Annotated in this window: 99 protein-coding genes and 1 tRNA gene (1 of these 100 cut by a window edge); 55 read left to right on the top strand and 45 right to left on the bottom strand. The window is 70.5% G+C overall.

All coding sequences use genetic code 11. The features are described from left to right. Positions 1-2397: the 5' portion of an ATP-binding protein gene (locus tag Pph01_RS22225; RefSeq protein WP_204075052.1), read on the bottom strand. 81 nt of this gene lie to the left of the window's left edge; 2397 of the gene's 2478 nt are visible here — the first part of the coding sequence; it begins with the start codon at positions 2395-2397; its stop codon lies beyond the left edge, outside the window. A 685-nt stretch (positions 2398-3082) separates the two neighbouring features. Beyond that, the gene (locus tag Pph01_RS22220; protein ID WP_204075051.1) at positions 3083-3652 is read right to left on the bottom strand and encodes a maltokinase N-terminal cap-like domain-containing protein; all 570 of its coding nucleotides are present in this window, start codon (positions 3650-3652) and stop codon (positions 3083-3085) included. Between the two features lie 112 nt (positions 3653-3764). Between Pph01_RS22220 and Pph01_RS22215 the strand changes: the two genes are divergently transcribed. Continuing rightward, positions 3765-4181 carry a DUF4190 domain-containing protein gene (locus tag Pph01_RS22215; RefSeq protein ID WP_204075050.1) on the top strand — a complete coding sequence of 139 codons (417 nt, stop codon included), beginning with the start codon at positions 3765-3767 and terminating at the stop codon, positions 4179-4181. Positions 4182-4338: 157 nt separating this feature from the next. On the opposite strand, the gene Pph01_RS22210 is transcribed toward Pph01_RS22215, so the two are convergent. Further along, complete coding sequence (locus tag Pph01_RS22210; protein ID WP_204075049.1) at positions 4339-5076, bottom strand: SDR family NAD(P)-dependent oxidoreductase; 738 nt, start codon at positions 5074-5076, stop codon at positions 4339-4341. A 105-nt stretch (positions 5077-5181) separates the two neighbouring features. Here Pph01_RS22210 and Pph01_RS22205 point away from each other — a divergent pair, with 105 nt between their 5' ends. Further along, positions 5182-5787, top strand: coding sequence for a TetR/AcrR family transcriptional regulator (locus Pph01_RS22205; protein WP_204075048.1), 606 nt, complete (start codon positions 5182-5184; stop codon positions 5785-5787). Positions 5788-6018: 231 nt separating this feature from the next. On the opposite strand, the gene Pph01_RS22200 is transcribed toward Pph01_RS22205, so the two are convergent. Then, on the bottom strand, positions 6019-6846 hold the full coding sequence (locus Pph01_RS22200; RefSeq protein WP_204075047.1) for a phosphotransferase enzyme family protein: 828 nt from the start codon (positions 6844-6846) through the stop codon (positions 6019-6021). Between the two features lie 171 nt (positions 6847-7017). After that, on the bottom strand, positions 7018-8277 hold the full coding sequence (locus Pph01_RS22195; RefSeq protein WP_204075046.1) for an MFS transporter: 1260 nt from the start codon (positions 8275-8277) through the stop codon (positions 7018-7020). 252 nt (positions 8278-8529) lie between these two features. Between Pph01_RS22195 and rsfS the strand changes: the two genes are divergently transcribed. The 4 genes from rsfS to Pph01_RS22175 all read left to right on the top strand — a co-directional run bounded on the left by rsfS (position 8530) and on the right by Pph01_RS22175 (position 11490). Then, positions 8530-8934, top strand: a complete 405-nt coding sequence (gene rsfS / locus Pph01_RS22190) for a ribosome silencing factor (protein WP_204075045.1) — start codon at positions 8530-8532, stop codon at positions 8932-8934. A gap of 52 nt (positions 8935-8986) precedes the next feature. Continuing rightward, positions 8987-9622 (top strand): histidine phosphatase family protein, encoded by a 636-nt coding sequence (locus Pph01_RS22185; RefSeq protein ID WP_204075044.1) that lies wholly within the window; start codon positions 8987-8989, stop codon positions 9620-9622. Between the two features lie 105 nt (positions 9623-9727). Further along, entirely contained in the window at positions 9728-10729 is a 1002-nt protein-coding gene (locus Pph01_RS22180) for an ATP-binding cassette domain-containing protein (protein WP_204075043.1), read from the top strand. After that, positions 10726-11490 carry an ABC transporter permease gene (locus tag Pph01_RS22175; protein WP_204075042.1) on the top strand — a complete coding sequence of 255 codons (765 nt, stop codon included), beginning with the start codon at positions 10726-10728 and terminating at the stop codon, positions 11488-11490. Before Pph01_RS22180 ends, Pph01_RS22175 begins: the two co-directional genes overlap by 4 nt. Here the strand turns inward: Pph01_RS22175 and Pph01_RS22170 are convergent. Both Pph01_RS22170 and Pph01_RS22165 read right to left on the bottom strand, forming a co-directional pair. Next, positions 11472-14915, bottom strand: coding sequence for an AfsR/SARP family transcriptional regulator (locus Pph01_RS22170; RefSeq protein ID WP_204075041.1), 3444 nt, complete (start codon positions 14913-14915; stop codon positions 11472-11474). The two genes, Pph01_RS22175 and Pph01_RS22170, sit on opposite strands and share 19 nt — an antisense overlap. A gap of 41 nt (positions 14916-14956) precedes the next feature. Beyond that, complete coding sequence (locus Pph01_RS22165; RefSeq protein ID WP_204075040.1) at positions 14957-17959, bottom strand: glycosyl hydrolase 2 galactose-binding domain-containing protein; 3003 nt, start codon at positions 17957-17959, stop codon at positions 14957-14959. A 111-nt stretch (positions 17960-18070) separates the two neighbouring features. Here Pph01_RS22165 and Pph01_RS22160 point away from each other — a divergent pair, with 111 nt between their 5' ends. From Pph01_RS22160 to yjfF, 13 genes are all read left to right on the top strand, one after another. Continuing rightward, the gene (locus Pph01_RS22160) at positions 18071-19165 is read left to right on the top strand and encodes a carboxylate-amine ligase (protein WP_239116917.1); all 1095 of its coding nucleotides are present in this window, start codon (positions 18071-18073) and stop codon (positions 19163-19165) included. Positions 19166-19262: 97 nt separating this feature from the next. After that, complete coding sequence (locus Pph01_RS22155) at positions 19263-19616, top strand: hypothetical protein (protein WP_204075039.1); 354 nt, start codon at positions 19263-19265, stop codon at positions 19614-19616. Further along, positions 19613-20008, top strand: a complete 396-nt coding sequence (locus Pph01_RS22150) for a hypothetical protein (protein ID WP_204075038.1) — start codon at positions 19613-19615, stop codon at positions 20006-20008. The genes Pph01_RS22155 and Pph01_RS22150 overlap by 4 nt, the downstream gene beginning before the upstream one ends. Positions 20009-20146: 138 nt before the next feature. Next, entirely contained in the window at positions 20147-21511 is a 1365-nt protein-coding gene (locus Pph01_RS22145; RefSeq protein ID WP_204075037.1) for a CynX/NimT family MFS transporter, read from the top strand. Between the two features lie 481 nt (positions 21512-21992). After that, positions 21993-24425 carry a glycoside hydrolase family 127 protein gene (locus tag Pph01_RS22140; RefSeq protein WP_204075036.1) on the top strand — a complete coding sequence of 811 codons (2433 nt, stop codon included), beginning with the start codon at positions 21993-21995 and terminating at the stop codon, positions 24423-24425. Continuing rightward, a complete protein-coding gene (locus Pph01_RS22135) occupies positions 24425-25840 on the top strand; it encodes a glycoside hydrolase family 43 protein (RefSeq protein WP_204075035.1) in 1416 nt (471 codons plus the stop codon). Before Pph01_RS22140 ends, Pph01_RS22135 begins: the two co-directional genes overlap by 1 nt. Before the next feature lie 176 nt (positions 25841-26016). Then, a complete protein-coding gene (locus Pph01_RS22130; protein WP_239116916.1) occupies positions 26017-26766 on the top strand; it encodes a dienelactone hydrolase family protein in 750 nt (249 codons plus the stop codon). Between the two features lie 258 nt (positions 26767-27024). Further along, complete coding sequence (locus Pph01_RS22125; RefSeq protein ID WP_204075034.1) at positions 27025-27906, top strand: DMT family transporter; 882 nt, start codon at positions 27025-27027, stop codon at positions 27904-27906. A 340-nt stretch (positions 27907-28246) separates the two neighbouring features. Then, positions 28247-29233, top strand: a complete 987-nt coding sequence (locus tag Pph01_RS22120) for a LacI family DNA-binding transcriptional regulator (RefSeq protein ID WP_239116915.1) — start codon at positions 28247-28249, stop codon at positions 29231-29233. Between the two features lie 167 nt (positions 29234-29400). Then, the gene (locus Pph01_RS22115; RefSeq protein ID WP_204075032.1) at positions 29401-30381 is read left to right on the top strand and encodes an ABC transporter substrate-binding protein; all 981 of its coding nucleotides are present in this window, start codon (positions 29401-29403) and stop codon (positions 30379-30381) included. 86 nt (positions 30382-30467) lie between these two features. After that, a complete protein-coding gene (locus tag Pph01_RS22110; protein ID WP_239116914.1) occupies positions 30468-31979 on the top strand; it encodes a sugar ABC transporter ATP-binding protein in 1512 nt (503 codons plus the stop codon). Continuing rightward, positions 31976-33028 (top strand): ABC transporter permease, encoded by a 1053-nt coding sequence (locus tag Pph01_RS22105; RefSeq protein WP_204075031.1) that lies wholly within the window; start codon positions 31976-31978, stop codon positions 33026-33028. Before Pph01_RS22110 ends, Pph01_RS22105 begins: the two co-directional genes overlap by 4 nt. Next, positions 33025-34014, top strand: coding sequence for a galactofuranose ABC transporter, permease protein YjfF (gene yjfF / locus Pph01_RS22100; protein WP_204075030.1), 990 nt, complete (start codon positions 33025-33027; stop codon positions 34012-34014). Before Pph01_RS22105 ends, yjfF begins: the two co-directional genes overlap by 4 nt. Before the next feature lie 65 nt (positions 34015-34079). Here the strand turns inward: yjfF and Pph01_RS22095 are convergent, their stop codons facing one another. Then, complete coding sequence (locus Pph01_RS22095) at positions 34080-34994, bottom strand: RNA polymerase sigma-70 factor (RefSeq protein ID WP_204075029.1); 915 nt, start codon at positions 34992-34994, stop codon at positions 34080-34082. A gap of 105 nt (positions 34995-35099) precedes the next feature. Between Pph01_RS22095 and Pph01_RS22090 the strand changes: the two genes are divergently transcribed. Continuing rightward, positions 35100-35172: transfer RNA gene (locus tag Pph01_RS22090), tRNA-Ala, on the top strand. Positions 35173-35483: 311 nt separating this feature from the next. Continuing rightward, positions 35484-36269, top strand: a complete 786-nt coding sequence (locus Pph01_RS22085; protein ID WP_239116913.1) for a GntR family transcriptional regulator — start codon at positions 35484-35486, stop codon at positions 36267-36269. A 7-nt stretch (positions 36270-36276) separates the two neighbouring features. Here the strand turns inward: Pph01_RS22085 and tmpA are convergent, their stop codons facing one another. The 3 genes from tmpA to Pph01_RS22070 all read right to left on the bottom strand — a co-directional run bounded on the left by tmpA (position 36277) and on the right by Pph01_RS22070 (position 40404). Further along, positions 36277-37926 carry a 2-trimethylaminoethylphosphonate dioxygenase gene (tmpA, locus tag Pph01_RS22080; RefSeq protein WP_204075028.1) on the bottom strand — a complete coding sequence of 550 codons (1650 nt, stop codon included), beginning with the start codon at positions 37924-37926 and terminating at the stop codon, positions 36277-36279. 111 nt (positions 37927-38037) lie between these two features. Continuing rightward, a complete protein-coding gene (locus Pph01_RS22075) occupies positions 38038-38580 on the bottom strand; it encodes a DUF308 domain-containing protein (RefSeq protein WP_204075027.1) in 543 nt (180 codons plus the stop codon). A 216-nt stretch (positions 38581-38796) separates the two neighbouring features. Further along, on the bottom strand, positions 38797-40404 hold the full coding sequence (locus tag Pph01_RS22070) for a tannase/feruloyl esterase family alpha/beta hydrolase (RefSeq protein ID WP_204075026.1): 1608 nt from the start codon (positions 40402-40404) through the stop codon (positions 38797-38799). A 125-nt stretch (positions 40405-40529) separates the two neighbouring features. Between Pph01_RS22070 and Pph01_RS22065 the strand changes: the two genes are divergently transcribed. Both Pph01_RS22065 and Pph01_RS22060 read left to right on the top strand, forming a co-directional pair. Beyond that, entirely contained in the window at positions 40530-43253 is a 2724-nt protein-coding gene (locus tag Pph01_RS22065) for a helix-turn-helix transcriptional regulator (RefSeq protein ID WP_239116912.1), read from the top strand. 129 nt (positions 43254-43382) lie between these two features. After that, positions 43383-43829 (top strand): VOC family protein, encoded by a 447-nt coding sequence (locus Pph01_RS22060; RefSeq protein ID WP_204075025.1) that lies wholly within the window; start codon positions 43383-43385, stop codon positions 43827-43829. A 61-nt stretch (positions 43830-43890) separates the two neighbouring features. Here Pph01_RS22060 and Pph01_RS22055 read toward each other — a convergent pair whose 3' ends face one another. Beyond that, a complete protein-coding gene (locus tag Pph01_RS22055) occupies positions 43891-44826 on the bottom strand; it encodes an AraC family transcriptional regulator (protein ID WP_204075024.1) in 936 nt (311 codons plus the stop codon). 81 nt (positions 44827-44907) lie between these two features. Between Pph01_RS22055 and Pph01_RS22050 the strand changes: the two genes are divergently transcribed. Next, positions 44908-45744, top strand: coding sequence for an NAD(P)H-binding protein (locus tag Pph01_RS22050; RefSeq protein ID WP_204075023.1), 837 nt, complete (start codon positions 44908-44910; stop codon positions 45742-45744). Further along, positions 45741-46217 carry an anthrone oxygenase family protein gene (locus Pph01_RS22045; RefSeq protein WP_204075022.1) on the top strand — a complete coding sequence of 159 codons (477 nt, stop codon included), beginning with the start codon at positions 45741-45743 and terminating at the stop codon, positions 46215-46217. The genes Pph01_RS22050 and Pph01_RS22045 overlap by 4 nt, the downstream gene beginning before the upstream one ends. Positions 46218-46273: 56 nt before the next feature. Here the strand turns inward: Pph01_RS22045 and Pph01_RS42885 are convergent, their stop codons facing one another. Both Pph01_RS42885 and Pph01_RS22035 read right to left on the bottom strand, forming a co-directional pair. After that, positions 46274-47353, bottom strand: a complete 1080-nt coding sequence (locus Pph01_RS42885; RefSeq protein ID WP_239116911.1) for a glycoside hydrolase family 75 protein — start codon at positions 47351-47353, stop codon at positions 46274-46276. A gap of 110 nt (positions 47354-47463) precedes the next feature. Further along, complete coding sequence (locus Pph01_RS22035) at positions 47464-48624, bottom strand: low temperature requirement protein A (RefSeq protein ID WP_204075021.1); 1161 nt, start codon at positions 48622-48624, stop codon at positions 47464-47466. 235 nt (positions 48625-48859) lie between these two features. Between Pph01_RS22035 and Pph01_RS22030 the strand changes: the two genes are divergently transcribed. The 3 genes from Pph01_RS22030 to Pph01_RS22020 are packed head-to-tail and all read left to right on the top strand — an operon-like array spanning position 48860 to position 51872. Continuing rightward, complete coding sequence (locus Pph01_RS22030; RefSeq protein ID WP_204075020.1) at positions 48860-49525, top strand: class I SAM-dependent methyltransferase; 666 nt, start codon at positions 48860-48862, stop codon at positions 49523-49525. A 51-nt stretch (positions 49526-49576) separates the two neighbouring features. Continuing rightward, positions 49577-51019 (top strand): ATP-binding SpoIIE family protein phosphatase, encoded by a 1443-nt coding sequence (locus tag Pph01_RS22025; RefSeq protein ID WP_204075019.1) that lies wholly within the window; start codon positions 49577-49579, stop codon positions 51017-51019. A gap of 58 nt (positions 51020-51077) precedes the next feature. After that, a complete protein-coding gene (locus Pph01_RS22020) occupies positions 51078-51872 on the top strand; it encodes an SDR family oxidoreductase (RefSeq protein WP_204075018.1) in 795 nt (264 codons plus the stop codon). Here Pph01_RS22020 and Pph01_RS22015 read toward each other — a convergent pair. Continuing rightward, complete coding sequence (locus Pph01_RS22015; RefSeq protein WP_239116910.1) at positions 51843-52865, bottom strand: helix-turn-helix domain-containing protein; 1023 nt, start codon at positions 52863-52865, stop codon at positions 51843-51845. The genes Pph01_RS22020 and Pph01_RS22015 overlap by 30 nt on opposite strands. 102 nt (positions 52866-52967) lie before the next feature. Between Pph01_RS22015 and Pph01_RS22010 the strand changes: the two genes are divergently transcribed. After that, on the top strand, positions 52968-53426 hold the full coding sequence (locus Pph01_RS22010; protein WP_204075017.1) for a rhodanese-like domain-containing protein: 459 nt from the start codon (positions 52968-52970) through the stop codon (positions 53424-53426). A 37-nt stretch (positions 53427-53463) separates the two neighbouring features. After that, a complete protein-coding gene (locus Pph01_RS22005; protein ID WP_204075016.1) occupies positions 53464-53679 on the top strand; it encodes a DUF6203 family protein in 216 nt (71 codons plus the stop codon). 98 nt (positions 53680-53777) lie between these two features. Here the strand turns inward: Pph01_RS22005 and Pph01_RS22000 are convergent, their stop codons facing one another. After that, the gene (locus Pph01_RS22000; protein ID WP_204075015.1) at positions 53778-54827 is read right to left on the bottom strand and encodes a GlxA family transcriptional regulator; all 1050 of its coding nucleotides are present in this window, start codon (positions 54825-54827) and stop codon (positions 53778-53780) included. 72 nt (positions 54828-54899) lie between these two features. On the opposite strand from Pph01_RS22000, the gene Pph01_RS21995 reads away from it, so the two are divergent. From Pph01_RS21995 to Pph01_RS43400, 3 genes are read left to right on the top strand one after another with little or no spacing between them, the layout of a single operon-like run. Further along, positions 54900-56159 (top strand): MFS transporter, encoded by a 1260-nt coding sequence (locus tag Pph01_RS21995; protein WP_204075014.1) that lies wholly within the window; start codon positions 54900-54902, stop codon positions 56157-56159. Then, positions 56156-56818 (top strand): peptidyl-tRNA hydrolase, encoded by a 663-nt coding sequence (locus Pph01_RS21990; protein WP_204075013.1) that lies wholly within the window; start codon positions 56156-56158, stop codon positions 56816-56818. Before Pph01_RS21995 ends, Pph01_RS21990 begins: the two co-directional genes overlap by 4 nt. Before the next feature lie 46 nt (positions 56819-56864). Then, positions 56865-57767, top strand: coding sequence for a hypothetical protein (locus Pph01_RS43400; RefSeq protein WP_275412857.1), 903 nt, complete (start codon positions 56865-56867; stop codon positions 57765-57767). Between the two features lie 119 nt (positions 57768-57886). Here the strand turns inward: Pph01_RS43400 and Pph01_RS21980 are convergent, their stop codons facing one another. Beyond that, complete coding sequence (locus Pph01_RS21980) at positions 57887-59752, bottom strand: CASTOR/POLLUX-related putative ion channel (protein WP_204075012.1); 1866 nt, start codon at positions 59750-59752, stop codon at positions 57887-57889. A gap of 68 nt (positions 59753-59820) precedes the next feature. On the opposite strand from Pph01_RS21980, the gene Pph01_RS21975 reads away from it, so the two are divergent. Both Pph01_RS21975 and Pph01_RS21970 read left to right on the top strand, forming a co-directional pair. Continuing rightward, entirely contained in the window at positions 59821-60408 is a 588-nt protein-coding gene (locus tag Pph01_RS21975; protein ID WP_204075011.1) for a Maf family protein, read from the top strand. 10 nt (positions 60409-60418) lie between these two features. Further along, positions 60419-61174, top strand: coding sequence for an EI24 domain-containing protein (locus Pph01_RS21970; RefSeq protein ID WP_204075010.1), 756 nt, complete (start codon positions 60419-60421; stop codon positions 61172-61174). Between the two features lie 138 nt (positions 61175-61312). Here Pph01_RS21970 and Pph01_RS21965 read toward each other — a convergent pair whose 3' ends face one another. Continuing rightward, positions 61313-62110, bottom strand: coding sequence for an SDR family oxidoreductase (locus tag Pph01_RS21965; RefSeq protein WP_204075009.1), 798 nt, complete (start codon positions 62108-62110; stop codon positions 61313-61315). 163 nt (positions 62111-62273) lie between these two features. Here Pph01_RS21965 and Pph01_RS21960 point away from each other — a divergent pair, with 163 nt between their 5' ends. Then, positions 62274-63338 carry a DUF4192 domain-containing protein gene (locus Pph01_RS21960; protein WP_239116909.1) on the top strand — a complete coding sequence of 355 codons (1065 nt, stop codon included), beginning with the start codon at positions 62274-62276 and terminating at the stop codon, positions 63336-63338. A gap of 48 nt (positions 63339-63386) precedes the next feature. Here Pph01_RS21960 and Pph01_RS21955 read toward each other — a convergent pair whose 3' ends face one another. After that, positions 63387-63737 carry a hypothetical protein gene (locus Pph01_RS21955; RefSeq protein WP_204075007.1) on the bottom strand — a complete coding sequence of 117 codons (351 nt, stop codon included), beginning with the start codon at positions 63735-63737 and terminating at the stop codon, positions 63387-63389. 224 nt (positions 63738-63961) lie between these two features. Here Pph01_RS21955 and Pph01_RS21950 point away from each other — a divergent pair, with 224 nt between their 5' ends. Then, a complete protein-coding gene (locus Pph01_RS21950) occupies positions 63962-64483 on the top strand; it encodes a DUF1707 and DUF4870 domain-containing protein (protein WP_239116908.1) in 522 nt (173 codons plus the stop codon). 13 nt (positions 64484-64496) lie between these two features. Here the strand turns inward: Pph01_RS21950 and Pph01_RS21945 are convergent, their stop codons facing one another. The 5 genes from Pph01_RS21945 to Pph01_RS21925 form a co-directional block, all read right to left on the bottom strand. Continuing rightward, positions 64497-66023 carry an ATP-dependent DNA ligase gene (locus Pph01_RS21945; RefSeq protein ID WP_204075005.1) on the bottom strand — a complete coding sequence of 509 codons (1527 nt, stop codon included), beginning with the start codon at positions 66021-66023 and terminating at the stop codon, positions 64497-64499. 45 nt (positions 66024-66068) lie between these two features. Beyond that, positions 66069-67541: a glycosyltransferase family 39 protein gene (locus Pph01_RS21940; RefSeq protein WP_204075004.1), complete on the bottom strand. Its 1473-nt coding sequence runs from the start codon at positions 67539-67541 to the stop codon at positions 66069-66071. Between the two features lie 90 nt (positions 67542-67631). Continuing rightward, positions 67632-68006: an FKBP-type peptidyl-prolyl cis-trans isomerase gene (locus tag Pph01_RS21935; protein ID WP_204075003.1), complete on the bottom strand. Its 375-nt coding sequence runs from the start codon at positions 68004-68006 to the stop codon at positions 67632-67634. Positions 68007-68182: 176 nt separating this feature from the next. Then, positions 68183-68899, bottom strand: coding sequence for a YflT domain-containing protein (locus Pph01_RS21930; RefSeq protein ID WP_204075002.1), 717 nt, complete (start codon positions 68897-68899; stop codon positions 68183-68185). A gap of 70 nt (positions 68900-68969) precedes the next feature. Beyond that, the gene (locus Pph01_RS21925) at positions 68970-70409 is read right to left on the bottom strand and encodes a GuaB1 family IMP dehydrogenase-related protein (protein WP_204075001.1); all 1440 of its coding nucleotides are present in this window, start codon (positions 70407-70409) and stop codon (positions 68970-68972) included. 106 nt (positions 70410-70515) lie between these two features. Here Pph01_RS21925 and Pph01_RS21920 point away from each other — a divergent pair, with 106 nt between their 5' ends. Further along, on the top strand, positions 70516-71019 hold the full coding sequence (locus Pph01_RS21920; RefSeq protein ID WP_204075000.1) for a GyrI-like domain-containing protein: 504 nt from the start codon (positions 70516-70518) through the stop codon (positions 71017-71019). A 106-nt stretch (positions 71020-71125) separates the two neighbouring features. Here Pph01_RS21920 and Pph01_RS21915 read toward each other — a convergent pair whose 3' ends face one another. Both Pph01_RS21915 and Pph01_RS21910 read right to left on the bottom strand, forming a co-directional pair. After that, complete coding sequence (locus Pph01_RS21915) at positions 71126-71794, bottom strand: nitroreductase family protein (RefSeq protein WP_204074999.1); 669 nt, start codon at positions 71792-71794, stop codon at positions 71126-71128. Between the two features lie 70 nt (positions 71795-71864). Further along, positions 71865-72986 (bottom strand): CaiB/BaiF CoA transferase family protein, encoded by a 1122-nt coding sequence (locus Pph01_RS21910; protein ID WP_204074998.1) that lies wholly within the window; start codon positions 72984-72986, stop codon positions 71865-71867. Positions 72987-73060: 74 nt separating this feature from the next. Here Pph01_RS21910 and Pph01_RS21905 point away from each other — a divergent pair, with 74 nt between their 5' ends. Then, positions 73061-74038 (top strand): 2-hydroxyacid dehydrogenase, encoded by a 978-nt coding sequence (locus tag Pph01_RS21905; RefSeq protein ID WP_204074997.1) that lies wholly within the window; start codon positions 73061-73063, stop codon positions 74036-74038. Between the two features lie 4 nt (positions 74039-74042). Here Pph01_RS21905 and Pph01_RS21900 read toward each other — a convergent pair whose 3' ends face one another. Next, positions 74043-74777, bottom strand: coding sequence for an N-acetyltransferase (locus Pph01_RS21900; RefSeq protein ID WP_204074996.1), 735 nt, complete (start codon positions 74775-74777; stop codon positions 74043-74045). A 224-nt stretch (positions 74778-75001) separates the two neighbouring features. Between Pph01_RS21900 and Pph01_RS21895 the strand changes: the two genes are divergently transcribed. From Pph01_RS21895 to Pph01_RS21880, 4 genes are all read left to right on the top strand, one after another. After that, positions 75002-76375 carry an FAD-binding oxidoreductase gene (locus tag Pph01_RS21895; RefSeq protein ID WP_239116907.1) on the top strand — a complete coding sequence of 458 codons (1374 nt, stop codon included), beginning with the start codon at positions 75002-75004 and terminating at the stop codon, positions 76373-76375. Between the two features lie 54 nt (positions 76376-76429). Then, positions 76430-77689 (top strand): class I SAM-dependent methyltransferase, encoded by a 1260-nt coding sequence (locus tag Pph01_RS21890; RefSeq protein WP_204074995.1) that lies wholly within the window; start codon positions 76430-76432, stop codon positions 77687-77689. A gap of 138 nt (positions 77690-77827) precedes the next feature. Beyond that, positions 77828-79102 (top strand): cytochrome P450, encoded by a 1275-nt coding sequence (locus Pph01_RS21885; RefSeq protein WP_204074994.1) that lies wholly within the window; start codon positions 77828-77830, stop codon positions 79100-79102. Positions 79103-79300: 198 nt separating this feature from the next. Further along, entirely contained in the window at positions 79301-80542 is a 1242-nt protein-coding gene (locus tag Pph01_RS21880) for a cytochrome P450 (protein WP_204075087.1), read from the top strand. A 24-nt stretch (positions 80543-80566) separates the two neighbouring features. Here Pph01_RS21880 and Pph01_RS43395 read toward each other — a convergent pair whose 3' ends face one another. Continuing rightward, positions 80567-82213 carry a hypothetical protein gene (locus tag Pph01_RS43395; protein ID WP_204074993.1) on the bottom strand — a complete coding sequence of 549 codons (1647 nt, stop codon included), beginning with the start codon at positions 82211-82213 and terminating at the stop codon, positions 80567-80569. A 672-nt stretch (positions 82214-82885) separates the two neighbouring features. On the opposite strand from Pph01_RS43395, the gene leuS reads away from it, so the two are divergent. After that, positions 82886-85348: a leucine--tRNA ligase gene (gene leuS, locus Pph01_RS21870; RefSeq protein ID WP_204074992.1), complete on the top strand. Its 2463-nt coding sequence runs from the start codon at positions 82886-82888 to the stop codon at positions 85346-85348. Between the two features lie 106 nt (positions 85349-85454). On the opposite strand, the gene Pph01_RS21865 is transcribed toward leuS, so the two are convergent. Both Pph01_RS21865 and lexA read right to left on the bottom strand, forming a co-directional pair. Next, positions 85455-86555 (bottom strand): MalY/PatB family protein, encoded by a 1101-nt coding sequence (locus Pph01_RS21865; protein WP_239116906.1) that lies wholly within the window; start codon positions 86553-86555, stop codon positions 85455-85457. Positions 86556-86646: 91 nt separating this feature from the next. After that, positions 86647-87357 (bottom strand): transcriptional repressor LexA, encoded by a 711-nt coding sequence (lexA, locus tag Pph01_RS21860; RefSeq protein WP_204074991.1) that lies wholly within the window; start codon positions 87355-87357, stop codon positions 86647-86649. Between the two features lie 664 nt (positions 87358-88021). Here lexA and Pph01_RS21855 point away from each other — a divergent pair. The 3 genes from Pph01_RS21855 (at position 88022) to Pph01_RS21845 (ending at position 91969) form a co-directional block, all read left to right on the top strand. After that, entirely contained in the window at positions 88022-88363 is a 342-nt protein-coding gene (locus tag Pph01_RS21855) for a LysM peptidoglycan-binding domain-containing protein (protein WP_204074990.1), read from the top strand. A 176-nt stretch (positions 88364-88539) separates the two neighbouring features. Continuing rightward, positions 88540-89001, top strand: coding sequence for a transcriptional regulator NrdR (nrdR, locus tag Pph01_RS21850; RefSeq protein WP_204074989.1), 462 nt, complete (start codon positions 88540-88542; stop codon positions 88999-89001). 100 nt (positions 89002-89101) lie between these two features. Next, on the top strand, positions 89102-91969 hold the full coding sequence (locus tag Pph01_RS21845; RefSeq protein ID WP_204074988.1) for a vitamin B12-dependent ribonucleotide reductase: 2868 nt from the start codon (positions 89102-89104) through the stop codon (positions 91967-91969). A 62-nt stretch (positions 91970-92031) separates the two neighbouring features. Here Pph01_RS21845 and Pph01_RS21840 read toward each other — a convergent pair whose 3' ends face one another. From Pph01_RS21840 to Pph01_RS21830, 3 genes are read right to left on the bottom strand one after another with little or no spacing between them, the layout of a single operon-like run. Then, a complete protein-coding gene (locus Pph01_RS21840; RefSeq protein WP_204074987.1) occupies positions 92032-92664 on the bottom strand; it encodes a 3'-5' exonuclease in 633 nt (210 codons plus the stop codon). 59 nt (positions 92665-92723) lie between these two features. Then, entirely contained in the window at positions 92724-93239 is a 516-nt protein-coding gene (locus Pph01_RS21835; protein ID WP_204074986.1) for a methylated-DNA--[protein]-cysteine S-methyltransferase, read from the bottom strand. Further along, positions 93239-94732, bottom strand: coding sequence for a DNA-3-methyladenine glycosylase 2 family protein (locus Pph01_RS21830; RefSeq protein ID WP_204074985.1), 1494 nt, complete (start codon positions 94730-94732; stop codon positions 93239-93241). The genes Pph01_RS21835 and Pph01_RS21830 overlap by 1 nt, the downstream gene beginning before the upstream one ends. Before the next feature lie 132 nt (positions 94733-94864). On the opposite strand from Pph01_RS21830, the gene Pph01_RS21825 reads away from it, so the two are divergent. Then, on the top strand, positions 94865-95719 hold the full coding sequence (locus tag Pph01_RS21825; protein WP_204074984.1) for an isocitrate lyase/PEP mutase family protein: 855 nt from the start codon (positions 94865-94867) through the stop codon (positions 95717-95719). Here Pph01_RS21825 and Pph01_RS21820 read toward each other — a convergent pair whose 3' ends face one another. Next, positions 95720-96664, bottom strand: coding sequence for a helix-turn-helix transcriptional regulator (locus tag Pph01_RS21820; RefSeq protein ID WP_204074983.1), 945 nt, complete (start codon positions 96662-96664; stop codon positions 95720-95722). A 62-nt stretch (positions 96665-96726) separates the two neighbouring features. Here Pph01_RS21820 and Pph01_RS21815 point away from each other — a divergent pair, with 62 nt between their 5' ends. Next, positions 96727-97914: an epoxide hydrolase family protein gene (locus tag Pph01_RS21815; protein ID WP_204074982.1), complete on the top strand. Its 1188-nt coding sequence runs from the start codon at positions 96727-96729 to the stop codon at positions 97912-97914. Positions 97915-97953: 39 nt separating this feature from the next. Beyond that, a complete protein-coding gene (locus Pph01_RS21810; protein ID WP_204074981.1) occupies positions 97954-98580 on the top strand; it encodes an NADPH-dependent F420 reductase in 627 nt (208 codons plus the stop codon). Positions 98581-98619: 39 nt separating this feature from the next. Here Pph01_RS21810 and Pph01_RS21805 read toward each other — a convergent pair whose 3' ends face one another. Then, positions 98620-99054 (bottom strand): YbjN domain-containing protein, encoded by a 435-nt coding sequence (locus Pph01_RS21805; RefSeq protein WP_204074980.1) that lies wholly within the window; start codon positions 99052-99054, stop codon positions 98620-98622. 146 nt (positions 99055-99200) lie between these two features. On the opposite strand from Pph01_RS21805, the gene Pph01_RS21800 reads away from it, so the two are divergent. Then, entirely contained in the window at positions 99201-99815 is a 615-nt protein-coding gene (locus tag Pph01_RS21800; RefSeq protein ID WP_204074979.1) for a GNAT family N-acetyltransferase, read from the top strand. Here Pph01_RS21800 and Pph01_RS21795 read toward each other — a convergent pair. Further along, complete coding sequence (locus Pph01_RS21795) at positions 99755-100336, bottom strand: TetR/AcrR family transcriptional regulator (RefSeq protein WP_204074978.1); 582 nt, start codon at positions 100334-100336, stop codon at positions 99755-99757. The two genes, Pph01_RS21800 and Pph01_RS21795, sit on opposite strands and share 61 nt — an antisense overlap. A 76-nt stretch (positions 100337-100412) precedes the next feature. Here Pph01_RS21795 and Pph01_RS21790 point away from each other — a divergent pair, with 76 nt between their 5' ends. After that, positions 100413-101216 (top strand): SDR family NAD(P)-dependent oxidoreductase, encoded by an 804-nt coding sequence (locus tag Pph01_RS21790; RefSeq protein ID WP_204074977.1) that lies wholly within the window; start codon positions 100413-100415, stop codon positions 101214-101216. Here Pph01_RS21790 and Pph01_RS21785 read toward each other — a convergent pair. From Pph01_RS21785 to Pph01_RS21755, 7 genes are all read right to left on the bottom strand, one after another. Beyond that, positions 101204-101845 carry a pyridoxamine 5'-phosphate oxidase family protein gene (locus Pph01_RS21785; RefSeq protein ID WP_204074976.1) on the bottom strand — a complete coding sequence of 214 codons (642 nt, stop codon included), beginning with the start codon at positions 101843-101845 and terminating at the stop codon, positions 101204-101206. The two genes, Pph01_RS21790 and Pph01_RS21785, sit on opposite strands and share 13 nt — an antisense overlap. Positions 101846-101908: 63 nt before the next feature. After that, complete coding sequence (locus Pph01_RS21780) at positions 101909-102070, bottom strand: hypothetical protein (RefSeq protein ID WP_204074975.1); 162 nt, start codon at positions 102068-102070, stop codon at positions 101909-101911. A gap of 315 nt (positions 102071-102385) precedes the next feature. Beyond that, positions 102386-102574 carry a hypothetical protein gene (locus Pph01_RS42875; protein WP_239116905.1) on the bottom strand — a complete coding sequence of 63 codons (189 nt, stop codon included), beginning with the start codon at positions 102572-102574 and terminating at the stop codon, positions 102386-102388. Between the two features lie 333 nt (positions 102575-102907). Next, positions 102908-103909, bottom strand: coding sequence for a LacI family DNA-binding transcriptional regulator (locus Pph01_RS21770; RefSeq protein WP_204074974.1), 1002 nt, complete (start codon positions 103907-103909; stop codon positions 102908-102910). 14 nt (positions 103910-103923) lie between these two features. Then, a complete protein-coding gene (locus Pph01_RS21765; RefSeq protein ID WP_204074973.1) occupies positions 103924-104805 on the bottom strand; it encodes a carbohydrate ABC transporter permease in 882 nt (293 codons plus the stop codon). Beyond that, positions 104805-105710 (bottom strand): carbohydrate ABC transporter permease, encoded by a 906-nt coding sequence (locus tag Pph01_RS21760; RefSeq protein ID WP_204074972.1) that lies wholly within the window; start codon positions 105708-105710, stop codon positions 104805-104807. Before Pph01_RS21760 ends, Pph01_RS21765 begins: the two co-directional genes overlap by 1 nt. Then, a complete protein-coding gene (locus Pph01_RS21755) occupies positions 105707-107020 on the bottom strand; it encodes an ABC transporter substrate-binding protein (protein ID WP_204074971.1) in 1314 nt (437 codons plus the stop codon). The genes Pph01_RS21760 and Pph01_RS21755 overlap by 4 nt, the downstream gene beginning before the upstream one ends. Positions 107021-107213: 193 nt before the next feature. On the opposite strand from Pph01_RS21755, the gene Pph01_RS21750 reads away from it, so the two are divergent. Beyond that, positions 107214-109226, top strand: coding sequence for a beta-galactosidase (locus Pph01_RS21750; RefSeq protein ID WP_239116904.1), 2013 nt, complete (start codon positions 107214-107216; stop codon positions 109224-109226). A gap of 99 nt (positions 109227-109325) precedes the next feature. Continuing rightward, on the top strand, positions 109326-110855 hold the full coding sequence (locus Pph01_RS21745; RefSeq protein WP_239116903.1) for a glycosyl hydrolase 53 family protein: 1530 nt from the start codon (positions 109326-109328) through the stop codon (positions 110853-110855). Positions 110856-111006: 151 nt separating this feature from the next. On the opposite strand, the gene Pph01_RS21740 is transcribed toward Pph01_RS21745, so the two are convergent. Both Pph01_RS21740 and Pph01_RS21735 read right to left on the bottom strand, forming a co-directional pair. Continuing rightward, the gene (locus Pph01_RS21740) at positions 111007-111867 is read right to left on the bottom strand and encodes a TIGR03620 family F420-dependent LLM class oxidoreductase (protein WP_204074970.1); all 861 of its coding nucleotides are present in this window, start codon (positions 111865-111867) and stop codon (positions 111007-111009) included. 67 nt (positions 111868-111934) lie between these two features. Next, positions 111935-112684, bottom strand: a complete 750-nt coding sequence (locus Pph01_RS21735) for an SDR family NAD(P)-dependent oxidoreductase (RefSeq protein ID WP_204074969.1) — start codon at positions 112682-112684, stop codon at positions 111935-111937. 111 nt (positions 112685-112795) lie between these two features. Between Pph01_RS21735 and Pph01_RS21730 the strand changes: the two genes are divergently transcribed. Beyond that, the gene (locus tag Pph01_RS21730) at positions 112796-113398 is read left to right on the top strand and encodes a TetR/AcrR family transcriptional regulator (protein WP_204074968.1); all 603 of its coding nucleotides are present in this window, start codon (positions 112796-112798) and stop codon (positions 113396-113398) included. Positions 113399-113613: the final 215 nt, after the last annotated feature.

Below are 113613 nucleotides of genomic sequence, written 5' to 3'. Positions count from 1 at the left end.
CTCGGCCGCCGGTGGCTCGGCGAGCGGGAGGCGGAAGATGAAATGGGCTCCGTGCGGGCGCGCCTCCTCGACGTGCAGGGTGCCCTGGTGGACGTGGGCGATGTCGCGGGCGATGGCCAGCCCGAGACCCGTGCCGCCGTGGCCCCGACCGCGCGCGGTGTCCAGCCGGGCGAAGCGCTGGAAGATGTCCTCGCGCTGGGCCTCGGGGACCCCCGGCCCGTCGTCGATGACGCTCAGCTCGGCCTGGTCGCCGGCACGGCTCACCCGTACCACGACGCTGTGGGCGGCGTGCCGGCGCGCGTTGTCGAGCAGGTTGCCCAGCACCCGGCGGATCTGCGTAGGGACGGCGTCGACGACCACGCCGGGTTCGAGATCGAGCCGTGCCGGGCAGCGGTCGCCGAACTGGCGGGAGACCTCGGCCTCGACGACCTCGGCCAGATCGACGCGCTCGAAGGCGGTGGCCGGGACGGCTTCGAGCTGGGCCAGCAGCAGGAGGTCGGTGATGATGGCCTGGAGCCGGTCCACGTCGCCCAGCGTGTGGCCGAGCAGCTCGGTGAGATCGGTTTCGCCGGGATGCAGTTGCGCCTCCTCCAGTTGGGCCCGCAGCCCGGCCAGTGGGGTACGCAGCTCGTGCGAGGCGTCGGTGGTGAAGCGCCGCTGGCGTTCGAGCGATTGTTTCAGCGATTCGGCGGCACGTTCGAGCTCTGCCGACATCGTGTGCTCGTGGGTGTAGCGGCGCGCGTTGTCCACGCACACCGCCGCGCGGCCCACCAACTCCTCGGCCAGGGTCAGGTCGTCCTCCTCGAACGCGCTCATGCGCCGGGAGCGGTAGAAGCTCACCACCCCGAGCGTGACGTCCCGGGCCCGCATCGGCACCACGATGAGCGAGTGGATGCCCTGCTCGTGCACCTTCCGGCTGTGTTCCGGATCCTGTGCCATCCACCAGAGCGTGACGTCCAGCTCGGGTTCGAGCACTGACTGCCCGTCGGCCAGGCAACGGCCCTGCGGCGTGGCCGGATGCGGGTGGATGGGCGCGCCGACCCCGGGCAGGTCGGCGTCCCGAAGGGTGGTGGTGAGGGCGATCCGGCGCAGCCCGGCATCGAGCACGCCCGGCTCGTCGCCGCGCAGCACGGGGTCGGGCAGGTCGACGGCGACGAAGTCGGCGAAGCGGGGGACGGCGACCTCGGTCAGTTCCTGAGCGGTCCGGGTGACCTCCAGACTGGTGCCGACGCGGGCGCATGCCTCCCAGATGAGACTGAGCCGTTCGCGTGCCTGCACGGCGAGCCGCCCGACACCGGGCTCGCCCACGGCGAGCAACCACCGCTCGGTCGCGGTGACAGGCTCGAGGGCGCGCGGAAGAGGAACCTCCGGCAGCAGGGAGGCCGGAACAGCGTGTGCCGGCCCAGCGGCGGTGGGCTTGGCGGGGGCTGTGGGTTCAGCGGTGGTGAGTTCGGTGACCGTAGGTTCACGCGAGCCGGAGGCCACGTGCCAGAACGAACCGTCGGTCAGGATGGCCTCCACGGCGATTCCGTGCGTCCCGGCGGGATTCTCGATCGGGCGGCTGATCAGCGTGGCGGCGCGGCCCCCCGACAGCAGCACCACCGCCATGCCCGCGTGGCTGGCGGAGATCAGCTCTGTGGCCTTCTCCAGCAGGCTGAGCCGGTCGTGCGAGGCGATCGGGCCGGCCTCGTCGAGCGGCCGGAGGGTGACGGCGCCGGCCCCGCCGGCCCGGCGCCGGGCCGCGAGGAACGCGCCCAGCAACACCTGCTCCCGCTGCGAGATCTGTTCGAGCAGGCGTTCCTCGATGCGGTCGGTCGCGTCCACGGCGACGCCGAGCATCGCCGGGTCGGCGAACCGCTCCAGGCACGCCAGGTTCAGCACGCCCTCGACGCGGCCGCTGATCGGATCGCGAATGGGCGAGGCCGCGCACACCAGCCCGCCCATGGCCTCCGCGTAGTGTTCCCGCCCCCAGACGAGTACGGGCCGCCGCTCGGCCAGCGCGGTGCCGATGCCGTTCGTGCCGACGGCCTGCTCAGGGAACCCGAAGCCGGGCAGTATCTGGCTGTCGGTGAGCCACCGGTTGAGCGCCGGCTCGCCGACCCGGCGCTGCAGCACCCGGGCGTGCGCGTCCCCGAGGACCGCGGCCACCTTGATGCCGGAGAGCCTGGATTCGAGCTGGTCGAGCACGGGTGTGGCCGCCTCAACGAGCCTGCCGTGCAGGTCGACGTCCGGGTCGTACACGGTGGGCATTTGGTAAGGCACGACCCCCATGTGCCGGCTGCGCTCCCAGGAGGTCAGCACCCACGGCCGTACGCCGCTCTCGACGGGTTCGCCGGCGTGGAAACGTTCACGGGCCCGCTCGAGAGCGGTGAGGGCTTCGCGCTCGATGACGTCCATTTGGCCTCTTTTCCCTCCCAACTCTGCTCGACCCGGATAATCCTTTCGTTGGTATTTATCTAATTTTATGCGGGTTTATAGGTAAGTTTGACTAGAATCGGGGAAACAGCATGCAAACGCTGAAGACCCGGGCTTTCGGTTGCCGAATTCAAGGTCAGGGCCTGGGTGAAGTCGGCGACGGCCTCCTCGTGGTGATCCAGCTCCTGCTGGATTTCCCCGCGTACGCGATATATGCGGCGAATCCTCCATTAGCCGGAAGGTTGTTGAAATCGCGCGGCGTCTCCTTCGCGAGAGGAGACGCCGCTCGACCTTTTGAACGCCCGTTTCAGTCAGCGACCGCTTCGACTCACCACTCGCCGTCGTGGTGCCGGAGCAACAGCTCCAACTGGGTCCCCCGGCCGTCGCCAGGACGTGCCCCCACCAGACGTGCTCATCGTCAGGTTCGACCTCACGCGCCATCTCCGCCGGCGTCCACCACTCGTGGGCCCGGCACCATGGGTCCCCGTCAACGCCCGGAGGAGGGTCATGTTGTGCTCGCGGACCCCGAGGGCAACGAGTTCTGCGTCATCGAGCCGGGCGACAAGTTCCTCGCAGAATGCGGATTCATCGGAGCGCTCGCGTGCGACGGTTCGCAGGAGGTCGGGTACTTCTGGAGCGAAGCGCTGGGCTGGCCGTTGGTCTGGGATCAGGACCACGCGAATACGCCCCGTGCCACCGTTCCGTTCGGCCAGGTCCAGCCGGCGACGACGCGTCCTGATGACCCCTCCGCGGCCTCGGTCGACCCCAGGACGCGGTTGATCTGCACGCCGAGCCCGTCGTCAGGGCCAGTCGCATGCACGGTGACGGTCGCATCTGTTGTGTCGCTCTTGCTCTGGTGCTGGGGCACCGCCTCGCCGCGCAGGAGCGCGCGCAACTGCGCCATCACCACTGGGTCGTGGGCACCGTCGTAGATCCACCGGGTGCCGAGCACCCCATGCTCAGAGGTGCCGATCAGTGCCTCACCGGGCACGCCCTCCAGCGCCGCGCCGCGGTAGCTCATCGGCACCAGGTACGCCACCGGCTCCTGCACGGTGGTGTCCACCACGACCATGAACTCGATCCCGACCTCGCCCTCCGGATCGTCCAGCCGGAACCCACCGGCCTTGGCCAGTTCGGGTGTCCCCATGTCGCCCACGTACCAGCTCTGCTTCGGCAGCCACTCGGCGAGCAGTTCCAGTTTGGTTGGCGCCATGGTGGTGTGGTGGATGTAGGCCATCCGACCTCCCTCATGAGTGGATCAGGCCTGGCTTCGAACGGGATCGAACCTATAGGCCACGGCGGTGCATCCTGAACGGCGATGGTGACGGGCACGGCAGTGAGCGACACAGATGTTCAGCGTCACACTGGCCGAACTGTGGCCCATCGGGTGCCGCATCGCGCAGTATGAGATCATTTCACTCGGTCAGCGCAGCCGGAGGCGGGCAACTCAAGTGACGGACATATCCCATTGGGTGCCCCCTCATGAGCCGCAGCATCCACTGATTCCCGTACGCCGTTACCCTCAGGACGGCGTCAATTCCGCGGCCCTGGCGTCGCTTATCTTGGCGCTGTCCGGGATCTTTCCCACAATGGGGTTGACCAGTCTCCCGGCAATTGTCTGTGGACATATTGCCCGCCGCAAGATTAGGGCAACGGGTGAGCGTGGCACCGAACTGGCGGTGACGGGCCTGATTCTCGGATACCTCGGACTCATTGGGTGGGTGGTGTTCTTTGGGCTGTTCTGCCTGCTCATGTACAACATGTAAGGGACTGGCCATTGAGGCATGACGAGCCGGGAGATCGCCAACCGTCCGCCTGAGGGCTTGAACGATCCTGGTGGCGGTGCACGTACTCATCGATGCCGTGTGGGCCGTGGGGTGTCCTTGCGGAGGCTTATGCCTGCACAGGGCCTGTGCCGCCCGTCTACCGGGTCTGGTCGGTCGGGCGGATGAGGATCTCGTTGACCGCGACGTGCTCCGGCTGAGTGACCGCGTACAGGACGGCATCGGCGATGTCCTCCGGCTGCAGGGTGCGCATGGAGGCGGCCATCTTCTGCGCGGCGGCCTGGATCGTGGGATCCGTGATGTGACTGGCCAGCTCGGTGGCGACGAAGCCGGGCTCGATGACCACGACGCGCACGCCCCGGGCGGTCACCTCCTGGCGCAGCGACTCGGAGAAGGCGGTGACGCCGAACTTCGTCGCGGCGTAGACACCGCTGTTGGCGGACGCGGTCCGGCCTGAGGTCGAGGAGACCTGCAGGACGGTGCCCTTGCGCTCCAGCAGGTACGGCAGCGCCGCGTGGACCATGTACATCGACCCGAGCAGGTTGGTCTCGACCATGCGCGTCCATTCCGTGGTGTCCGCGCCCACGATCGGGCCGCTGAGCATCACCCCGGCGTTGTTCACCAGGATGTCCAGGCCGCCGAAGCGCTCGACGGTCTCCGCGACCGCGGCCCGCACCGACTCCTGGTCGGTCACGTCCAGTTCGAGGGCCAGCACCTCGCCTGCGGCCTTGCGCGACAGAGACTCCAACCGATCGGCGCGCCGGGCCCCGACCGCGACACGGGCCCCTTTCGCTGAGAGGGCCAGCGCGGTGGCCTCGCCGATGCCCGAAGACGCTCCGGTGACGAGGACGACCTTTCCATCCAACGTGGTGCTCATGTGCTTCCTTTCCGCAGGGCTCACAGGGCGGCTCACAGGGTTCACAGCCCGCTTGACCATGGAGAACGTTCTAGGACGCCCGCCGTCCCGTCGCGCAGTGACGCGGTGCGCAACCGCCGACTGCTGCTGGACGCCGCGGCCAAGACGTTCGCCGAGCGCGGAGTCGAGGTGTCGATCGGTGAGATCGCCCAACGCGCCGGGGTGGGGAAGGGCACGGTCTTCCGCCACTTCTCCTCCAAGGAGGAACTGCTGGCGGCGATCATGCTCGGCATGCTCGACGAGCTCGTGGACACCGGAACCGCGCTGCTCGCGGCCGAGGATCCCGGCCTGGCGCTGCGCGAGTTCATGGCCGCCGGCGTGCAGAGTCTCGTCACGGATCGGGCGTTCTGTGAGGTAATCGGACGCCCGTCCCTGCAGCACCGGGAGGTGCGTGACGCGATCGACCGCCTCTGCGATGTCGCGGAAGCGCTCACCGACCGTGCCCGCCGGCAGAACATCGTCCGGCCGGATCTCACCGGCACCGATGTCGTCCTGCTGCTGGGCGGCATCCATCACATGGCGGCACCGCTGTTGATCGCCGAGCCGCAGGCGTGGCACCGGTACCTCGAGCTGGCCTTCGACGGCATCACCACCCACACGGAGCGCAGCCTTCCGCACCCGCCGCCGCGCCACCTGCCCCTGACCACCCCTGACCCCGATCACGGGCGCTGATCCGGGAGCGCAGGTACGGCCCCGGACGACCTGTTGTCGTTAGTCGAAGACCTCGTGGGTCTCGCACGCCGAGCCAAGGACGAAGATCAGATGCTCTACTGCTGGATGGGGGGATGGTAGGAGGCGGCTTTCGGTTCTCATGGAAGTCGCTCACGATTCCGTGAGAATCGGAATCAGGCCGTCTTCTCCACCGGGCGTCGCGACGCGAATGCCGTCGGACATGCCCGGGATCTAGAGTCCGGCGGCGATGGCGGGGCCATGGTCACGGAGCCAGGCCTCAGCGCGAGGCAGGCGGTCCTTCACGCCCTCGTCCCACATCCGCTTGAAGATCGGATCGATCGCGGCGGCCGCGCTCATGTTGACATGAAAGCGGTGGATCATGGCGGCTGCCGCGGGGACCAAGGCCCGGCGCTGCGACGAGGTCATGCCGTACGCGTCGGCGAACAGGGCGACGCGATGAGGGATGTCCAGGCCGACGAATGAGGGCGCCCTGTCCTTGGGATGCAGCAGCGGCCCCCAGTAGTAGAGCGCGTTGGCCAGGTCGTCGATCCGCGTGGTCGGTTTGGCGAGGTCGAAGTCGATGAGCGCCGCGGGCAGGCCGTCACGGAAGACGACGTTGCCGGGGCAGTAGTCGCGATGACCAACCAGCAGGGGCTCGCCGTCGGGGGTCGAGTCCCTGTTCAGCGCCCCAGGAGTTCCTCCCCACTGCGCGTCTGCGGGCGGCACCCAGCCGTCCGCGGCGTCATGAAGCCGGCGGACGAGCCGTGCGAGTGCGATCAGCACCTCCTCGCCTGAGGTGTGAGGCGGAAGAGGTTCGCGCGGGACGTCGCCGGGAACGAACGTGAGCACCTCTCGCCCCTGATCGTCGAAGCCCAGGGGAATCGGAGCGTCGGAGAAACCCGCGGTGTGCAGATGCGCCAGATAGGCGTGGACCGTCGTGGTGAAGGGCCGGGCCGGACGGCGGACCGTGTCGCCGACCCGAACGATCGCCTGAGTGACGCCGTCGCCGATCAGCGGCTGCTCGTCGTGCCGGCCGACGTCGTGGTTCTGGTCTGTCATGGCCTCACCTGATCACATAGGTGTCCTCCGCCGTTGACGGCGTCACGAGCGCCACGGGCCCAGAATTCGGGCGTTGCGCGCACCCGCCCCGCCTCCACCCGCGTGACGCCCGTGACGCCGGTGACCTGCTTGACGCCGTGGCGTGCGTGATCTCCGTGACGCCCGGCGGTCTCACTGCTCCTTGAGGCGGTCGGCCACGGAGTCGTACCGCCGGAAGGCGCTGACCGAGAAGCCCGCGATCAGGACGAGAACGGCGCAGACCACGCCGCCGCCCGCCCACGCGGGGACGAGCCCGAACGCGCTCGCCGTCGCGCCCGCCCGCAGGTCCCCGAGCCGGGGGCCGCCCGCGACCACGACCATGAACACTCCCTGCATGCGCCCGCGCATCTCGTCGGGTGCGTAGGTCTGCAGGATCGTCTGCCGCCACACGGCGGAGACCAGGTCGGCCGCGCCCCCCATGGCCAGCAGGATCACGACCAGCCACAACTGCTGCGCGAACGCCGCGGCGGCCACGGTGAGACCCCACACCGCGATCACGAAGGTGAGAGCCACTCCCTGGCGGCGCACGCGGCCGATCCATCCCGAGAACAGGCCGGCCGTGACCGATCCGATCGCGATGCTCGCCGACAGCCACCCGAAGGCGACCGTGGATCCGTCGAACCGTTCGGCCGCCATCTGCGGGAACAGGGCCCGCGGCATCGCGAACGCCATGGCGATGATGTCCACGGCGAAGGACATCATCACGATGGGCTTGCTCACGATGTAGCTCAGCCCGTCGACCACCGACCGAAGGCCCGGCCGGGAGATCTCGCCGAGGGGCTCGAGGCGCGGCAGCCGAACGGCCGCGTAGAAGCCCGCGCCGAACAGGATGCCGTCGACCAGGTACGCCGTGCTGTAGCCGCCCTGCACGAGCACCACGCCGGCCAGCAGCGGGCCGAGCACCGAGCCGATGCTGCTCACCAGGAAGTTGAGCGTGTTGGCCGCGGCCACACGCTCTCTCGGGAGCAGTCTCGGGATGATCGCGCCGCGTGTCGGCGAGGTGATCGAGAACCCGATCGACTGCAGGACGACCGCGACCAGGATGAGGTAGACGTTCTTCATCCCGGCCCAGGTCTGGATGAGCAGGGCCAGGGTGGCCAGCCAGGCCACGACCGATCCGGCGAGCAGGAGCTTGCGGCGGTCGACCGCGTCGGCGATGGCGCCGCCCCAGAGCCCGAAGATCACCAGGGGGATGAGGTTCGCGGGCCCGAGCAGGCCGACCCACAACGAGGATTTCGTGATGTCGTAGATCTCGGCGCTGACGGCCACGGAGGTGAGCTGGAAGCCGATGAACGACACTCCCTGGCCCACGAGAAGCCGGCGGTAGGCGGGAACGCTGAGGGGGCGGACATCGAGCGCGACACGTCTCAGGCCTGACTCGACCTCCGTCATTCCCCAACTCCGTCAATCTTGGACATATGTAATATCCGGGCACTTTACCTATATGACCTGGGCCACCACGCACCGGGAGGGGATCTCCGGACCGGAATCGAGGGTCACCGGAACGCGTTGAAATGTCTATGCCTGGGGATAACTCGGGGTTGTCGGCGTGTCCCGATAGGGTCACTCCGGGAAACCAGGTTGTGGGTGCCGCCGAGGAGCGGGCACCCTTGAGATGCCGTCAAAGGAGGACAGAGCCGCATCGTGACCGCATCTGAGAGATCAATACAGCTGGTGAAGGTCGCCGCCGAGGCCGCCGCTGAGAAGCTGGCCGACGACATCATCGCCTACGACGTGAGCGAACAACTCGTCATCACCGACGCGTTCGTGCTCTGCTCCGCGTCCAACGACCGCCAGGTCCGCGCCGTGGTCGACGAGATCGAGGACCGCCTGCGCATCGAGGCCGACGCGAAGCCGGTACGCCGGGAGGGCGAGCGAGAGGGGCGCTGGGTGCTCCTCGACTACCTCGACATCGTGGTCCACGTCCAGCACGAGGAGGACCGCACCTTCTACGCCCTGGAGCGGCTGTGGAAGGACTGCCCCTCGATCCCGCTTCCGGACAGCGTCACCCAGGTGGCCGCCCAGCGGGCCCGCGGGGCTGGTCAGTGACGCAGCGGCAGCCCATGAGGCGTTCGGTGACGCGGCGGCGCGAGGGGGCGGAGTGAGCCGACGGATCGTCTGCCTCCGCCATGGCCAGACCGTGTGGAACGTCGAACGGCGTTTCCAGGGACACACCGACATCGGCCTCGACGACACCGGTGTCGCGCAGGCCGCTCGGGCGGCATCCCTGCTCGCGGCCCTGCAACCCACGATGATCGTCTCGTCCGACCTGCGGCGGGCGTACGACACCGCGTCCGCCCTCGGGCGCGTCAGCGGTCTTGACGTCATGGTCGACAAGGACCTGCGGGAACGCGGCGGCGGCGAGTGGGAGGGCCTCACCCGCGAGGAGATCAAGGCGGGGTGGCCCGCCGAGTTCGAGGCGTGGGAGGCGCCCGGCGGCGAGCTCGTGACCGATGTGGCCGAGCGCGTCGCGGAGGCGATGCTCCGCTGGTCGGCGAAGATCGCCGAGGACGGCCTGCTGGTCGTCGCCTCGCACGGCGCCGCCCTCCGGCTCGGCATCGTCCGTCTCATGGGCCTGCCGCAGGAGTTGTGGCCGGCGCTCGGGGGCCTCGGCAACTGCGCGTGGTCCGTCCTGGAACAGGGACGGAGGGGCTGGCGTCTCCTCGAGCACAACGCGGGCACCCTGCCCGAACCCGTGATCAGCGACGACAGCCCGGCCGCCACCGCCGACGCCTGATCGCGCCACGCCGTCGCGGACCACACCGTTCCTTGAGGGGACGGTGTGTGGGCCGTGTCAGCGCCGTGTGCGGGCCGTGCCAGCGGGCGCCCCGATCGTGGGCGCATGACTTCCTCACCGAAATCCTCACCGGCGTCCGCGCCGTCGGGCCCGATCGAGGCCGAGGGCCTGGTCAAGCGCTACGGCGACACGACCGCACTGGCCGGCCTCGATCTGATCGTCCCCCCGGGGAGCATATGGGGCCTGCTGGGGCCCAACGGCGCGGGCAAGACCACGGTGGTCCGCATCCTGTCGACCCTGCTGCGCCCCGACGCCGGTCGCGCGTCGATCTGCGGCGCCGACGTCCAACGCCAGCCGGAACGGGTACGCGAGCTGATCGGGCTGACCGGTCAGTTCGCGGCCGTCGACGAGGCGCTGACCGGGTTCGAGAACCTCCTGCTCGTCGCCCGGCTTCTGGAACTCCCCGACCGGCGGGCGCGGGAGCGGGCAGGCGAGTTGCTGGAGCGCTTCGGCCTGGCGGATGCGGGCAGCCGGCTCGTCAGGACGTATTCGGGCGGCATGCGCCGCCGGCTGGACGTGGCCGCGAGCCTCGTCGGCACCCCGTCAGTGCTCTTCCTCGACGAGCCGACGACCGGTCTGGACCCCCGCTCGCGCGGTGACGTGTGGGATCTCTTGCGGGGCCTCGCGGCGGGCGGCACGACGGTGCTTCTGACCACGCAGTACCTGGAGGAGGCCGACCAACTCTCGCACGGGATCTCGGTGATCGACCATGGCCGCGTCGTGGAGACCGGCACGCCGGCGCAGCTCAAGGCGAGGCTGGGGCGCCAGACGATCGAGCTGAGGCCGGTGGACCGCGGCCGGGCGGACGACGTCGAGGAGATCCTGGCCGGCGTCACCGGGGCGACGGCCGCACGGGACCGGGAGGGAGGGCTGGTCTCGGCGGCGCTGCCCGCCGGCGGCCGAGCCGGCGCGGTGCTGGCCGCGGTGGCCGCCCGGCTGGAGACGGCGGGGATCGAGGTGGCCGAGATCGGCGTGCGGCTGGCCACCCTGGACGAGGTCTTCCTCGCCCTGACCGGGCACGACGCACCGGTGGAGGCGGGACGATGAACGCGACGCGTGCGGCCCGCCACGGCATCACACTGGGGTGGCGGAACGTCGTGAAGTTCCGGCACACCCCGGATCAGCTGCTGGACATCCTGCTGATGCCGATCACGTTCATCGTGATGTTCGTCTTCCTGTTCGGCAACGCGGTCTCGGGCGACTGGCACGCCTACCTGCGGTTCGTGATCCCGGGCATCGCGGTTCAGGCGCTGATGTTCGCCATGCTGGGCGGAGCGCTCGCGCTCAACGCCGACCTGCGCGAAGGGGTCCACGACCGGTTCCGCAGCCTGCCCATCGCCCGGTCGGCGCCGTTGGTCGGGCACATCCTCGGCGACTCGATCAAATACGTGCTGTCCGTCGTGCTGGTGTTCGCGTTCGGGGCGGCGCTGGGCTTCCGGTTCGAGGGCGGCGTGCTCGCGGTGGCCGGCGCGGCCGGGCTGCTGATGGCGTTCGCGCTCGCCACCTGCTGGATCGGCGCCCTGATCGGCGTGGTGGCCAGGACCGCGGAGACCGTGCAGGCGCTCAGCCTCGTCCTGATCTTCCCGCTCACCTTCGGGAGCAACGTCTTCGTCCCGACCGCGAAGCTGCCCGGCTGGCTGCAGGCATGGGTGCGGATCAACCCGGTCACCCAGGTGTCGGACGCGGTGCGGGAACTGACTCTCGACCTGCCCGCGGGCGGATCGGTACCGGCGTCGTTGCTCTGGTCGGCGGCCATCGCGGCGGTCTTCGCCCCGGCGGCCGTCCTCCTCTACCGCCGCCGGGGCTGATCGCCGGGCTGGGAGGCCGGTGCGGCCAGGTCGGCAGGGAGCGGGTCGAGGGCGGAGCCGGCGTCGAGTGAGGCCGGTTCGGCCAGGTCGGCAACGGCGTCGAGTGAGGCCGGTGCGGCCAGGTCGGCACTGAGCCGGTCGAGGGCGGAGCCCGCGTCGAGCGAGGCCGCGGCCGCGTACTCCGCGTCGAAGGTCTCGTCGAGGTGAGCGCGGGCGCGCCGCTCGCTGTCCAGGACGTCGGGGTTGCCGCGGTCCGGAGTGCCGCGCAGAGCCGAGGCGAGCCCGAGCGCCGTGGCCGCGGCGCCGGGGCGGTGTTCGGCCAGCGCCACGTCGGCCAGCGCCTCGGCCACTCCCGGCGCCGCCGCCCGCGCCGCTCCGCCAGCGCCGCTCGCGCCGAGGCGGCCGAGGGCGTCACGCAGGTGGGCCCGGGCCTCCGCGAGGTCTCCTGACAGGGTCGCGACCCGGCTCAGCTCGATCAAGGCGAGGACATGCATCCGGGCCTCGATGAACCCTCCTCCGCGCAGGTCCGCGAGCACCTGGACGAGCGACGCCCGGGCACGGGTGAGATCTCCGGCGGCGCGGGCGGCGGTGGCCATCCCGATCCGCGCCGCGGCGACCACGGAGACGAACCGGCCGGCCTCGGCGGCGCGTTCGGCGTTCGTCAGGTCGTCGAGCGCGCCCGCCGTCCCCCCAGCTCGCAGCCGGTGGATGCCGCGCTGCGCCTCCATCCACGCCGCGTCGGTCAGCGCGCCCACCTCCCGTGCCATGCGCAGGGCCTCGCCGGAGGCCTCGACGGCCGCGGTGTGCCTGCCGGACACGCCGTGGAAATCGGCCAGGATGCTCGCGGCGGCGGCCATTCCCCATCTGTCGCCGATCGCGGTGAACCGTGCGTGCGCGGTCGCGTAGTGCGCGCCGGCGGCGTCGAGACGGCCGTCGTTCTGGGCGGCGTATCCGGACGTCAGCTCGGCCTGGGCCGATACCCAGCCGTCCGGATGCGCCGACAGCCGTCCGCCGAGGCCGGATCCCCCGTCGAAGCCGCCCAGGAGCGTGGCCATGAAGGCGACGGCGGGAGGCCACTGATGTTCGTCGTCACCGGCGAGCGCGCGCGCCGAGGCGGCCGACGAGGCGCTCCGGGCGGGATCGCCACTGGACTGGTACAGGGCGTCGTACGCGTACACGGTGGCCAGGGGCCGGCCGGGTACGGTGTTGCGCACGTGCGGCATGTCCAGTACCTGGCGCAGCCATCCGGCCGCGTCGTCGCGGACGTCGCGCAGCACCCAGTACCACCCGAGCGCGGCGGCCAGCCGGACCGCGGTCTGCTCCTCGCCGCCGTCCACCGCCCAGCGAAGGGCGGCGGTCAGGTTGCCGTACTCCTGGTCGAACCAGGCCAGCCGCTCCAACTGCGCTCCGGCGCGCAGGCCGGGCTCGGCCTCCTCGGCCCGCGCGAGGAAGAACGCGGCGTGCGCCCGGCGTGACCGATCCGCCTCGCCGGACTCGGCGAGCCGCGCGGCCGCGAAGGCGGCGACGGTGCCGAGCATCCGATACCGCGACGGCCGGCCGGGGGTCTCGACCATCTCCACGAGCGACTTGTCGACCAGCGCCGCGACCACCTCGACGATCTCGTGCTCGATCTCGTCCTCCAGGCCGCCCGCCGCGCACACGGCCTGGGCCGCGTCGAGCGTGGCGCCCCCGGTGAAGACCGCCAGCCCGCACGCCGCCGTGCGCTCCGCCTCGGTCAGCAGCCGCCAGCTCCACTCGACCACGGCCAGCAGGGTCTGATGGCGCGGCAGCGCCGTCCTGCTGCCTCCGGTGAGCAGCCGGAACCGGTCGGAGAGCCGGGCGGCGATCTCCGGGGGGCTCAGCGACCGCAGGCGGGTGCAGGCGAGCTCGATGGCCAGCGGGAGCCCGTCGAGGCGCCGGCAGATCTCCAGCACGCCGGGCAGATCGCCCGGAGTGAGGGTGAACCCCGGGCGTACGGCGGCCGCGCGGTCGAGGAACAGGCGCACCGCCGGATAACCGTCGGCATCTGCGAACTCCACGTCCACGGGCGGGAGCCCGAGCGGCTCCACCGGATGGAGGAACTCGCCGGAGATGCCCAGCGGCTCGCGGCTCGTCGCGATGATCCGCACGCCCGGGCAGTCGGCGAGGACGCGGCCGGCGAGACGGGCGCACGCCTCGATGAGGTGCTCGCAGTTGTCCAGAACCAGGAGCGCCTGCCTGTCGCCGATGCGCGCGGCGAGCCGAGCCGCCGCGCCGCCCGTGCCTTCGCCGGGTCCGGCGTCGGTCCCGCCGCGCAGGCCCCCCTCGCGCAGCCCGAGCGCCCGGGAGACCGCGGCGGGCAGCCATTCCGGGTCGTGGACCTCGGCGAGTTCGATCGACCAGACCCCGTCGGCGTACTCGTCGGCCAGCGTCGCGGCGACCTCCTCGGCGAGCCTGGTCTTGCCCGCGCCGCCGGGCCCGACCAGCGTGAGCAGCCTGGCCGCGCCGAGGACGTCGCGGACCCGGGCCACGTCCTCGTCGCGCCCCACGAAACTCGTCACCGGTGCACGGAGATTGCCACGCCGCGCACCGTGCCTTCCACCGGGCCTCAAGTCGCGTCGCCCATCCTGTGGCCCGTCCCGCCGTACGGCACGGCCCCGCCGGTCCTCCGGTGCTTCGACGGACTGTCGGGGGGCCTGGCCTGGAGGCGTCGCGGGGCCGCCCCGCAGGATCGAGGTGTGCAGCTCGCGGAGCCGCGGAGAGGGATCGGCGCCCAGTTCGTCGGCTAGGACCTTGCGCAGCTCCTCGAACACCACGAGCGCTTCGGAGGACCGGCCCGCGGCCGCGAGCGCCCGCATGCGCATCTCGCCCAGGCGTTCCCGCAGTGGGTGCGCCGCCGCCAGATGGGCGAGCTCGGTCACCAGGTCCGCCGGGTCCCCGCCGATCGCCAGCTCTACCTCGGCGCGGTCCTCGACGGTTCGCAGGCGCAGTTCGCCGAGGCGGGCGGCGGCCGCGCCGCAGCCGGTCGAGGCCAGATCGGTGAGCGGTTCGCCGCGCCAGAGCCGTAATGCCTGGTCGAAAAGGTCGCAGGCGGCGGTCAGGTCACCGGCGTCGCGGCACGCCCGGCCCTCGCCCGCGAGGCGTTCGAAGAGCCGGGCGTCGACGTCCGCGGCGGGCACGGCCAGGCGGTAACCCGTGGGCAGCAGCTCCAGGTGAGCCTCGGGAAGGGCGCGCCGCAGTCGTGAGACCAGTGTCTGCAGGGCGTTCGCCCCGCTCGCGGGAGGCCGTCCGTCCCAGACGGCCTCGACGAGCTCCGCGGCGGAGACCGTACGGCCCGAGTCCAGTGCGAGTCGGGCGAGCAGGGCGCGCAGACGTGTTCCCGGGATGTCGACGGTCCGGCCGGTGTCGTCGAGGACCTCCAGAGGTCCCAGCAGCCTGATCCGCACGGGTCCAGCGTCTCACGCGCGCCCTGCCGGACGCCCGTCCTTCAGTTGACGGTGATCTTGTCGACGTTCGGGCCGCCGCGGCCTGACGTCGCGGTGGCCCTCACCGTGTTCGTCCCGGCCCTGAGATTCGCCGTGACCGCCCGGTCTGCCCAGGTGTCCCAGCCGCCGGTGCCGTTGAAGGCGACCTTCGAGGCCACCACTTCGCCGTTGACGGAGATGTCCATCGGGCGGTTCGCCGTGGTCCCGTTGGCGTACCGGATGGTGAGCGGCGTGGATCCCGCCGCGGCGGCGTCGACGGTCCACTCCACGTAGCCCTTGGCCCTGTTGTCGTAGTCGACGAAGCCGGAGCCGGTGTACCCGGTGTGGTCGGTGAAGACGCCCGCCTTCGACAACCGCGCGTCCTCCGCCTGGTAGACCTTCGACGGGGACGGGCCCGTCCCGCCGAACGTCACCGTCTGTGTCGGGGTGTTCCACCCGCTGACGCGGACGCCCGCGGCGGAGCCCCGGTAGGTGACGGTGAGCGTCTTCGACTCACCCGGCCAGAGGCTGATCGCGTTGTCCGACCACTGGGCGGGCAGGACCGGGGTCCCGGACGCGTCGACCACGTGGGCGTCGAGGTAGAACGCGGGGACCTTCCCCGTGCCTGTGTTCTTCACCGTGACCGTCGCGGTGCCCGCCGAGGCGGACGCGGCGGTCACCGAGATCGGCGCCTGGGGCATGCTCGTTAGGCCCTTGAGGTTCGCGTACGACGTGGTCGGCGTGTAGTACCAGTCGCTGTCGTCGTAGTCGAGCGTGTCGTTCGCGGTCGACAACCAGTAGACGTTCCGGTCGATCTCGCCCGAGCCGTCGCTGAGCGTCAGGCGCAGCAGGTACGTCGACGGGAGGCCGCTGATCGCGGGGACGGTGACAGCGGTGACCCTGCCGCCGTCGGCGGGCGCGGTGACGGTCGCCGTGTTGCTGTACTCACTCGTGCCGTCGAGCGCGAAGACGTCGGTCTTCACGGTCAGCCCCGCGGCGGGCGTGTGGGTCGAGTTGACGACGACCACGGACTTGTCGTCGTAGGAGTACTGCACGTGGAGCGGCGCCGTGGCCTTCTTGGTGCCCCAGTAGGCCCCGCCCTGGTCGAGGTAGGTGTCGAACAACTGCCAGTGCAACGAGCTCCAGCCGCTGTTGAGCATCCAGTAGATGACCCCCGTCGAGGGGTCGGCCGCGTCGGTGAAGTTGCGCCCGAACGCCTCGAACTGGGCGCGCACGTTCTCGTACTGGGCGAGCTGGGCCTTGCGCACGTAGTCGTCGAGGCTCGACGGCGCGCCGTACCGGCCGACGAGGGCGTTGTTGAACAGGGTGAGGTCGTCGAAGGTCCTCGACGGCGACCGGTGGTACTGGGCGGCGGTCAGGTTCTGCCAGAGCGTGTTCTGCTCGGCGGGGGAGAGCATCCGCTTCAGCGAGTCGACCGTGGGGATGTCGGGCCCCGCGCTGACCTCGGACGCGAAGCCCGAGGCTCCGCCGAGCCGCTTGTCGTACCAGTAGTTGGGCGGGATCCAGTCGTAGGGCCCCTCCATCTTCATGCCGGAGTCGCCCAGCTGGGGTGAGGAGTTGTCCGAGGCCGCCGCGACGACGGGGGTCCTCCAGTCGGCCGCGTTCAGCGCGCTGAGGTAGTCGGCCTCCTGCGTGGCGTTCGGCGCGAAGTCGCTGCCGATGAGGAAGGTGAACACGCTCGGGTGGTCGCGCAGCCGGGCCGCCTCCGCGGCCATGGAGGCCTTGGCGACCGGATAGTCGGCCGCGGTCCACGGGTCGCCCGACTCGCCGCCGTTGGTCTGGCCCTCCCATTTGTCGCAGCACTCCCAGCCGGCCATGACGAGGATGCCCATCCGGTCGGCCATGTCGAACAGCTCGTCCGACTCGAGGTGGCCCTCCAGCCGGATCGTGTTCAGGCCCATGTCGCGGACGTACTTCAGCTTGTCCTGGACGTACGTCGTGTCCCAGCGCAGGAAGATGTCCGAGGACCAGCCGCCGCCGCGGATCAGGATCGGGCGGCCGTTGATCTTGTAGAGGCGGTGGCCGCTCGCGTCGAGCGACGAGGTGACCGAGCGGATGCCGTACGTCGACGAGGAGGAGTCCGTCACGGCGCCTTTCACCGTGGAGGTCACGTCGAGGTCGTAGAGCGGCTGACCGCCCATGCCGTACGGCCACCAGATCCGCGGGTGCGTCACGGTGAGCGGGAAGGACACCGTCTTCGTCTCGTGGGCGGCGAGCCGCACGGTCTGGCTGAAGCGCTGCGAGCCCGCCGTGCCGGCGATCTTCGCGGTGACCGGGGACGCGGAGTCGTTGCGCGCGTCGACCTTGACCGTCAGGTCGGCCCGGTTCAGCGCGCTGTTGAGCGAGGTCACGACGTGGGCGTCGCGCAGGGCGACCGAGCCGCTGCGCCGGACGAGGACGTCGCGGAAGATGCCCATGTTCCGGTCGGGCGGGTTCTGAACCCAGTCGATCCAGCCGATCGTCAGCTGCTTGTTCGGGTCGTTGGGGTTGACCTTGAAGGCGACCGAGTTGGTGCCGGGGTGCACCAGCGAGGTCACGTCGATCTCGTGGCGCGTGTACGCCCCGGCGAGCCCGGCGGCCACCTGCGTCCCGTTCACCCAGACGTCGCCGCCCGAGATCAGCCCGGTGAAGTCCAGGAACGTGCTCAGGCCGGTCTCGGGTCCGAGCGTGAAGTCCGAGCGGTACCACCAGGGCACGGTGAAGTCTGACGCCGGCACGTTCTTCATGTTCGTCGAGTAGAACGGGTCGGGGTAGACGCCGTCGGCGACCAGGGCGGCGAAGACGGTCGAGCGGGGTCCGGCCGCATACCAGCCCGGGGCGGCGTAGCCCGGCGAGGAGATCGCCGCGCCGGAGTCCGGGGTCACGGACGACGACTGGATCTTGTAGCCGGGGAGGGCGATCGGCTGGGTCGCCGCCTGTGAGGAGGCGGCGGCGGGCAGCGCCGTGAGGCCGGCGAATGTCAGGGCGAGCGCGGCTAGTGATCGGAGCAGGGTCCGGGGACGCACAAATCCTCCTGAGCATTTGTTAATAAGGGTTATTAACAAAATCGCCCAGATCGTAGGACGCGCTCATGATCGCGTCAAGGGTAATCCGTGTGACCTGGGTAGGGACCTCGCATGACGCTGAGAAGACCGGTGGGTGTGGAGGAGGAGTTCCTCGTCGTCGACCTCGAGTCCCGGCGGCTGGCCCCGCTGGCGCAGGCGATGCTCGACCGGCTGCCGAAGGAGGGCTTCGCCGCCGAACTGCAGCGCGCGGTCGTGGAGACCAACAGCACACCGTGCGGGGACCTGATGGACGTGCGGGCCGAGCTCGTACGGCTCCGCGGCGCCCTCACCGCGGCCGCCGAGCCGCTGGGGGCCGGCGTGATCGCGTCGGGGACGACCCCGCTGGCCGGGGTGGACGGGCTCACCATCACACCAGGCGAGCGGTACCGCTACCTGTCCGACTCCTACCGGTTCCTCGCCCAGGAACAGCTGATCTGCGGCGCCCAGGTGCACGTGGAGATCGGCGACCGGGATGTGGCCGTGCTCGCCGTCCAGCGGGTGGAGCCGTGGCTGCCCGCGCTGCTGGCGTTGAGTGCGAGCTCGCCGTACTGGCAGGACGCCGACAGCGGATATGCCAGCAGCCGGGCGCTGGCCTGGCAGCGGTGGCCGACGGCCGGGCCCGTCGGGCCCTTCCGCAGCGCCGCCGAGTACGACCAGGCCGCGGAGGACCTGGTCGCCTCCGGCGTCATCGAGGACGTCGGCATGGTCTACTTCGACGTCCGGCTCAGCGCCCACGTGCCGACGGTCGAGTTGCGCGTCTGCGACTCGTGCCCCCTGGTGGACGACGTGGTGCTGCTCGCGGGCCTGTTCCGGGCGCTGGTCGTCAGGGAGAGCGAGGCCGTGGAGAAGGGCGAGCCCCCGACGGGCGAGGGCCGCGTCGCGCTCCTGCGGGCGGCGAACTGGCGGGCGGCGCGCTCTGGTCTCGAGGGCGACCTGCTGTCGCCGGTGAACAGCCGGCCCACGAGCGCCCCGAAGCTGATCACCTGGCTGCTCGACGATCTTCGGCCGACGCTGGAGGAACTGGGGGACTGGGAGGTCGTCTCCGAACTCGCCGACGCCGCGCTGCGCCGCGGCAGCTCGGCCTCGCGCCAGCGCGGCGCCCACGCCCGAGACGGCCGCCCGGAGGCCGCCGTCGACCTCCTGCTCCAGGAGACGTGCAGGTCATAGCGGTGGTCCGGCGGTCACTCGCCCTGTGTCACGGACGGCGGAGCCGGGCCGATAGCCTACTGGCCATGTCCCCGACGTTCCCGGCCTTCGGCCCGCGATGACCGCCGCCTACTCGGGCTGGATCATCGCCGCCGCACTGCTCCTCGCCCTGGCGGGAATCGTCACCGCCGTACGTGACAAGTCCATGGGCGTGGTCCTGCTGGCGGGCCTCGCGCTGCTCGAAGTGGCGCTGCTGGTCCAGGCGGGCATCGCGCTGGCCGGGCTCGACCATGTGCGGAACAAGGCCACCTTCATCGGCTATCTGGCCGGGACGCTCGTCATCCCGCCCGCCGCCGTGTGGTGGGGGATGGCCGAGCGTACGCGCTGGGGGCCCGGCGTCATCGCGGTGGCCGGTTTCACCGTCGCCGTCATGACCGGCAGGCTGATGCAGATCTGGAACGGGGCCGCATGACCCAGGGTGACCGGCAGGTCAGATCGGGGCCGGGACGCCTGCTCGTGGCGGTCTACGGGGTGTTCGCCCTCGCGGCGACCTCGCGCGCCGGCGTGCAGATCGCCACCAAGTTCGCCGAGGCGCCGCTCGCCTACCTGCTGTCGGCCTTCGCCGGGATCGTCTACATCGTGCTGACGGTGGCGCTCGCCAGGAACAACCGGCGCCTGGCGCTGGTCGCGTGCGCGATCGAGCTGGCCGGAGTCCTCATCGTCGGAACGCTGAGCCTCGTGGACTCCCAGGCGTTCCCCGACGCGACCGTGTGGTCCGGCTTCGGCAGCGGCTACGGATTCGTTCCCCTCGTGTTGCCGGTTTTCGGCCTGATCTGGCTGCTGCGCCGCCGTCCCGCTTCCTAGAGTCGCCCCACTTCCCAGGGTTCGTGCTTCCCAGGGTTCGTGGCCCCACCCCGCCCATGGTGAGGAATAAAGCCGCTGATACGGTTGTCGAAACGTGGGATGACTGGACGATCGTTTCGAACAGGAGTGGACACCGGCATGAGTGCCGTCGCCGCACACAGACAAGGCAACAGGTCGATGGCCTGGCTGATCGCAGCGGGGATCGCCCTGGCGGCGCTCAACCTGCGGACCGCCGTGACCAGCGTGGGACCGGTCCTCGACCAGGTCAGCACGAGCCTCGGCATGTCGGGCGTGGCGACCGGCCTGCTGACCACGCTGCCGGTGCTCTCCTTCGCCGTCTTCGGAGCCTTGACGCCCGCGCTGTCGCGCGTCCTGAGCGAGCGCCGGCTGCTCCTGGTCGCGCTCGCCCTGCTCGGCGTGGGCCTCGTCGTCCGCGCCGTGGTGGGGAACACACCGGTGTTCCTGGTCGCGAGCGTGGTCGCGCTCTCCGGCGGCGCCATCGGCAACGTAGTGATCCCGACCCTCATCAAGCAACATTTCCCCCGCCGTGCGGGTGCCATGACGACCGTCTACTCGACGGCTCTCGCAGTCGGAACGATGGTCGCCGCAGCGGCGACCGTGCCCATCCAACGGGCGGCCGACGGCAACTGGCACATCGCGCTGGGAGTGTGGGCGGCCTTGGCCGCTGTCGCCGCCATTCCGTGGCTTGCGCTGTCGCGCAATGAGCCGGAGCGGTCCCGCACCCTCGCGCGCACGGGATCCGGCGAACTCGTCCGGACCAGGCTGGCCTGGGCCGTCGCCGGCTACTTCGGGTCCCAGTCGCTCATCGCGTACGTGATGTTCGGCTGGCTGCCCGAGATCCTGCGGGACAACGGCTACACCTCGGGCCAGGCGGGAACCGTTCTGGCCGTCTTCACCGGTCTCGGCATTCCGATCTCCCTACTCGTGCCCTCGCTGGCGACGCGCCTGCGGAACCAGCGCCCGCTGGTCGTCGGCTTCGCCGTCCTCTACGCGGTGGGGTTCGCCGGCCTCATGACGGGCCACGCGCTCTGGGTCTGGTCGCTCGTCGTAGCCGTCGCGATGGGCACGTTCCCGATGGCGCTGTCGATGCTCGCCCTGCGCACGCGGACGCCTGAGGCCACCAGCGCGCTGTCCGCGTTCGGGCAGAGCACCGGCTATCTCATCGCGGGGGCCGGGCCGCTGGCCTTCGGCGTTCTGCACCAGGTGAGCGGCGGGTGGACGGTGCCGTTCGCGCTGCTGTTCGCGGTTGTGGCCGGCCAGGTCGTCACCGGCTGGTACGCGGGCGCCGACCGGACCGTCGAGGACGAGTACCATCAGTCGCGCCGTGGCAGGCACGCCGCCCACCGGGCCGTTTCGGGAGCCACTCCGCCCGGCGACGACGAGGCCGCTCCGGGGAGCTCCCCGTCCCGCGAGGACGAGGCCGCTCCGGGGGGCTCGCCGTCCGGCGACGACGAGGACGCGTCCCTTCCCCTCTCCGCCTGACGCGGAGAGTCAGCCATCGTGTGATCCCTTCACCGAGGCGTGCGCCACCGCGGGGGCGGCGCAAGCCTCACGGGACCACCGTCCGGGGCGAGGGCCGGCGATCACGGCCTTGCCCGCCCAGACGCGCCTGACAGGGCCGCGGTGAATCCGCGCCCGGGGCCGCGTCGATTCCCTTCGGTACGGCCCGCACCGCTACAGCGGAGTGCGGGCCGTACCGAAGGCATGTTAAATCGTGTTATCGCAAACACGGCGACAATCACCACTCCGCCTCTCTTTCCGGGCGACATATTCGCTGGTAGGCGGCCTTGTCCGGGGCGCCGGAAAAGTGGGTCTTGACGAGGTTGCTGTTACCGCAAACACTCGGGGAAACCTCACTGAAACACGCTTCGTGACGTGCCGCGAAGGAATCGCCAAGGAGTGCGCAGGCCTGGATTTGTTAACGCTAACGCAAGCAAGCGTTAGGTTGATTGAGAGGTGACCCATGACCTTCGACCGTCGTGACTTCATCAAGGTGGCGGGAGGGGCGGTGGCCGGCCTGGCCGTCGCCGGAATGATGCCGACCGCCGCGAGCGCAGCCGCGAGAACCGACTTCGGGGTGTCGGTGTTCCCGTTCCCGCTGTCCCAGGTCACCCTGCTCGACGGCCCGTTCAGAAGCAACATGACCCGGACCGCCAGTTATCTGTCCTTCGTCGACGCCGACCGGCTGCTGCACACCTTCCGGCTCAACGCCGGCCTCGCCTCCTCCGCCACGCCCTGCGGCGGATGGGAGTCGCCGACGACCGAGTTGCGCGGGCACAGCACCGGGCACCTGCTGACGGCCCTCGCCCAGTCCTACGCCAACACCGGCACCGCCGCGCACAAGACCAAGGGCGACTATCTCGTCGCCGAGCTCGCCAAATGCCAGAGGTCCAACGGCTACCTGTCGGCCTTCCCGGAGAGCTTCTTCGACCGCCTGGAGAGTGGCCAGTCCGTGTGGGCGCCCTACTACACGATCCACAAGATCATGGCGGGGCTGCTCGACCAGTACCTCCTGGCCGGCAACGCCCAGGCGCTCACCGTCCTGCAGCGGATGACGGCCTGGGTGAACACCCGGACCGCCCGGCTCACGACCACGCAGATGCAGGCCAGCCTGCAGACCGAGTTCGGCGGGATGCCGGAGGTGCTGGCCAACCTCTACCAGGCGACGGGGGACGCCGCCGCCCTGACCACTGCCCAGCGGTTCGACCACGCCGTGATCCTCAATCCGCTCGCGAACCGGCAGGACCAGCTGGCGGGAAAGCACGCCAACACACAGATCCCGAAGATCATTGGGGCCATCCGCGAGTACCACGCCACCGGGACCCAGCGTTACCGCGACATCGCGTCCTACTTCTGGGACGTCGTCCTCGCCCACCACAGCTACGTCATCGGAGGCAACAGCAACGGCGAGTACTTCCAGCAGCCCGACGCCATCGCCTCGCAGCTCAGCGACACGACCTGTGAGGTCTGCAACACCTACAACATGCTGAAGCTGGGCCGCCAGCTCTTCTTCACCGACCCCACCCGGGCCGACTACCTCGACTACTACGAGAAGGCCCTGTTCAACCAGGTGCTCGGCCAGCAGGACCCGCAGTCGGCGCACGGCTTCGTCACCTACTACACGCCCCTGCGGGCAGGAGGGCAGAAGACTTACAGCAACGACTACAACAGCTTCACCTGCGACCACGGCACGGGGATGGAGAGCAACACCAAGTACGCCGACACGATCTACTTCTTCTCCGGCGAGACCCTGTACGTCAACCTCTTCATCGCCTCGCAGCTCAACTGGGCCGCCCGCGGGATCTCCGTACGGCAGGACACCACCTTCCCCGAGCAGGCCACCACCCGCCTGACCATCACCGCCGGCGGCGGCCACATCGCCCTGAAGATCCGGATCCCCTCCTGGGCCACCGGAGCGCAGGTGCGGGTCAACGGCGCGGTCCAGTCGGGGGTCACGCCCGGCTCCTACCTCACCGTCGACCGCACGTGGGCGACCGGCGACGTCGTCGACGTCAGCCTGCCCATGGCGATCACGCTGGAGCGCACCCCCGACAACGCGACGGTCCAGGCCGTGAAGTACGGCGGGATCGTGCTGGCCGGGCAGTACGGCTCGGCCACGCTGAGCACGCTGCCCTCCCTGGACCCGGCCACGATCACGCCGACCTCGACCCCGCTGCAGTTCACCGCCCGCGCGAACGGCGCCAACGTCACGCTCGCGCCCTTCTACAAGACCCACCACCAGAACTACACCGTCTACTGGTCGGTGACCGCCGCCCGGCCACCGCTCCTGGCGTGGTACCGCTTCGACGAGACCAGCGGAACCACGGCGGCCGACGCGTCCGGGAGCGGCAACCCGGGCACGTTGTCCGGCGGCACCTCGTGGGTGGCCGGCCGTACGGGCAACGCGGTCAACCTCGCCGGCTCCAACGGCCATGTCCGGCTGCCGAACGGCGTGCTCTCCGGTGTTGGCGACTTCACGGTGGCGTGCTGGGTGCGGCTCACCTCGCTCGCGAACTGGTCGAGGATCTTCGACTTCGGCACCGGGACGACGGCCAACATGTTCCTGACCCCGAGCAGCGGGTCGGGCACCGCCCGGTTCGCCATCACCACCGGAGGCTCGGGCGGCGAGCAGCGGGTCGACGCGCCCTCGGCCCTGCCCACGGGCGCATGGACGCACGTCGCGGTCACCCTCTCGGGCAACCTCTGCATCCTCTACGTCAACCGCGCCGAGGTGGCGCGCAACTCCGCCGTCACGCTGCGCCCCAGCGGGCTCGGCGCGACCACCGCCAACTACCTCGGTCGGTCGCAGTACGCCGACCCGTACCTGAACGGTCAACTCGACGACTTCCGCCTCTACAGCCGCGCTCTTTCCGCCGCAGAAATCGGAGCACTGTGATGAGACGCCTGTGGGCCGCCGTAGTCACGCTCGGCCTGGTCCTGTTCGCCGCGGGCCCCGCGTTCGGGGCCGCCCCGATCACCACGTCGATCTACACCGCCGACCCCGCCGCCCTGGTGGTCGGGAACACCCTCTACCTGTACACCGGTCACGACGAGGCGGCCACCGGCGGCACCAACTTCGTCATGCGCGACTGGCACGTCTTCACCTCGACCGACGCGACCACCTTCACCGACCAGGGGGTCAAGCTGTCCCTCGCGGACTTCCCCTGGGCCGGCGGCGACGCCTGGGCGGGCGAGGTCGAGCCGCACGGCGGCAAGTACTACTGGTACGTCCCGGTCAACGGCAGGGGCGCCGGCTGGATGGACATCGGCGTCGCCGTCGGCGACACCCCGCTCGGCCCGTTCCACGACGCCAAGGGCGGACCGCTGATCAGCGACAGCACGCCGAACTCCTCGCCGCTCAACATCGACCCGACCGTCTTCACCGACGACGACGGCCAGGTCTACATGTACTGGGGCTCCTACAACGGGGTGAGGGCGGCCAAGCTCAACTCCGACATGATCTCGCTGAACGGGCCGGTCATCACCCCGCAGGGCGTCAGCAACTTCTGGGAGGCGCCCTGGATGTTCAAGCGCAACGGCGTCTACTACCTGGCGTACGCGGCCAACGACTCGGGCTGCTCCGCCCCCGGGTACGCCTGCATCCGGTACGCCACCGCGAGCAACCCGCTCGGACCGTGGACCCAGCGAGGCGTGGTGCTCGACCAGGTCACCTCGACCACCAACCACCCGGCGATCATCGAGTTCAACGGGCAGTGGTACATGGTCTACCACAACGCGAACGCCCCGGGCGGGGGCAACTTCCGCAGGTCGGTCACACTCGACAAGCTGTACTGGAACGCCGACGGCACCATGCAGAAGGTCGTCCAGACGACCACCGGGGGAGGCGGCGGCGGAGGAGGCGGGCAGCCCTCCGGCGCCAACCTCGCGACGAGCGCCACGGCCTCCACGTCGTTCGTCTCGTCCTGGGAGACGCTGAACGCCATCAAGGACGGCTTCGTCCCCACGAGTTCGGCCGACCACTCCCACGGGGCGTACGGGAACTGGAACCACCAGGGCACCGAATGGCTCGAGTACCGGTGGACGACCGCCCAGAACGTCAACCGGGTGGCGACCTACTGGTTCGACGACAACCAGGGCATCGACCTGCCCGCCTCGTGCCAGGTTCAGTACTGGAACGGCAGCGCCTACGTGGCGGTGCCCGGTCAGTCGGCGTGCGGGGTCGCGGGCAACACCTACAACGTCACGACGTTCTCCTCGGTGAACACCACGCGGCTGCGGTTGAGCATCACCTCCAGAACCGGCTACTCGACCGGCGTACTCGAATGGATGGCGCTGAGGACGGGGTCGTGAGCTAGACGGCGGTCCGGTTTCGGCGTGCGCTCGTGGTGGGCGCACGCCGTACCGGTGTTTTTCGATATATATCCACAAGTGGCCGGAAATTTATTTTCCAATGTTATGCTAGGAAAATAATCTTTTTGTCATGAGTAGCATCACCGGCGTATCTCCCAGAGAAAGGGAATTCGCCCGTGTGTTACGAAGCAGACGCCGTGCCGCCTGTGCCCGCGTCGCCGGCCGCCGTCACCGCCTCGGGGCGGGTCACGCTGCCCTCGGCCGACGGAACCGAGATCGCCGCCTTCCAGGCCGTGCCCGGCGCCTCGTCCGGGGTGGGGGTCCTGGTCCTTCCCGACAACCGCGGCCTTTCCGGCTTCTACGAACAACTTTCCGTACGACTCGCCGAGCACGGTCATCCGGCCGTCGCGATCGACTACTTCTCCCGGACGTCCCGGCTGGAGGAGCGGGAGCCCGATTTCCCGTTCATGGACCATCTCGGCAAGCTCACCAGGGACGGGCTCTACGACGACTTCGCGGCGGGCGCTGACCGGCTGCGCGCGCACGGGTGCACGGCCGTCGTCTCCCTGGGCTTCTGCCTGGGCGGACGGTTCGCGTTCATGACCGCACTCGGGCGGTTCGGCCTGGCCGGCGTCATAGGGCTGTACGGCTATCCCGACGAGTTGTTCGGGGCTGCGGGCCCGACCCAGCTCGCCTCCGGTTTCACCGCGCCGGTCCTCGGCATGTTCGGCGGCGACGACGAGGGCATCCCTCCGGCGGTCGTGGGCGCCTTCGGCCACGCGCTCGAGTCCGCCGGCGTGTCCCATGAGTTCGTCACCTACCCCGGGGCGCCGCACGGGTTCTTCGAGTTGGGGAACGAGGAGTTCGCCGACGCCTCGGCCGACGCCTGGCGGCGGATCCTCGCGTTCCTGGACGAGCTGTCCTGACGCCCGCGGGTGGCCGCCCGAGGCGACCTGACCTCGCCTCGGGCGACCACCCTGCAAGGGTAGGCGCCGTCCGCCGATATCGGAATCTCCCCGGACCGCACGGGCTGTTAGAGTCCCGGCATGCGATTGATCGTCTCTCCGCCGCCCGCCTCCTAGCGGGCGGACTCCCTCTCACGAGCCGGGCCGGAAACGGCCGGGCCGGTGGTCTCTGCCCGCTTCCGGGCCCTGATCGACCACTCATCCGAGAGAGACGTCACGATGACGCGCGTTCACACCCTGTCCGTACGGCAGGGCTTCAGTTATGTCCTCGTCGCCGCGATCGCCTGGGGAACAGGCGGCGCCGCGGGGGCGCTCCTCACCCGCACCGGCGACCTCGGCCCGGCGGCCGTGTCCTTCTGGCGGTTCACGATCGGCGCCGCGCTGCTCGTCGTCGTCGGGCTGCTGGGCCGCTTCCGGCCCCGGGCGGGCCGTATCGGCTGGCGGGACGCCGCCGTCGCCGGCCCGCTCATGGCGGTGTGCCAGGTGGCGTACTTCGCCTCGATCGCCGAGACCGGCGTCGCGCTCGCCACGATGATCACCATGGGCGCCACGCCCGTGCTGGTCGCGCTCGGCGGCCGCGTGTTCCTGCGGGAGCCGCTGGGCCGGGCCGAAGCCATCGCCATCGCCTTGTCGGTGGCGGGACTGCTCCTGATGACAGGCGGCGACGGGACCTTCTCCCTGTGGGGGGTCGCCTGGGCGCTGCTGTCGGCCGTGTCCTACGCCGCGACGACGCTGCTCGCCAGGGCGTCGTCGGGCGACCCGTACGGCCGGGCGGTGGGCGGCTTCTCCGTCGGAGCCCTGTGCCTGCTCCCCGTCGCGGCGGTGTCGGGGCTGGTGCCGTCCCAGGCGGACGTGCCGGTGCTGGCCTATCTCGGGGCGGTGCCGACCGCGTTGGCCTACGCGCTGTTCTTCGCCGGCCTGACCCGGGTCGGCGCGACGACCGCCTCGGTGGTCGTGCTGCTGGAGCCGCTGGTCGCGGCCGTCATCGGCATCGCGGCACTGGGGGAGCGGCCCGCCCTCGGCCAGGTCGCGGGGGGCGCGCTGTTGCTCGCCTCCGTGGTGGTCCTGGCCCGCGCACAGGTCGGCGGACGGGCCCGATGAGGTGAGGCCGGCCGGCGGCCGCCACGTCGCCGCGTCCCCCGTTCAACGGGCGGCCGGGCGCGCGGCGACCGCCGGACGGCGTTTCCGATTCGAGTGTTCGCCCGGCCGCTCGCGGGACTCCACCGAAAAGGTTTCTGTTTGCGTTATCACGTTAATCACCGCAATTCTCGCCGGATTATGGCTGGGCCGAATTCACCACTCCCCAGGTCGCACGGTTAACCGAATTGTGTCCTTGACGGGGGTGAGTGTTATCGCAAACACTCGGGAAACCGAGAAGGGACAACGCATGACGACTCCCTCGCACCGTGGAGACGTCCCACATCGGCCGAAAGTGGCCGTGATGGAGGACGTGGCCGAACTCGCCGGCGTGTCGGCGATGACGGTGTCACGGGTGCTCAACGCGCCGGAGAAGGTGCGGCCCGAGACCAGGGCACGGGTCCTCGCCGCCGTGCAGGAGCTGGGCTACCGGCCCAACTCCGCGGCGCGGGTCCTGGTCACGGGCAGGTCCGGCGTCCTGGGCGTGGTCAGTTTCGACACCACCCAGTACGGTCCCGCGTCCACGCTCTACGCCATCGAGCGGGCGGCGAGGCAGAACGAGTACTCGGTCAGCATCGCGAGTCTGGACGCGCTCAACCGCAAGTCCATCTCGGAGGGCGTCGGCCGGCTCACCTCCCAGTCGGTGGACGGCGTCATCATCGTGGCCCCGCACGAGTCCGCGACCGACGGCCTGCGGCACCTGCCGCCGGACCTGCCCGTGGTCGCGGTCGACGCGGGGGAGGGAGTGCCCTTCCCCGTGGTGATGGTCGACCAGCACGCGGGGGCGGCCCGGGCGACCCGGCATCTCCTCAGCCTCGGTCACCGGACGGTGTGGCATCTGTCCGGTCCGGCCAACTGGGTGGACGCCAGCGCGCGCATCGCCGGATGGCGGTCGGTGCTGGAGGCCGAGGGCCGTGAGGTCCGCGAGCCTCTGGCGGGGGACTGGTCCGCCCGCTCGGGCCACGAACTCGGCCGGCGCCTGGCCTTTGAGGACGACCTGACCGCGATATTCGTGGCCAACGACCAGATGGCCATGGGACTGCTCAGAGCTCTGAGGGAGGCGGGGCGAAGGGTTCCCGAGGATGTCAGCGTGGTCGGGTTCGACGACATCCCGGAGGCGGCCTACTTCTGGCCGCCGCTGACCACGGTCCGCCAGGACTTCGCCACGGTCGGCCGGCTGGCCTTCCAGCTCGTGCTCGACCGGATCGACGGAGTCCTGGGCGAGCGGAGGCTCAAGGTCGAGCCCGAGCTCGTCGTTCGGGAGAGCGCGGGCGTGAGCCCGCCCGGTTGAAATCGTGGTCCGTGCCCAGGGACGCGCACGGCCATGAATGTTAACGCAAACACAACCAAATGCTAGATCAAATCGACCACCCGCTCCACGAGTCGCCAGACCCGTGGAGGACGGCTGGAGCGACGTACTCCTCCACCACCCCCCTGAGAAGAAGCAAGGAGAGAGTAATGAGAAGGAAGCTGCCGGCAGTGCTGCTCAGCGCCGCCCTGGCCTTCGTCGTCACCGCGTGTGGAAGCGGATCCGGCGGATCCGGCGGATCCGGCGGAGACGACGGGAAGATCACGCTGGGCTTCTCGCAGGTCGGCTCGGAGAGCGGCTGGCGCGAGGCGAACACCAAGTCGATCAAGGAGTCGGCGCAGACCGCCGGGATCGACCTCAAGTTCTCCGACGCGCAGCAGAAGCAGGAGAACCAGATCGCCACGATCCGGTCCTACATCCAGCAGAAGGTCGACGTCATCGCGTTCTCACCGGTGGTCGTCACCGGCTGGGACGCGGTGCTCAAGGAGGCGCAGGCGGCCAAGATCCCGGTCGTGCTCACCGACCGGGCCGTCGACTCCGACCCCTCGCTGTACGTGTCGTTCCTCGGCTCCGACTTCGTCAAGGAGGGCGAGGCGATCGGCGACTGGACCCTCAACGAGTACAAGGACGCCACCGGGCCGGTGAACATCGTCCAGCTCGAGGGCACGGTCGGGTCGGCGCCCGCCATCGACCGCAAGAAGGGCTTCGAGAGCAAGATCGCGTCGAACCCGAACCTCAAGGTGATCGCCTCGCAGAGCGGCGACTTCACCCGGGCCGACGGCAAGGAGGTCATGACGGCGATCCTCAAGGCCAACCCCAAGATCGACCTGCTGTTCGCGCACAACGACGACATGGGCATCGGCGCCATCCAGGCGATCGAGGAGGCCGGCAAGAAGCCGGGAGTGGACATCAAGATCGTCACGATCGACGCGGTCCACGACGGCATGCAGGCCCTGGCCGACGGAAAGATCAACTTCATCGCGGAGTGCAGCCCGCTCCTCGGCGACCAGCTCATGGAGATCGTGAAGCAGATCAAGGCCGGCCAGCCGGTGGAGAAGCGGATCATCACGAAGGAGACCACCTTCACCCAGCAGCAGGCCTCCGAGGCATTGCCGAGCCGCAAGTACTGAGATACGACCCACAGCAGAGACACGACCACTGAGACCAGGCGCGAGGGGACGGGGCCCCTCGCCTTCTCTCTGAGAGGAGTCCCAGCATGCCCGGAGCCGTGCTGGAGATGATCGGCGTCAGCAAGGGATTTCCGGGAGTGCGGGCGCTGGCCGATGTCGACTTCCGGCTGTTCCCCGGAGAGATCCACGCCCTGATGGGCGAGAACGGCGCCGGGAAGTCCACCCTCATCAAGGTGCTGACCGGGGTGTACTCCGCGGACGCGGGGGAGGTGCGGCTCGGCGGTGAGCGGGTGTCGGTCACCGGCCCCCAGCACGCGCAGACCCTCGGCATCAGCACCGTCTACCAGGAGGTGAACCTCTGCCCGAACCTGACCGTGGCGGAGAACGTCTTCATCGGCCGCGAGCCGTCGAAGGCCGGCGCGATCCGCTGGCGTGAGATCCGCCGCCGGGCGGCCGAGCTGCTCACCCGGTTCGGCGTGGACGTCGACCCGGGCGCGCGGCTCGACACGTGTTCCCTGGCGATCCAGCAACTCGTGGCGATCGTCCGCGCGGTCGACATCTCGGCCAAGGTGCTGATCCTCGACGAGCCCACGTCCAGCCTGGACCGCGACGAGGTCGAGCAGCTGTTCACGGTCATGCGCAGGCTCCGCGACGACGGAGTGGCGATCCTGTTCGTCTCGCACTTCCTCGACCAGGTCTACGAGGTGAGCGACCGGATGACCGTGCTGCGCAACGGAGCCCTGGTCGGGGAGTACCAGACCGCGCGGCTCAGCCGGATCGACCTCGTCGGCCACATGACCGGCCGGACGCTCAGCACGCTCGAGCAGTTGCACGTCCGCGACGAGACGGCCCGCGTCCAGGCCGAGCCGGTCCTGAAGGCCGACGGCGTCGGCCGCAAGGGTGCGATCGCGCCGTTCGACCTGGAGATCCATCCCGGCGAGGTGGTCGGTCTCGCCGGGCTGCTCGGCTCCGGCCGTACGGAGGCGGCACGGCTGATGTTCGGCGCGGACGTCGCCGACTCCGGCACGGTCGCCCTCGGCGGGGCGTCCGTACCGCTGCGGAGCCCGAACGCCGCGATCCAGCACGGCGTCGCGTTCTGCCCGGAGAACCGCAAGAGCGAGGGACTCATCGAGGACCTGACCGTCGGTGAGAACATCGTGCTCGCGCTGCAGGCCGCCAATGGCTGGCTGCGCCCGCTGTCGCAGGCGAAGCGCCAGGAACTGGTCGGGCGTTACATGACCGCGCTGCGGATCACCCCTGCCGACCCGGACATGCCGGCCCGCAACCTCAGCGGCGGCAACCAACAGAAGGTGCTGCTCGCCCGCTGGCTCATCACCCAGCCGAAGCTGCTCATCCTCGACGAGCCGACCCGGGGCATCGACGTCGGCGCCAAGGCGGAGATCCAGAAACTCGTCGTCTCACTCGCGGAGGACGGCGTCGCCGTGCTGTTCGTCTCCGCGGAGCTCGAGGAGGTCCTGCGGATCAGTCACAAGATCGAGGTTCTGCGGGACCGCCGCCTGATCGCCGAGATAGGCAACGCCGCCTCCGTCACGCCCGAGGGGATCTTGGAGATCATCGCGAACGGAACGACATCATGAAGGCAGTCACCGGGCACCGACTCTTCTGGCCGGCCGCCGTGCTGGTCGTCATGTTGCTGGCCAACCTGGTCGTCACTCCGGGGTTCTTCTCCATCCAGGTCAGGAATGGGCATCTCTACGGGAGCCTGATCGACATCCTGCTGCTCGGCTCGCCGCTCATGCTCATCGCGCTGGGGATGACCGTCGTGATCGCCACCGGCGGGATCGACCTGTCGGTCGGCGCGGTCGTGGCGATCTCGGGGGCGCTCGCCTGCTATCTCATCAGCGGCCAGGAGGACCAGGGCGCCGTCACCGGGGTGCTGGTCGCCGTCGCGCTCGCCCTGGTGTTGTCCGCGGCGCTCGGGTTCTGGAACGGGCTGTTCGTGGCGCGCGTCGGAATCCAGCCCATCATCGCGACGCTGATCCTCATGGTCGCCGGGCGCGGCGTCGCCCAGCTGATCACGTCGGGGAAGAACATCAACGTCAACAGCCCGCCGTACAAGCTGATCGGGGGTGGCTACTGGCTGACGCTGCCGTTCGCGGTCATCGTCGTGGCCGTGGTGGTCGCCCTCACCGGCCTCGCCGTACGGCGGACCGCCCTCGGCATGTTGCTGGAGGCGATCGGCGGCAACGCCGAGGCCTCCCGCCTGGTCGGGATCCGCTCCCGGCGGCTCGTCGTCCTGGCGTACACCTTCTGCGGGTTGTGCGCGGGCATCGCCGGGCTCATGATCAGCTCCAACATCTCCACGGCGGACGGCAACAACGCCGGGCTGTGGATGGAACTGGACGCGATCCTCGCCGTGGTGATCGGCGGCACGGCGCTGACCGGCGGCCGGTTCACCCTGGCGGGCACCATATTGGGCGCGCTGGTCATCCAGACCTTGTCCACCACGATCTACACCACCGGCGTCCCCTCGCAGGTGACGCTCGTGTTCAAGGCGGTCGTCGTGGCGATCGTCTGCCTGATCCAGTCGCCGGCCTTCCGGGCGAAGGTGTTCCGCCGCCGGGCCAGACCCGAGGCTCCTCCGCCGGCCTCGCCCGCCGCGGCGGACGTGGAGGTGAACGCATGACCACGCTCGGCGTGAAAGGCCCCGTACGGATCCGGCGCGAGCACGCCGCCGTCCTGGTCACGTTCGGGCTGCTGGTCGCCATGTTCGCGGCCGGCTCGATCGTGTACCCGGCGTTCGGATCGGGGCAGGTCGTGGTCGACCTGTTCATCGACAACGGCTTCCTGCTCGTCATCGCGATCGGCATGACGTTCGTCATCCTCACCGGTGGGATCGACCTGTCGGTGGGCGCGGTGGCGGCGCTGTCGGGCATGTTGTGCGCCTTCCTGCTCGGACAGTGGCACTGGCCGGTGGCCGTCGTGCTGCCGCTGGTACTCCTGGTGGGAGTCGGGTTCGGGTTCGGGATGGGCTACGTCATCCACCATTTCGAGATCCAGCCGTTCATCGCGACGCTGGCCGGGATGTTCCTCGCCCGCGGCCTGTGCTTCGTCATCAGCGTCGACCAGATCTCGATCACGCACCCGTTCTTCACCGAGTGGGCGCAGACGCGGATCCCGCTCGGGGAGGAGACGAACCTCACGCCGACGGTGCTCATCGGGCTCGTCGTGTTCGCCGTCGCGTTCTGGACGTTGCACTACACGCGCTTCGGCCGTGCGGTGTACGCCATCGGCGGCAACGACCAGTCGGCGCTGCTGATGGGGTTGCCGGTGGCCCGGACCAGGATCCGCGCGTACATGGTCAGCGGTCTGTGCTCCGCGCTCGGCGGCATCCTGTTCGCCTTCTACACGATCTCCGCGAGCGGGCTCCACGAGGTGGGGACGGAACTGGACGCCATCGCGGCCGTGGTCATCGGCGGCACCCTGCTCACCGGCGGCTCCGGCTATGTGGTCGGCACCGTGCTGGGCGTCATGCTGCTCGGGACCATCCAGACCATCCTCAGGTTCCAGGGCACGCTGAGCTCGTGGTGGACGCGGATCGCCATCGGCGTCCTGCTCCTGCTGTTCATCCTGTTGCAGCGCCTGCTCGGATCGTCGAGGACCAGACGCTGACCCCTGCCCCCCGCGCCGGCGCGCCGATCTCGATCAGAGGAGCGCCGGCGCGGGGAGGGCGTCTCTCAGGCCCCGTCGGCCGCCGGTGGCCCGGACAGGCGGGCGATCTTGTCGGGGTTGGCGACGAGGTAGACGGTCTCGATCAGCCCGTCGCTGATCACGAGAGAGATGACCGTGATCACACGGCCCTCCGCGCTCAGGACGACGCCCGGCCCGCCGTTCACGTCGGTGATCTCCATGTCGATGTCCGCGGTGAGCGGGGCGCCGATCGACTGGAGGAACCGGATGATGCCGTCCTCGGTCGCGATGGCGGAGAGGAAGGCGGCGACGTTGCGGGAGCCCTCGAGGATCCGCAGCGGCGCCCTCGCCTTGCCTCCGCCGTCGCCGACCAGCGTGACCTCCGCCGCCAGCATCTGCATGAGGCCGTCGAGGTCGCCGCCGGTGGCGGCCCCGATGAACCGCTCGGTCACCTCGCGGCGCCGCGCCCTGTCCACGTCGAAACGCGGCCTCCGCTCGCGCACGTGGTCGCGCGCCCGCCTCGCCAGTTGCCGTACGGCCGGCTCGCCCCGGCCGATCATCTCGGCGATCTCGGCGTGGGAGAACCCGAACGCCTCTCTCAGCACGAAGACCGCGCGTTCGAGCGGCGACAGCGTCTCCAGCACGACCAGGAGGGCGAGTTCCACGCTGTCGGCCAGCTCGGCCTGCTCCGCCACGTCGGGCGCCGTGATGATCGGCTCGGGCAGCCACGGGCCGACATAGGTCTCCCGCAGCGACCTGACCTTGCGCAGCCGGTCGATCGAGAGGTTGGTCGTCACGCGGACGAGATACGCCCTCGTGTTGTCGATCTCCGCCGAGTCGATCTCCGACCAGCGGAGCCACGCTTCCTGGACCACGTCCTCGGCGTCGGCGGCGCTGCCGAGGATCCGGTACGCCACACCGGTCAGGAGATCGCGGTGCTCGTTGAACCGTTGTGCGGTCATATGACGACATACGTATCACAGAGGCCTGGGCCTGACATCGGCTTCGCGAGTCCCGTTCGATTACCCGGTCCCACGCGGAGTCCTGTAGAGTTTCACTCGTCGCAAGGGGCTATAGCGCAGCTGGTAGCGCACCTCCATGGCATGGAGGGGGTCTGGGGTTCGAGTCCCCATAGCTCCACTTGTGACAAGGGACCTGCTGGTCGCCGCCCTCTGGGCGGCTTCCCGCAGGTCCCTTCGTCGTTTAACCGGGGGGACGACCCCCCGACCCCCGATGTGGGGGCTCTCGCCCCCACGCGTGGTCGCCGTATTTGAGTCAGCGACGCCGAGACGATCGACTTCGGGCGAGACGGCGTGCCCGTACAAGATCACTCAGGCGCCCTGGTCACGCCGACCAAAGGCGGACGGGCGGAGCCGGCCGGCGCTCAGACGGCGGATAGAGTCGCCGGGCGGCTGCTCGCGGAAGCGCCGGCGGAGTCGGCGGGAGACCGGATGAAGGACCATGGCGGGGCGCGGCGGGGCACGGAGGACGGCGCGATGTATCGCCGGGTGGCCGCGGACCTGCGCGATGCCATAGCGGACGGGGCCTACGGCTCGGGCGGCAAGCTGCCCGCCGAGGCGGCCCTCGCCACGCACTACGGGGTCTCCAGGGGCACCATCCGGCAGGCCCTGGCACTGCTGCGCTCGAACGGCCTGGTCACTTCCCGGCGCGGCACCCGGCGCGTGGTGCTCGGCGCCGCGCCGGTGCAGAGTTTCTCCGAACTGCTCAGCTTCACCAACTGGGCGCGGTCGATAGGCGAGGAACCCGGCGCCGTCCTGGATTCCATGGTGGTCCGCCCCGCGGACGACCAGGAGCGCGAGCGGCTACGCCTGGAACCGGGCGCCGAGGTGTACGCGGCGCTGCGTGTGCGCACCCTGTCGGGCCGTCCGGTGATGATCGAGCGGACCGTGTACCCGGTCTGGGTCGGCGAACTCGTGGCCGAACTGCCCGTGAACGAGGTGTCCTACACCGAGCAGCTACTGGAGCACGGCATCGTGTTCGCCGACGCCGACCACACCATCGACCTGGCCTACGCGGACGCCGACGACGCCCGGCTGCTGGGCTGCGCCGACGGCGCCGCCCTGCTGCGCGAACGCCGTCACACGACCGATCCGGCGGGGCGGCCTCTGGAGTGGTCCGAGGACCGTTACCTGCCGGGCACCGTCGCCTTCACGGTGCACAACTCCATCGCCGCCTCCGCTCTGTCCCGCCTGCGCCATGCCGGCCCGGCCCGCTGACGCGCGGTCAGCGGCGCAGCAGCGAGGCGAGCAGCGGCCGGAAGTGCTCGAAGTCCGGGGTCGCCGCGTCGGCTTCCTTGGCTTCGTCGTCCCAGCGCCGCACCGCGACCGCGTCGGCCGCACCCGGCAAGGCGGCGAACGCGGCGGCCTCCTGCTCGTTCATGGGGCCGCCCTGCACCTGAAGGGTGTACTCCGACGCCTCCGAGAGGCGCGCCCGGTAGCCGGGCTCGACCGCGCACAGGTAACGCTTGGCGGCGACGTGCAACCGCACCGGCTCGGTGACCTCCGGACCGAACCAGCGGGCGAGCAGGTCGGCGCCGGTGTGGCTGTGCCTGTTGTCGGTGCCCGCCATCAGTTCTTCGCCGCTGACCGGCCCTCCGAAGTGGCCGACGTCGTGCAGGAGGGCGGCCGCCACCAGGTGCGCGGGGGCGCCCGCGGCCTCGGCGAGCGCGCCCGCCTGCAGCATGTGCTCGGCCTGGGTGACCGCCTCACCGAGGTAGTCGGCCGAACCCGGGCCGTGGAAGAGCTCGGCGAGCTCATCCAGGACGGCGGTGCGCCGCAGCACCGCCAAGGTGCTCGCCAGTCCGTCGAGGTCGGCGTAGGCACCCTGCAGGTGCCGGGCTCCCGTCTGTTCGAAGGCGGTGCGGGCGTGCAGCAGCCGCGTGTTGTCGAAGATCAGGCAGTCGCCCGGCTCCAGACGGAACGTCAGCAGCAGTTCGGGACGCAGTAGCAGCTCGGCGAAGGTGCGGTAGGCCGCGTAGAAGGCGTCGATTTCGCGGGCGGGCAGTCGCAGGGTGCCCATCGACCGGTTGTTGAACCTCACCTCGCGGATGCGGCCCATCGGGTCGAGGTCGATCAGCGGGCGGTGTGCCGTCAGTTCGGCGCGGGCGTCGCGGTAGCCGAACGGCACGGGGGTGCGGGTCAGCACGGCGAACGCCTCGGGGTCCTCCTCGCGCAGCAGCGCCGCGGCGTGGAACCCGTCGACGAGTCCGGAGTCGCCGCCCTCGGCCGCGTTCCGGAGGCAGTGCAACAGCTGGATGGTCGGCACCGGGTCGCGGTACGGGTTGTCGGTGTGCGGGGCGATGGCCAGCGAGGAGAAGGCGAGGTTGTCCGGAGCGGGCTCCACACGGACATCGAAGAGCTCGCCGTAGTTGGTCTCACGAACGAATCCGAAAGACCGGGCGACGGCCAGGACCTGCCCCTCCTCGGCCGGCACGGACCGCAGCAGGGCGAAGCCGAGCCGCTGCACGGCCTCCAGCACCCGCGCACGCTCCCCGTCCGAGGAGAGATAGGCCGACCAGTCCGCCTCTGGCAGTGCCCCCAGGTCCGCGGCCTCCCACAGCTGCTTTCCGGCCTCATTGCGGTGGTCCACCTCGACCGGGTCGCCCGGTCGGGTGGTCAGCCACTCGACGGCGTAGACCGAACGGTGGCCGTCAGGAGACCAGATCACCTCCACCGCATCCGCGCCGTGGACCTGCAGCGCGGTCACGGTACCGATGGCGAGGTCATCCGGCAGATCGGTGATCTGAAAGAACTTCTGCCCGCTGCGCGGATCACGGCACGCGGCACACGGGCAGTTGTCCCGCAGCCACATCGGAGGCAGCCCCGCGATGAGGGCGGCGGGGTCGATCGCAGAGGAAATCGGCAGGTCCGGCATGGTCGTCCTCCAGAATGAGAAAAGTTGTATAGCCAACTTTGCTCAGCCTCGTGTCCGACAGGCAAGTCGAGGAGGACCACGCGGTGAACCCACGGTGTCGTGTTCGGGGGGTCAGGCCGGGACGTGACGCGTCCGGCGTCGCCGCCAGGCGAGCGCCGCGGCCTGGAGGACGAAGAACGTGCCGCCCGCGGCCGTGTAGGTGACCAGCGCGTCGAGGGCCGGGTGCTCGCCCGCCGCCTGGAAGAAGTACGTCGCGCCCGCGATGACCGACAGTGCGCCGGCGACCAGCATCGGCCACTGCCGGCCCAGTTCGGGACCGCGCCGCCGTACGGCGACCGTGAACTGTGCGGCGCCGGAGACGACGGCCCAGACGCCGAACGCGAACAGCACCGCGGCGGCGCCGCTGATGGCCGCGATGCCCAGCGCGACGGCCGCCAGGGCGCTGAGCGCGGTGTTGAACACCTGGAGCGTCCGGGCCGGGGTGCCGGGATCCTCCCGGACGTCGAGCAGTGAGGCCACCACGTCGATCAGCGGATAGGCGATGAGCAGGACGGCCGACGCGGCCGACAGCGAGTCGTGGACGGCCGAGAAACCCACGGCCCAGGCGATGGCGACGAGGCCGCGGACGAGGTAGATGCGCAGCAGGACGGACATGAGAGTGCCAGCCTTCCTTCCAGGATCGGGTACTCGGATCACTCTCGTCGGCCGGGCCTGCCGCGGTCCCCAGGGGAAGACCCTGGCCGGGGCCCTGGTCCCGGGTGCGATTCCCGCGGGAGATCGGAGTGCGGCGACGGCGGGGGACCTCGGCGCGGGAAACGCGGCGGCGGTCCCGGGATCTCTCCCGGGACCGCCGCCGTCAATCGGTATGGATCAGGTCGTCATGCAGCGGTAGCTGGAGGCCGCCGCCGGGTCGCCGTGCCCGGTGTAGCGGGCCACCTGCGGGTACCGGCACACGTCACGGGTGACGGGCCTGCCGTCGGCGCCGGTGGTCGCGGCGGCGAGGGTGGCCGGCGCCTGGCCCCTCTCCACCCACTTCACCAGCGCGCCCAGGGCGTCGGTCGGCTGCGGGCCGGGACCGCCGCCGCAGTGGGTCACGCCGGGGAGCAGGAAGAGCCGGTAGAAGTCGTCGACCTTCTTGTCGCCGCCCATGAGCCGGTCGACGCGTTCGCGGTAGTCGACGCTGCCCTGGGTGGGCACCAGCTCGTCGGCCTGGCCGTGCCAGCTCAGCAGCTTGCCGCCGGCCTTGCGGAACGCGGACAGGTCCGGGTCGTCGGTGCCGATGATGCCGTTGAAGTCCCGCTGGGACTGCCGGAAGATCTGGGCGAACCGCCGGTAGGTCAGCGTGGTCGTGTCGAACTGCGGGTCCTTCTCCACGAAGTACTTGACCCAGCTGTCCGCGACGAAGAACGGCATTCCGACCTGGGCCAGGTAGCTGAAACTCGCGCCCTGGTTGGGCCCGTACCAGAGCTTCTCGCCGTCCGGCGAGACCGGCCCCGCCCAGATCTTGTCGACAACGTCGGCGACCGCGGCGGAGATGGTGATCTCCTTGCCTTCGCAGAGGACCTTGGTGCCGATCAGGCGCCGCGCGTCCCAGTGGCAGGACCTCGGGTCGTCGATGATGCCGTCCTTGACGCCGTCGAGGCCGTCGCAGGCCTTGACGGCGGCGGTGTTGAACGCCTCGAGTTCACACTGGGTCGGGTAGGTCTTCTCCTCGTTGAAGACCACCTGCGGCCAGAGTGTGGCGACCGCGAACCGGTCCCAGTTGGTCGCCGGCGCGTCGGCCAGGATGCCCTGGAAGTCGTCCGGGTGGTCCTGCGCCTCGGCGAAGCCCTGACGGCCGCCGGTCGAGCAGCCGTTCCAGTACGCGTACCGCACCGGACTGCCGTAGAACTTCAACGCCACGTCCTTGCCGACGACCGCCATGTCGTGCAGCGACCGCGAGGCGAAGTTCTTGAGCAGCGGGGTGTTGACCTCGCCGTCGGCGGTCAGCGCCCACCCGCTCACGTCGATCGGCGACGTGCCGACGCCGGCGTCGGTGGCCGCCGCCACGTAACCGGCCTTGACCGCGGTGACCAGCGGGGCGCCGAAGTCGCCTGCCAGGTACGCGCTGCCGCCGGTGGCCTGGAACCGCCCGGTCCACCTGTGCGGGTCCTGAGGCAGCGAGATCTTGACATTGACGTGGTCGTTCGCGCCAGGATGGGTGAGTGTGACCGTGATGTCGCACCAGGCCGGGACATCGGTGATCGGCGCCGGAGTGGGCAGCGGAGGCGCGTCGGGGAACGAGACGGTACCTCCGGCGTGCGCGGCCGCCCTCACCGACTCGACCTTGGCGCCGGACGGCGCGGAGACGGGAACCGCGGAGCACACGGTGGTGGCGGCGTCGCCGCCGTGGTGGACCGCGGCGCCGGCGGCTGTCGGCGCCAGCGCCGCCGACAGCGGGACTATCGCCGCGGCCATCAACATGATCAGACGTTTCATGCCGGCCACTGTCACCCGGAGGGCACCGGCGTCGCCCCAGGGAGGCACCCGGGGGTCGATCCCCGGTGTCCCTGGTCCGGGCCGGCGCGGTAGCCGGGTGTAGCGTCCTGGCGGGGGAGGGTGAGGTGCCGAGTAACTTCCGGGGTTTCGAGCTGCGCGGCCGGCAGCGCGAGCGGGACACGATCGACCGTCTGCTGCGCGACGTCCACGACGGCCGCAGTCACGTGCTGGTTCTGCGTGGTGAGCCGGGTGCCGGCAAGACCGCTCTGCTCGACTATCTGACCGAGCGTGCGCCGGCCGGCCGGGTGACCCGGACGGCCGGGGTCGAGCCGGAGTCCGAGATCGCGTACTCGGCGCTGCAGCAACTCTGCGCGCCGCTGCTCGGCCGGCTCGAGCGGTTGCCCGAACCGCAGCGGGCCGCGCTCGCCACCGCCTTCGGGCTGACTCCCGGCGACCCGCCGGAGGGCCTGCTCGTCGGACTGGCCGTGCTCGGCCTGTTCGCGGAGGCCGCGTCGGAGCAGCCGCTGGTCTGCGTGGTGGACGACGTGCAGTGGGTCGACCGGATGTCCGAGGTGATCCTCACCTTCGTGGCCCGCCGGCTCGACGCCGAGTCGGTCGCACTGGTCTTCGCCTCGCGCAGCCCGGGAGACGAGCAGGTGCTCAGCGGCCTGCCGGAACTGCGCGTCGACGGGCTGCCCGACGCGGACGCGCGGGCGCTGCTCGACTCGGTGCTCACCGGCCCGGTCGACGCGCGCGTGCGCGATCGAATCGTCGCCGAGACGCGCGGCAACCCGCTGGCCCTGCTCGAACTGCCCCAGGGCCTCACCCCGGCGGAGCTGGCGTTCGGGTTCGGCGCGCAGAGCGCGACACCCCTCGTGAGCCGCGTGGAGGGGGGTTTCCAGCGGCGCATCGCTGCGCTGCCCGCGGACACGCGCCGTCTGCTCCTCACCGCCGCCGTCGAGCCGGTCGGCGACGTGACCCTGCTGTGGCGCGCGCTCGAGCGGCTGGGCGTCAGCCCGGACGCCGTCGCGCCCGCGGAGGCCGACGGACTGGTCGAGTTCGGCACCCGGGTCCGGTTCCGGCACCCGCTGGTGCGCTCTGCCGCGTGGCGGTCGGCCGACGCGGCCGAGTTGCGCGAGGTGCACCGCGCGCTGGCCGAGGTGACCGACCCGGGGCGGGATCCCGACCGGCGCGCCTGGCACCGGGCGCACGCAGCTGTGGGACCGGACGAGGAGGTAGCGAGCGAACTGGAACGCTCGGCCGACCGGGCGATGGCCCGCGGCGGCCGGGCGGCGGCGGCGTCCTTCCTCGAGCGTGCGACCGAGCTGACCGCCGACCCGGGACGACGGGCGGCGCTGGCGCTGGCCGCCGCGCACGCCCACTTCGCGGCCGGTGCCCCCGGCCTGGTGCCGGACCTGCTGGCCGCCGCCGAGCTCGGCCCGCTCGACCCGCTGCAGCGGGCCGGGATGGAGCGCCTGCGTGCCCAGGCCGCCTTCGTGCTCAATCCCGGCCGGACGGCGGGCCCGCCGCTGCTCGCGGCCGCCCGCCGGCTCGAGACGCTGGACCCCGCCGCGGCCCGGGAGACCTATCTGTCGGCGCTGGGCGCGGCCGTACATGCCGGTCGGCTCGGCGGAGACGACCTGCGCCGGGCCGCGGAGGCCGCCCGAGCCGTCCCCGACGGCGAGGACCCGGCAGGTCTGCTGCTGGCCGGTCTCACGTCGTGGAGCCTGGACGGGTACGCCGCGGCCGCGCCGCTTCTGCGCTGGGCGCTGGACGCGCTCACGACGGACGAGGATCCGGGCCTGCTGTGGCTGACCGGTCCCGTCGCGCACGAGGTGTGGCGGGACGAGGCCTGGCACCGGCTCACCGAGCAGGCGGTCGGCTTCGCCCGCGCGACCGGGGCGTTGTCGCTGTTGCCCACCGCGCTGGTCTTCCGCGCCGGCGCGCTGCTGTTCGAGGGACGGTTCGCGGACGCGTCGGATCTGCTCGACGAGGTCGACGCCCTGGGACGGGCCACCGGCCTGGCCGTGCATCCGTCGGCCTCGCTCGCCCTCGCCGCCCACACCGGGCGGGAACTCCCCGCGCTGGAGCTGATCGAGGCCACGGTCAAGGACGCCGACGCACGCGGTGAGGGCCGGCTGCTCGGCCTGGCCGGCTATGCCAAGGCCGCGCTCTTCAACGGGCTCGGCCGCTATCAGGCCGCGCTGGAGGCAGCCCGGCAGGCCGCCGAGTACGAGGACCTCGCCGTCTTCAACTGGACACTCGGTGAGCTGGTCGAGGCGGCGGTGCGCAGCGGCGAGCAGGCGGTCGCGTCGCAGGCGCGCGAGCGGCTCGCGCGACGGACCGCGGCCGCGGGGACGGACTGGGCGCGTGGCGTCCAAGCCCTCGCCGACGCGCTGGCCGGTCCGCCGGGGCAGGCGGAGGAGCACTACCGCGAGGCCGTCGAGCGGCTGTCCGCGACGAGGATCCGGCTGCCGCTGGCCCGGGCCCGCCTGCTTTACGGCGAGTGGCTGCGCCGGGAGAACCGCCGCGGCGACGCCCGGGACCAGCTGCGCAGCGCCCACGACGCGTTGACCGCCATGGGCGCGGAAGGCTTCGCCGAACGGGCCGGGCGGGAGCTGGCCGCCACCGGCGAGACCGTACGCCAGCGGACCCTCGGAGCGCGCGAGGAGCTCACCTCCCAGGAGGCGCAGATCGCCCGCCTGGCCGTGTCCGGCCGGACCAACCCCGAGATCGGCGCCGTGCTGTTCCTCAGCCCGCGAACGGTCGAGTGGCATCTGCGCAAGGTCTTCATCAAGCTGGGCATCGGATCACGCCGCGAGCTCGCCGCGGCGCTGCGCGGCCGGTGACCCCGGGCGCCACGCGGCCGGTGACCCCCAGGGTCCGCCCCAGGGTGTCTCCCTGGGGCGAGGCGCCGCTCCGGGGGCGATCGTGGATGCCGGATGCCGACCGGCATCCGGTATCGCTGAGGAGCGGACATGGTGGAGTACAAGCTCGAAGTGATCGTCCTGCCCGTCGCGGACGTCGACCGGGCCAAGGACTTCTACAGCCGGATCGGCTTCCGGGAGGACGTCGACTATGTGAGCGGCGCCGACTTCCGGGTCGTGCACTTCACCCCGCCGGGCTCCCGGTGCTCGATCGTCGTCGGCACGGGGATCGGCACGGCCCAGCCGGGCTCCGTGCAGAACGTGCACCTCATCGTGGACGACATCGAAGAGGCGCGGGCCGACCTGGTCGGCCGTGGCGTCGAGGTGAGCGAGATCTTCCACGACGAGGGCGGCGTCTTCCACCACGCGGGGACTGAGAAGCGGGTGCCGGGTCTCCACCCCGAGCGGCGCTCGTACGGCTCGTTCGCCTCGTTCAGCGACCCCGACGGGAACGGCTTCGTGCTGCAGGAGGTCACCGAGCGCATCCCCGGCCGCTGAGCCGTTCGAGGCCGGGGAGGCACGGGGCCTCCCCGGCGCGCCCCGTTCAGGCGCGCGCTGCTCAGGCGCGCGGCGAGCGGTGTTCCTGCGGGCTGACGCCGTGGACGCGCTTGAAGGCGGTGCTGAGCGCGAACGGGCTGCCGTAGCCGACCTGCCTGGCCACCGCGCCGACCGTGGCGTCGGAGCCTCGCAGCAGGTCCGCGGCCAGGGCGATGCGCCGGCTCGTCAGGTAGGACATGGGCGGCTGGCCGACCATCTCGGTGAACCTCCGTGCCAGGGCCGCCCGGGAGACGCCCGTCCTCGCCGCCAGCGAGGCGACCGTCCAGGGATGCGCCGGGTTGTCGTGGAGCAGCCGCAGGGCCGTGCCCACCACCGGATCGCCCTGGGCCTGGTACCAGGTGGGGGCGTTCGCCTCCGGCCGGGCGAACCACGCGCGCAGGACGGCGACCAGGAGGAGGTCGAGAAGCCGGTCGAGGACGACCTCCTGGCCGGGCTCGTCCTTGACGATCTCGTCGCAGAGCAGCGGGAGGAGCGAGGCGCCCGCGGCTCCCGCGGGGAGGGCAAGCGATGCGGGCAGCGCCGACAGCAGACGCCCGCCGACCTCGCCGCCCAGCTGGTAGGTGCCCGTCAGCATCACCGCGGCGCCGTCCGGGGAGTCGCCCCAGGTGCGGACGCCCAGGGACATCGCGTCGCACAGGTCGTCGCCCGCCGGGGTCGTGGTGCACCCTCCCGGGCGGACCACCGCCTGCACCGGCGTGGCCGGGTCGTCGGAGACGATGTACGGGTCGGGGCCGCGCATGAGCGCGATCTGCCCCGGGCCGAGCCGCACGGTCTCGCCCCGGTCGGGGGCGATCCAGGCCTCGCCCCGCACCATGGCGACGAGTGTGAGCGGTGCGCGGTCCTCGACGCGAAGGGACCAGGGAGGGTCGAGGATCGAGCGGATCAGGAACGCTCCGCGGGCTCTCGGCCCGTCGAGGAGGCCGGCGAACGCGTCCATGCGCCCGAGTCTAGACAGTCGGACATGCCATCGGGATTCTCAGCGATGGCCGGAATCGCCCGCGCGGATTTCACTGGATCCATGACAGGAGACGGAGAGAAGAGGACGACGCTGGTCGTCGGCGGCACCGGCAAGACAGGCCGTCGTGTGGTGGACAGGCTGCGGGCCGCAGACCTGCCCGTGCTGGTGGGGTCCAGGTCCGGGGCGCCGCCGTTCGACTGGGACGACCCGGGCACCTGGACCGCCGTGTTGCGCGGAGCCGATTCCGTGTACGTGACCTACTACCCGGACCTGGCGTTCCCCGGGGCGGCCGCCGCGATCCGCGCCTTCGCCCGGCAGGCCGTGGCGAGCGGAGCCAGGCGGCTGGTGCTGCTGTCCGGCCGGGGCGAGCCCGAGGCGCAGGCCGCCGAACAGGAGTTGAGGGACTCGGGGGCGGACTGGACGATCCTGCGGGCGGCCTTCTTCTTCCAGAACTTCAGCGAGCACTTCCTCCTCGGGCCGGTGCTCGACGGTGAGATCGCGATGCCGGCGGGCGAGGTCGGGGAGCCGTTCGTCGACGCCGAGGACGTCGCCGACGTCGCCGTGGCGGCGCTGACCGACGACCGCCACATCGGGCGGGTCTACGAGCTGACCGGCCCGCGGCTGCTGACATTCGCCGACGCTGCCGCGGAGATCGGAGAGGCGGCCGGCAGGGACGTCACGTACGTGCCGGTGACGGGGGAGGAGTACGCGGCCGCACTGTCAGCGGAGATGCCCGCGGACGAGGCGAGGGCGCTCGCCGACCTGTTCGAGAGCGTCCTGGACGGCCGCAACGCCCACCTGTCGGACGACGTGCGGCGGGTGCTCGGCAGGCCGCCGCGTGACTTCGCCGAATACGCTCCCGACGCGGCCGCGACGGGTGTCTGGGAGGCGTCATGAGCGAGGCGCTGCGCGGCGTGGTCCTGTTCGCCGCCACGATGACGACGGGGCTGATGGCGGGGCTGTTCTACGCGTACACGGTCTCGGTGATGCCGGGCCTGGCCGCGTCGGACGACCGCACCTTCGTGGTGGCGATGCGCAGGATCAACATCGCCATCCAGAACGGCCTGTTCCTTCTCGCCTTCGGCGGATCGGCACTGCTGACCCTGGCGGCGGTGCTCCTCCATCTCGGCGAGCCCGAAACGCCCTTGCTGGTGGCGGCCTTCGTGACGTACGCGCTGGCCCTCGTGCTCACGTTCTCGGTCAACATTCCGCTCAACAACGCGCTCGACAGGGTCGACGAGGCGGCCCCGGCGGCCGAGCACGCCTTGGCGCGCGAGCGGTTCGAGCGCAGGTGGGTGCGCTGGAACGTCGCCCGCACCCTCGTCCACCTGGCGGCCTTCGCCTTCATGGTCTGGGCCCTCATGGTGTGACGGCCGGAGACCGTGATGTGCCCGCCCCGCGGCGCCGGGGCGGGCACATCACGCGTTCAGTTGGCGCCGACGAACTGCTGGGCGAGCTGCTGGCCGAGGGTGACGGCCTGCTGGTGGTTCTCGATGGCCGAGACCTTGGTGCCCGAACTGGTGAACACGATGTACGTCACCGGGCCGTCGCTGCCTCCGGTGCTGGGGTCGGGGTCGATGCCCAGGTCGGAGGCCGCCTTGTGGGACGCCTCACCGATGATCTGCGTGGGTCCCGTGTCGCCGACGACCGCGTACTCGATCTTGCCGTTGTAGATGACGGCGACCACTGTGCCGCAGCCGATGCCCTTCGACGTGTAGTTCCAGATGCCGCTCGAGCTCGGCACCACGACGTACGGCAGGGCCGCGGAGTCGAGGGGGGAGTCACCCGTCGTGTGGCAGGCGGTGTCGGGGTAGAAGCAGCAGTCGGTGTTCTCGTTGCACTGGGTGGTGCGGACGCCGTCGCAGTCGATGTCCATGTCGGCCTTCCAGAACACCGCGCCGGTCTTCTGGCACACCGGCACCGTCGCCGTGCTGACGTCCTCGTCGGTCTTGTACTTGCCGTTGGAGATCTGCGTGCACGACGTCACCTTGGCCAGCAACTGGTCGGCGGTGACGGTGCCGCCGCCCCCGCCGGGCGTGGTGGCGTCGATGTAGTCGAAGTTCGGGTTGCCGTCGGCGCTGGTGGCGGTGATCCGCACCTTGTTGGCGCCCGCGTTGAGGTTCGTGATGATCGAGACGGCGGCCCAGGTGTCCCAGTTGCCGGTGCTGTTGAACGCGCGGTTGGCCGAGACGACGGCGCCGTTGACCGCGATGTTCGCGGTGCGGACCGAGGCCGGTCCGTTGGAGTAGCGGATCGCGAGGGTCGAGCTGCCGGCGGCGGCCGCGTTCACGGTCCACTCGGTGTAGCTGCCCGAGACGTTGTCGCCGTTGACGAAGCCGCTGCCCGAGTAGCCGGCGTGGTTCGACTCGACCACGCCTTGGGAGACGACGGCGTTCTCCGCCTCCAGCCGGTTGGTCGCCGCGCTCGCGGAGCCGCCGACTAACAGGCCGGCCGCCACGAGACCCAGTGTCACCAGCGCTGATGCGAAGCGGGGGGTCCTTCGCATCCTCACCTCCAGAAGTTAAGAAGCTTTACTAACAATTGGCGGATACGGTAGGGCGAGAGTCAGGATTTGGTCAAGTCCTGAGAAAGGATGAAAAAATCAGGCTTGTTAGGTCACTCCGGGCGTGACGTACGCCTGCGGCGGAGGGACTCCCAGCTCGCGATCGCGACGACGACCACCACCGCGGCGGCGGCCGTCGCGAGCGGCGGCGCGACGAGCCCAGCGGGCGTGAGGGCGATCAGGGCCGCCAGACCGGCGAGGTGGGACGCGGGGAAGCGCCCCCAGAGCACACGCTTGAACAGGGCGTGCCCGGCGAGGAAGAGCGCCGGCCCGCCGAGCACGGTCAGGGTGACCTCCACGCCGGTCTCGCCCGGATGGCTGATGACCAGCTCGTCGCCGACCGCGGACACGACGATGCCCGCGACCATGGGCAGATGGAGGAAGGTGTAGGCGGAGCGGGCCAGCCTGCCGGGATCCTCGGCGGAGGAGATCACGCGGCTGCCGGCCTCGGCGCTGCGCCCGAAATAGACCCACCACAGGCCGGCGCTTCCCGCGAACGAGACCGCGAAGGCCGCCGCCGAGGACGGGGACATGGCCTGCCCGAAGGTCGAACCGGTGACCAGGATCGACTCCCCGAACGCGATGATCAGGAACAGCTGGCAGCGTTCGGCCATGTGCGCGCCGTCGATGGACCAGTCCGTCGTCGCCGACCTGCCGAGCCCCGGCGTCACGAACCCCACCCAGGGCGCCACCAGGTCCGCGCCGACGGCGGCCGCCCACAGCAGCTCGCGTGCGAGCGCCTCCGTCAGGCCGCCGGCGATCCAGAAGACGCCGGACAGGAGCGCCCAGGCCAGCACCCGGGCGAGATTGCGGCGCAGGGGTGTGTCCCGGGGTGCGGCGATCACCGAATGGGCGGTGCGGCCGATCTGGATCGTGACGTACGCGCAGGCGAACAGCAGGCCGTGCCCGCCGAAGGCGTCGGGCAGCGCGGCGGACATGATCAGGCTGACCAGCATGACGCCCACGAGGACCAGCCGGACGGAGGACCGCTCGGGGTCGAACCAGTTGGTGTGCCATGCCGTATAGACCCAGGCCCACCACACGGCGAGCAGCAACAGCGCGGTCTGGGCCGCGCCGTGCCACGTCAGATGGGCGAGCAGCAGGTGGGACAACTGTGTGACCGCGAAGACGTACACGAGGTCGAAGAAGAGCTCGGGGAAGGTGACGCGCCCGCCTGTGGCTCGTGAGCGCAGCAGGCCGGGGTCCGTCGTCACGGATCACACGCTAGGGATCTTCCGTACGAAACGGAAGTAGATGGGAGCTATCTCTACGTTAAGGCTTATATTTCGCGAGTGTCGGTATTCATGCGAAACGGTGCGCATTGACAACCCATCTTGACTGCACGGAACTGGGAAAATGCTGAATTTATGGTGAAATAGCTTGACTCAAATAGTGAGCACCCCCTATTCAAGAGAAGCAGGAGTCGGCTGAGCACCATTGGTGGCGTAGATGACAATCGAATCGGGTTCGGGTAGCGCCCGGCAGGAGTACCGCGCACTGCAGGCCGAGGCGTTCAACCGCATCGGTGTCCGCTACGACGACGCATTTCCTCATAAAGAGGGACAAGTTGCCGCCGGAGAATGGTTGATCAAGCAGCTCAGGCCCGGCTCGCGCGTCCTCGACGTGGGCTGTGGAACCGGAGCGCCCAGCGCGCAGCAGTTCGCACAGGCCGGCTGTGATGTCACCGGAATCGACATCTCCCCGGTCATGCTCGAGATCGCGCGGCAGAACGTCCCCGAGGGCACGTTCCTGGAGCTCGACGTGCTCGAGTTGGACGACTCGCTCGGCGCCTTCGACGCGGTGACCGCGTTCTTCTCGCTGCTGATGTTGCCCCGCGCGGGCATCACCGAGGCGCTCGGCAAGATCCACGCGGCGCTCGCCCCCGGTGGGCTGTTCTCGCTGAGCATGGTGGAGATCGACCTCGACGACGTTCCCTTCCAGTTCCTCGGGGCGCCGGTGCGGGTGACGGGCTACCTGCGCGACGAGATGCGCGCGGCGGTCGAGGACGCCGGCTTCACCGTCCTAACCGAGAACCACATCTCGTACGCTCCGGCGACCACCCAGGCTCCACCGGAGATCCAGCTGTTCTTCAACTGCCGGCGCGAGCAGTTCTGAGCGGCATCTCCGGTGTCCTGGGACGGGGAATCGCTCGCGTTCCTCAGCTTCATGAGCGAGGCCGTGCAGGCGATCGGGGAGAGCCCTGAGCCCGAGCACGCCACCCGGCTCTTCTGCGAGGCGGCGGTGCCCCGGCTGGCCGACGCCGCCGCGGTCTACCTCGACGGAGGCGCGCAGCACCGGGTCGATCCCGGCGGGAGGCTTCCGCCGCAGTGGGCCGGCGACGGCTCCCGCGCGCCGGAACTCGTGGACGAGCGGCTGATCGTGGTGCCCCTTCGCGCGTACGGCAGGCCGGTCGGCTCCGCCGTCCTCGCGCGGGCCCGGGAACGGTCGCCGTTCGCCGAGGCAGATCTGCTCGCGGCCCGGCAACTCGGCGTGCCGGCCGCCCTGACCGTATTCCACGGGCGGCTGCACCGGCGGCAACTCGAGACGGTGGAGACGCTGCAGCGGGGCATCCGTCCGGGAAGCCCGCCCGAGCTGCCCGGCCTGGAGATCTCCTTCCGGTACCAGCCCGCAGCCGAACGGGTCGGCGGCGACTGGTTCGACGTCATCCCGCTGCCCGGCAGCCGGGTCGCGCTCGTCGTCGGCGACGTGATGGGCCACGGGCTCGCGGCCGCCACGGTGATGGGCCAGCTCCGCACGGCCGTGCAGACGCTCGCCTCCCTCGACCTGCCGGCCGAGCAGGTGCTGCACTCGCTCGACGAGATGGCGCAGCGGCTCGCCGCCCAGACGCTGACGACCTGCGTCTACTGCGTGTACGACCCGGTGCTGCGGCGGTGCACGATCGCCAGCGCGGGTCACCTGCCGCCGGTCCTCGTCGGGGCGGACGGCAAGGCGGAGCTTCTCGCGCCGCCCCGCTGCCCGCCGATCGGCCTCGGGTGCACCCCGTTCGAGACGATGGAGATCGCCGCGGACGACGACAGCATGCTCGTCCTCTACACCGACGGCCTGGTGGAGGAACGCGGGACGGACATCGGGCAGAGCGTCGACACGTTGTGCCGCAAGCTGTCCACCGGCGCGCCCATGGAGGCGCTGTGCGACGGCGTGCTCCCCGCGACCAGGGCCGACGACGTGACGCTCCTCGCGATCAGGTTCAAGGGCATCCCGAGCGGCGACGTCGCCCAGTGGCTCGTCGAGCCGCAGCCCATGACGCCGGGACGGGTGCGCCGCCTGGTCCGCAGGACGCTCACCATGTGGGGGCTGGAGGCGATGATCCCTGCGGCCCAGCTGCTCGCCTCGGAGCTCGTGACCAACGCCGTGCGCCAGACCTCCCGGCCGATCACCATCAGGCTGATGCGGACCGACGTGCTGCTGTGCGAGGTCAGCGACGACGACCACCGCATGCCGATCATGCGGGAGCCCGGCGCGCTCGACGAGGACGGGCGCGGGCTGTACGTCGTCAGCCAGCTCGCCGACCGCTGGGGGACCAGCCGCGTCGCGGGAGGCAAGACCGTGTGGTTCTCCCTGCCCATTCCGGACGGCCGGCCGCGTTGACGGCCGCCGTGGCGGACGCGTAGGTTCCGATACCGACTGGTCGGTTGGGAGGGGTCGCATGCGAGTTCGGGACAAGGTGGTCGTCGTGACCGGCGCGGCGAGCGGGATCGGCCGCGCCATGGCGGTGCGGTTCGCCGAGGAGGGCGCGGCCGGGATCCTCGTGGCCGACCTGGACGAGGCGGGCGCGGCCGCCGTCGCCGAGCGCATCGGCGACCGCGCGAAGGCCGTACGGGCGGACGTGAGCGTCGAGGACGACGTCCGGGAGATCGTCGACACCGCCGAACGCTCCCTCGGCCAGATCGCCCTGTTCTGCTCCAACGCCGGGATCATCACCGGCCACGGCGTTGAGGAGGCGTCGGACGAGGAGTGGTCGCGCACCCTCGCTGTCAACACCCTCGCCCACGTCTACGCGGCCCGCGCGGTGCTCCCCGCCATGGTCGAGCGCGGCGGCGGGTACCTGCTCAACACGTGCTCGGCGGCGGGCCTGGTGAACTGCCCCGGCGACGCGCCGTACGCCGTGAGCAAGGCGGCGGCGATCTCCTTCGCCGAGTGGGTGGCGATCCACTACCGGGCCAGGGGCATCGGGGTCAGCGTGCTGTGCCCGCAGGGAGTCCGCACCGGGATGATGCGGGAGGACCTGAAGGACGAGAACCTCACGGCCCGCGCCGTCATCTCCTCCGGAGCCGTGCTCGAACCCGAGGAGGTCGCGGGCCACGTGGTCGAGGGCCTGGACGCGGAGCGGTTCTACATCCTGCCCCATCCGGAGGTGGCCGGCTTCTTCCAGATGAAGGCCGGCGATCCCGACCGCTGGCTCAGCGGGATGTCACGCTTCGTGGAGTCGCTGGCCCGCTGAGCTCGCGGGCGATGAGTCCCGGGGGGCCGCCGCCCCGAACGTCCGCCGGTACGCCGAGGGGGACGTCCGCATCGCACGGGCGAAATGGTGGCGGAACGTCACCGGGCTCTCGAAGCCGACGGCGGCGCCCACCTCCTCGACCGGCACCGCCGTGGTCTCCAGCAGGGGCAGGCTGGCCGTGATCCGCTGCGCGACGACCCAGCGGAGCGGGCTGGTCCCGGTCCGCCGGTTGAAATGGCGGACGAAGCTTCGCGGCGACAGCCGCGCGACCCCGGCGAGCACGGCCACCGTGATCGGTTCGGCGAGATGGGCCAGAGCCCACTCCATCGCCCGGCCGACGGCGTCGTCGTCCTCGACCGGGGTGACCGCGACCTCGATGAACTGGGCCTGACCGCCCTCGCGGTGGGGCGGGACGACCAGCCGCCGGGCCACCGCGTTGGCCACGCTCGGGCCGTGGTCCAGCCTTACCAGGTGGATCAGCAGATCGATCCCCGCGGCGCTCCCCGCGCTCGTGAGGACCTGCCCGCCGTCCACGTAGAGAACGCCGGGGTTCACCCTGACCGCGGGGAAACGTTCCTGCAGGAGCTCGGCGTACTTCCAGTGGGTCGTCGCCTCCCTGCCGTCGAGCAGGCCCGCCGCCGCCAGGGCGAACGCTCCCGAGCAGATCGAGACGATCCTGGCTCCCCGATCGTGGGCCGTCCGCAACGCCGCGACCAGGCCGGGGGAGACCTCACCCCGGACGTCGGGCACGCCCGGGACGATGACCGTCCGGGCCGAGGCGAAGTCCGCCAGGTCGTGGGCCGCCTGAACGGTGAAACCCCCCACGGCCCTGAGCGGTCCGGCCGACTCGGCGCAGACCTCGAGGTCGTACCACGGGACGCCCAGTTCGGGCCGGGGCAGGCCGAACAGCTCGACCACGCATCCCAGCTCGAAGGGGCTCATGCCGTCGAAGGCCAGGGCCGAGACGGTACGGCTGCCGCGACGCTCGAGCATGGCTGGATCTTAGCGATATGTGGCATTCATGCCACTCCTCGGGGACGGCCTCCGCCCGCCACTCTTGGCTCACAGGTAACGAACTCAGATCTGGAGGCGACGATGTCCTTCGTCACGAGCACCCCGGCGGCCGGCGGCGGCGCCGCGATCGCCCACTTCTCCGGGCGGTTGTCGTATGAGACGGACGTGTCCGACGTGCACGCGGACCTGGCCGCGGGCGAGCCCGGCATCGTGGTCGTGGACTCCCGCGGCGACGAGAGCTGGCGGCAGGGCCGGATCAGGGGCGCCGTGCACCTGCCCACGGGTGAGATCGCGGAAAGGGCCGCCGCGATCATCCCCAGGGACGTCACCGTGGTGACGTACTGCTGGGGGCCCGGCTGCAACGGCGCGACCCGGGCCGCGCTGGAGTTCGCCAGGCTCGGCTACGCGGTCAAGGAGATGGTCGGCGGCTTCGAGTACTGGGCGCGGGAGGGATTCCCCGTCGAGACCGACCAGGGCGTGGAGCGCCGGCCGGCCGACCCCCTGACCGCTCCCGTCGGCGCCGTCACCTGCGACTGCTGACCACATGAAAGGGCAGGTCACGGGTAGTCGAACGGGTATGAAGCGGATTCTTGAGCTCATCCTCGCCCGCCGGCTGGCCCGCACGCCCCTGGGGCTCGTCCTGCTCGGCATCGGCTGGTGGATCATCCGTAAGAGGCGCGCCGACCGGGCAGGGCGCGTTCCCGAGCTGCGCGAGCCGGGCCGCGAGCCGCGTGGACCTCACATGTGGCAGGGCCCGTCCGACCGTGGCCGCCGCAGGACGCGGGTCGGCTGAGCGGGCGCTCCGGCCTGAGAGCCAGGGCCGGAGCGGTCATCCCGATGCGGGGCGGAGATCGGGGCCGGAGGGGTCACCCGAGCGCCCCGGCCGCATGATCACGCCGGTTGCGTGAGGGCCGCGGCGCCGGCCGCCCCGATCGCCGTGGCCCTGCCCACCGCCGTCGCCGTGCCGATCGCTCCGGCGGCGCCGGCGGGCGGCGTGCGGAACGCCTGGCGGTAGGCCAGGGGCGACACGCCCACGGCCGTGTGGAGGTGCTGCCGCAACGAGACGGCCGTGCCGAATCCGGCCTGCCGGGCGATCACGTCCACGGAGAGGTCGGTCGTCTCCAGCAGGTGGCGGGCGTGCTCGACCCGCAGCCGGGACAGCCACCTGGCCGGGCTCAGGCCCGTCTCCTCCCGGAACCGCCGGGTGAACGTCCGGACGCTCATCCGGGCGTGCGCCGCCAGGGCGTTCAGGTCGAGCGGGTCCTGCAGGTTCTCCAGCATCCAGGCGCGGGTGGACGCCGTGCTCGTGTCCAGGGGGTCGGGCAGCGGGCGCTCGATGTACTGGGCCTGGCCCCCTTCCCTGAACGGCGCCGTCACGCAGCGCTTGGCCGTCCGGTTGGCGACCTTGCTGCCGTGGTCGCGCCGGATCACGTGCAGGCACAGGTCGATCCCGGCGGAGACGCCCGCCGAGGTCAGGACGTCCCCGTCGTCGACGAACAGCACGTCGGGCCTGAGTCGTACGCGGGGGAACAACTCGCGGAACCGCTCGGCGTTGCGCCAGTGCGTCGTCGCAGGGCGGCCGTCGAGCAGTCCGGCGGCGGCGAGCACGAACGCGCCGGTGCAGATGGAGATGAGCCGGCTGTGCTGAGCGGCCTCTCGCAACGCCGTCCGCAGGGACGGGTCGATCGTGCCGTCGGTCAGGGCGGAGCCTCCGTGGATGCCCGGGACCAGCACCGTGTCCGCGGTCTTCAGCACGCTGAGATCGTGATCGGGCGTCAGGCTGTACCCGGCCGCCGAGGTCCGTACGGGCAGGCCGCCCGGTGTGCAGGTGACGATCTCGTAGAGCCGGTCGGGGTCGAGGGCGGCCCAGAACACCTGGCCGGGGATGCCGACGTCGAGCGTCGCGAAATCCTCCAGGACCACCATGGCGATGCGATGCATGGCCGGATTCTTTCACATATTGGCCTTCCGGCCACTGGCCGGTGCCCGCCGCTCCGTCCAGGATGTGGGCTCATGAGATCGTTGCATCGCGCGTGGCTGGTGGCCGCGGTCGCCTTCGTCGCCATCATCGGAGCCGCGGGATTCCGGGCTACCCCCGGGGTGCTGATCACCCCGCTTCAGGACGAGTTCGGCTGGACGAGGGGCACGATCTCGCTCGCGGTCTCGGTCAACCTGATGTTCTACGGCCTCTTCGCGCCCTTCGCGGCGGCCCTGATGGACCGCTTCGGCATGCGCCGGGTGGTGACCCTCGCACTGCTGCTCGTCACGGCGGGCAGCGGCCTCACCGTCTTCATGACCGCGAGCTGGCAGCTCGTCGCCCTGTGGGGAGTGCTGGTCGGGGCGGGAACGGGTTCGATGGCGCTCGTCTTCGCCGCGACGCTCACCGACCGGTGGTTCGTCCGGCACCGCGGACTCGTCACCGGGGTGCTGACGGCCGGTGGCGCGACCGGCCAACTCGTCTTCCTTCCGGTGCTCGCGCACCTGGCGGAGATGCAGGGCTGGCGGACCGCGTCGCTGACCGTGGCGGCCGCCGCCCTCGCCGTCGTCCCGCTCGTGTGGTTCCTGCTCCGCGACACCCCGGAGGAGATCGGCCTGACCGCGCTGGGCGCCACCGAGCCGGCCGTACGGGCCTCCGGCGGGGGAGCGGCCGCCCGGGCGATCCGCGTGCTCGGCCAGGCGGCGCGGCACAGGCGGTTCTGGTATCTGGTCGGCGGGTTCGCGATCTGCGGGGCGAGCACGAACGGGCTGGTGGGCACCCACTTCATCCCGGCGGCGCACGACCACGGCATGGGTGAGACGGCCGCCGCCTCGCTGCTCGCCGTCATCGGCGTCTTCGACATCGCGGGAACCGTCCTGTCCGGCTGGCTGAGCGACCGGGTGGACTCGCGCATCCTCCTCACCGTCTACTACGCGCTGCGCGGACTGTCCCTGCTGATCCTGCCCCAGCTGTTCGCCGCGACGACCCAGCCGAGCATGCTCGTCTTCATCATCTTCTACGGCCTCGACTGGGTGGCGACCGTGCCGCCGACCGTGGCGCTGTGCCGGAAGATCTTCGGCGCGGAGGGATCGGTGGTCTTCGGCTGGGTGTTCGCGTCGCACCAGCTCGGCGCGGCGATCGCGGCGAGCGTGGCGGGCATCACCCGGGACCACCTCGGGAACTACGACCTCGCCTGGTACGGCGCGGGCGTGTTGTGCATGTTCGCCGCGCTCATGTCGTTCCGCGTCGTCTCCGGGGCGGAGCAGAACCGGAAGGCTGCGATCCTGGTCGGGTGACCGAACGTGTACTTCCCCTCGTGGTCAGGATCGAGCGGGCCGCTCCGCCCGAGCGCACCGACGCGCTCGAGGCCGCGGCCACGGCCGTGCTCAGCCTGCTCGACCCCCTCCAGGACCAGAGGCAGGCCTGGGACGAGGCCATCACCGAATGGGAGGACCACCGGATCAGGAAGGTGGTCAGGCGGGCGCGGGGTGCGGAGTGGCGGCGCGTCCTGGCGCTGCCCGGCATCACCGTGACGGTGCGGACGGCGGAGGTCCGCGTCCATCCGCCGGTGCCGCTGGACGACTGGCCCAAGGATCTGTCGCGGCTGCAGGTCTCCGGCACCGACCTCGCCGACTCCGCCGCGCCGCCGTCCGTGACCGACGAGGCGGTGCTCTGGGTCAACCCCCACCTCGACATGACCGCAGGGAAGGCGATGGCCCAGGCGGGGCACGGCGCACAGCTCGCCTGGTGGGGGTCCGACGAGTCCGCGCGGGCCGCGTGGCGGGACCGGGGCTTCGCCACGGCCGTGCGGACCGCGAGTCCGGACAGGTGGTCCGCGCTGGTCGGCAGTGGTCTGCCGGTGGTCAGGGACGCCGGTTTCACGGAGATCGAACCGGGCTCCGCGACGGTCGTCGCCGAGGCGCCCTGGCTGCGGCTGGGCGTTTTCGAAGTGTGATCGGGATCGAACACGAACGACCGGGATATGCCGTACGCTCCGATCCGTGGCACCTGGGGACTATGGGACGAAAGCTGTTCCCACTTACGTAGCGGCCGAGGCGGAGACGACCCCCCTTCCGAAGATCACGGTTCCGCTGGCTCCGCCGGCCCCGGTGAACGTCCGCAGGGGTCTCGGCGACCTTCCGATGCGAGTGATCTACCGCATCATCGCCGGAACCGCCGCGGTCGTGGGGGTCGGCACCGTCGCGACCGTCGTGATCCTCGGGAGGACCGGATCGGAGGCTCCCCGCGCGGCCGCTCCACCCGTGCCCTCGCCGCTGATGGCCACGGCCAGCCCGACTCCGACGCCGACCCCGACGCCCACTCCCACGCCGACGGTCTCTGCGGCGCTGGCGGCGGCGCTCGCCGACTCGCGACTGCAGCCGCTGCCCGACAGCGAGAAGAAGCTGGGCAGGCTGCCCGGCAAGCCGGCGCCCAGGCGCGGGGTGCTCAAGGACCGCCGGGCGGGCGTCTCGATCCCGCGCTTCACCAAGGTCTGGCGGCCCGTGAAGACCAAGGCGTTCGGCACGCGGCAGGATCTCCCCATCGTCAAGGGGTCCCCGGTCCACGGCATGGTGATCTCCCTCCCGCTGCCCGTCCCGGAGCAGGACGAACTGCGCGACACCGCCCTGCTGGCCGCCCGGTGGACGCTGAAGTACCAGCCGAAGGGCACCACGCTGTCCTGGACGGCGATGGACGAGGTCACGATCGGCAAGCGGGACGCCCTCGTGCTCGGCTTCAACGCGCACTACAAGGTCAAGGGCAAGAAGCGAACCTCGTCGGCCGCGGTCGTCGTGCTGGACGTACCGAACAAGAAGCCCGCCCTGGTGTACGCCGTGATCCCGGACACGCAGAAGAAGGCCTGGCGCGACATCAACAGCGTGGTGACCGGGATCAAGGTCTCCTGACCCCGGTCTCGGCGTCCCGCGAGGGCTCGGCGTTCCCCGAGAGGTCAGCCTCCTGCGAGGGGTTTCAGTGTTCCGCGGTGGTTACCGTGTTCCACGGTGCTCAGCGTTCCGCGGTGCTCTCAGCGTTCCGCGAGCACGATCACCGAGTCGCCGGGCCCGAACGTCACGGTCCGTGACCTGTCCGGGTTGAGGACGACCCCGAAGTGGGGCGCCTCACCCGCTCCCGCGGCCAGGCGGTAGCCGATCGCGGTCTCGCCCCTCCTGCGGGCCGCCTCGATCACGGTGGGGAAGGCGACCTGCGCGCCCTCGGTGACGTAGACGCCGGCCGGGCGCGGATAGATCTCCGATCCCCGGGAGTCGAAGAGGTAGCCGAACACCTCGCTCAGGTGCGGGCTCTCGGCGAGTTGCGCGAGCAGCAGGCCGATGACCGTGTCGCTGATCACGATGTCGTCGGCCTCGGTCACCTCCGCCAGCGCCCGGTTGTTCTCGTCGTGCATCTCGCTCACGATCGAGTACCGCTCGCCCAGGGTCGCCTGCATGTCGCGAAGCTGCAGCAGGGTCATCAGCGTGCGGGTGTCCGCGTGGTTCGGCCGGTACCGGTCGTCCGACAACACGATCACGTGCTGGTAGAGGCCGACTCCCAGCGACTCCAGGGCGTACCTGTCGGTGGTGTCGCACTCCTTGACGCTGACCGTGAGGTTGTGCAGGCCCACCAGTCCGTCACCGGCCGACGGATGGTCGCTCGCGACGTCGAGGACCGACCCGGCGGGGACGTAGCCGTCGAGATAACGCACGATCTGGGCCGCCCGGCCGTTCCAGCCGAGCAGGAGCGTCCGCCCGGGTCCGGGCCGCGTGTGCTCGTGGTCGCGGACGTGATCCTCGTCGACCACGCCGGCGTCGCTCGCCAGCCGGATGAGGGAGTCGTCCTGGGCGATCACGATGATCTGGTCGGAGGTGCCCAGCACGGTGTCCATCGGCGGGTTGAGCATGACGCCCTCGGAGGTGCGCAGGCCGATGACGGACGCGGACGCGTAGGCCCCCAGCGTCCGGCCGTACGGCATGCCCGCCAGCGCCGGATCGGAACGGAGGTAGATCTCCCCGCCGTCGAAGTTCAGCAGGTCCATGCACACGACCGACATGCCGGACTGCCGGGACGACTGCACGATCAGCCGGGAGATGGTGTCGTCGGAGTCGACGAGGTGGACCCCCGGGCCGCCGGCGAGGCGGGCGGCCGCCATGTTGCGGGAGGTGGCGATGGCGGCCACCACCGGCGGGTGGTCGCCTGCCCGCTTGGCCAGCGCGAGCAGCGTCTTGATGACGTGCGCGTCCGGCTCCTCGCCCTGCGGGGACAGGACCACGACGGAGCGTGCCGCGTCCAGGTTCATCAGGTCCAGGTCGGTCGGCTCGGTCGGCCGTCCGGTGCGGCAGACCAGGCGGGTCCTGCCGGTGTCGCCGACCCGCGAGCGGATGGCGTCCTCCATCGCGGGCTTGTCCACGTCCGCGAGGATCGCGATGACCGACCCCCGCTGGCTGGCGTGCGCCTTCACGAGCTCGGAGACGATCGTGAAGACCTGCTCGGACCAGCCGAGGATCACGGTGTGGCCGCTCTCGATGATCCTCGATCGGCCCTTGCGCAACTCCTCGATCTTGCCCTTGAGTCCGGTGGAGAGGACGCCGACGAGGGTGCTGACGATGAAGATGCCGCCGAGCGACGCGGTCAGCATCAGGCCGAGGAACGGCGCGGTTCCGGTGTCACTGGCGATCTTCCCGGGGCTCAGGGCGCGCATCAGCGTCATCCACAACACGCCGGCCCAGCCCTCGTGGGCGTCCACCTCGCTCGGCGTCAGCCACAGGGCCAGCGCGCTCACGGCGAGGATCAGGCCGACCGAGACGAGGGCCAGCCAGCCGATGAGGGCGCCCGTGCCCTTCGCCATGGTGTTGTCGAACCAGTACCTCAGCCGTTCCCTGACTGTCGCCCTCGACAAAAGACAGCTCCTCCGGACAAATACGATCATTGATCGACTCATAGTAGGGGCCGCTAGGCTCTGGTGGTGTGACTGAGCTCGTTCTGGCCTCCGCATCCCCGGCCCGTCTCGGCGTGCTGCGCGGGGCCGGCCTCGACCCGAAAGTGATCGTCAGCGGGGTCGACGAGGAGGCGATCACGGCCGAATCGCCGGAGCGGCTCTGCCGTGCTCTCGCCGAGGCCAAGGCGGCCGTGGTGGCGGGTTCCCTGACGTCCGGGATCGTCATCGGCTGCGACTCGGTGCTCGAGCTCGACGGGGTCGCGTACGGCAAGCCGGGATCGCCCGAGGAGGCGATCGAGAGATGGCGGTCGATGCGGGGCAGGCAGGGGCGGCTCCTGACCGGCCACTGCGTCGTCGACGTCGCGGCCGGCCGCACGGTCTCCGAGGTCTGCGCGACGGTCGTCCGGTTCGGGACCCCCACGGACGAGGAGATCATCGCGTACGTGGCGAGCGGAGAGCCCCTGCGGGTCGCCGGCGCGTTCACCCTCGACGGGCTGGGCGGCTGGTTCATCGAGGGGATCGACGGCGATCACGGGAACGTCCTCGGCATCTCACTTCCGTTGCTGCGCCGCCTTTTCGGTGAATTGGGCGTGTCTGTCGCGACCCTGTGGCGCTAGCCTGCCGGGCATGAGCGGCATCGGACGGCGGGTCGGCGGTTTCGCCGACGGCATCGGCTTCGCGTTCAAGGGAGTCGGCTGGGTCGCCAGGCATCCACGGTGGTGGCTGTTCGGGCTGATCCCGGCGCTGATCGCGCTGGTGCTCTACGTTCTCGCGCTGACGTGGCTGGGCACCCACGCGACCGACGTCGCGGAGTGGGTCACCCCGTTCGCCGACGACTGGAGCTGGCGCGACCTCTTCCGCGTGCTCGTCGGCATCATGATCTTCGTGGGCGGACTCGCGCTCGCGGTGGTGACGTTCACGGCGGTCGCGCTGGCGATCGGAGAGCCCTTCTACGAGAAGTTGTCCGAGAAGGTGGAGGAGGACCTCGGCGGCCTCCCCGGCGGAGTCGACCTGCCCTTCTGGCGGACCTTCTTCCGGTCGATCCGCGACAGCCTCATCACGCTGGTCTACGTCCTGATGTTCACCGTCCCCCTGTTCGTGCTGGGTTTCGTGCCGGTGATCGGGCAGACGGTCGTTCCGGTCCTCGGCGCGATCGTCTCCGGGTTCTTCCTGACGGTGGAGCTGACGGCCCTGGCCATGGAGCGGCGGGGCATCGCGCGCAAGGAGCGCTTCGCCCTGCTCCGATCGAACCTGGCCATGTCGCTGGGCTTCGGCGTGCCCGTCTTCCTGGCCTTCCTGGTGCCGCTGGTCGTCGTCGTCGCGATGCCGGGGGCCGTGGCGGGGGCCGCGATGATGGTCAGAGGACGGCTGGCCGCCTCCTGATCGTGGCGGGCGCTCCCGCGGCGGCTCGCACGTGATCGTGGCGGGCGCGGCTATCGCATGTGATCGTGCCGGGCGTTCCGGTTGCGGGTCCCGTACGGGATCACGCTGGACGTTCCGGCTGCGGGTTGCCGCAGGTGTTCACGCCGGCGGCCCTTCCGGGGCGTTCGCCGCCGCCCAGATCGCCGCCACCGCGTCCAGATACCCCTCGGGGTCGGTGGCCCGCCCACGTACGGCCGCCGCCGTCTGGGGATGCGTGAAGATCAGGAAGCGCTCCTCCCGCAGGCCCTCGACGACGACGTCGGCGACCTCCGCGGGCTCCATGGGCGGGCCCTCGAGCCGCAGGAACCGGCCGACGGCCCCTTCGCCCACCCCTTCGATCATCGGCGTCTCCACCAGGGCGGGGCACAGGCAGGAGAAACGGACTCCCGTTCCCCGGTAGAGCACGGCCAGCTGCTCGGCCAGGGCCAGCGCGGCGTGCTTGGTCACGGTGTACGGCAGGGCCCCGGGGACCATCAGCAGGCCGACCGCCGAACTCGTGCTGAGCAGATACCCGCCACCCCGCCGGAGCATGGCGGGGACGAGCGCGCGGGCCGCCCACAGATGCGCCATGACGTGGACGTTCCACTGTCTCGTCCAGCCCTCGTCGTCGGCGTCGATTCCCCCGAGTGGATGGGCCAGCCCCGCGTTGGAACAGAAGAGGTCGATGGGCCCGTACGCCCCCTCCGCCTCCGCGATCACTCGAAGGATCTCCTGCTCGCTGCCCACGTCGGCCGTGACCGCCAGGCCGCCGACCGCGTCGGCCACCTCCGCGGCCGCCGCGCCGTCACAGTCCACGACGACGACCCCTGCGGCGTCCCTGGCGAAACGCTCCACGAGCGCCCGGCCGATGCCGCTGCCCCCGCCCGTCACCACCACGTGCCTTCCCCGCAGTTCCATACCGGCCAGCGTTCCCCCGTGGGGTGTGACGTCCCTTCGCGACGGTGGCCGTGGGGCTCCCTGCTTGAGACGCGGCCGTCCCGGTCCTGTGGACAACCGGGCTCCTCCACAGAACAGCGTTAAGCGCCTGGCCGCCGCGCGCGTCTCGGCGATGCTCGCGGCCATGACCACCACCCCGAAGCTCGTGCTCTCCAGCCCGGCGGACATCCTCGCCGCCGTGCCCTATCTCGTCGGGTTCCACCCCGCCGACAGCCTCGTCGTGATCGGCTTCACCGGAGCGTCGCTCCAGCTGAGCACACGGTGGGACCTGCCCACCGGGCCCGGCGACCTCGACCCTCTCGCGCCGCTGTTCGTGCGGGAGGGGGTCACCATGGCCGTCCTCGTCGGATACGGCCCTGAGCCGGTCGTGGACTCCGCGGTGCTCGAGGCCGGGCGGCTGCTCGAGAACGTCGGCGTCCGGGTGACCGAGGCGCTGCGCGCCGAGGACGGGCGCTACTGGTCCTACGCCTGCCCGACCATCGTGTGCTGCCCCGACGAGGGCCTGCCGTACGATCCGGTGTCCAGCCCGGTCGCGGCCGAGGCGGTCGTGCACGGGCTCGTCGCGCTGCCCGACCGGGGCAGTCTGCGCAGGACCGTCCAGCCGAGCGCCGCGGCCGCGATGCTGGAGGCGTCACGGGGCGTGGCGGGGGAGCTGCGGGCGCGGCTGGCCAGGCCGGGGCAGCCGGACGACGCGCTCGCGGCGGAACTCGTCGCGGGGGGACTCACGAGGGTCCATGCCGCGATCGACGTCTACGCCTCCGGCGGCCGGCTCGACGATCGGGCCGCGGCGCGCCTCGGGTTCGACCTGTCGATCATCCGCGTGCGCGACGAGGCATGGGCCCTGCTCGACGACGCCGACGCCCACCTGGCCCTGTGGAAGGACCTGACCCGGCGGCTCGATCCCCGCTACGCCGCGCCCGCCGCCTCGCTGCTCGCCGCCGCGGCCTGGCGGTCGGGCGACTGCGCGCTGGCGGGCATGGCGGTCGAGCGCGCCCTGGAGGCGGACGGCGGCTACTCGATGGCCCACCTTCTCCGGGACGCGCTGATCCACATGCTCTCGCCCGCCTCCCTGCTGGACCGGATGCCCACGCCGGAGGAGCTGGAGGCCGAGATGGGGCCGCCCAGGGGCTGCTGGCTCGGCCCCCTCGTCACATGGCTGTCCGACGAGCCGTCCGCGCGGGCGGGCTGAGGCCGTTCGTGCGGGGGCGGGGGCGGGGGCGCGGGGGAGGGCAGGCGGTCAGGCGTGCTCGCCGCTCTCGGCTTGGCGGCGCCGCTCGTTGTAGGCGCGCATCCGCGCCGGATAACCGGTGAGCTGGACGTCGTAGACAGGAAGGGCCAGGTCCCTGGCGACCTTCCTGATGACGGCGGGTGACCCGACGCGGCGGCGCGTCCACTCCCCGTCGTGGGCCACGGCGACCGCGGTGGTGTCGGTCGCGAAGGTCTCCGGTTCGACGAAGAACTCCACACCGCGCCGAGACTTCGCGAACTCGATGAGTGCTTCGATGTCGTCGTTCGTGGCTTCACGGTCGAACCTGGCGATCCGGGGGCCTCGCAGCCGCCGGATCCCGTAGCGATCGCGCCATCTCATATGCCTTGTATACCGTTCCGATTATCACGTTGGTGTTAAGAGGGACTTCTCGGGGCCGGGTAAGGGAAGTCCCCGATGGACCGGACGCCGATTCGCCGCGCAAGATGGAATCAGGCCCGGCGCAGGGCGGGGTGACTTCATCGACGGGAAGGCATGGTGTGATGCCGGCGGCAGCGACACCACCGTGGCAGGGGCGGGCACCGATGCCCCATCCGGGGCTGAGGGTGACCGACCAGGACCGTGAGCGGGTGGTCGAGCACGTCCAGGCGGCCTTCGCCGAAGGCAGGCTCGACAAGGACGAGATGGACGAGCGGCTCCACTTCGCGATGACCGCCCGCACCCACGCCGACCTGCTGCCGATCATGAACGACCTGTACGGCGTCCGCGCGGAGTTCGAGCCCGAGCCGCGGTTCCCCGCCGGGGAACCCGTGCCGGACGCCGGGGAACGCGTCGGCGGCGCGGCGGCCCACCTGCTCACCTTCTGCGGGCTGTTCGTCGTCGGGCCTCTGATCATGCTGCTCGCGGGCGGCCGCACCTCGCCCTACATCAGGCGGCACGCGCTCGAGGCGCTCAACTTCCATCTCACCGTGCTGGGCGCGACGCTGCTGCTGCCGTTCACCGTGATCGGCGTGGTCCTGCTGCCGTTCATCTGGATCCTGGGGTTCGTCCTGTCCGTCGTCGGCGGCGTCGCCGCCCTCGCGGACGGCAACTTCCGCTACCCGCTGACGGTCCGGCTGGTGAAGTGACGCCGGCCGGTGGTCAGGGCATGAGCGCGCGCACCGCCGCCACCGTGTCGGCCTCCTCGGCCCGCTTGTCGGGCCGGTAACGCAGGACACGGGCGAACCGCAACGCCATGCCGCCCGGATAGCGGGTCGACCGCTGGACGCCGTCGAAGGCGATCTCCACCACGAGTTCGGGCTTGACGGAGACGACCCAGTCGTCCGTCGACCCCTCCGCCAGGCGCAGGAACTGCTCGGTCTGCCAGGCCAGCAGTTCGTCGGTCAGGCCCTTGAAGGTCTTGCCGAGCATCACGAACCCGCCGGTCTCCGGGTCGAGCGCGCCCAGATGAAGGTTGGACAGCCGGCCTCGGCGCCGCCCGCTGCCCCACTCGGCGGCCAGCACGACCAGGTCGAGGGTGTGCCGCGGCTTCACCTTGATCCACCCGGCGCCCCGGCGGCCCGCGGCGTACGGCGTCGCCGGCGACTTGACCACCACGCCTTCGTGGCCGCGCCGCAGGGCCTCGGCGAAGAACGCCTCGCCCTCCTCTGCGTCGGCCGTGACCAGCCGCGGGGTCAGGAGCTGCGAGGGGACGGCGGCCGTCAGCGCGGCATGCCGTTCCTCGTCGGGCAGGTCGAGCAGGTCGGCGCCCCCGATGCGCAGGGCGTCGAAGAAGAAGACGCTGAGCGGAACGGCTTGGCGCAGCACCGCGACGTCGGTCTTGCTGGCCACCCGCCCGCCGGTCACCTGGAAGGGCTCCGGCCGGCCGTCGGGCCGCAGCGCGATCACCTCCCCGTCGAGGACGAGGTCGTCCGACGGCAGCGCGAGGACCGCCTCGACCAGTTCGGGCACCTGGGCGGTGATGTCGTCGAGGGTGCGGGTGAAGACGCCGACGTGCTCACCCGAGCGATGCGCCTGGACCCGCACGCCGTCGAGCTTCCACTCCACGGCCGCCGGCCCGCCGATCTTCTCCAGCGCGGCGGTCACCGTCGGGGCGCTCTGCGCGAGCATCGGGGCGACGGGACGCCCGACCTCCAGCGTGAACGCGCGCAGTTCCTCGACGCCGCCCCGCAACGCGGCGGCTCCGACCGCGGGCAGCCATCCGCGCAGCGTCAGCGCCCTCCGTACCTCGGCCGACGGGGCGCCCGAGGCCTTCGCGATCGCCTCGATCATCACCCCGTCGAGCGCACCCTGCCGCAGCTCTCCGGTCAGCAGCCGCTGCAGGAACGACTGCTCCTGCCGTGTCACCGAGCCGAACAGCTCGGCCAGCAGCGCCTTGCGCGCCGCCTGGGAGCCCGGCCCCGACTGCGCCTTGATCCGCTGCAGCAGGGAGTCGACCTCGGCGAGGGTGGCGATGGCCACCTGCCGCGGCTCCGGCACGTCCTGGAGCGTGCGCCAGCCGACGCCGATCTGGCGCTGCGGCAGCTCGCCGGAGAGATAGGCGACCGCGATCTCGGCTTCGTCCGGACCCACCCGGCTCAGGAGCTCGGCCAGATGCGCGATCTTGGCCAGACGGGCGGCGTCCGAGGCGACCGCCGCGGACGTCCGGGTGAGGTCAATCAGCAACACATCGTCATCCTGCCTCAACGCACCGGCGTTTGCCCACGGTGGGCGTCAGCTGTAGTGACGCGCCTCCGGCCACATCTGCTTCCACGGCCGGACGGGGTCGTGGCAGACGCTGATCGGGATCCCCTCTTCCTCGCCCGCCATGCCGTGGACGACGCCCGCCTGGGTGCACCGGGCGAAGCGCGCGGCCAGGAAGGTGGTGTCCCAGGTGAGGGCCACCACGACCCGGGTGCCCTCCGGCGGAGGGCCCCACCACCACAGCTCGTCGTGCCCGCTGTAGACCTTCGGCAGCCCGAGCTCGCCCGCCCACCGGTCGAGGGCGCCGGCCTGGCCGTAGTTGCTCGTGAGCAGCACCGCCCCGGCCCGGTCGGCGGGAGGCAGCCCCCGCACCACCGCCGCGACCTGTTCGGCGAGGCCGTGCATGCCGACCGACTCGCGGGCCACCTCGTTGATCGCGGCCACCGGGGTTCCGGCCAGCGAGGACGCCGGGATCACGGGCAGCGCGACCACGATGGACGCGGCCGCGTTGACGGCCAGGGCCGCCACCAGCACCGGGCGCCACCGCCATCCGGCGGCCGTCACACAGCCCGCCGCGAACAGATAGAGGAGGAACACGCCGACGTAGTCGGGCCGGCCGCCCGAGTAGAGCGTCAGCGCGCAGGCGACCGGATAGGCGATCGCGAGGGCCCGGGTCGCGCGGTCGCGCCACAGCCGGATCCATCCCACCACGATGAGGACGAACTGCGGCGGTCCGAGCAGCAGGATCTGCAGGGGCACGAAGGCGGCCCGGTTGTCGGCGCCCTCGTCGATCTTCAACGCGTCGGCCATCTGGAACTGCGGCCAGTCGTGCGTCGCCTGGTAGACGAGGTTGGGCGCGGCGATGACGAGCGCGAGGGCGGCGCCGATCCACAGCCGCCGGTCCAGGAGCACCTTCCTCGGCCCCGCCGCGAGGATCCCCACGCCGGCGGAGACGAGCAGCAGCACGATCAGGTCGCGGTTGTAGGTCGCGACCCCCGCGAGCACGCCCACCCAGAGCCAGTACCGGCCGTCCCCGCGCAGCAGGACGCGCAGGAGGCAGAGCACCACGGCCGTCCAGACCACGAGGTCGGGCGTGAGGGTGAGCAGCGTGTGCCCGGCGATCAGCGGGAGCACCGCCGTCGCCGTCCCGGCGGCGGCCAGGACCTGCGCGGCCCTGCCTCCGCCGAGCTCACGCGCGACGAGGGCGATCAGCACGACCAGGGCTCCGGTGCACAACGCGGGGACGATCCGCAGCGCGACGACCGTGTCGCCGAACACCGCCGTGGACACCCGGGCGATCATCGGCGTGAGCGGCGGGGTGTCGAAGTATCCCGGCTGGGGATGCTCGCCGAGGAGCCGGAAGTAGAGCTCGTCGCGGTGGTAGCCGTACCAGGGGCTGACGGCGAGCAGGACCGCCGCCGTCGCCAGCGCGACGCCGCCGACAGGGACTCGGGCGAACGGGGGGAGGCGAGTGCCCTCGTGGACCTCGGTGATCGTGGTCACGGGGACATCATCGTGTCACCGGGCCGCCCGCACCACCCCCCGGGGCGGCCCTCTCCGTTCGGCGCGCCGTGCGCGGCCGAACCGGGACGATCAGCCGACGCCGAGCAGGTCGACGACGAAGATGAGCGTCTCACCGGGCTTGATGGCGTTGCCCGCGCCGCGGTTGCCGTACCCGAGGTGGGCGGGGATCGTGAGCCGGCGACGCCCGCCGACCTTCATGCCGGCGACTCCGCGGTCCCAGCCGGCGATGACCCGGCCGCCGCCGAGCGGGAACTGGAAGGGCGCCCCGCGGTTCCAGGACGCGTCGAACTCCTCGCCCGTGGAGAACGCGACGCCGACGTAGTGCACGGTCACGGTGTGTCCGGGCTTGGCCTCCGGTCCGTCCCCCTCGACGAGGTCGACGATCTCGAGGTCCGCCGGAGGCGCGCCCTCCGGGAAGTCGATCTCGGGCTTCTCGAGTGCCACGTGGGTCTCCTGTTCTCTGCGCGCCGGATGTTTCCGGCCGACCGAACGACTCTACCGAAGATCACCCAGACGACCGACGCCCTCCCCGAGTCTGGTGGGAAGGGCGTGGTCGGCGGCACGACGGATCCGCTCTCGCGACCCGGCGTGGCGGTTCAGATCATTTCGGCCCGAGACGGTTACTGCGGGCGGTTCCGGTCCGGTCCCGGCCCGTGCCCGAGGTCCGTGCGTCCGGGCTCGGTCCCTCTCGTCTCGGTGCGGTGCGTGTCGGGCCGTTCCATGGACGGCCGGCCCGGCATGCCCATGTGGTCCTGGCCGGCCGGTCCCTGCATGCCGCGGTCCTGCATGGGGCCGCCCTGGGGGCCGCCGGGCATGTGCATGGTGCCCGGGCCGCCCTGCCCGGCGCGCCCCTGCATGCCGGCGGCGTGGGCGAGCGCCGCCCTGGCCTGATCGAGCATGGGGCCCGCCACGAGCACGTCGTAGTGGCCGGCGACGAGCGCACTGCGTGACGAGAAGTCACGCTGTCCGCGGCTCAGAGCGTGGGCCACGTAGCCGAAGATGGCGCCGACGATCGCCGCCCAGATGATCGACCAGATCACGATGCCGATGAACGAGATCGTGGTGGCGGTGAACAGGCCCAGGAACAGGCCGAAGATCAGGCCGATCACGGCTCCGCTCTCGAGGCCGCGCAGGGCCGCCCGGCCGGGAGTCAGCCTCCCCGTGACCTTCTCCTCGAGCCGGAGGTCGCTGCCGACGATGGCGGTCGTCTCCACCGGGAAGCCGGCGTCGGACAGGGCGTCGACCGTCCGTTGCGCCGACGCGTAGTCGGGGTAACTGGCCAGCGGCCGCATGTCGGCAGTCTGTGCGACCGGCCCTTTGGCGGGAGAGGTGAACATCTTCGCCTCCGTCGGGTTGTGCGGTCGATACGACACGGCCCTACCCGACGGTGGCTCGATATTCACGTCATTACCAGCTCTGGTGGAGAGGCATGCCTTCTGTGTACCCGGACGCGCTCTGGACGCCGACCACCGCCCGCTCGTGGAACTCCTCCAGGTTGGCGGCCCCCGCGTACGTGCACGAGGAGCGCAGGCCGGCGACGATCTCGTCGATCTGGTCTTCGACGCTCGGCCGCACCGGGTCGAGGTACATCCTCGACGTCGAGATGCCCTCTTCGAACAGGGCCTTGCGGGCCCGCTCGAAGGGCGTGTCGTCCACGGTGCGCAGCCGTACGGCCCGAGCGGAGGCCATGCCGAAGTTCTCCTTGTACTTGCGGCCGTCGGCGGCGGTGCGTGTGTCGCCCGGGGATTCGAACGTCCCGGCGAACCAGGAGCCGATCATCACGTTGGACGCGCCGGCGGCGAGCGCCAGCGCGACGTCGCGGGGGTGCCGTACGCCGCCGTCCGCCCACACGTGGCGGCCCAGACGACGCGCCTCGGCGGCGCACTCCAGGACGGCCGAGAACTGCGGCCGGCCCACCCCGGTCATCATGCGGGTGGTGCACATGGCGCCCGGCCCGACGCCGACCTTGAGGATGTCGGCGCCCGCCTCCACCAGGTCGCGGACGCCCTCGGCCGTCACGACGTTCCCCGCGGCGATCGGAACGCCGGGATCCAGGGCCCGCACGGCCCTGAGGGCGGCGAGCATCTTCTCCTGGTGGCCGTGCGCGGTGTCGACGACGAGGACGTCGACGCCCGCGTCGAGCAGCTCCTTGGCCTTGGCCGCCACGTCGCCGTTGACGCCGACCGCCGCGGCGATCCGCAGCCGGCCTCCTGCGTCGACGGCGGGCTCGTAGAGGGTCGCCCTGAGCGCGCCGGTGCGGGTGAGGATGCCGACCAGTTGCCCCTCGGCGTTCACGACGGGCGCCAGGCGGTGGCGGCCCTCGTGCAGGGCCTCGAAGGCCGTCTGCGGGTCGGTGTCCTGGGGCAGCGTCTGCGGCGAGGGCGACATGACCTGGGCCAGCTGGGTGTACATGTCGACGCCCTGGCAGTCGGCCTCCGTCACGACCCCGACCGGGTGGTTCTCCCAGTCGACGACGATGACGGCGCCGTGCGCCCGCTTCGGCAGCAGGTTGAGCGCCTCGCCGACGGTGTCGTGGGGCGTCAGCGTCAGCGGGGTGTCGTGGATCAGATGCCTGCTCTTGACCCACTCGATGACGTCGGCCACCACGTCGAACGGGATGTCCTGCGGGATGACCGCGATGCCGCCGCGCCGCGCGATGGTCTCGGCCATGCGGCGCCCGGCCACCGCGGTCATGTTGGCCACCACGATGGGAATGGTGGTGCCGGTGCCGTCGTTGGTCGAAAGATCGACGGCCAGCCGGGAACCCACGGCCGACCGTGATGGGATCATGAACACGTCGCTGTACGTGAGATCGTAGGGCGGCGTCACATCATTGAGGAATCGCACGTTTGTCCAGCCTACGTCCTGAGCCTTCCCTGTCCGGCATTCCCCGCGGGAGACGGCGCCAGACGCGTGGATGCCGGATGGATTCACGCGGTTGAGAGGGGGAGCCGTGGTCATCGTCGACCGGCCTGAACTGCTGATCGTCGGCCATGCCGTACGGACGACCAACGCCGCCGAGGCGGACCCGTCCCGTGCGCAGTTGCCCGGCCTGTGGGCGCGTGCGGGGGCACCCGGCGCCTTCGCGCACGTGCCGAGCCGCGTCGATGAGAACCTCTATGCGGTGCTGACCGACTACGAGGGCGATCACTACGGGGCGTACACGCAGATCGTGGGAATCGCGGTGCACACCGCGGCCAGGCTGCCCGAGGGGATGGTCGCGGTCCGTGTGCCCGGCGTCCCCGCCCTGCTGATCGAGGCGCGCGGCCCCATGCCGGGCGCGCTGATCGAGGCGTGGCAGCAGGTGTGGAAGCACAGCGAGTCGGGCGGGACGCCATCGAGGGCGTTCACCACCGACCTCGAGGTCCATCACCGGGGAGGGGCGGATCTCTACGTCGCCGTCCTGCCCTCCTACGGCGACCCCCGCCCCACCCCCTCACCCCAACTCCCGGCGTGATCATGCACGGGTTCGGTTGCGTCGCCTCTGACCTGCGGGTTCGCCGCTCGTGATCATGTACGGGTTCGGCCGCGTCACCGCCGACCTGCGGCCACGCAGTTCGTGATCATGTACTCGTCTCGTCGCCGGGCCACAGCGGCTCGGGGGTCTCGAAGCCGACCGGCTCGCCCCACTGGTTGCGGTAGCTCACCTCGTGGGCGGGCCGGCGCGGCGCCACGCCCCAGCGGCCCGTCGGATACCCGAAGGTGACCGTGCAGGCCAGCTCCCAGCCCTTGCCCTCCGGGACGCCCAGGATCCGCATCGCCTCGGCACCGTGGAAGAGCCCCAGCACGGTCGTCAGCGCGCTGCCCACGCCGAAACCGCGGGCGGCGAGTTGCGCGCTCCACACCGACGGGTAGATCGAGCCGCCGCCCGGGTCGTTCCGGGTGAAGGCGAACAGGAGCAGCGGGTAGCCCTCGAAGTGCTCCGCCAGGTGGAGGGACGACTTCATCACGCTCAGCGTCCTGGTGTCGCCGCTCGCCTCGGCACGCTCCCGCGCGGCCTTGTAGTGCCCGTCGTACAGGGTGCCGAGCGCGTCGCGGTAGAGCGGCCCGAGCTGAGCCTTCACCGACGGGTCGTCCACCAGCATGAATCGCCAGCCCTGCGCGTTGCCGCCGCTCGGCGCCCGGACCGCGGCGTCGAGGATCCGCTCCTGGATCTCCTGGGGGATGGGGTCGGGCTTCACACGCCGCATCGCGCGGGTCGTGTAAAGCGCCTCGAAGAGGTCCATGCTCATCGGCCGTTCATTCCTCGCTCACGATCGTGCGGCACGTGCGCGCCGCGGGCTCTCATCGGTTTCCCGGGATTCAGATCAGGACGCCCGCCTCGCGGTACGCCTCCGCCTCCTTCTCGGACAGGCCCCAGGCGTCGAGGTCGCGCAGACGGGTGGCGGGGGACAGGTCCCCCGTGCCGCTCCCCAGCAGCCGGGGCGCGGGAACCGGCTGCACCACGCCGTCGACCTCGACGAACGTCCCACGGGCCTGGTTGTGCGGATGCCGGGCGGCCTCGCCCATCGACAACACGGGGGAGACGCAGGCGTCGGAGCCCTCGAAGACCTCCTCCCACTCCGCCCGCGTCCTGGACCGGAACGCCGCGGCGAGCCGCTCGCGGATCCGCGGCCAGTTGGCCTGGTCGCCCCGGCTCGGCAGGTCCTCGAGGCCCATCCTGGTGAGCATCTCGGCCCAGAACTGCGGCTCCAGCGCCCCCACCGCGAGGAACCCCCCGTCGGCCGTCTCGTACGTGTCGTACATCGGGGCGCCCGTGTCCAGCAGGTTCGTGCCCCGAGCGCCCCACGAGCCGCTCTGGACCCCCTGGTAGAACATCGAGAACAGCACGGCGGCGCCGTCCACCATCGCGGCGTCGATCACCTGGCCCTTCCCGGTGCGCTCCCGCTCGAACAGGGCGAGCAGCACGCCGTACGCCAGCATGAGGCCGCCGCCGGCGAAGTCGCCGAGGATGTTGATCGGGGGAGTGGGCCTGCCGCCCGCGCGGCCGAGCATGGACAGGACGCCGGCGATCGCGATGTAGTCGATGTCGTGTCCCGCCGCCTTGGCCAGCGGGCCGTCCTGGCCCCAGCCGGTCATGCGGCCGTAGATCAGCCTCTCGTTGTCCGCGCGCAGGTCCTCAGGTCCGATGCCGAGCCGCTCCGCCACGCCCGGGCGGAAGACCTCGATCACCACGTCGGCTCCGGCCGCCAGCTTCTTGAACGCCTCGACGCCCGGGGGCGACTTGAGGTCGATGCCGATGGTGTGCTTGCCGCGATCCATGACGTCGGGGCGCGGAGCGTCCGTCACGGCTGTGACGCGGTCGACGCGCAGCACCTCGGCGCCGTGATCGGCGAGCATCATCCCGGCGAACGGCCCGGGCGCCAGCCCTGCCAGCTCCAGCACGCGCACCCCGGCCAGCGGGCCCTTCCGGGGCTGTTCCATGCGGCTCTCCTCAGTGGGTCCTACATTCGCTGCGCCCAGTAGAACATGTTTCTGGAGCATGCGAGACTCCGACCGTGACGTGGAAGATCCTTGCGCTGCCCCCACTGCCGGAGGAGGCCCTCCGCGGACTGCTGGGAGGCCTCGGCGACCAGGTGGAACTCGCCGTCCCCGCCCGCCGCGACCGGGACGCCCTGCTCGAGGCGCTGCCCGACGCCGACATCGTCGTCGGCGACTGGAGCGGCGGGCTCGTGCTCGACGCGGAGGCCGTACGGCGCGCCCCGAGGCTGGCCTTCGTGCAGCAGCCGTCGGTCGGCGTGGACGGTCATGATCTGGAGGCGCTGGCCGAGGCCGGCGTGCCGGTCTCCAACACGGCCGGAGTCAACGCGGACGCGGTCGCCGAATGGTGTCTCGCGGCGTCGCTGGCGCTGCTGCGGCACCTGCCTGACGCGGACCGTGAGATGCGGGCCGGAGGCTGGCCGCAGTTCACGTTCCAGCGGCGCGAGCTCGCGGGAGCCCGGCTCGGGATCGTCGGCTTCGGACCGGTCGGAGCCGCCTGCGCGCGCATGTTCGGCGCGCTGGGGTGCCGGGTGTCCTACTGGTCGCGCACGCCAAGGCCGGATTCCGGCGGCGCCGCCTACCTCGAGCTCGACGAGCTCACCGCATCCAGCGACGTGCTGGTGCTCGCCATCGCGCTCGCCGACGAGACCCACGGGCTCTTCGACGCCGTACGGCTGTCGCGGATGCCCCGTGGGGCCGTCCTCGTCAACGCGGCCAGGGGCCCGATCGTGGACGACGTGGCGCTGCTGTCCGCGCTGGAGTCCGGGCACCTCGCCGGGGCCGCGCTCGACGTCTACGACACCGAGCCGCCCGGCGCCGCGGACCCGCTGCGCGCGTCGGAGAAGATCCTGCTGTCGCCGCACGCCGCCGCGGTGACACCGGAGGCGAGCGCGCGGCTGATCCATTGCGTGCTCGACAACCTCGCCGCGGCGGTCGAGGGCCGTCCCGTCGTCAACGTCGTCAACGGCGTCGACCCGGTCGTCCGGCGCAGGTGAGCCGTCAGCGGAGGGCGTGCCGCACCCAGACGTTGGGCTCGACGTAGACGGCGTGGTCCGCCTCGAGGTCCACGTGCACGGGGCTCAGCGCCCCGGGGACCTCGAGGCGTCCCGGCCGGTCGAAGGGGAGCCCCGTCCAGCGCCGCCACTCGTCGAGCGTGCCGGGGATCACCATGGATCTGGGCGCCACGCGGTCGATCACCCCGCCCGCGCGGACGTGCACGCGAAGCCACGGGTCGTGGGGCAGGCCGTCGTCGCGGGTCCGCCAGGCGTACTCGGACATCGGCGTCCACGGCTCGAGGTGCTTGGCGTTGGGGCGTACAGGGGCGAGCAGTTCCGTGAACCCGAGCCCGGCGGCCTGCTCGCGCAGGCGGGCCAGCATCACCGCCGACAGACCCTGCCCGAGCAGGTCGGGCCGTATCGAGATCTCGATGGCCGAGACGGCGTCGGGACGGTCGCCGCGCAGTCTTGCCCGCCAGGCCCGCCTGACGACGTCGTCCCAGCCGCCGGCGGGCAGGGGATCCTCGCCGAGCGGCAGGGGGACGGACAGCGCCTTCGCCGCGAGACGGCCGTCGAGGGTGGCGACGAGCACGAACTCGGGGTAGGCGGTCGTGGCCACCGCGTAGTACAGGTCGGCGATCGGATCGTTGAGCATGAATTCCGGCCATGAGGTGGGCATGCCGAACAGGTCGCGCGCGAGTTCGGGGCGTTCCGTGAGGGTGCTGACGAACAGATCCACAAGGCGTCATCCTCGCCCCGGACGCGCCGTCCGTCCACACGTTATCGACGTTCGTGCCGTCTGACCTGCGGCGATTCGAAAGGTCCGGTTTGAGGGCCGATGTCGCCGCCGGCTACGGCATACCCCGATGGTTTTCGGAGACGTAACGTGTCTAATCTGGTCTGCGTTGTTTTCGAGGGATAACGTGCCTAGAGGCGGTCTCAATGATCCATGGGAGTGGTGCCATGCCCACGAGCAGCACGACCAGTATGACCGCCCATCTCAAGGCGGTCGAGCAGATCAGGGACTCCTACGCGGCGATTCCTGACGACGCGGCCCCCCGGCTGGCGAAGGCCACCACGAACCTCTTCCGGTTCCGCGAGCCCACCAAGACGGCGTCGCTGTCGGCCCGCGACCTGGACCAGGTGATCCAGGTGGACCCTGAGACCATGACGGCCGAGGTCCAGGGCATGACGACGTACGAGCACCTGGTCGACGCGACCCTGCCGTACGGGCTCATGCCGTACGTCGTGCCGCAGCTCAAGACGATCACCCTCGGCGGCGCGGTCACCGGCCTCGGCATCGAGTCGTCCAGCTTCCGGGACGGCCTGCCGCACGAGTCGGTCGAGGAGCTCGAGATCCTGACGGGTGACGGCCGGATCGTGGTCGCGCGGGCCGACAACGAGCACGCCGACCTGTTCAACGCCTTCCCGAACTCGTACGGCACGCTCGGCTACGCGCTGCGGATCCGCATCAAGCTGGCGCCCGTCAAGCCGTTCGTGCGGCTGACGCACATCCGGTTCACCGATGCGGACAAGTGCATGCTCGCCCTGAGCGAGATCTGCGAGAGCCGCAGCCACGAGGGCGAGCCGATCGACTTCGTCGACGGCACCTACTTCGGCCCCGGAGAGCTCTACGTCACCGTCGGGACGTTCTCCGACAAGGCGCCCTACACCTCCGACTACACCGGGATGCGCATCTACTACCAGTCGATCCGCACCCGGCCGCGCGACTGGCTCACCATTCGCGACTACCTGTGGCGCTGGGACACCGACTGGTTCTGGTGCTCGCGCGCGTTCGGCGTGCAGCAGCCGCTGGTCCGGTCCCTGGTGCCGCGCCGTTGGCTGCGCTCGGACGTCTACCGCAAGCTGGTGGGTTTCGACCAGCGCCACGGCGTGACCGCGCGGCTCGACCGCTGGCGGGACAGGCCGGTGCAGGAGTCGGTGATCCAGGACGTCGAGGTGCCGGTCGAGCGGGGCGCGGAGTTCCTCGAGATCTTCCAGAGCGAGGTCGGCATGACTCCGGTCTGGATGTGCCCGCTGAAGGCCACCCAGGATTGGCCGATCTACCCGCTGGAGCCGGGCAAGCTCTACATCAACTTCGGCTTCTGGGGCATGGTCCCGTTGCCGCGTGGTCAGCAGGACGGTTACTACAACCGTCTCATCGAGCATGCCGTGCACAGGCTCGGTGGCCACAAGTCGCTCTACTCCAGCTCGTACTACGAGCGGGAGGAGTTCTGGCGGCTGTACAACGGGGACTCGTACTGGCCGGTCAAGCGTGCGTACGACCCGGGCGGGCGACTGCTCGATCTATACGACAAGTGTGTCCGGGGCAGGTAGGCAGTTCCTGCGTGTGGATTTCGTACGAGATTTCGTACGTGGGGAGAGGTTGAAATGACTCTTGCCGAGATTTTCGAGAAAATCGTTGGCAGTGACGCGGGTGTGCAGTTCTCCGCGTACGACGGAAGCAAGGCGGGCGCGTCGGGCGCCGACATCCAAATCGAGGTCAAGTCGCCCCAGGCGGTGGCCTACCTCGCCAAGGCTCCGGGGGAGCTCGGCCTCGCGAGGGCGTACGTCTCCGGGCACCTCGACGTGCACGGCGACATGTACACGCTGCTCGACCGCATGTGGTCGCTGACACTCAACGACCTGCCGCTCAGCGAGAAGGTCGCCGCCATCCGCACCCTCGGCCCCAAGCCGCTGCTGATGAAGGCCCCCCCGCCGCCGCAGGAGATGCGCCGCAGCGCCATGGCCAGGCTGGGCAGCCGTCACGCCAAGCAGCGTGACGCCGAGGCGATCCACCACCACTACGACGTCTCCAACAGGTTCTACGAGTGGGTGCTCGGCCCCTCGATGGCGTACACCTGCGCGGTCTTCCCGTCCGCGGACGCGACGCTCGAGGAGGCGCAGTACGCCAAGTTCGACCTCGTGGCCAAAAAGCTCGACCTGCAGCCCGGCATGCGCCTGCTCGACGTCGGCTGCGGCTGGGGCGGCATGGTGATGCACGCCGCCCGCGAGTACGGCGTGAAAGGCCTCGGCGTGACGCTGTCGCGCCAGCAGGCGGAGTGGGCCCAGAAGGCGATCGCCGAGGCAGGCCTGTCCGAGCTGGCCGAGGTCCGCTACATGGACTACCGCGACGTGGCCGAGACCGGATTCGACCGGGTCAGCTCGATCGGCCTGACCGAGCACATCGGCAAGGAGCAGCTCCCGTCGTACTTCTCGTTCCTGTACGGCAAGCTCAAGCCGGGCGGGCGGCTCCTGAACCACTGCATCACCCGCCCCACGGGCACCGAGAAGACCATCAACAAGGGTGGTTTCATCAACCGGTACGTCTTCCCCGATGGTGAGCTCGAGTCGGTCGGTTACCTGGTCCGCCAGATGGAGGACGTCGGCTACGAGATCCGCCACGAGGAGAACCTGCGCGAGCACTACGCCCTGACGCTCCGCGAGTGGTGCAAGAACCTCGACGCCCACTGGGACGAGGCCGTCGCCGAGGTGGGGGAGGGCACCGCCCGGGTCTGGCGCCTCTACATGGCGGGTTGCGTGGTCGGGTTCGAGCGGAACAAGATCCAGCTTCACCAGGTCCTGGGCGTACGGCTCGACGACGAGGCGGCTGCGCACGTCCCCCTCCGCCCCAGCCTCGACTGGCCCTGATCCCGCGTCACCCCGCGTCTCTTCCGCGTGATCATGCACAGATTCGCTGATCACGCGGTTGAGCGGCGCGGCCACCGCGCGTGATCATGCACTGGGTGAGGTCTTGACGCAGGCGGTCGCTTGCACAAGATTGACGGCATGAGCGTGGCACCGGAGCTCGACCTGTCGCGAATTCCGTTCTGGGCGCTGCCTCGAGCCGAACGGCTGGACGCGTTCCGGCGGCTGCGCGACCTGGACCGGCCGGTCTTCCTCACCGAGAACAAGATCCCCTTCATCCCGCAGGGTGCCGGTTACTACGCGCTCGTACGGCACGCGGACGTGACCGAGGCCAGCAGGAACGCCGGGATCTTCAGCAGCGAGCCGACGTCCAACAGCATTCCGGACATGCCGCGCTGGCTGGCGGTCTACTTCGGCTCGATGATCAACATGGACGATCCCCGGCATGCGAGGCTCCGCCGGATCGTCTCCCGGGCCTTCACGCCGCGCGTCCTCGCCAAGATGGAGGAGGACCTCCAGCGGGCCGCCGAAGAGATCGTCGGCAAGGCCGTGAAGGAGGGCGCAGGCGACTTCGTCCCGCAGATCGCCGCACGGCTTCCCGTTCAGGTCATCTGCGACATGATCGGCATTCCGGCCAAATTTCATGACATGGTGCTCAGCCGTACCAACACGATCCTGGCCAACGCCGACGCCGAGTATTCGGGGTTCGGCGTGGACTACGCGCGCCCCGACGAGGTCGCCGGCCGCTGGACGACGGCCCGCGGTCTCATCAGGCTGCTGCGCGCCGGCCACGAGCTCAGCTCGCTGGCGCAGCGTCTCGGGCGCGAGCGCCGCCGCAACCCGACCGACGACCTGACCAGCCTGCTCGTCAACGGGGACGAGCGGCTCACCACCCAGGAACTCGGGTCGTTCTTCATCCTGCTCGTGGTCGCCGGCAGCGAGACGACGCGCAACGCGATCAGTCACGGTCTCAAGGCGTTCACCGACAATCCCGACCAGCGCGCGTTGCTGACAGGCGACTTCGAGGGGCACATCGCGGGCGCGGTCGAGGAGATCATCCGCTATTCGACCCCCGTCATCCAGTTCCGCCGGACGGTCACCCGTGATCACACCATGAACGGCATGGACTACAAGCAAGGCGACAAGGTCCTGTTGTTCTACAACTCGGCCAACAGAGACGAGGCCGTGTTCACTGATCCGGGCGTGTTCGACATCACACGCACTCCGAACCCGCACGTCGGCTTCGGCGGGCCCGGCCCGCACTACTGTCTCGGCGCCCACCTGGCTAGGAGGGAGATCACCGTGATGTTCCGCGAGTTGTTCACCCGGATGCCCGGCATCCGCGCCGAAGGCGAGCCTTCGTACCTGCTCTCCAACTTCATCAACGGGATCAAGCACCTGAGCTACCGCTTCTAAGTACATGATCACGGGTTGCGTTCGTGCAGGTCGGGCGGGCTGTCCGCGAACCTGTGCATGATCACGCCGGGGGATATTTTTGGAGAGATCACCGGACTGGGGGTGGTCTGTGGCAGGATAAACCGAATGTCATTCTGTTTGTGAATCGCCAGAAAGGGATCGGCCGTGACCCCCCAGCCTGTGGAAAGCACTCCCATCATGTCGGCCGCGGACATCAACCTGTCCGATCACGCCTTCTGGCTGCGCCCTCCCGCGGAGCGGGAACATGCCTTCCGCCTGCTGCGCGAGCTGGACAAGCCGGCGTTCTTCGCCGACCCCGAGGTTCCGTACATGTCGGTCAAGGGGCTCGGCTACCACGCGCTCGTCCGTCACGCCGACATCCTCGAGGCGAGCCGGAATCCGGAGATCTTCGCCTCCGGCCTGGGCGGGGCGACCAGCATCATCGACATGCCGGCCGAGTTCGCCGAGTACTTCGGCTCGATGATCAACATGGACGACCCCCGTCACGCCCGGCTGCGGCGGATCGTCTCCCGTGCGTTCACGCCCAAGATGATCAAGCAGTTCGAGGACGACGTGGAGGTCGCCGCGAGCCGCATCGTCGACGACCTTCTGGAGAAGGGCTCCGGCTGCGACTTCGTCACCGAGGTGGCGGCACGCCTTCCCCTTAAGATCATCTGCGACATGGTGGGCATCCAGGAGAGCGACTACGGCTTCGTCTTCGACCGGTCCAACATCATCCTGGGCGCCTCCGACCCCGAGTACGTCTCCGACGCCGAGTCGATCGGCACCGCGCTGCTCACCGCCGGCATGGAGCTCCAGGAGCTCGTGCAGAGGCTGGCGGCCGACCGGGTGGAAAACCCCACGAACGACCTGACGTCCTCCCTGGTCAACGCCAACATCGACGGGGAGAGGCTGACCGCTCAGGAGCTGGGCTCGTTCTTCATCCTGCTCGTGGTCGCCGGCAACGAGACCACCCGCAACGCCATCTCGTACGGCATGCGCCTACTGACGCTCAACCCCGACCAGAAGAGGTCGTGGCTCGAGGACGTCGACGGCCGGGCGCCCGGCGCCGTCGAGGAGATCGTCCGGCTGGCCTCCCCGGTCAACTACATGCGGCGCAAGGTGACCCGGGACCACGAGATGAACGGCAATCTGTACCGCGAGGGCGAGAAGGTCGTCCTCTACTACTGGTCGGCCAACCGGGACGAGAGCGTCTTCGACGACTCGCTCCGGTTCGACATCGCCCGCAACCCCAACCCCCATGTGGGCTTCGGCGGCCCGGGCCCGCACTTCTGCCTGGGCGCCCACCTCGCCAGGCGGGAGATCACCGTGATGTTCCGCGAACTGCTCCGGCGGGTGCCTCAGATCGAGGCGGGGGAGCCTGAGCGCCTGTTCTCCAGCTTCATCAACGGCACCAAGCACATGGAGTGCACCTTCTGACCGCCCCCGCCGGGTGACGCCGGCCTAGCTCGCCTTGAGCTTGCGCGTCGACTTGAAGACCGAGTTGATGTCGGGAAGCAGGTCGTCCTTGAGTTCGGGCACCGCCACGTAGACGATCGCCGGCAGGTCGCCGCCCGTGTTGAGCGCCGCGACGGCGACCGTCGTGTTCTCGTGGTCGGCGGTGACCTTGTAGGTGACGAGCAGGCCGGTGATGCCGTTGTGCGAGTAGCGCTGCTGCGCCACCTTCGCGGCCGTACTGCCCTTGGGGAAGAGCGTCTGCCTGGCCGTGGTCATCACGGCGGAGACCACGGGGGTGAGCTTGCTCGGCGAGGTGTACTTCGAGGCCAGCGACTCGGGCAGCGGGCCCGACATCACCTGGGCGAACTCACGCTTGCCGCGGGTCGTCATCCCGGCGGGCACGTACTGGCGCGTCGAGAATCCGTACGTCGTGCGGATGGCGGCCGCATTGGTGTCGACCTTCCACGGCCCGCGAAGCCGCGGCAGCGAGAGGGCCGCGTCGGGGTCGGGCACCGTGCCCTTGACGGGGGAAGGCGTGCCCTTGTTGTAGGCCGCGAGGGCCGGGAAGAGCACCTGCGGCTTGGCCGCGGCGGCCGACGACGTCGGCTCGGACGGCGGCGTGGCGCTCTTGTCGCCGGTGTCGCCCGCGCTGAGCGGCCCCGCGACGAAGGCCCACACCAGCCCGCCGATCAGCGCCACGATCACCGTGGCGATCAGCGCGAAGAGCCAGACGGGCCGGCCGCGCTCGTCGTCGTAGTCGTCCATGGTCTGAGAGCTGTCCCCGAAGACGGTGTCCCATAGTTCCTGCTGCCGGTGCGCGGGAGGCGTCTTGGGCCCGCTGATCTGCCCCGCCGTCACGAACGGCTTGTAGGGATCCTCGCCCCGTGCAGGGTCGGCCGAAGCCGGGTGCGCGACATCGGCGGGCGGTCCGGGCCAGGGCGCGCTCGGCTGAGCGGGCGCCTCGCCCCACGCCGGATCGGCGCCCCGGGTCTCATTCGCGGGCCAGGCGGTATCGGAACCGCCGGCCCCGGCGGCGGGCCAGGCCGCGTCCGAGCCGCCGGAGGCGCCCCAGGGGGTCTCTGCGGGGGCCGGGGGCGCGGGTGTCGACCACGCGGGAGTGGGTGCGGGGGTGGCGGGCGCGGACATGGACGCGGGGGCGGGCCACGACGCGGTGTCGGCCTGGCCGGATGACTGGGGCCATTCCCCCTGGCTCGGCTGCCGTTCCCCCTGGCCCGGCCGTTCCCCTTGGCGCGGCTGCGACCAGTCGGCCTGGCCCGGCTGCGACCATGACCCGGTGTCGCCCTGCCCCGGCTGGGACCAGGAGGACGCCGGGGGCTCCGGCGGCGCCGTACCCGGCCGGAGGGAGTCGAACGGTCCGCCTGGCGCGGGGCGGGCGGTGTCGAACGGTCCGCCTGGCGCGGGCCGGGCGGCGTCGAACGGCCCGGTGGCTTGGAAGGCCCCCGCGGAGGTGGGCATGGCCTCGAAGGAGGCGGACGGCGTCCACGCGATGTCCGAGGGTTCCGCGCCGGGCACAGGGGCGGTGACCGGGGTGAACGGCGACCTCACCTCGGCGTTGCCCTGCTGCGACGGCCGGGCGGAGCCGGACCCGCCGGGCTCGGGCATCCGGTATTCGGAGCCGCCGGGCTCAGGCATCCGGTACTCGGGGCCGCCGGACGGCCGGGGGCCGGGGGCGGGCGAAGAGGAGTACCGGGAAGGGGTGTCAGGGGCGGCTGGGATGGGGGGCATCGCCGCGGTCGCGGGGCCGTTCTCGCCGAAGGGAGGCACGGGGTCGGAGAACGAGGGGGAGGCTCCTGGGACCTCTGGCCACGCTGGTGGGATCTCCGGCCAGGCGTTCGACCGGTGTGGCTCATTGCGGTCCGAGGGCACGTTACCTCCCGAATTCATGCCCGGATTGGGGGTGCCTGGCATGTTCTCATGCCCCGTGGGGGGTGCCGCAGCGAAACTGGAGAATGCCCCACGAAACTGCTCCCCCGTCGGATCGGTTGGCGGATCCTGCATGGGCAGGTCCGGGAATGGGTCAGCCACAGCGAAGACAGTAGACTAACGGGACATAAGAGGTCACTACGGATCTGTCTCCATCAGGCATCGTGGGTTGACTGACACCGTCAGCCCCGAATATCCGACGGCGACCGCCTTGTCGTCTGCGCTACGCTGGACTCGCGTGTCGCGACCCTGCTTTTCAGGCAGCTGTTCCGTGAGCCGACACGATATGCGGAAACGCAGGCTGCCCCTCGTGCGGAGCGGGGGGCTCCGTCATGAGCAGGCGTCTTTCATCAGTGATCAGCCGCCTGGCGAGGAGTGGAAGTGGACGAGCCGGTGTACGACCCGCGGGCGCTGCAGGCCAAGTGGCTGCCGCGGTGGGAGGAGCTGAAGCCCTTCGCCGCGGTGGAGGACGCCGCCGACACCAGGCCGCGCAAATACATGCTCGACATGTTTCCCTACCCGTCGGGCGACCTGCACATGGGGCACGGCGAGGTGTTCGCCATCGGCGACGTTATCGCGCGCTTCTGGATGCAGAAGGGTTATAACGTCCTGCACCCGATCGGCTGGGACTCCTTCGGCCTGCCCGCCGAGAACGCGGCGATCAAGCGGAACGCGCACCCCGCCGAGTGGACCTACGCGAACATCGAGACGCAGGCCACCTCGTTCAAGCGGTACGGGATCTCCTTCGACTGGTCGCGCCGGCTGCACACCAGCGACCCGGAGTACTACCGCTGGAACCAGTGGCTGTTCAACCGCTTCTTCGAGCGCGGGCTGGCTTACCGCAAGGGCGGCCTGGTCAACTGGTGCCCGGTCGACCAGACGGTGCTGGCCAACGAGCAGGTCGTCGCGGGCAGGTGCGAGCGCTGCGGCTCCGAGGTGGTCCGCCGCGAGCTGACCCAGTGGTACTTCAAGATCACCGAGTACGCCGACCGGCTGCTCGACGACATGGCGCAGCTGGAGGGCGGCTGGCCCGAGCGCGTGCTGACCATGCAGCGCAACTGGATCGGCCGGTCGACCGGCGCCGACGTCCAGTTCGCGATCGAGGGCCGTGACGAGGCCGTCACCGTCTACACCACCCGCCCCGACACGCTGTACGGCGCGACGTTCTTCGTGGTCGCGGCCGACGCCGCGCTGGCCGAGGAGATCGTCGCCCCCGACCGCCGCGAGGCCCTGGCCGCGTACCGGGCCGAGGTCGCCAAGCTCTCCGACATCGAGCGGCTGTCGACGGAGAAGGAGAAGACCGGCGTCTTCCTGGGGACGTACGCGATCAACCCCGTCAACGGCGAGCGTATCCCGGTCTGGGCGGCCGACTACGTGCTGTCCGACTACGGCCACGGCGCGATCATGGCGGTCCCCGCGCACGACCAGCGCGACCTGGACTTCGCGGTGAAGTTCGGCCTGCCGGTCAAGGTCGTGGTGCACACGGGCATGGCAGACCCGGGCGACACCGGCGTCGCGACCCCCGGAGAGGGCACCCTGGTCAACTCGGGGCCGCTCGACGGGCTGTCCAAGGTCGAGGCCATCCAGCGGATCATCGAGATCCTGGCGGAGCGTGGCAGCGGCAAGGCGACGGTCAACTTCAGGCTGCGCGACTGGCTGCTGTCCCGCCAGCGATTCTGGGGCACGCCGATCCCGATCATCCACTGCCCCGACTGCGGCGAGGTCCCGGTCCCCGACGAGCAGCTGCCGGTCACGCTGCCCGACGTGCGCGGCGCCGACCTGAAGCCCAAGGGCGTCTCGCCGCTGGCGGCGGCCACCGACTGGGTGAACGTCGAATGCCCCAAGTGCGGCGGTCCGGCGCAGCGTGACACCGACACCATGGACACGTTCGTCGACTCGTCCTGGTATTTCCTGCGGTACGTCGACCCCCACTACGAGGACGGGCCGTTCGACGTCGAGAAGGTCCGCAAGTGGGGCCCGATCGACCAGTATGTCGGCGGCGTGGAGCACGCGGTGCTGCACCTGCTCTACTCCCGGTTCTTCACCAAGGTGCTGCACGACATGGGGATGGTCGACTTCACCGAGCCGTTCCTGCGCCAGCTCAACCAAGGGCAGGTCATCAACCGCGGCAAGGCGATGTCCAAGACGCTCGGCAACGGCGTCGACCTGGGGCAGCAGATCGACGCCTTCGGCGTGGACGCGGTTCGGCTCACGATGTTGTTCGCCGGCCCGCCCGAGGACGACATCGACTGGGCCGACGTCTCGCCGGCCGCGTCGCAGAAGTTCCTAGCCCGCGCGTTCCGCGTGATGGTCGAGGCCGGCGAGGCCTCCGCCGCCGGGGCCGACTTCTCGGCCGGTGACGAGGAGCTGCGCAAGGTCACCCACCGGACCATCGACGAGGTCACCAAGCTCGTCGAGGGCTTCCGCTTCAACGTGGCGATCGCCCGCACGATGGAGCTGACCTCGGCCGCACGCAAGGCCATCGACTCGGGCCCCGGCGCCGCCGACCCCGCGGTGCGGGAAGCCGCCGAGGCGATCGCCGTGATGCTCTCGCTGGTCGCGCCGTATGTAGCAGAGGAGGGCTGGGAGCGGCTCGGTCACGGGCCGACGGTCGCGAGGGCCGGTTGGCCGACGGCCGACCCGGCGCTGCTGGTGCGCGAGTCGGTCACGGCGGTCGTCCAGGTCGCCGGCAAGGTGCGCGACCGCCTGGAGGTCTCGCCGGAGATCTCCGAGGACGACCTGCGCGAGCTGGCGCTGGCCTCCGAGAAGGTCCAGACCCACCTCGACGGCACGCCGCGCAAGGTGATCGTGCGGGCGCCGAAGCTGGTCAACATCGTCCCGTGACCGCCGGTTGACGGCGTCCGCGGCGGCTTCCTCGACGGTCGACAACTGATCTCGACCCAGTACGGCAGGCCCGGGTCCCGGTGCCTGCCGTACGGGGCAGGGGAGATCAGAGCGCCCGCGTGATGCGGGAGAGCATCTCCTCGAGGATGGGGGCCGAGGTGGCGAAGTTGAGACGGGCGTGTGTGTCGGCGCCGCCGTACATCGGACCGGGGTTGAGCCGCACCTGTGCCTCCCGCTCGACGAACGTGGCGGCATCCGTGATGCCGAAGTCCAGCCACGCGAGATAGGTGGCCTCAGGGACCCGATAGCCGACCTGGGGTGGCAGCCGCTTGGCGATCAGCTCCCGGTTGCGGTCCAGGATCGTGAGCACCTCCCGCTGCCACGCGTCACCGTGCCTCCAGGCCGCGATCGTGGCGTCGACGCCCAGCACGCTCGGCGAGCCATAAATGTTCGGTGGCTCCTCGGCCAGCGCCTCACGTACGGCCGAGGCCCCGACATGGGCGACGGAGCAGTGCAGGCCCCCCATGTTGAAGGCCTTGCTCGCCGATGTGAGCGTGACGGTACGCGCCGGGAGGATCGTCGCGAAGGGGATGTGCACCGCCGGAGCGTAGACGAGCTCCGCGTGGATCTCGTCGGAGGCCACCAGGGCGTCGTGCCGCTCGGCGTACTCGGCGACCTCCGCCAGCTCCGCGCGGGTGAACGAGCGGCCCGTCGGATTCTGGGGGTTCACCAGGAGGACCACGCGAGCGGGCTCGTCCGGCATTTCGAACCGGCCGTCGGGCCCGATCGGAATGGGCAGCAGCCGCAGGCCCATGGCCCGGAACGTCCCGAAGAAGGGATCGTAGGCCGGCACATGCATCGCCACGGCGTCTCCGGGCCGGGTGGTCAGCCGCAGCACCACCTGGAGCGCCTGGACAATGTCCGTGAACGACCTGACCTGGCCGGGATCGAGCTGCCAGCCGTACCTGTCCGCCATGCGCTCGGCGAACGCCTCGGCGAGCGGAGGAACGTGGGCATTGTCCACCCACGTCGGGTAGCCCATATCGGTCTTGACGCGCCTGATGACCGCCTCCCGCACCGCGTCGGGCACAGGGAAGTCCATGTCCGCGACCCAGGCCGGGACCACGCCGGGCGGAGTGGTCGCCCACTTGATCCCGTCGCGGGTACGGGCGTCTTCGAGGGTGAGGGAGTCGAGATCGCTAAGCACGCTCTCACCCTATTTGGCCCGGTTCCGGGCGCAAGGGTGTACCCGTCGCTCCGCGGCGTGCCGATCGACGCCGCGGAGCGCAGGCGCCTCGCTAGAGCTTGCGCAGGACCGCGGTGACCTTGCCGAGCACGGTCGCCTCGTCGCCGGGGATCGGCTCGTAGCTCGGGTTGTGCGGCACCAGCCACACATGCCCGTCCTTGCGCTTGAAGGTCTTGACCGTGGCCTCGCCCTCGATCATGGCGGCCACGATGTCGCCGTTGTCCGCCACGGGCTGCTGCCGGACGACCACCCAGTCGCCGTCGGCGATCGCCGCCTCGATCATCGAGTCACCGGTGACCTGCAGCAGGAACAACGTGCCCTCGCCCACGAGCTGCTTGGGCAGCGCGAAGACGTCTTCGATGCTCTGCTCGGCCAGGATCGGCCCACCGGCGGCGATGCGTCCGACGAGCGGCACATAGGCCGCCGTCGGCCGGTTGAACCCGGCCTCCTCCTCGGCCGCGTCGGGATCCACCCACAGCACCGGCTCGCCCGGCAACCTGACCTCCAGCGCCCGGGGGCGATGCGGGTCGCGCCGCAGGTACCCCTTGCGCTGAAGCGCCGTCAGCTGGTGGGACACACTCGAGGTGCTGGTCAGTTGGACCGCCTCACCGATCTCCCGCATGGACGGCGGGTAGCCCCGCTGCTGGACCGAGTCGCGGATCACCTCGAGGATCTTGCGCTGCCTCGGGGTGAGACCAAGCGAGTCACGCCGGCGAACGGCGAGATCGCTGACATTCTCCGCCTGCTCCGTTCGGTCGCTCACGTTGCCACCTCTCAATCCGTGTTCCTCATGTCGCTCAGAGCGACGGTACCTCGATTCAAGATCAATATCAAACAATTGTTCGATAGTCCTCGAAATCGTGGGCACCGTGGTGTACAACATCGTACGGGAGTTCGATCGACATCGTGTTCGATTTTCCGATCTTCTTTTCAACTGTGTCCATGCAGCTCAGGAACAGTTAAGGGAGGCCATCGTGCGGCCGGAGCCCAACGTCCCCCGTATTGTCCGTATCAATTCAGACGTTTCGCGGTCCCGTGAGGGCCGTGAACGGGTGCATGGCGCTCGGGAACACGCTTGCGAAATCCGTGAGGGTGCCGCCGAAATCCATGGCGCGCCCGATGCCCGTGCGCATGCGCGGGAGACGCCGGAGCTTCCGAACAACGTCCGGGAGTTCGTCCGGCCGACGTCGCGTTCCCGGCGGCAGCCGGCTCGCCTCCGCGGCGGATCGCCCCGCACCGCGAACGCCACCGGGGTCGGCGGGTCGCCGCGCTCATCGAACGTCTCCGGGATCGGCGGGTCGCCCCGCACCGCGAACGTCACAGGAATCGGTGGGGCGAGCGTTCCCGGGATCGGCGGCGTGTCCCGCCCCGGTCCAGTGGCGGGCCGAGGGTCCCAGACGGAGAACGCGGCCCGTCCGGGCGCCGTCGTGCGCGGACACACGGCCCCCCCGTTGCGGCTGACCCGCCGGGGAAAAGTGGTGCTCGTCACGGCCGTCACGTTGGTGACGCTCGGAGTCCTGTGGCTGGGCACCCTCGCCGCGGTGACCGCCTCCACCGGCCCGGCGTCGCCGGCCCACGACGGCCTGCCGTACGTGGACGTCCAGCGCGGGGACACGCTCTGGAAGATCGCGAACGCGGTCGGCGACGACGGCGATCCCGCCGCGATGGTCCGCCAGATCATGAACCTCAACGGGCTGTCCGACTCGCTCATCCGTCCCGGCACCCGGCTCTACGTCCCGAGCGGAATGCCCCAGGCGAATCTTCCGTGACACGCGGGGAGACTCCTGTGACACGCGGGCTGAACAGCGACTTCGGCGTGGCGGGGCGGGTCGACTTGCGTTCATGGTCGGGCACTTCTACGGTTGGACCACAACATCTAGTAGTCACACCGATGTAAGTTCACCACACCTAGTGGTTACGGTGTGCGGTCCCGGGAGGTGATGACATGTACTGTCCGTTCTGTCGTCATCCGGACACGCGAGTCGTGGACAGCCGGTCGACCGAGGACGGGGCGGCGATCCGCCGCAGGCGGACCTGCTCCGAATGCGGGCGCCGGTTCACCACCCAGGAGACCGTACTCCTCATGGTGAGCAAGCGCAGCGGCGTGACCGAGCCGTTCTCCAGGGACAAGGTCATCGCCGGGGTCCGGCGGGCTTGTCAGGGCCGGCCGGTCAGCGAGGACTCGCTCGCGCAACTGGGGCAGCGTGTGGAGGAGACCATCCGGGGCACCGGAGCGGCGGAGATCGCCTCACATGAGGTCGGCCTCGCCATCCTGGGTCCGCTCCGCGATCTCGACGAGGTGGCCTACCTGCGATTCGCCTCGGTCTACCGGGGCTTCGAGACGCTGGCCGACTTCGAGGCCGAGATCGAGCAGCTCAGAGTGGCTCGGGCCTCGGCCGATCAGTAACAGCCCGCCCTTGTGCCGGGTACGGGCCGGCACGTCGGCGTGGTTATAGAGACATGTGGTCCGACAAGGGGCTCCCACCGGGCCCTTGAAGGGGGAAGTCATGACGGAGATCGTGAACGGCACCGCGACAGGAACCGGGGGGACGGCCGGCGGAGGCCGTGGGGGAAAGCGTCCGCGCAAGGGCCTCAAGATGAAGCGCATCTTCACGACGCCGGGGGTGCACCCCTACGACGAGATCCGCTGGGAGCGCCGCGACGTCGTGATGACGAACTGGCGCGACGGCTCGGTCAACTTCGAACAGCACGGCGTCGAGTTCCCTGAGTTCTGGTCCGTGAACGCCGCGAACATCGTGACGACGAAGTACTTCCGCGGCGCCGTCGGCACGCCGCAGCGCGAGTGGAGCCTGAAGCAACTCGTCGACCGGGTGGTGGGCGTCTACACGCAGACCGGCGTGGAGAACGGCTATTTCGCCACCGACGAGGACGCCGAGATCTTCGACCACGAGCTCAAGCATTCGTTGGTCCACCAGATCTTCAGCTTCAACTCGCCCGTGTGGTTCAACGTCGGCACGCTGTCTCCGCAGCAGGTGTCGGCCTGTTTCATCCTCGCCGTGGACGACACGATGGAGGCGATCCTCGACTGGTACAAGGAAGAGGGTGTGATCTTCAAGGGCGGCTCCGGCTCGGGCATCAACCTGTCCCGCATCCGCTCGTCCAAGGAGCTGCTGTCCAGCGGCGGCACCGCCAGCGGTCCCGTCTCCTTCATGCGCGGCGCCGACGCCTCCGCCGGGACGATCAAGTCGGGTGGCGCGACCCGCAGGGCCGCGAAGATGGTCGTGCTCGACGTCGACCACCCCGACATCGAGGAGTTCATCGAGACCAAGGCGCGGGAAGAGGACAAGATCCGTGCCCTGCGCGACGCCGGTTTCGACATGGACCTGGGCGGCAAGGACATCGTGTCCGTGCAGTACCAGAACGCCAACAACTCGGTCCGCGTCTCCGACGAGTTCATGCGCGTCGTCGAGGCCGGCGGCAAGTTCGGCCTCCGGGCGCGCCTGACCGGCGAGGTCATCGAGGAGGTCGACGCGAAGTCGCTCTTCCGCAAGATGGCCAAGGCCGCCTGGGAGTGCGCCGACCCCGGTCTCCAGTACGACGACACGATCAACGACTGGCACACCTGCCCGGAGACCGGGCGCATCACCGCCAGCAACCCGTGCTCTGAGTACCTCCACCTGGACAACTCGTCCTGCAACCTGGCCTCGATCAACCTGCTGAAGTTCCTGGGCGACGACGACACCTTCGACGTGCCCAACTTCGTCAAGCTGACCGAGCTGATCATCACGGCGATGGACATCTCGATCACCTTCGCGGACTTCCCGACGGAGAAGATCGGCGAGACCACCCGTGCGTACCGCCAGCTCGGGATCGGCTACGCCAACCTCGGCGCGCTGCTGATGGCCACCGGCCACGCTTACGACTCCGACGGCGGCCGGGCCATCGCCGGAGCGATCACGTCGCTGATGACCGGCACGTCCTACCGCCGCTCGGCCGAACTGGCCGGGATCGTCGGCCCGTACGACGGCTACGAGCGCAACGCCGAGCCGCACAAGCGGGTCATGCGCAAGCACGCGGCGGCCAACGACGACCTGCGCACGCTCGACGACATGGACAGGACCATCCACGCCGAAGCCACCCGGCAGTGGCAGGAGTGCCTCAAGCTCGGTGAGAAGAACGGCTACCGCAACGCGCAGGCCTCGCTGCTCGCACCGACCGGCACCATCGGCCTGATGATGGACTGCGACACCACCGGCATCGAGCCCGACCTGGCCCTGGTCAAGTTCAAGAAGCTCGTCGGCGGCGGCTCGATGCAGATCGTCAACCAGACGATCCCGCGGGCGCTGCGGCGCCTCGGCTACCAGGAGGAGCAGGTCGAGGCGATCGTCGAGTACATCGCCGAGCACGGTCACGTGGTCGACGCCCCCGGCCTGCGGAGCGAGCACTACGAGGTGTTCGACTGCGCCATGGGCGAGCGGGCCATCGCCCCGATGGGACACGTCCGGATGATGGCGGCCGCCCAGCCGTTCCTGTCCGGTGCGATCTCCAAGACGGTCAACCTGCCGGAGTCGGCCACGATCGACGACATCGAGCAGGTCTACCAGCAGGGCTGGAAGCTCGGCCTGAAGGCGCTGGCCGTCTACCGCGACAACTGCAAGGTGGGCCAACCGCTGTCGGCGGCCAAGAAGCCGGCGGAGGAGGCGACGGCGGAGACGCCCGCCGTCCAGGTCATCGAGGTGCCGCGGCCGACGCGCCGCCGGATGCCGAACCAGCGGCCCAGCCTGACCACCCGCTTCACGGTCGGCGGCGCCAAGGGGTACATGACGGCGTCCTCCTACCCCGACGACGGCGTCGGCGAGGTCTTCCTCAAGATGTCGAAGCAGGGGTCCACGCTCGCCGGTGTCATGGACGCGTTCTCCGTCGCCATCTCGATCGGCCTGCAGTACGGCGTGCCGCTGGACACCTACGTCCAGAAGTTCGTCAACATGCGGTTCGAGCCGGCCGGGATGACCGACGACCCGGACGTCCGGATGGCGCAGTCCGTCATGGACTACATCTTCCGGCGACTGGCCCTCGACTACCTGCCGTACGAGGACCGCGCGGCGCTGGGCATCTACTCGGCCGCCGAGCGTACGGCTCAGGCGCGAGGGGAGGACCCGGCGGCGCTCCAGGACGTCGTGGACACCGCCGCGCTCGCCCAGTCGGCGCCGATCGAGGAGAAGCCGGCCGAGGGCAAGCCGGCGGTCGAGGCTCCTGCCTCCTCACGTCAGGAGCTGGAGCTCATCCCGTCGCTGGAGAGCCACGCGGGCCGTACGGCCGACGCCCCGCTGTGCATGACCTGCGGCACCAAGATGCGGCCCGCCGGTAGCTGCTACGTCTGCGAGGGTTGCGGAAGCACCAGCGGCTGCAGCTGAGCTCGAAAACTGAGATCGGGCGCGTACGCGTCCGGCGTATGACCTGATCGGCTCCGGCTGAATCAGGCGGACTCCGAAGGGGGAGCGGCTCCGGCCGTTCCCCCTTCGGCGTGTCTCGCGCGAGGAGGGGACCAGGGGTCGTCCGGCCGGCCTCGCTGGGCGCGCGCCATCCGCAGGACGAGAGCGCCGATGTTCCACGCGTCGTCGGCTCCGCTGTGGTGGCGGCCCTCCAACGGCAATCCGGCGTGCTCCAGGGCCGCCTTCATGCCCAGCCTGCGCGTCAGGCCGTACGTCTCGGAGAACCTGAGCTTGGCGTTGACGTGCCGGGCACCGAAGGGGTAGCCGCCGGACGCGCACTGCCGCGCGAACTGCCGCCTGTCGTAGTCGCCCCAGCTCGCCCAGGTCCGGTGCCGGGCGTAGTGGTCGCGCTTGAGGATGTCGCACGCCTCCTGGAATCCGACGCCGCCGTCGACTTCCCGCTGAGTCAGACCGGTCAGCCCGGTGCAGAAATCGCCGACCCTCGACCGGGCCGGGCGGACCAGCAGCCGGTGACGCGACACCCGCTCCAGCGACTCCAGGTCGACGACGCAGAGCCCGATCTCGATGATCTCGCTGGTCTGCCCCGGCGGAGGCGGGCCGGCCCAGCAGGTGGCCTCCACATCGACCACGTTGAGGAAACGCCCGAACGGTTCCATGGCGGACACGCTAGTGATCGGCCCTGCGGCGGCGCCTCTCGATATCGCGCCGGCCGGGGTCAGAACAGCGTGCTCCCGCTGACCTGCCGCTCGAAGGCGAGCAGGTGCCGCTTGCGGTCCAGCCCGCCCCCGTAGCCCACCAGGCTGCCCGTGGCGCCGACGACGCGATGACAGGGCACGATGATCCCGATCGGGTTCCTCCCGTTGGCCAGGCCCACCGCCCGGACGGCGGCCGGCTGCCCGATCCGTTCGGCGAGTTCGCCGTACGAGATCGTCTCGCCGTGGGGGATCTCGCGAAGGGCGGCCCAGACCCGCTGCTGGAACGGGGTGCCGACCAGCCTCATCGGGAGGTCGAACGTCGTGCGCAGCCCGGCGAAGTAGGCCGCCAACTGCTCGCTCACGTCGTCGAACGCCGTGTCGTCCAGGTCGCCGAAGCTCTCCTCCGGAGGACGGTGCCGCTGCCCCTCCATGTGGAGCCCGCTCAGGACGCCGTCCAGCGCCACGAGGGTGAGCGGGCCCACCGGGCTGTCCACCACGGTGTGCGTACGGTGCCCCGTGCGGGCTTTCGCGATCATCACAGAATCCTTTTCGTCGGGGGCGTGTCCGGCATGCGGTTGATCGGGTGATCGCCGGTGGCCCACAGATGTTGTACGGCGTAGGCGCGCCAGGGCCGCCAGGCGGCGGCGTGCCGGCTCAGCGCGGCGGGGGTCGCCGGCAGGCCCAGCTCTCGGGCGGCGACGCGGACTCCGAGGTCGCCGGGCACGAAGGCGTCCGGGTCGCCGAGGGCGCGCATGGCGATGGTCTCGACGGTCCACGGTCCGAGCCCGGGCAGGGCGGCGAGCTGGGCACGGGCGCGCTGCCAGTCGTTGCCCGCGCCGAGGTCGACGTCTCCTCTTGCCAAAGCCCTGACCAGCGTGACGACGGCTTCGCGGCGCGCACGGGGAAGGGCGAGCCCGGCCGGGTCCAGCTCGGCCAGGGCCGCCGCGTCGGGGAACAGGTGGGTGAGCCCGCCTCCCAGGTCGGTGATCGGCCGGCCATAGGCCGCGGCCAGCCGTCCGGCATGGGTGCGTGCCGCGGCCGTGGAGACCTGCTGGCCGAGCACCGCGCGCACCGCGAACTCGTCGGCGTCCACGGTCCGAGGCACCCGGCGTCCGGGCTCCTTGTCCACGAGCGGGGCGAGGACCGGGTCGCGGCGGAGCAGGTCGTCGACGGCGACGGGATCGGCGTCCAGGTCGAGCAGTTGGCGGCACCGCGTGATGGCGGTCGACAGATCGCGCAGGTCGGTCAGTGTGAGCACACAGGCGATGTGATCGTGCTCTGGCCGCAGCGCGACCACGCCGTGTCCGCGGGGAAGGCGGAGCGTCCGCCGGTAGGCGCCGTCCCGCCATTCCTCCACTCCGGGGACTGCGGTGGCCGCGAGATGGCCGAAGAGGTTGGCGGGGCACAGCGGCGCCCGGAACGGCAGGCGCAGAGAGAGGACTCCGGGGGTCGCGGCCTGATGCCCGCGGGCGGCGCGTGCCCGCAACTCGCTCGGGGTCAGGGCGAAGACCTCGCGGACGGTGTCGTTGAACGCCCGCACGCTGCCGAACCCGGCGCCGTGGGCGACGTCGCTCATGGTCAGGGAAGTCGTCTCGATGAGGATCCGGGCCGTCTGGGCGCGCTGGGCCCGCGCCAGGGCGAGCGGACCGGCGCCCATCTCGGCCAGGAGTTGCCGTTCGATCTGGCGGGTGCTGTACCCGACCCGGGTGGCGAGACCCGAGACGCCGTCGCGGTCGACGACGCCGTCGGCGATCAGGCGCATCGCCCGGGCCACGACGTCGGCGCGCTCGTTCCATCGCGGAGACCCGGGGCTGGCGTCCGGCCTGCACCGTTTGCACGCCCGGAATCCCGCCTGCTGCGCTGCGGCCGCGGTCGGATAGAAGCGCATGTTCTCCGGTTTGGGCGGCACGCCCGGGCAGCTCGGCCGACAGTAGATGCCCGTGGTGACGACCGCGGTGAAGAACCATCCGTCGAACCGGGCGTCCTTGGACTGCACGGCTCGCACGCATCGGTCCCGGTCATCATGCATGTCAACAACTGTGCGGCCGGCCATCCGCGCAAGCTAGCGGAAATCCGACATCAACGTCGACATGGCCCTTGGATGACGTTGATGTCGGAATCTCGCCAGACCTCCGCCGGTCGCTCCCGCTGGAATGCACGTATGTCCATTTCACATACTCAGACCGCGTCCTCGACCGACCGCGCCCGGCTGTTCCGCGCCCTGCACGAGAGTGGCCGCCCGCTCGTGCTGCCCAACGCGTGGGACGTGGCGAGCGCGCGCGTGGTGGAGGACGAGGGCGCCGCGGCGATCGCCACGACCAGCGCGGGCGTCGCGTGGAGTCTCGGCGCCGCCGACGGCGGCCGGCTCGACCGCGACCTCGCCGTCGGCCTCGTCGCCCGGGTCGCCGCCGCGGTGGGGGTTCCCGTGACCGCGGACATCGAAGGCGGTTACGCGGACGATCCCGGCGGGGTCGCCACGACGGTCCGGGACGTGGTCGCCGCCGGAGCCGTGGGGATCAACATCGAAGACGCTCGTCACTCCGGGCCGGGGGCGCTCCGCGCGGTGGGGGAGCAGGCGGAACGGATCGCGGCGGCCCGGGAGGCGGCCGATCCGGCCGCTCTGTTCATCAATGCCAGGATCGACACCTACCTGCTGTCCTCCGGGGACGCGGAGACCCGTCTGGCGGACACCCTGAGCCGTGCCGAGGCCTATGTTGCCGCCGGCGCGGACGGGATCTTCGTGCCCGGCGTCACCGACCCTGTGCTCGTCCTGGCACTGGTGAAGGGAGTCGGGGCGCCGCTGAACGTGCTCGCCGGTCCGGGCGCCAGAACGGTCACGGAGCTGGCCGAGTTGGGGGTCGCGCGGGTCAGCCTCGGCTCGTCCATCGCCGAGGCCGCGTACACGGTCGTCCGGCGCGGCGCGCGAGAGGTGCTCACGACCGGCACGTACGGAACTCTCGCCGAGGCGATCGGCTACGGCGAGCTCAACGACCTCCTACGCGGCTCCGGGACGTGATCACGGCGCCGCGCGGGAGTAGCGCTCGCCGAGCCGGCGGATGTGCTCTACGAGCTCGGGCGGTTCCGTGACCTCGAAGTCGGCGTCGAGCATGCCCAGGTAGAGGGCGAGCATGTGCGGGGTGTCCGACCCCGCGGTGATCACGCAGGTCTGGTCGTCGACCGCCTCGACCGTGATGGCGGGCGGCAGCCGTCCGACGACGGCGGAGGCGGGCGCGCGCACGGTCACGCGGGCGCGGTACCTCCAGGTGGCCTGCCCCAGCCCGGCCATGACGTACGTCTCGAGGTCGGGAAGCTCCCGGGAAGCGAACCTCGGGCCGGTGGGCGTCCTGGGCTCGATGCGGTCGGCCCGGAACGTCCGCCAGTCCCGCCGGTCGACGTCCCAGGCGACGAGGTACCAGCGGCCGCGGGCGTGCACGAGGCGGTGCGGCTCCACCTCGCGCCTGCCTGCCGTACCGTCGTGGCCCGTGTAGTCGAACCGCAACCGCTGACGGTCGCGCGCGGCCCCCGCGAGGACGGTCAGCACGGCGGGGTCGACCGTGGGGCCCGTCCCGGTGATGGCGACCGTCTGGCTCTGCACCGTGTTGACCCGGTCCCGCAGTCGTGCGGGCAGCACCTGCTCGAGCTTGGCCAGCGCGCGCAGTGAGGTCTCCTCGATGCCGGACACGCTGCCGCCCGCCGCCGTCCGGAGCCCGACCGCGACCGCGACGGCCTCCTCGTCGTCGAGCAGCAGCGGGGGCAGGCGGGTGCCCGCGCCGAGCCGGTAGCCGCCGGCGGCGCCCGGGCTCGCGTGCACGGGATAGCCGAGGGAGCGCAGCCGTTCCACGTCGTTGCGGATCGTCCGGGTGGTCACGCCGAGCCGTTCGGCGAGTTGCGGCCCAGTCCAGTCGTGCCGGGTCTGCAGCAGCGACAGCAGACGCAGGAGACGTGCCGAGGTTTCCAGCATTTCTTCACCATCTCATCGAACGCGGAAAGAAGCTTTCCGCATGAGGTGACAACGTCGCCGTCATGGAGAACACCACAGACATCCGCCCGTTCCGCATCGATGTTCCGCAGGCCGACCTCGACGACCTCGGCGACCGCCTGGGCCGTACTCGGTGGCCCGGGGAGATCCCCGGCGTCGGCTGGACCCGCGGCGTCCCCCTCGAGTACCTGAAGGGGCTCGCCGCGTACTGGCGCGACGGTTACAACTGGCGCGAGCACGAGGCGGAGCTCAACAAGCTGCCGCAGTTCATGACGACGATCGACGGCCAGGACTTCCACTTCGTCCACGCCCGCTCACCCGAGCCGGACGCCCTGCCGCTGATCCTCACGCACGGGTGGCCCGGTTCGTTCGTGGACTTCGCCAAGGTCGTCGGCCCGCTGTCCGACCCCCGGGCGTACGGCGGCGACCCCGCGGACGCCTTCCACGTGGTGGTTCCCTCGCTGCCGGGCTTCGGGTTCTCCAACCCGGTCCGCGAGCAGGGCTGGGGGAACATCTTCCGGATCGCCGGTGCGTTCATCGAGCTGATGGACCGGCTCGGCTACGACCGGTTCGCCGCGCAGGGCGGCGACATCGGATCCGGGGTGTCGGGAATGCTCGCGATGCTGGCGCCGGGCCGCGTCGCCGGTGTGCACATCAACGGACCGGGGCCGGTCCCCTTCGGGCCGCCGGTGCCGCTCGACGGGCTCGGCGAGGCCGACCGGGTCCGCGCCGAACGGTTCAACGCGTTCCAGTCGGACGGCATGGGCTACCTGGAGATCCAGTCCACCCGGCCGCAGACCCTCGCCTACTCGCTGAACGACTCGCCGGCCGGGCAGCTGGCCTGGATCGCCGAGAAGTTCCGCGAGTGGACGGACCCGGCGGCCGCGCTCCCGGAGGACGCCGTCGACCGGGACCACCTGCTCACCGGGGTGAGCCTGTACTGGTTCACGGGTTCGGGCGCCTCCTCGGCCAACTTCGGCTATGAGGGGATGAAGGCCTTCAAGGAGTTCGTCGCTCAATCCGGCGGGGAGGGTGGGCACGGCCGGCTGAGCCCGTCCGGGCCGCTCGGAGTGGCGGTGTTCGCCGCCGACAACGGCATCCGGAGCCTGCTCGACCCCGAGAACGAGATCGGTCACTGGTCGGAATTCGACACGGGCGGCCACTTCCCGGCCATGGAGACGCCTGACCTGCTGGTCGCCGATGTGCGGGAGTTCTTCCGCACACTGCGCTGAGCTGGGAATGTGGCCTGCCGGCAGTGCGTTGCAGCGGCCATGGTTATTGGACTGATCGGCAGCGGGCACATCGGCGGCACGGTCGCGAAGCTGGCGCTGGCCGCGGGCCACTCGGTGGTCGTGAGTAACTCCCGCGGCCCGGAGACCCTGTCGGAACTGGTCGCGGAACTCGGCCCCGGGGCACGTGCGGCGACCGCGGCCGAGGCGGCGGCGGCCGGAGACATCGTCGTCGTGACGATCCCCTTCGGCCGCTACCGTGAGGTTCCGGTTGAGCCGCTCGCCGGCAAGATCGTGATCGACACGAACAACTACTACCACGAGCGCGACGGGCGCTTCCCGGACATCGACTCGGGTGAGACGACGGACAGCGGGACGCTGGCCGCCCACCTGCCCACGTCCCGGGTGGTCAAGGCGTTCAACTCGATCCACTACGCCCAGCTGGGCGAAGAGGGTGTTCCGAGTGGCACCGAAGGCAGGCGCGCGCTGCCCATCGCGGGCGACGACGCGGAGGCCAAGAAGGCCGTCACCGAGCTGATCGACTCCTTCGGCTTCGACGTGGTCGACGCCGGTCCGCTCGCCGAGGGCCGCAGGTTCCAGCGGGACAAGCCGGCCTACGGTCCGCGCTTCACGGTCGAGACGCTGAAGGAAGCCCTCGCTCAAGGCTGACCGCGGCTCGGTCGCCGTCCGAGGGCCGGCCGGGGTGGCTCAGTCGGCCTCGAAGGCGAGGCGGTCGTCCAGCCAGCGGTGGAACTTGATCGCGAACCTGACCCAATGGGCGATGACCGTGGTGAGGTGCTCTCGGGTGACGCCGGCGCCGATGTAGAGCTGCGCGTCGCCGATGACCCGGATCAGGCCGCTGTCCGGGGTGAACGCGTAGACCTTCGGCCACATGGTGTCCGCGTTCCACTCGTTCAGCGCCGTGAGCAACGTCGGCTTCTCGTCGACGGAGTAATGCCGGTCGTAGAACGTCCGGATCGTGAAGAGGTCGCCCTCCGAGCCGAACAGGAAGAAGATCGTCAGTTCCGAGGTGGAGATCGCGAGATCCCCCTCGGAGTCGACGGTGTGCTCGAGATCCAGCTCGTCGAGGATCTCCGTGATGAGTTCCTGATCCGGCTGGACGACCGCTGGCAAAGGGGTCACGTCTACCATCCTGCACCACGGGCCGTCGATGAGCGGGCCGTCGCGCCAGAGGAATCCGAGGAGCACCACAAGCGGCTGTTCGGGCCCGCCCACCGGCCGGTCGGCTCCCGCCGTCGTCCGTGAGACGGCGGGAGCACGCTGGGAGCATGTCGGTCTCAGGCGAAGACTCAGGTGGCCGGGAAACGTCAGGCTCAGGCGCGGAGGTCGAGGGTCCCGGCTCCGCCGACGGCTCCGAGGCCCGGGCCGGTTCGCCGGTCCGGCGGGCCGTCCCGGCCGATGTCCCCGCGTTGGTACGGCTCCGCGCGCTCATGCTCGGGGAGATGGGCCTCGACATCGGAGGCGAGGACGCCGCATGGCGTCACGGCGCCGTCTCATGGTTCGAAGAGCGGCTGAGGGACCCGTCGCGGTTCGCGGTGTTCGTGGCCGACGATCCCGACCTGGGAGTCGTGAGTTGCGCCGCGGGGATCTGCGAGGACCGCGCACCCAGCCCGACGAATGTCGGCGGAGGTCACGGCCATGTTTTCAACATCAGCACGGACGTGCGCAGCCGGCGGCTGGGGTACGCGAGGGCCTGTCTGGTCGCGCTGCTCGACTGGTTCCGTGACGAGACGGAGGTCGGGGTGATCAGCCTCAACGCCACTCAGGACGGCATGAGCCTGTACCGGTCTCTGCGCTTCGAGGCTCCGGGATATCCGCCGCTTCAGCTGCGGATGGACCGTCGCGGTGAGGTGCGGGACCTGCCGGTGTCCCGCCTCAGGTGAGCTTCCACCAGTTCCGTGATCTCTTCGGCGAGGGCGGCGTCGACGGGCGCGTGCCGGTTGAGCAGCCGGTACCACATGGCCCCGAAGATCATGTCGACGATCAGGTCGAGGTTGAAGTGGGAGGAGACGGAGCTCTCCAGCACGCCCCTCAGCGCGGCTCGCCGAGGACCGATGAGCCCGATGCGCAACCGTTCGGCGAGGTCCGGGTCGCTCTGGGCCTCGGCCATGAGGCCGACGACCACTCGTCCGGCGACGCCGTCCGTCAGGGCGAAGGTGTCCATCAGGAACGATCGAAGGTCGGGCGGCGACGGCGGGAGACCGGGGGCGACGATGGTGGTCATCGCCTCAAGGAGCACGTCGGCCTTGGTGTTCCACCACCGGTAGAGCGTCTGCCGCCCGGTCCCGGCCTCCGCGGCGACGGCCTTGAGCGTCACGTTCGGATAGCCGTCGCGGTCGCACAGCCGCAGGGCGGCCTGAAGGATGGCCCTGCGGGACTCTTCGCTACGAGGTCTGCCGACCATGCGGCCACTTTACAGGACACCGTGTCTCGTTTAGCCTTTACGAGGCATAATGTCTCGATTTAATCAGGGGGACGGCATGAGGACGATTCTCATCACCGGCGCCACGGACGGCCTGGGCCGTCACCTGGCAGGACGCCTCGCGGAAAGGGGCGACCGGGTGATCGTCCATGGCCGGGACGCCGACCGGGTGCGACGGGTGCGCGAGGAGATCGGCGGCACCACGGAGAGTGTGCTGGCGGACCTGGCCGACCTGCGGCAGGTCGACCGCATGGCCACTGAGGTCGAGGAGCGGTTCGACCGGCTGGACGTGCTCGTGAACAACGCGGGCATCGGCGGGGGAGTGCCCGGATCCGGCAGGGAGGAGAGCCGCGACGGCATCGAGCTCAGGTTCGCGGTGAACTATCTGGCCGGTCGTCACCTGGCCCGGCGGCTCGTCCCGTTGCTGGTCAGGTCGGCGCCCGCCCGGATCGTGAACGTGGCGTCTGCGGGTCAGCAGGCGATCGACTTCGGCGACCCCCTGCTCACCGAGGAGTACGGCAGGCAGCGGGCGTACTCACAGAGCAAGCTGGCGCAGATCATGTTCACCGTCGACCTCGCGGCCGAACTGGCCGCCGAAGGGGTGTCGGTCACCGCCCTGCATCCGGCGACCTACATGGACACCGCGATGGTCCGTCAGTCGGGCGCTCCCATCCTCTCGTCGGTGAAGGAAGGGGGCGACGCGACCCTGCGCCTCATCGACGAGGACGTCCCGAGCGGCCGCTACTTCAACGGCACCCGCGAGGCCCGTGCCGACTCCCAGGCGTACGACGCCGAGGCGCGCGCCCGCCTGCGCGCGCTGAGCGACGATCTCATCCGCCGGGCGCTGGGTCAGACTCCCTGATCGCCGTACGTCCGCCGGGCGACGTGGTCGGGGACCGGGCGGGTCGCCCGCGGGTCGGTCACCGGTTCCCGCCACGAGGTCGACAGCGGCAGCACACCCGCCCAGACGTCGTGCGGATCGTCGGCGTCGTCCGGCGGGCCCTGCCGTACCTTGACGGAGGCCTCTTCCAGGGGGATCGCCAGGATCGTCGTGGCGGCCAGCTCCTTGCGGTTGGGGCGGCGCGCGTAGTCCCACTGGCCGGGGGCGACGTGCTCGGTCAGGCACTGGAGTGCCGTCAGCTTGTCCTCGCCGTCCAGCACGCGCGGAACGCCGTAGATCATGGCGCTGCGGTAGTTGACCCCGTGCTCGAACACCGAGCGGGCGAGCACGAGGCCGTCCACGTGGGTGATCGTCACGCACGCCGTCGCCCCGGAGGTGAGGCTGCGGCTGGCGACCGATCCGTGCACGTAGATGTGGCCGGAGTCGAATCCGTAGACGGTCGGCACCACCATCGGGTCGCCGTCGACGACGATCCCCAGGTGGCAGACGAACCCGGCGCGCAGGACCGCGAAGAGATCCTCGCGGTCGGTACGGCCCTGCTCCCGGAGCCGCCGGTGACGGGTTCGGCTGGTAGCCGACAGTTCACTCATAAGGTGACATCTAACCCAACGACGAAGCCTGCCGGAAGCCTCAGGGACGAGCCGCTGATCCGATCACGCCGCCGGGGTCGGACCCGAGGTGCGCGGGAGCCGGATGACGTTGGCCCCCGTGTAGGCCCGCAGATCGACGACTTTGCGGCTGGGCAGGACGGGCCTGCGGCGCAGAGCCGGCCCGATGTCCCTGACCTTGGCGAGTGACGGCACCACCTTGAGCATGTAGACCCCCCGACCGTGATGGTTCCGTTATCCGTCCCAGATAGATACAGGTGGCCGCGTAAAGCAAGCGTAAAGAGATCAGTAAGGCAGGTGGCGGCCGGAGGGGGAGCGCAGATCGAGGTCGTACAGGCCGGTGACGCGGCGGAAGCGGCGTGGCCGGGAGATCCTTATGCGTCTCATGATCCGTGCCTCCTTACGACGATGGTGAGCAGACTATGCTCCCTCCCGCTTGCGGTCCTCTTGTTTTCCGCTTGCAGTGCCGGTGGTGCGGCGCGCAGGCCGGCGGTATGCGCCGGCGCGGTGCTGATCGCGGCGTCAGCGGTACGAGCCCGGCCGCATCCGGGTGGTCACGGCGATGTTGTTCCAAGCGTTGATCGCCACCACGAGCACGGCGAGGGACTCCTCGTCGTAGTGCTCGGCGGCCCCTGCCCCACCTCGTCCGGCACCGGGTCGGGCCGGTCGTTCGGGTGGGTGGACTCCTCGGCGAGCGCGAGCGCCGCTCATTGGGCGTCGGTATGGAACGGTGCGTCCCGCCAGGCCGCAACGGTGAACAGGCGCTGGTCGGTCTCCCCCTCCTCCCTTGGTCTTACGGCTGTGCGCCTCGACACGGTAGGTGCGCCCGTTGATCTGGCTGACCCGCAGTTGACCGGATGGATCGTGCGCCGGGGCAGCGCGCTCTCGCGCAGGAAGCGCTCCAGGCCGTAGAGCGACTGACGGGCCTTGGAGCCGTCGCGGCGACGACCATCCTCTGCCCAATTATCCACTTGTCGTATACGTCGTCCCTTTCGGGTGTCCACCCATCCGTACGGATCACGGCAAAGCGGTCCGGATGAGACGTCAGGCGGACTCGCGGACGATCAACCGCGTGGGGAGGATGACGGACTCCACGTGCTCCGCTCCGTCGATGAGCGCCAGCAGGAGGCGCACGGTCTCCTCCGCGACCTCGGCGAGCGGCTGGCGGATCGTGGTGAGCGGGGGATGGGTGGACAGGGCGACCGACGAGTCGTCGAAGCCGCCGACCGCCACGTCGTCCGGCACCCGCCGCCCGGCCGCGCGCAGCGTGGCCAGCGCGCCGGCGGCCATCAGATCGGAGGCCACGAAGACGGCGTCGAGATCCGGCGTCCGCTCCAGAAGCCGGGCCATCCCGCTCTCCCCGCTCAGCTGGGTCCAGTCGCCGTGCTCGATCAGCTTCCTGGACGCCTTTCGGCCGAGGACGTCCGCGAAGCCCTCCAACCGCTGGATGCCGCCCGGCGTGTCCATCGGCCCGGTGATGGTCGCGATCTTCTTGCGGCCCGCCTCGATGAGATGGCGGGTCATCTGACGGGCGCCCTCCCGGTCGTCGGCGGCCGCGTGCGGGATCACGCTCTCCCTGCCGACGACCGCGCCGAGGGCGACCGCCGGAATCGCGATGTCGACCAGGGCGTCCACCATCCGGTCGCCCGCATGGGTGGACAGCAGGAACACGCCGTCGGCGTGGCCGCCCCGGACGTAGCGGATCACCCGGTCGCGGTCGCCGTCGTCCCCCGCCACCATCATCACCAGCGAGATGTCCCGCTCGGCCAGCCGCCGGACCGCCGTCCGGATGGTCACGCTGTAGTTGGGGTCCTCGAACAGCTTCTCGTGCGGCTCGGACAGCACCATGACGACCGACCCGGTCCGCTGCGTGACGAGGCTGCGGGCGTTGCGGTTGACCACGTAGCCGGTCTCGGCGATCGCGCGCCGGACGGCGGCGTGGGCCGCGGGGCTGACGTACCGATCGTCGTTGAGCACGCGGGAGACGGTGCCCCGGGAGACGCCCGCCACCGCCGCGACGTCGTGAATGGTCGGACGCTTTGCCATGCCGGTATTGTCACTCAGCTCTTGACGGCGCCGCTGGACAGATCGGTGCGCCAGTACCGCTGCATCGTGAGGAAGAGCGCGATCAGCGGGATGAGCGAGACCAGCGCGCCGGTGATGATCAGGTTGTAGAGCGCCGGCTGGTTGGCCCCCGCCGCGAGCAGCGTGTAGAGCCCGACAGTGAGCGGGAACGTGTGGTCGTCGCCGAGCATGATGAACGGCAGCAGGAAGTTGTTCCAGATCGCGACGAACTGGAACAGGAAGATCGTGACCATGCCCGGCAGCATGAGCGGCAGTGCGACCCGGCGGAGCAGCAGCCAGTGCCCCGCCCCGTCGATGCGGCCCGCCTCGAGGAGCGAGTCGGGGATCGCCGCACCGGCGTAGACCCGGGCCAGATAGATGCTGTACGGATGCAGGATCTGGGGCAGCAGGACCGACCAGTAGGAACCGGCCAGCCCGATCGAGGAGAACAGCACGTACTGCGGGATCGCCAGCACCACCGACGGCACGAGGATGCCGCCGATCAGCACGTTGAAGATCAGGTTTCTGCCCCGGAACCGGTATTTCGCGAGGGTGTAGCCGGACACGGCCGAGACCGCGGTCGACAGCAGCGCGCCGCCGCCCGCGTAGACGAGCGTGTTGAGCATCCACAGCCAGAACACGCCGCCGCGGTAGGCGGCCAGGTCGGCGAGGTTGGCCATCAGTCCCGTGCCGGGAGCGAAGGTCGACGTCGAGAACAGCTCGGCCTTCGACTTGGTGGCGGCGACCAGCACCCAGCTCACCGGCAGGAGGCAGTAGACCGCGCCCAGCAGGAGGATCGCCGTGGGGGCGACGCCGTACGGCCGGAGCGGCCTCTTGAGCACGCGGCGGGTCGCGACGGCTCGGGTGGTGACGGCCATCAGCCCTCCTGGAACGCGCGGTCGCGGACGACGCGCAGGAAACCGAACGACAGGACGAGGGATATCGCCGCGATGACGATCGACGTGGCGGCGGCCGAGTACAGGTCGCCGTTGACGAACGCGTCCCGGTAGACCTTCATGAGCGGGCTCCACGTGGAGCTGATCGTGTTCGTCAGCGGGCGCAGCGCGGTCGGCTCGGTGAACACCTGGATCGTGGCGATGACCGAGAACACGGTCGTCAGGATGATCGCCGGCATCAGGATCGGGATCTTGATCCGCAGCGCGATGTGGCGTTCGCTCGCCCCGTCGATGCGGGCGGCCTCGTAGTAGGTGCGCGGGACGGCCCGCAGCGCGGTGTACAGGACCAGCATGTTGAAACCGGTGCCGCCCCAGATCGCGATGTTGGCCATGGAGAACGTGACGGTGCCCGGGCCGAGCAGGACGACGTCGACACCCAGGTCGCGCAGGGGCGTGACGCTGGGCAGGTAGAGGAAGCCCCACAACAACGTCGCCACGACGCCCGGCACGGCGTACGGGAGGAACAGGGCGATCCTCGAGAACCGGGCGAGCCGTACGTGTGCCGAGTCGAGCAGCAGCGCGAACAGCAGGGCGAGGCCGAGCATGACGGTCAGCACGATCGCGCCGTAGCCGAGCACGCGCAGCCAGCCCGCCCACAACTCGCCGTCGCCGAGCGCCGCACTGTAGTTGTCGAGACCCGCGAAGACCTCCCTGCGCGCCCCGCGGCCGAGGCCGAGACCCGAGACCTTCGTCCTGCGGAGGCTGAGGTAGGCGGTGTACACGATGGGGACCGCGGTGAACAGCGTGAACAGCACCACGGCCGGCGCGAGGAACAGGTAGGGGGCGGCGCCCGCACCGCGGGCGCCGCTCGGCCGGTGCGCTCTCATCGCGCGAGCTGGAATCCGGACTTCTGCATGTCCGCCACGGTCGTCTCCTGCATCACCCCGACGGCGTCGGAGAACGAGGACCCGTTCTGCAGGGCCTTGTCGAAGGCGTCCTTGAAGGCGTTGTAGGTCACGTTGACGTCCGGTCCGAAGGTGAAGCCCCGGGCCGTCGCGGAGATGGCGGCGGTCTGCTGCCAGAAGTCCGGCTGGTTGGAGAAGTAGTCGGGGGCGCTGGTCAGCGCGGCGCCGCCCTTCGTCGCCGCCGGGTAGACCGCGCCTTCCGTGACCAGCAGGGACAGCGCCTCGGGGTCGGTGTTCAGCCAGGTGGCGAACTGCGTGGCGGCCGCCTGGTTGGGCGACTTCTGGGCGACGGCGGTCGACGAGCCGCCCCAGAACCCGGTGGCGTTCTCACCGGCGGACCACTGCGGCAGCGGGGCGATCTCCCACTTGCCCTTGCCCTTGGGGGCGTTGCTCGACAGGACTCCCGGACCCCACACGGCGGACGGCCAGGTCAGCAGCGTGCCGTCGTTGAGCGCCTTGTTCCATTCGGGGGTGAAGTACGGCTGGTCGTCGATGACCCCCTCCTTGACGAGGCCGCCCCAGTAGTCGGCGACCTTCTTCGTCGCGGCGTCGTCGATGGCGACCTTCCACGACTCACCTTGGATCGACCACCACTGGGCGCCCGCCTGCTGGGCCAGACCGGCGAACGAGCCGGGGTCCTTGCTCGAGAACGTGCCGAGGTAGACCTTGGGGTCGGCCTTGTGCACCGCGCGGGCGGCCTCCGCGTACTCGTCCCACGTCTTGGGCACCTCGACGCCGAACTTCTCGAAGAGGTCCTTGCGGTAGTAGAGCATCATCGGGCCGCTGTCCTGCGGGATCGCGTAGACGGCGTCCGTGCCGAGGGTGACCAGGCCCCAGACCCCCTCGCCGAACTCGCCCTTGACCTGGGCGGTGCCGGACGTGAGGTCGGCGACGGCGTCGGCGGCCACGAACGACGGCAACATCTGGTACTCGGCCTGGATCAGGTCGGGCGGGTTCCCTGCCTTGGCCGCGGTGAGGAACTTGGCCGCCGCGTCGTCGCCGCCGGCCTGCTTGCTCACGTTGACCTGGATGTCGGGGTGCGCCTTGTTCCAGACCGCCACGATCTTGTCCATGTTGGGGACCCAGCTCCAGTAGGTGAGCGTGACCGGCCCCGCGGCGGAGGTCTGGGCGGCCGTCGGCGCGGCCGATTCCTGCGATCCGCTCGAGCATCCGGCGGATAAGGCGAGGGCGAGGACCGCGGCCCCCGCCACTGCGAGCCGACCTGAACGCATACGTGCCTCCATGGGGGTGGGGAGACGTCAACAGTCTGGGAACGTTCACAGACTGGAATCCCGGTCTGCGGGTGTCAATGCTCGTTACGTTGTCGTTAACTGACGCCTTGATCTGCGATGTTTGCGACGACTCTTTTCTCTCCCGAGTGGCTGGATTACTGTGCACGTTCACAGAACAAGTTGAGGGGGAGCTTTGCCTGGATATCCCGCCCTGCCCGAGGGCCTCGCATACGGGGGGGACTACAACCCCGAGCAGTGGCCGGAGGAGGTGTGGCAGGAGGACGTCCGGCTGATGCGGCAGGCCGGGGTGAACCTGGTCACGGTCGGCGTCTTCAACTGGGGCCTGATCGAACCCGCGGAGGGCGTGTACGACTTCGACCGGCTCGACCGGATCTTCGACCTGCTGCACTCCGAGGGCATCAAGGTCGACCTCGGGACCCCGACGTCCTCGCCGCCCGTGTGGTTCCGCAACCGCCACCCGGGAAGCCGGCTCGTGGACCGGGAGGGCCACGTGCTCGGCGGCGCCACCCGCCACAGCTTCTGCCCGAGCTCGCCCGAATACGCCGCCGCCTCCGAGCGCGTGGCCGGACGGCTGGCCGAGCGGTACGCCGGTCACCCGGCGTTGGCCATGTGGCACGTGCACAACGAGTACGGCTGGGCCAACGCGCACTGCTACTGCCCGACCTCCGCGGAGGCGTTCCGCGCCTGGCTGCGAGAGCGGTACGGGGACGTCGGCGCCGTCAACGCCGCGTGGGGGACCACGTTCTGGGGCCTGACCTACGGCTCGTTCGACGAGGTCGAACCGCCGCTGCTCGCCCCGCCCGGCCTGCTGACCGGACTCCAGCTCGACTTCATGCGCTTCTCCGTCGACGCGCACATCGCGAACTACCGGCGCGAGCGGGAGGCCGTCCGGCGGTTCAGCGACCTGCCGGTGACCACCAACTTCATGATCCCCAACTGCAAGCCGATGGACTACTGGCGGTGGTCGGCCGAGGTCGACGTCGTCGCGAACGACCATTACCTCGACGCGGAGACGCCCGACGCCCACATCGGGCTGGCGATGGCGGCGGACCTCACGCGCTCGGTTTCCGGCGGCCGGCCGTGGATGCTGATGGAGCATTCGACGGGCGCGGTCAACTGGCAGCCCCGCAACCTCGCCAAACGCCGAGGGGAGATGCGGCGCAACAGCCTCGCGCACGTCGCCAGGGGCTCGGACTCGGTGATGTTCTTCCAGTGGCGCGCCTCACGCCACGGCGCGGAGAAGTTCCATTCGGCGATGGTGCCCCACGCCGGGACCGACTCCGAGGTGTGGCGGGACGTCGTCGACCTGGGAGCCGACCTCGGCCGCCTGGCCCCGGTCCGCGGTTCGCGCGTCGAGGCCGACGTCGCCGTCGTCTGGGACTGGGAGTCGTACTGGGCCCTCGAACTGGAGTGGCGTCCCTCGGCGGACCTGGGGTTCCGGGAGCGGGTGGGCGCGTTCTACGAGGCCCTGTGGCGTGAGCACGTCACCGTCGACTTCGTCCACCCGTCGGCCGACCTGTCCGCGTACCGGCTGGTGGTCGTGCCCAGCGCGTACCTGCTGACCGAAGGGTCGGCCAAGAACCTGCACCGCTACGTCGAGGCGGGAGGCCACCTGCTCGTCTCGTTCTTCTCCGGCATCGTCGACGAGAACGACGCCATCCACGGGGGCCCGTACCCGGGTGTGCTCCGCGAGGTGCTCGGCCTGTCGGTGGAGGAGTTCCATCCGCTCCGTGAGCACGGAACGGTCGCCGTGAGCTCCGGTGCCGGGGAGTACGCCGGCCGGATCTGGTCCGAGCGCGTCCGGCTCGGGGAGGCGGCGGCCCTGTGGACGTTCGCCGACGGTCCCGACGCCGGTCACCCCGCGGTGACCAGGCACGACCTCGGCGCCGGTGCGGCCTGGTACGTTGCGACCGCCCTCGACGAGGCTTCCGGCTCCGGGCCGCGCGGCCCGTACGGCCTGCGGGGGCTGCTCGGGGAGGTGCTCGACCACGCGGGCGTACGGCGGCTCGCGGATGTTCCCGAGGACGTCGAGGTCGTCCGCCGCGGCGCCCATCTGTTCCTCTTCAACCACGGCGACCGGCCGGTCACGGTTCCCGGCGTGACGGGAACCGGCCTGCTCGACGGCGTGGAACACCGGGGATCCGCCACCGTCCCGCCCGGAGGGGTGGCGGTGGTCCGCACATAGAGGTCCTCGGGGCCGCGCCGACGCCTGACCGCGGCGCGGCACCGGGGACGCACGGGGGTTCGGGGATGTCCGCATCACTCCTCACCTGAGCGAGGACACATGAACAAGACCCTGATGGCGCTCACCCTGTGCGCCGCCGCGACGCTCGTCGCGATCCAACCGGCACGGGCCGCCTCGTCCGGTCCTCCCGCGGTCACCAACAGCGGTTTCGAGAAGGGAGTCACCGGCTGGCGGACGTCCACGGGCAAGGGCGCGTCGGCTCTCACCCAGGCAGGAGGGCACAGCGGCTCGTCACGGCTGACGCAGCAGGCGGCGACGGCGTCCCGGGCCGAGACCCGCCAGACGGTGTCCGGGCTGCGGGACGGCTACTACACGCTGCGCGCCTGGGTGCGTGCCGGTGCGATGAACCAGAGCAGGATCACCCTGAAGGACTGCGGCTCGCCGGACACGTCCACCTGGGTCCCGGCGTCCGGTTCCGAGTGGCTGCACATCGCGGTCACCCAGAAGGTGACGCGGGGCAGGTGCACGATCAGCCTGGCCACCGACGCGGCCGCCGGAGGCTGGGCCGACTTCGACGACGTCACCTTCGCCCCGGGGAAGGCGACGCTCGCCGTGAAGGGAGCCGACACCTCGAGCCTGCCCAAGTCGGAGGCGAACGGCGGCAGGTACTTCACCGCGAGCGGAAAGCGAGCCGACCCACTGAAGATCATGCACGGCGCCGGGGCGGACTACGTGCGGCTCAAGGTGTGGGTCGACCCGGCCGACGGCTACAACGACAAGGCACACGTGCTGGCCATGGCCAGACGCGTCAAGGCGCTCGGCATGGGGCTGCTGATCGACTTCCACTACTCCGACGCGTGGGCCGACCCGGGCAAGCAGTACAAGCCCGCCGCGTGGGCGGACCTGGACTATGCGGGGCTGAAGACCGCGCTCTACGACCACACCTACGACGTCCTCAACGCGCTGAAGGCGCAGGGGACCACGGCGGACATGGTCCAGGTCGGCAACGAGATCAACGACGGGATCCTGTGGGAGGAGGGCCGCAGTTCGCACTTCGCCGACCTCGCCGGCCTGCTGAACGCCGGATACCAGGCGGTGAAGGACGTCTCGGCCGAGACGATGGTCGTCCTGCACGTGGCCGAGGGCGGCAACAACGGGCTGTTCCGCTGGTGGTTCGACAGCGCCGCGGCCAACGGGGTCCGCTACGACGTGATCGGCGTCTCCTACTACCCGTACTGGCACGGGACGCTCGGGGCCTTCCAGGCGAACATCGACGACATCGCCGCCCGGTACGGCAAGCCCGTGCTCGTCGCGGAGACGGCCTATCCCTTCACCGACGCCGAGAACGACCCCCTCACCAACATCATCACCTCGGCCGAGCCGTACCCGAACTATCCGGCCACGCGCGCGGGCCAGACCGCGATGTTCCGCGACGTGCTGAGCATCGTCCAGGCGGTGCCGGACGGGCGCGGGCTCGGGGCCGTGTACTGGGAGCCCACCTGGACCGCCGTGGCCGGCAACGGCTGGGACCCCGCCGATCCCTCCTCCGGAAACGGCTGGGAGAACCAGGCGCTGTTCGGCTACGACGATCGGGCGCTCCCCGCGATGGGGGCGTTCGCCCACCGATAACCCCTCAGCGTGATCATGCACACATTCGACAGAACATGCGCTGAACTGGAGGAATACCGACCGTGATCACAGAGGGGCCTCCTAGAATGTGTGCATGATCACGACCCGTGAAGAGGCTGGTCGGAGGGTTTCGGCCCGAACGTGTGCATGATCACGCACGGGTCAGGGGTGCCAGTTCCCGCCACTCGCGGCGCGGGAACGCCCCGTCCGCGCGCAGGACGTGGAGGGCGACGTGATCGGCCCCAGCGTCGTGGTGTTCTCTCAGGCGACCGGCGATCGTCTCGACCTCCCCCCAGGCCACGACTCGGTCGATCAGGCGGTCGCTGCCGCCACCGGCCAGATCCTCGTCGGCGAACCCCTGGCGGCGCAGGCTCCTGGCGTAGTGGTCCATGGTCAGGAACGGCCCGAGGAAGCCGCGCGCGGTGGCGCGCGCCCTGCCGGGATCCCCGTCCAGCACGACGGCCTGGTAGGGGGCGAGCGTGGGCGCCCGCCCAAGCGACTCCCGGGTGGCCGCCGTGGACTCGGGCGTGACCATGAACGGGTGCACCCCCGCGGTGCGCTCCCCGCCCAGCCGTACGAGGCGCGGGCTCAGCGCGGCGAGGATCCGCTCGTCTGCAGGGAGGGGGGCGCCCGTGTGGTCGAGGCGGTCGAGATACCCGTTCATGTCCTCCACCGGCCGGAACGGGCGGCCCGCCCCATCCGCGGCGGCGGGGTCGCTCACCCCGAGGCCCGTGAGGACGCGTGCGCCGTACGCCTCCCGGAGTGCGGCGTGACCCCGGGCGATCTCCTCGGCGTGGTGCCGCCAGATGCTGATGACGCCGGTGGCCACCGTGGTCGCACGGGTGGCGCGCAGCAGCCTTTCCACGTCGCCGAGGACGTCGCCGCCGCCCAGGCCGGGGATCCACAGTGTTCCCCAGCCGAGATCGTCGAGTTCGGCCGCGGCCTCCGCTGTCTCGCCCGGATCGCCGAGGCGGAGCTCCGTGCTCCAGATTCCCGTTCGTCCCAGGTCCATCGTTGACGCTCCTGTCGGTCTGTCGTTGGTTCCAGAGCCGGTCTCAGTCCTGGTCTCAGTTCTGGTCTCAGATCTGGTTGAGGCCGCCGTCGACGTAGAGGTTGGCGCCGGTGACGAAGGTGCTCTGGCCGGAGGCGAGGAACAGGACCGCGTCGGCGATCTCCTCCGGCCGGCCCAGCCGGCCCATGGGCACCTGGCTCGCCATATGGCCCTTGAGCTGCTCGGCCTGCTGCTCGTCGGGGGCCAGGCCGCTGAATCCGGGGGTGTCGACCGCCCCGGGAGTGATGGCGTTCACCCGGATGCCGCGGCCCCTGAGCTCGTTGGCCCAGGTGCGGGCGAAGGAGCGGACGGCCGCCTTGGACGCCGCGTACACACCGAAGGCCTCGCTGCCGGAGTCCGCGCTGGAGGAGGAGGTCAAGACGATCGACGCGCCGTCGTTGAGCAGCGGCAGCGCCTTCTGGACGGTGAAGAGCGTGCCCTTGACGTTGGTGTCGAAGGTCTGGTCGAAGTGCTCCTCGGTGACCTGCTCGAGCGGGGCGAAGGCGCCGCCGCCCGCGTTGGCGAACAGCACGTCCACTCCCTGCCCACGCTGCCCGACCGCCGTGTAGAGGCGGTCGAGGTCCGTCGGGTCCGACACGTCGCCCTGGACGCCGACGGCGTTGGGGCCGATCTTCCGTACCGCGTCGTCGAGTTCCGGCTTGCGCCTGCCGAGGACGAACACGAGTGCGCCCTCCTGTGCCAGCCGCTGGGCCGCGGCGAGTCCGATGCCGGTGGTGCCTCCGGTGACGACCGCGGTCTTGCCTTCGAGCTGTCCCATTACTCGGTCCTTTCCTGCGGAAACTTCGGTACCGATTGGTACTGAAAAGGACGATAGCACTCGTCGGCCGACTTGTGTACCGATCGGTTTTTCGTTGGCTACCCTGAAGACATGAGCAGCACTGGACGGGCCGTGATCGGCCGGCCCCGCGGATTCGACGCCGACGCGGCACTGGACCGTGCGCTTGAGGTCTTCTGGCGTCAGGGCTACGAGGGCGCCTCGCTCAGTGACCTCACCGAGGCGATGGGCATCAACAAGACCAGCATGTACGCCGCCTTCGGCAACAAGCGTGAGCTGTTCGGGAAGGCGCTCGCCCGCTACGCCGAGGTCGACCTGGCCTACGCGCGCGACGCCCTCGCCGCGCCGACCGCAAGGAAGGTCGCCGAGACCTTCCTGCGGGAGAACGCCAAGGCCGTGACCATGCCGGGCCGGCCGCCGGGGTGTCTGTCCATTCAGGGCGGCCTGTCCTGCGGGCCCGACAACGCCGAGGTGGCCTCAACCCTCGCCCTGGCGCGCAAGGCCGGGGAACTCGCGATGCGCGACCGGTTCCGCCGCGCGATCGAGGACGGGGACCTGGGCCCCGAGAACGATCCCGACGACCTCGCCCGCTACATCATGGCCGTGTCGGAGGGCCTGGCCGTCCACGCCGCCGCCGGCGCCACCCGCGAGGAACTCGCCCGCGCTGTCGAAATCGCCCTCCGTGCCTTCCCCTGACCCCCTTATTTGTGGGGTGATCATGTTTTGGGGTGTGATCATGCACACCTTCGGGGGAGTGCCCGCTTACCTGCGGTGAGGCCTGTCGTGATCATGCGCAGATTCGCGCGCCTGTCCCATGACCTGGCCGAACCCGTCTGTGATCATGCATGAATTGCCCCGCCTGCCGTACGGCGCGAGCCGAAGCGGACGCGGACGCCCGGCGTGAAGAGTGT

The sequence above is a fragment of the Planotetraspora phitsanulokensis genome, assembly GCF_016863295.1.
Taxonomy (GTDB): Bacteria; Actinomycetota; Actinomycetes; order Streptosporangiales; family Streptosporangiaceae; genus Planotetraspora; species Planotetraspora phitsanulokensis.
This window is presented reverse-complemented; position numbering and strand designations above follow the sequence as displayed.

What these genes read in the sequence shown, in the direction of transcription:
- Pph01_RS21995 (WP_204075014.1), top strand. Translation starts at nt 54,900, where the DNA reads ATGAGATCGTTGCATCGCGCGTGGCTGGTGGCCGCGGTCGCCTTCGTC.
- Pph01_RS22010 (WP_204075017.1), top strand. Translation starts at nt 52,968, where the DNA reads ATGTCCTTCGTCACGAGCACCCCGGCGGCCGGCGGCGGCGCCGCGATC.
- Pph01_RS21810 (WP_204074981.1), top strand. Translation starts at nt 97,954, where the DNA reads ATGGTTATTGGACTGATCGGCAGCGGGCACATCGGCGGCACGGTCGCG.
- Pph01_RS22125 (WP_204075034.1), top strand. Translation starts at nt 27,025, where the DNA reads ATGACGCGCGTTCACACCCTGTCCGTACGGCAGGGCTTCAGTTATGTC.
- Pph01_RS22020 (WP_204075018.1), top strand. Translation starts at nt 51,078, where the DNA reads ATGCGAGTTCGGGACAAGGTGGTCGTCGTGACCGGCGCGGCGAGCGGG.
- Pph01_RS21765 (WP_204074973.1), bottom strand. Translation starts at nt 104,805, where the DNA reads ATGGCCGTCACCACCCGAGCCGTCGCGACCCGCCGCGTGCTCAAGAGG.
- Pph01_RS22015 (WP_239116910.1), bottom strand. Translation starts at nt 52,865, where the DNA reads ATGCTCGAGCGTCGCGGCAGCCGTACCGTCTCGGCCCTGGCCTTCGAC.
- Pph01_RS22050 (WP_204075023.1), top strand. Translation starts at nt 44,908, where the DNA reads ATGACAGGAGACGGAGAGAAGAGGACGACGCTGGTCGTCGGCGGCACC.
- Pph01_RS22175 (WP_204075042.1), top strand. Translation starts at nt 10,726, where the DNA reads ATGAACGCGACGCGTGCGGCCCGCCACGGCATCACACTGGGGTGGCGG.
- Pph01_RS21795 (WP_204074978.1), bottom strand. Translation starts at nt 100,336, where the DNA reads ATGGTCGGCAGACCTCGTAGCGAAGAGTCCCGCAGGGCCATCCTTCAG.
- Pph01_RS22075 (WP_204075027.1), bottom strand. Translation starts at nt 38,580, where the DNA reads ATGTCCGTCCTGCTGCGCATCTACCTCGTCCGCGGCCTCGTCGCCATC.
- Pph01_RS22220 (WP_204075051.1), bottom strand. Translation starts at nt 3,652, where the DNA reads ATGGCCTACATCCACCACACCACCATGGCGCCAACCAAACTGGAACTG.
- Pph01_RS22155 (WP_204075039.1), top strand. Translation starts at nt 19,263, where the DNA reads ATGACCGCCGCCTACTCGGGCTGGATCATCGCCGCCGCACTGCTCCTC.
- Pph01_RS21780 (WP_204074975.1), bottom strand. Translation starts at nt 102,070, where the DNA reads ATGCTCAAGGTGGTGCCGTCACTCGCCAAGGTCAGGGACATCGGGCCG.
- Pph01_RS21835 (WP_204074986.1), bottom strand. Translation starts at nt 93,239, where the DNA reads ATGATCGCGAAAGCCCGCACGGGGCACCGTACGCACACCGTGGTGGAC.
- Pph01_RS21745 (WP_239116903.1), top strand. Translation starts at nt 109,326, where the DNA reads ATGAACAAGACCCTGATGGCGCTCACCCTGTGCGCCGCCGCGACGCTC.
- Pph01_RS21755 (WP_204074971.1), bottom strand. Translation starts at nt 107,020, where the DNA reads ATGCGTTCAGGTCGGCTCGCAGTGGCGGGGGCCGCGGTCCTCGCCCTC.
- Pph01_RS22180 (WP_204075043.1), top strand. Translation starts at nt 9,728, where the DNA reads ATGACTTCCTCACCGAAATCCTCACCGGCGTCCGCGCCGTCGGGCCCG.
- Pph01_RS21955 (WP_204075007.1), bottom strand. Translation starts at nt 63,737, where the DNA reads ATGAGATGGCGCGATCGCTACGGGATCCGGCGGCTGCGAGGCCCCCGG.
- yjfF (WP_204075030.1), top strand. Translation starts at nt 33,025, where the DNA reads ATGACCACGCTCGGCGTGAAAGGCCCCGTACGGATCCGGCGCGAGCAC.
- Pph01_RS22160 (WP_239116917.1), top strand. Translation starts at nt 18,071, where the DNA reads ATGACGCTGAGAAGACCGGTGGGTGTGGAGGAGGAGTTCCTCGTCGTC.
- Pph01_RS42885 (WP_239116911.1), bottom strand. Translation starts at nt 47,353, where the DNA reads ATGCGAAGGACCCCCCGCTTCGCATCAGCGCTGGTGACACTGGGTCTC.
- Pph01_RS21770 (WP_204074974.1), bottom strand. Translation starts at nt 103,909, where the DNA reads ATGGCAAAGCGTCCGACCATTCACGACGTCGCGGCGGTGGCGGGCGTC.
- Pph01_RS43395 (WP_204074993.1), bottom strand. Translation starts at nt 82,213, where the DNA reads ATGCCTGAGCCCGGCGGCTCCGAATACCGGATGCCCGAGCCCGGCGGG.
- Pph01_RS21735 (WP_204074969.1), bottom strand. Translation starts at nt 112,684, where the DNA reads ATGGGACAGCTCGAAGGCAAGACCGCGGTCGTCACCGGAGGCACCACC.
- Pph01_RS21965 (WP_204075009.1), bottom strand. Translation starts at nt 62,110, where the DNA reads ATGGAACTGCGGGGAAGGCACGTGGTGGTGACGGGCGGGGGCAGCGGC.
- Pph01_RS21820 (WP_204074983.1), bottom strand. Translation starts at nt 96,664, where the DNA reads ATGCTGGAAACCTCGGCACGTCTCCTGCGTCTGCTGTCGCTGCTGCAG.
- Pph01_RS22120 (WP_239116915.1), top strand. Translation starts at nt 28,247, where the DNA reads ATGGAGGACGTGGCCGAACTCGCCGGCGTGTCGGCGATGACGGTGTCA.
- Pph01_RS22030 (WP_204075020.1), top strand. Translation starts at nt 48,860, where the DNA reads ATGACAATCGAATCGGGTTCGGGTAGCGCCCGGCAGGAGTACCGCGCA.
- Pph01_RS21785 (WP_204074976.1), bottom strand. Translation starts at nt 101,845, where the DNA reads ATGAGTGAACTGTCGGCTACCAGCCGAACCCGTCACCGGCGGCTCCGG.
- Pph01_RS21910 (WP_204074998.1), bottom strand. Translation starts at nt 72,986, where the DNA reads ATGGAACAGCCCCGGAAGGGCCCGCTGGCCGGGGTGCGCGTGCTGGAG.
- Pph01_RS22110 (WP_239116914.1), top strand. Translation starts at nt 30,468, where the DNA reads ATGCCCGGAGCCGTGCTGGAGATGATCGGCGTCAGCAAGGGATTTCCG.
- Pph01_RS22215 (WP_204075050.1), top strand. Translation starts at nt 3,765, where the DNA reads ATGTTCAGCGTCACACTGGCCGAACTGTGGCCCATCGGGTGCCGCATC.
- Pph01_RS21790 (WP_204074977.1), top strand. Translation starts at nt 100,413, where the DNA reads ATGAGGACGATTCTCATCACCGGCGCCACGGACGGCCTGGGCCGTCAC.
- Pph01_RS22150 (WP_204075038.1), top strand. Translation starts at nt 19,613, where the DNA reads ATGACCCAGGGTGACCGGCAGGTCAGATCGGGGCCGGGACGCCTGCTC.
- Pph01_RS21895 (WP_239116907.1), top strand. Translation starts at nt 75,002, where the DNA reads ATGCCCACGAGCAGCACGACCAGTATGACCGCCCATCTCAAGGCGGTC.
- Pph01_RS22095 (WP_204075029.1), bottom strand. Translation starts at nt 34,994, where the DNA reads ATGACCGCACAACGGTTCAACGAGCACCGCGATCTCCTGACCGGTGTG.
- Pph01_RS22135 (WP_204075035.1), top strand. Translation starts at nt 24,425, where the DNA reads ATGAGACGCCTGTGGGCCGCCGTAGTCACGCTCGGCCTGGTCCTGTTC.
- Pph01_RS21970 (WP_204075010.1), top strand. Translation starts at nt 60,419, where the DNA reads ATGAGCGGCATCGGACGGCGGGTCGGCGGTTTCGCCGACGGCATCGGC.
- Pph01_RS22195 (WP_204075046.1), bottom strand. Translation starts at nt 8,277, where the DNA reads ATGACGGAGGTCGAGTCAGGCCTGAGACGTGTCGCGCTCGATGTCCGC.
- Pph01_RS21815 (WP_204074982.1), top strand. Translation starts at nt 96,727, where the DNA reads ATGGAGAACACCACAGACATCCGCCCGTTCCGCATCGATGTTCCGCAG.
- Pph01_RS21890 (WP_204074995.1), top strand. Translation starts at nt 76,430, where the DNA reads ATGACTCTTGCCGAGATTTTCGAGAAAATCGTTGGCAGTGACGCGGGT.
- Pph01_RS22005 (WP_204075016.1), top strand. Translation starts at nt 53,464, where the DNA reads ATGAAGCGGATTCTTGAGCTCATCCTCGCCCGCCGGCTGGCCCGCACG.
- Pph01_RS22055 (WP_204075024.1), bottom strand. Translation starts at nt 44,826, where the DNA reads ATGGACGCGTTCGCCGGCCTCCTCGACGGGCCGAGAGCCCGCGGAGCG.
- Pph01_RS22145 (WP_204075037.1), top strand. Translation starts at nt 20,147, where the DNA reads ATGAGTGCCGTCGCCGCACACAGACAAGGCAACAGGTCGATGGCCTGG.
- Pph01_RS22115 (WP_204075032.1), top strand. Translation starts at nt 29,401, where the DNA reads ATGAGAAGGAAGCTGCCGGCAGTGCTGCTCAGCGCCGCCCTGGCCTTC.
- Pph01_RS22200 (WP_204075047.1), bottom strand. Translation starts at nt 6,846, where the DNA reads ATGACAGACCAGAACCACGACGTCGGCCGGCACGACGAGCAGCCGCTG.
- Pph01_RS22210 (WP_204075049.1), bottom strand. Translation starts at nt 5,076, where the DNA reads ATGAGCACCACGTTGGATGGAAAGGTCGTCCTCGTCACCGGAGCGTCT.
- Pph01_RS21730 (WP_204074968.1), top strand. Translation starts at nt 112,796, where the DNA reads ATGAGCAGCACTGGACGGGCCGTGATCGGCCGGCCCCGCGGATTCGAC.
- Pph01_RS21960 (WP_239116909.1), top strand. Translation starts at nt 62,274, where the DNA reads ATGACCACCACCCCGAAGCTCGTGCTCTCCAGCCCGGCGGACATCCTC.
- Pph01_RS21760 (WP_204074972.1), bottom strand. Translation starts at nt 105,710, where the DNA reads ATGAGAGCGCACCGGCCGAGCGGCGCCCGCGGTGCGGGCGCCGCCCCC.
- Pph01_RS22000 (WP_204075015.1), bottom strand. Translation starts at nt 54,827, where the DNA reads ATGCATCGCATCGCCATGGTGGTCCTGGAGGATTTCGCGACGCTCGAC.
- Pph01_RS21840 (WP_204074987.1), bottom strand. Translation starts at nt 92,664, where the DNA reads ATGGAACCGTTCGGGCGTTTCCTCAACGTGGTCGATGTGGAGGCCACC.
- Pph01_RS42875 (WP_239116905.1), bottom strand. Translation starts at nt 102,574, where the DNA reads ATGAGCGGCGCTCGCGCTCGCCGAGGAGTCCACCCACCCGAACGACCG.
- Pph01_RS21930 (WP_204075002.1), bottom strand. Translation starts at nt 68,899, where the DNA reads ATGTTCACCTCTCCCGCCAAAGGGCCGGTCGCACAGACTGCCGACATG.
- Pph01_RS22045 (WP_204075022.1), top strand. Translation starts at nt 45,741, where the DNA reads ATGAGCGAGGCGCTGCGCGGCGTGGTCCTGTTCGCCGCCACGATGACG.
- Pph01_RS22025 (WP_204075019.1), top strand. Translation starts at nt 49,577, where the DNA reads ATGAGCGAGGCCGTGCAGGCGATCGGGGAGAGCCCTGAGCCCGAGCAC.
- Pph01_RS21885 (WP_204074994.1), top strand. Translation starts at nt 77,828, where the DNA reads ATGAGCGTGGCACCGGAGCTCGACCTGTCGCGAATTCCGTTCTGGGCG.
- Pph01_RS21825 (WP_204074984.1), top strand. Translation starts at nt 94,865, where the DNA reads ATGTCCATTTCACATACTCAGACCGCGTCCTCGACCGACCGCGCCCGG.
- Pph01_RS21880 (WP_204075087.1), top strand. Translation starts at nt 79,301, where the DNA reads ATGTCGGCCGCGGACATCAACCTGTCCGATCACGCCTTCTGGCTGCGC.
- nrdR (WP_204074989.1), top strand. Translation starts at nt 88,540, where the DNA reads ATGTACTGTCCGTTCTGTCGTCATCCGGACACGCGAGTCGTGGACAGC.
- Pph01_RS21845 (WP_204074988.1), top strand. Translation starts at nt 89,102, where the DNA reads ATGACGGAGATCGTGAACGGCACCGCGACAGGAACCGGGGGGACGGCC.
- Pph01_RS21830 (WP_204074985.1), bottom strand. Translation starts at nt 94,732, where the DNA reads ATGCATGATGACCGGGACCGATGCGTGCGAGCCGTGCAGTCCAAGGAC.
- Pph01_RS22070 (WP_204075026.1), bottom strand. Translation starts at nt 40,404, where the DNA reads ATGAAACGTCTGATCATGTTGATGGCCGCGGCGATAGTCCCGCTGTCG.
- Pph01_RS22105 (WP_204075031.1), top strand. Translation starts at nt 31,976, where the DNA reads ATGAAGGCAGTCACCGGGCACCGACTCTTCTGGCCGGCCGCCGTGCTG.
- tmpA (WP_204075028.1), bottom strand. Translation starts at nt 37,926, where the DNA reads ATGCCGGACCTGCCGATTTCCTCTGCGATCGACCCCGCCGCCCTCATC.
- Pph01_RS22140 (WP_204075036.1), top strand. Translation starts at nt 21,993, where the DNA reads ATGACCTTCGACCGTCGTGACTTCATCAAGGTGGCGGGAGGGGCGGTG.
- Pph01_RS21740 (WP_204074970.1), bottom strand. Translation starts at nt 111,867, where the DNA reads ATGGACCTGGGACGAACGGGAATCTGGAGCACGGAGCTCCGCCTCGGC.
- Pph01_RS21915 (WP_204074999.1), bottom strand. Translation starts at nt 71,794, where the DNA reads ATGAGCATGGACCTCTTCGAGGCGCTTTACACGACCCGCGCGATGCGG.
- Pph01_RS21800 (WP_204074979.1), top strand. Translation starts at nt 99,201, where the DNA reads ATGTCGGTCTCAGGCGAAGACTCAGGTGGCCGGGAAACGTCAGGCTCA.
- Pph01_RS22085 (WP_239116913.1), top strand. Translation starts at nt 35,484, where the DNA reads ATGAAGGACCATGGCGGGGCGCGGCGGGGCACGGAGGACGGCGCGATG.
- Pph01_RS22060 (WP_204075025.1), top strand. Translation starts at nt 43,383, where the DNA reads ATGGTGGAGTACAAGCTCGAAGTGATCGTCCTGCCCGTCGCGGACGTC.